The sequence below is a fragment of the Lysinibacillus zambalensis genome, assembly GCF_040183165.1.
Classification (GTDB): Bacteria; Bacillota; Bacilli; order Bacillales_A; family Planococcaceae; genus Lysinibacillus; species Lysinibacillus zambalensis.
Genome location: NZ_JBEGDG010000016.1, coordinates 1 through 115,343, shown reverse-complemented (window position 1 = coordinate 115,343; position 115,343 = coordinate 1). Strand labels below are relative to the sequence as shown.

At 38.0% G+C, this 115,343-nt stretch carries 109 protein-coding genes, 1 rRNA gene and 2 riboswitches (1 of these 112 running past the window's edge); of the genes, 24 read left to right on the top strand and 86 right to left on the bottom strand.

What is annotated here, in order from left to right:
- Positions 1-350 carry the 5' portion of a nucleotidyltransferase-like protein gene (locus tag ABNX05_RS18810; protein ID WP_079564329.1) on the bottom strand. 544 nt of this gene lie to the left of the window's left edge, so the window shows 350 of its 894 coding nt (coding positions 1-350); it begins with the start codon at positions 348-350; its stop codon lies beyond the left edge, outside the window.
- Between the two features lie 209 nt (positions 351-559).
- Between ABNX05_RS18810 and ABNX05_RS18805 the strand changes: the two genes are divergently transcribed.
- Entirely contained in the window at positions 560-910 is a 351-nt protein-coding gene (locus tag ABNX05_RS18805; protein ID WP_349661107.1) for a YgzB family protein, read from the top strand.
- Positions 911-935: 25 nt separating this feature from the next.
- Here the strand turns inward: ABNX05_RS18805 and perR are convergent, their stop codons facing one another.
- From perR to bcp, 3 genes are all read right to left on the bottom strand, one after another.
- The gene (gene perR / locus ABNX05_RS18800; RefSeq protein ID WP_139377005.1) at positions 936-1,379 is read right to left on the bottom strand and encodes a peroxide-responsive transcriptional repressor PerR; all 444 of its coding nucleotides are present in this window, start codon (positions 1,377-1,379) and stop codon (positions 936-938) included.
- A gap of 250 nt (positions 1,380-1,629) precedes the next feature.
- Positions 1,630-2,574: a D-2-hydroxyacid dehydrogenase gene (locus ABNX05_RS18795; RefSeq protein WP_349661106.1), complete on the bottom strand. Its 945-nt coding sequence runs from the start codon at positions 2,572-2,574 to the stop codon at positions 1,630-1,632.
- On the bottom strand, positions 2,571-3,047 hold the full coding sequence (gene bcp / locus ABNX05_RS18790) for a thioredoxin-dependent thiol peroxidase (protein ID WP_349661105.1): 477 nt from the start codon (positions 3,045-3,047) through the stop codon (positions 2,571-2,573). The genes ABNX05_RS18795 and bcp overlap by 4 nt, the downstream gene beginning before the upstream one ends.
- A 131-nt stretch (positions 3,048-3,178) precedes the next feature.
- Between bcp and ABNX05_RS18785 the strand changes: the two genes are divergently transcribed.
- Positions 3,179-4,465 carry a glutamate-1-semialdehyde 2,1-aminomutase gene (locus ABNX05_RS18785; protein ID WP_349661104.1) on the top strand — a complete coding sequence of 429 codons (1,287 nt, stop codon included), beginning with the start codon at positions 3,179-3,181 and terminating at the stop codon, positions 4,463-4,465.
- Between the two features lie 341 nt (positions 4,466-4,806).
- Positions 4,807-5,895, top strand: a complete 1,089-nt coding sequence (locus ABNX05_RS18780; RefSeq protein ID WP_197143532.1) for an FUSC family protein — start codon at positions 4,807-4,809, stop codon at positions 5,893-5,895.
- Positions 5,896-6,251: 356 nt separating this feature from the next.
- Here the strand turns inward: ABNX05_RS18780 and nikC are convergent, their stop codons facing one another.
- The 9 genes from nikC to mutY form a co-directional block, all read right to left on the bottom strand.
- Positions 6,252-7,145, bottom strand: coding sequence for a nickel transporter permease (nikC, locus tag ABNX05_RS18775; protein WP_349661103.1), 894 nt, complete (start codon positions 7,143-7,145; stop codon positions 6,252-6,254).
- Between the two features lie 13 nt (positions 7,146-7,158).
- Complete coding sequence (locus ABNX05_RS18770; protein WP_349661102.1) at positions 7,159-8,163, bottom strand: ABC transporter permease; 1,005 nt, start codon at positions 8,161-8,163, stop codon at positions 7,159-7,161.
- 198 nt (positions 8,164-8,361) lie between these two features.
- Complete coding sequence (locus tag ABNX05_RS18765; protein WP_349661101.1) at positions 8,362-9,981, bottom strand: ABC transporter substrate-binding protein; 1,620 nt, start codon at positions 9,979-9,981, stop codon at positions 8,362-8,364.
- 21 nt (positions 9,982-10,002) lie between these two features.
- Positions 10,003-10,992: an ABC transporter ATP-binding protein gene (locus ABNX05_RS18760; RefSeq protein ID WP_349661100.1), complete on the bottom strand. Its 990-nt coding sequence runs from the start codon at positions 10,990-10,992 to the stop codon at positions 10,003-10,005.
- Positions 10,967-11,980 (bottom strand): ABC transporter ATP-binding protein, encoded by a 1,014-nt coding sequence (locus ABNX05_RS18755; protein WP_349661099.1) that lies wholly within the window; start codon positions 11,978-11,980, stop codon positions 10,967-10,969. Before ABNX05_RS18755 ends, ABNX05_RS18760 begins: the two co-directional genes overlap by 26 nt.
- 378 nt (positions 11,981-12,358) lie before the next feature.
- Positions 12,359-14,083 carry an ABC transporter ATP-binding protein gene (locus ABNX05_RS18750; RefSeq protein ID WP_349661098.1) on the bottom strand — a complete coding sequence of 575 codons (1,725 nt, stop codon included), beginning with the start codon at positions 14,081-14,083 and terminating at the stop codon, positions 12,359-12,361.
- A gap of 252 nt (positions 14,084-14,335) precedes the next feature.
- Entirely contained in the window at positions 14,336-14,884 is a 549-nt protein-coding gene (ntdP, locus tag ABNX05_RS18745) for a nucleoside tri-diphosphate phosphatase (RefSeq protein ID WP_349661097.1), read from the bottom strand.
- A 354-nt stretch (positions 14,885-15,238) separates the two neighbouring features.
- Complete coding sequence (locus tag ABNX05_RS18740) at positions 15,239-15,415, bottom strand: gamma-type small acid-soluble spore protein (RefSeq protein ID WP_349661096.1); 177 nt, start codon at positions 15,413-15,415, stop codon at positions 15,239-15,241.
- A gap of 82 nt (positions 15,416-15,497) precedes the next feature.
- On the bottom strand, positions 15,498-16,532 hold the full coding sequence (mutY, locus tag ABNX05_RS18735; protein WP_349661095.1) for an A/G-specific adenine glycosylase: 1,035 nt from the start codon (positions 16,530-16,532) through the stop codon (positions 15,498-15,500).
- 217 nt (positions 16,533-16,749) lie between these two features.
- Between mutY and ABNX05_RS18730 the strand changes: the two genes are divergently transcribed.
- Positions 16,750-17,736, top strand: coding sequence for a metal-dependent hydrolase (locus ABNX05_RS18730; protein WP_349661094.1), 987 nt, complete (start codon positions 16,750-16,752; stop codon positions 17,734-17,736).
- Between the two features lie 39 nt (positions 17,737-17,775).
- On the opposite strand, the gene ABNX05_RS18725 is transcribed toward ABNX05_RS18730, so the two are convergent.
- The 4 genes from ABNX05_RS18725 to ABNX05_RS18710 are packed head-to-tail and all read right to left on the bottom strand — an operon-like array spanning position 17,776 to position 19,765.
- Positions 17,776-18,045: a YfhJ family protein gene (locus tag ABNX05_RS18725; protein WP_349661093.1), complete on the bottom strand. Its 270-nt coding sequence runs from the start codon at positions 18,043-18,045 to the stop codon at positions 17,776-17,778.
- Entirely contained in the window at positions 18,046-18,375 is a 330-nt protein-coding gene (locus ABNX05_RS18720; protein ID WP_079562722.1) for a YfhH family protein, read from the bottom strand. It lies immediately after the preceding gene.
- Complete coding sequence (gene recX / locus ABNX05_RS18715) at positions 18,372-19,175, bottom strand: recombination regulator RecX (RefSeq protein WP_349661092.1); 804 nt, start codon at positions 19,173-19,175, stop codon at positions 18,372-18,374. Before recX ends, ABNX05_RS18720 begins: the two co-directional genes overlap by 4 nt.
- Positions 19,112-19,765: a hypothetical protein gene (locus tag ABNX05_RS18710; RefSeq protein WP_349661091.1), complete on the bottom strand. Its 654-nt coding sequence runs from the start codon at positions 19,763-19,765 to the stop codon at positions 19,112-19,114. Before ABNX05_RS18710 ends, recX begins: the two co-directional genes overlap by 64 nt.
- Positions 19,766-19,939: 174 nt before the next feature.
- On the opposite strand from ABNX05_RS18710, the gene ABNX05_RS18705 reads away from it, so the two are divergent.
- Together ABNX05_RS18705 and rlmD (ABNX05_RS18700) are read left to right on the top strand one after the other, a co-directional pair.
- Positions 19,940-20,758, top strand: coding sequence for a polysaccharide deacetylase family protein (locus tag ABNX05_RS18705; RefSeq protein WP_349661090.1), 819 nt, complete (start codon positions 19,940-19,942; stop codon positions 20,756-20,758).
- 44 nt (positions 20,759-20,802) lie between these two features.
- Positions 20,803-22,182 carry a 23S rRNA (uracil(1939)-C(5))-methyltransferase RlmD gene (gene rlmD, locus ABNX05_RS18700; protein ID WP_349661089.1) on the top strand — a complete coding sequence of 460 codons (1,380 nt, stop codon included), beginning with the start codon at positions 20,803-20,805 and terminating at the stop codon, positions 22,180-22,182.
- A 441-nt stretch (positions 22,183-22,623) separates the two neighbouring features.
- Here the strand turns inward: rlmD (ABNX05_RS18700) and ABNX05_RS18695 are convergent, their stop codons facing one another.
- Together ABNX05_RS18695 and ABNX05_RS18690 are read right to left on the bottom strand one after the other, a co-directional pair.
- Positions 22,624-23,259 carry a hypothetical protein gene (locus ABNX05_RS18695; RefSeq protein ID WP_349661088.1) on the bottom strand — a complete coding sequence of 212 codons (636 nt, stop codon included), beginning with the start codon at positions 23,257-23,259 and terminating at the stop codon, positions 22,624-22,626.
- Positions 23,260-23,643: 384 nt separating this feature from the next.
- Entirely contained in the window at positions 23,644-24,822 is a 1,179-nt protein-coding gene (locus tag ABNX05_RS18690; protein ID WP_349661087.1) for an MFS transporter, read from the bottom strand.
- Between the two features lie 369 nt (positions 24,823-25,191).
- Between ABNX05_RS18690 and ABNX05_RS18685 the strand changes: the two genes are divergently transcribed.
- Positions 25,192-25,377, top strand: coding sequence for an SE1561 family protein (locus ABNX05_RS18685; protein WP_049668848.1), 186 nt, complete (start codon positions 25,192-25,194; stop codon positions 25,375-25,377).
- Positions 25,378-25,624: 247 nt separating this feature from the next.
- On the opposite strand, the gene ABNX05_RS18680 is transcribed toward ABNX05_RS18685, so the two are convergent.
- Complete coding sequence (locus ABNX05_RS18680) at positions 25,625-26,416, bottom strand: YwqG family protein (protein WP_349661086.1); 792 nt, start codon at positions 26,414-26,416, stop codon at positions 25,625-25,627.
- Between the two features lie 393 nt (positions 26,417-26,809).
- Between ABNX05_RS18680 and ABNX05_RS18675 the strand changes: the two genes are divergently transcribed.
- Positions 26,810-28,345 (top strand): fumarate hydratase, encoded by a 1,536-nt coding sequence (locus ABNX05_RS18675; RefSeq protein WP_349661085.1) that lies wholly within the window; start codon positions 26,810-26,812, stop codon positions 28,343-28,345.
- A 427-nt stretch (positions 28,346-28,772) separates the two neighbouring features.
- Positions 28,773-30,677, top strand: a complete 1,905-nt coding sequence (locus tag ABNX05_RS18670; RefSeq protein ID WP_349661084.1) for a heavy metal translocating P-type ATPase — start codon at positions 28,773-28,775, stop codon at positions 30,675-30,677.
- A 55-nt stretch (positions 30,678-30,732) separates the two neighbouring features.
- On the opposite strand, the gene ABNX05_RS18665 is transcribed toward ABNX05_RS18670, so the two are convergent.
- Entirely contained in the window at positions 30,733-31,671 is a 939-nt protein-coding gene (locus ABNX05_RS18665; protein ID WP_349661083.1) for a YihY/virulence factor BrkB family protein, read from the bottom strand.
- A 24-nt stretch (positions 31,672-31,695) separates the two neighbouring features.
- Positions 31,696-32,022, bottom strand: coding sequence for a YtxH domain-containing protein (locus tag ABNX05_RS18660; RefSeq protein WP_197143553.1), 327 nt, complete (start codon positions 32,020-32,022; stop codon positions 31,696-31,698).
- A gap of 322 nt (positions 32,023-32,344) precedes the next feature.
- Between ABNX05_RS18660 and ABNX05_RS18655 the strand changes: the two genes are divergently transcribed.
- Complete coding sequence (locus tag ABNX05_RS18655) at positions 32,345-32,566, top strand: DUF1128 domain-containing protein (RefSeq protein WP_079562713.1); 222 nt, start codon at positions 32,345-32,347, stop codon at positions 32,564-32,566.
- 66 nt (positions 32,567-32,632) lie between these two features.
- On the opposite strand, the gene motB is transcribed toward ABNX05_RS18655, so the two are convergent.
- Positions 32,633-33,403, bottom strand: a complete 771-nt coding sequence (gene motB / locus ABNX05_RS18650; protein WP_349661082.1) for a flagellar motor protein MotB — start codon at positions 33,401-33,403, stop codon at positions 32,633-32,635.
- Positions 33,387-34,190: a flagellar motor stator protein MotA gene (gene motA, locus ABNX05_RS18645; protein WP_079562711.1), complete on the bottom strand. Its 804-nt coding sequence runs from the start codon at positions 34,188-34,190 to the stop codon at positions 33,387-33,389. Before motA ends, motB begins: the two co-directional genes overlap by 17 nt.
- 908 nt (positions 34,191-35,098) lie before the next feature.
- Between motA and ABNX05_RS18640 the strand changes: the two genes are divergently transcribed.
- Both ABNX05_RS18640 and ABNX05_RS18635 read left to right on the top strand, forming a co-directional pair.
- On the top strand, positions 35,099-35,233 hold the full coding sequence (locus ABNX05_RS18640) for a hypothetical protein (protein WP_276569504.1): 135 nt from the start codon (positions 35,099-35,101) through the stop codon (positions 35,231-35,233).
- Positions 35,234-35,414: 181 nt separating this feature from the next.
- On the top strand, positions 35,415-35,978 hold the full coding sequence (locus ABNX05_RS18635; RefSeq protein WP_349661081.1) for a beta-class carbonic anhydrase: 564 nt from the start codon (positions 35,415-35,417) through the stop codon (positions 35,976-35,978).
- A 50-nt stretch (positions 35,979-36,028) separates the two neighbouring features.
- Here ABNX05_RS18635 and ABNX05_RS18630 read toward each other — a convergent pair whose 3' ends face one another.
- A complete protein-coding gene (locus ABNX05_RS18630) occupies positions 36,029-36,616 on the bottom strand; it encodes a GNAT family N-acetyltransferase (protein ID WP_349661080.1) in 588 nt (195 codons plus the stop codon).
- A 398-nt stretch (positions 36,617-37,014) separates the two neighbouring features.
- Positions 37,015-37,839 (bottom strand): polyphosphate kinase 2 family protein, encoded by an 825-nt coding sequence (locus ABNX05_RS18625; RefSeq protein ID WP_349661079.1) that lies wholly within the window; start codon positions 37,837-37,839, stop codon positions 37,015-37,017.
- A gap of 203 nt (positions 37,840-38,042) precedes the next feature.
- On the opposite strand from ABNX05_RS18625, the gene ABNX05_RS18620 reads away from it, so the two are divergent.
- Positions 38,043-38,756 carry a TspO-related membrane protein gene (locus tag ABNX05_RS18620; protein ID WP_349661078.1) on the top strand — a complete coding sequence of 238 codons (714 nt, stop codon included), beginning with the start codon at positions 38,043-38,045 and terminating at the stop codon, positions 38,754-38,756.
- A 24-nt stretch (positions 38,757-38,780) separates the two neighbouring features.
- Here the strand turns inward: ABNX05_RS18620 and map are convergent, their stop codons facing one another.
- The 3 genes from map to thiT all read right to left on the bottom strand — a co-directional run bounded on the left by map (position 38,781) and on the right by thiT (position 41,298).
- Positions 38,781-39,536 carry a type I methionyl aminopeptidase gene (gene map / locus ABNX05_RS18615; RefSeq protein WP_079562706.1) on the bottom strand — a complete coding sequence of 252 codons (756 nt, stop codon included), beginning with the start codon at positions 39,534-39,536 and terminating at the stop codon, positions 38,781-38,783.
- Between the two features lie 412 nt (positions 39,537-39,948).
- On the bottom strand, positions 39,949-40,494 hold the full coding sequence (locus ABNX05_RS18610; protein WP_349661077.1) for a DUF7010 family protein: 546 nt from the start codon (positions 40,492-40,494) through the stop codon (positions 39,949-39,951).
- Between the two features lie 243 nt (positions 40,495-40,737).
- On the bottom strand, positions 40,738-41,298 hold the full coding sequence (thiT, locus tag ABNX05_RS18605) for an energy-coupled thiamine transporter ThiT (protein ID WP_349661076.1): 561 nt from the start codon (positions 41,296-41,298) through the stop codon (positions 40,738-40,740).
- A 131-nt stretch (positions 41,299-41,429) separates the two neighbouring features.
- A riboswitch (TPP riboswitch) is annotated at positions 41,430-41,537 on the bottom strand.
- A gap of 126 nt (positions 41,538-41,663) precedes the next feature.
- On the opposite strand from thiT, the gene ABNX05_RS18600 reads away from it, so the two are divergent.
- Both ABNX05_RS18600 and ABNX05_RS26565 read left to right on the top strand, forming a co-directional pair.
- The gene (locus ABNX05_RS18600) at positions 41,664-41,996 is read left to right on the top strand and encodes a magnetosome magnetite crystal formation protein family (protein ID WP_349661075.1); all 333 of its coding nucleotides are present in this window, start codon (positions 41,664-41,666) and stop codon (positions 41,994-41,996) included.
- A 48-nt stretch (positions 41,997-42,044) separates the two neighbouring features.
- Positions 42,045-42,161 (top strand): hypothetical protein, encoded by a 117-nt coding sequence (locus ABNX05_RS26565; protein ID WP_490390922.1) that lies wholly within the window; start codon positions 42,045-42,047, stop codon positions 42,159-42,161.
- Positions 42,162-42,202: 41 nt separating this feature from the next.
- Here the strand turns inward: ABNX05_RS26565 and ABNX05_RS18595 are convergent, their stop codons facing one another.
- Entirely contained in the window at positions 42,203-45,283 is a 3,081-nt protein-coding gene (locus ABNX05_RS18595) for an AAA family ATPase (RefSeq protein ID WP_349661074.1), read from the bottom strand.
- Complete coding sequence (locus ABNX05_RS18590) at positions 45,280-46,437, bottom strand: exonuclease SbcCD subunit D (RefSeq protein ID WP_349661073.1); 1,158 nt, start codon at positions 46,435-46,437, stop codon at positions 45,280-45,282. The genes ABNX05_RS18595 and ABNX05_RS18590 overlap by 4 nt, the downstream gene beginning before the upstream one ends.
- 99 nt (positions 46,438-46,536) lie before the next feature.
- Between ABNX05_RS18590 and ABNX05_RS18585 the strand changes: the two genes are divergently transcribed.
- A complete protein-coding gene (locus ABNX05_RS18585; protein ID WP_349661072.1) occupies positions 46,537-46,794 on the top strand; it encodes a hypothetical protein in 258 nt (85 codons plus the stop codon).
- Here ABNX05_RS18585 and ABNX05_RS18580 read toward each other — a convergent pair.
- The 7 genes from ABNX05_RS18580 to ABNX05_RS18550 form a co-directional block, all read right to left on the bottom strand.
- Entirely contained in the window at positions 46,778-47,698 is a 921-nt protein-coding gene (locus ABNX05_RS18580) for an SGNH/GDSL hydrolase family protein (RefSeq protein ID WP_349661071.1), read from the bottom strand. The two genes, ABNX05_RS18585 and ABNX05_RS18580, sit on opposite strands and share 17 nt — an antisense overlap.
- A 30-nt stretch (positions 47,699-47,728) precedes the next feature.
- Positions 47,729-48,958 carry an aminopeptidase gene (locus tag ABNX05_RS18575; protein WP_349661070.1) on the bottom strand — a complete coding sequence of 410 codons (1,230 nt, stop codon included), beginning with the start codon at positions 48,956-48,958 and terminating at the stop codon, positions 47,729-47,731.
- Position 48,959: 1 nt separating this feature from the next.
- The gene (locus ABNX05_RS18570; protein ID WP_349661069.1) at positions 48,960-50,108 is read right to left on the bottom strand and encodes a DEAD/DEAH box helicase; all 1,149 of its coding nucleotides are present in this window, start codon (positions 50,106-50,108) and stop codon (positions 48,960-48,962) included.
- A 261-nt stretch (positions 50,109-50,369) separates the two neighbouring features.
- Positions 50,370-51,071, bottom strand: a complete 702-nt coding sequence (gene cuyB / locus ABNX05_RS18565; RefSeq protein ID WP_349661068.1) for a cysteate racemase — start codon at positions 51,069-51,071, stop codon at positions 50,370-50,372.
- Positions 51,071-52,300, bottom strand: coding sequence for a carboxylate--amine ligase (locus ABNX05_RS18560; RefSeq protein ID WP_349661067.1), 1,230 nt, complete (start codon positions 52,298-52,300; stop codon positions 51,071-51,073). The genes cuyB and ABNX05_RS18560 overlap by 1 nt, the downstream gene beginning before the upstream one ends.
- A 193-nt stretch (positions 52,301-52,493) precedes the next feature.
- The gene (locus ABNX05_RS18555; protein WP_349661066.1) at positions 52,494-53,432 is read right to left on the bottom strand and encodes a C39 family peptidase; all 939 of its coding nucleotides are present in this window, start codon (positions 53,430-53,432) and stop codon (positions 52,494-52,496) included.
- Between the two features lie 363 nt (positions 53,433-53,795).
- On the bottom strand, positions 53,796-55,298 hold the full coding sequence (locus tag ABNX05_RS18550) for a class I adenylate-forming enzyme family protein (protein ID WP_349661111.1): 1,503 nt from the start codon (positions 55,296-55,298) through the stop codon (positions 53,796-53,798).
- A gap of 468 nt (positions 55,299-55,766) precedes the next feature.
- Here ABNX05_RS18550 and ABNX05_RS18545 point away from each other — a divergent pair, with 468 nt between their 5' ends.
- Positions 55,767-56,363, top strand: coding sequence for a metallophosphoesterase family protein (locus tag ABNX05_RS18545; RefSeq protein ID WP_349661065.1), 597 nt, complete (start codon positions 55,767-55,769; stop codon positions 56,361-56,363).
- A gap of 111 nt (positions 56,364-56,474) precedes the next feature.
- Here the strand turns inward: ABNX05_RS18545 and ABNX05_RS18540 are convergent, their stop codons facing one another.
- The 5 genes from ABNX05_RS18540 to ABNX05_RS18520 all read right to left on the bottom strand — a co-directional run bounded on the left by ABNX05_RS18540 (position 56,475) and on the right by ABNX05_RS18520 (position 58,185).
- A complete protein-coding gene (locus ABNX05_RS18540) occupies positions 56,475-57,056 on the bottom strand; it encodes a DUF305 domain-containing protein (protein ID WP_349661064.1) in 582 nt (193 codons plus the stop codon).
- Positions 57,057-57,160: 104 nt separating this feature from the next.
- Positions 57,161-57,346, bottom strand: coding sequence for a cysteine-rich CWC family protein (locus tag ABNX05_RS18535; RefSeq protein ID WP_349661063.1), 186 nt, complete (start codon positions 57,344-57,346; stop codon positions 57,161-57,163).
- Between the two features lie 135 nt (positions 57,347-57,481).
- Positions 57,482-57,679, bottom strand: coding sequence for a gamma-type small acid-soluble spore protein (locus tag ABNX05_RS18530; RefSeq protein WP_349661062.1), 198 nt, complete (start codon positions 57,677-57,679; stop codon positions 57,482-57,484).
- A 15-nt stretch (positions 57,680-57,694) separates the two neighbouring features.
- Positions 57,695-57,907: a YczO family protein gene (locus ABNX05_RS18525; protein ID WP_197143618.1), complete on the bottom strand. Its 213-nt coding sequence runs from the start codon at positions 57,905-57,907 to the stop codon at positions 57,695-57,697.
- A gap of 44 nt (positions 57,908-57,951) precedes the next feature.
- Positions 57,952-58,185, bottom strand: a complete 234-nt coding sequence (locus ABNX05_RS18520) for a hypothetical protein (protein WP_349661061.1) — start codon at positions 58,183-58,185, stop codon at positions 57,952-57,954.
- A gap of 149 nt (positions 58,186-58,334) precedes the next feature.
- Between ABNX05_RS18520 and ABNX05_RS18515 the strand changes: the two genes are divergently transcribed.
- Positions 58,335-58,829: a L,D-transpeptidase family protein gene (locus tag ABNX05_RS18515; protein WP_349661060.1), complete on the top strand. Its 495-nt coding sequence runs from the start codon at positions 58,335-58,337 to the stop codon at positions 58,827-58,829.
- A 192-nt stretch (positions 58,830-59,021) separates the two neighbouring features.
- On the opposite strand, the gene ABNX05_RS18510 is transcribed toward ABNX05_RS18515, so the two are convergent.
- A complete protein-coding gene (locus ABNX05_RS18510) occupies positions 59,022-59,786 on the bottom strand; it encodes a DUF2935 domain-containing protein (RefSeq protein WP_349661059.1) in 765 nt (254 codons plus the stop codon).
- Positions 59,787-59,957: 171 nt separating this feature from the next.
- On the opposite strand from ABNX05_RS18510, the gene ABNX05_RS18505 reads away from it, so the two are divergent.
- On the top strand, positions 59,958-61,631 hold the full coding sequence (locus tag ABNX05_RS18505; protein WP_349661058.1) for a ribonuclease J: 1,674 nt from the start codon (positions 59,958-59,960) through the stop codon (positions 61,629-61,631).
- Between the two features lie 70 nt (positions 61,632-61,701).
- Here the strand turns inward: ABNX05_RS18505 and ABNX05_RS18500 are convergent, their stop codons facing one another.
- Complete coding sequence (locus ABNX05_RS18500; RefSeq protein ID WP_349661057.1) at positions 61,702-62,337, bottom strand: restriction endonuclease subunit S; 636 nt, start codon at positions 62,335-62,337, stop codon at positions 61,702-61,704.
- A 212-nt stretch (positions 62,338-62,549) separates the two neighbouring features.
- Here ABNX05_RS18500 and ABNX05_RS18495 point away from each other — a divergent pair, with 212 nt between their 5' ends.
- Positions 62,550-62,939 carry a helix-turn-helix domain-containing protein gene (locus ABNX05_RS18495; protein WP_349661056.1) on the top strand — a complete coding sequence of 130 codons (390 nt, stop codon included), beginning with the start codon at positions 62,550-62,552 and terminating at the stop codon, positions 62,937-62,939.
- 127 nt (positions 62,940-63,066) lie between these two features.
- Here ABNX05_RS18495 and ABNX05_RS18490 read toward each other — a convergent pair whose 3' ends face one another.
- From ABNX05_RS18490 to ABNX05_RS18470, 5 genes are all read right to left on the bottom strand, one after another.
- Entirely contained in the window at positions 63,067-63,942 is an 876-nt protein-coding gene (locus ABNX05_RS18490; RefSeq protein WP_349661110.1) for a radical SAM/SPASM domain-containing protein, read from the bottom strand.
- 503 nt (positions 63,943-64,445) lie between these two features.
- Positions 64,446-65,843, bottom strand: coding sequence for a SpoVR family protein (locus tag ABNX05_RS18485; RefSeq protein ID WP_349661109.1), 1,398 nt, complete (start codon positions 65,841-65,843; stop codon positions 64,446-64,448).
- Between the two features lie 33 nt (positions 65,844-65,876).
- Positions 65,877-67,034, bottom strand: coding sequence for a sporulation protein YhbH (yhbH, locus tag ABNX05_RS18480; protein ID WP_349661055.1), 1,158 nt, complete (start codon positions 67,032-67,034; stop codon positions 65,877-65,879).
- A 420-nt stretch (positions 67,035-67,454) separates the two neighbouring features.
- A complete protein-coding gene (locus tag ABNX05_RS18475) occupies positions 67,455-69,350 on the bottom strand; it encodes a PrkA family serine protein kinase (protein ID WP_349661108.1) in 1,896 nt (631 codons plus the stop codon).
- Between the two features lie 231 nt (positions 69,351-69,581).
- The gene (locus ABNX05_RS18470; RefSeq protein WP_349661054.1) at positions 69,582-70,847 is read right to left on the bottom strand and encodes a Rossmann-fold NAD(P)-binding domain-containing protein; all 1,266 of its coding nucleotides are present in this window, start codon (positions 70,845-70,847) and stop codon (positions 69,582-69,584) included.
- Between the two features lie 173 nt (positions 70,848-71,020).
- Here ABNX05_RS18470 and ABNX05_RS18465 point away from each other — a divergent pair, with 173 nt between their 5' ends.
- Positions 71,021-72,022, top strand: a complete 1,002-nt coding sequence (locus ABNX05_RS18465) for a M23 family metallopeptidase (protein WP_349661053.1) — start codon at positions 71,021-71,023, stop codon at positions 72,020-72,022.
- Between the two features lie 113 nt (positions 72,023-72,135).
- Here ABNX05_RS18465 and ABNX05_RS18460 read toward each other — a convergent pair whose 3' ends face one another.
- Positions 72,136-73,002, bottom strand: a complete 867-nt coding sequence (locus ABNX05_RS18460; protein ID WP_349661052.1) for a copper amine oxidase N-terminal domain-containing protein — start codon at positions 73,000-73,002, stop codon at positions 72,136-72,138.
- 343 nt (positions 73,003-73,345) lie between these two features.
- Here ABNX05_RS18460 and ABNX05_RS18455 point away from each other — a divergent pair, with 343 nt between their 5' ends.
- On the top strand, positions 73,346-75,040 hold the full coding sequence (locus tag ABNX05_RS18455; RefSeq protein WP_349661051.1) for a methyl-accepting chemotaxis protein: 1,695 nt from the start codon (positions 73,346-73,348) through the stop codon (positions 75,038-75,040).
- A gap of 91 nt (positions 75,041-75,131) precedes the next feature.
- Here ABNX05_RS18455 and ABNX05_RS18450 read toward each other — a convergent pair whose 3' ends face one another.
- The 3 genes from ABNX05_RS18450 to ABNX05_RS18440 form a co-directional block, all read right to left on the bottom strand.
- Positions 75,132-75,812 carry a hypothetical protein gene (locus tag ABNX05_RS18450; RefSeq protein WP_349661050.1) on the bottom strand — a complete coding sequence of 227 codons (681 nt, stop codon included), beginning with the start codon at positions 75,810-75,812 and terminating at the stop codon, positions 75,132-75,134.
- A gap of 350 nt (positions 75,813-76,162) precedes the next feature.
- The gene (locus ABNX05_RS18445; RefSeq protein ID WP_079562675.1) at positions 76,163-76,360 is read right to left on the bottom strand and encodes a hypothetical protein; all 198 of its coding nucleotides are present in this window, start codon (positions 76,358-76,360) and stop codon (positions 76,163-76,165) included.
- A gap of 315 nt (positions 76,361-76,675) precedes the next feature.
- On the bottom strand, positions 76,676-77,170 hold the full coding sequence (locus ABNX05_RS18440; protein ID WP_349661049.1) for a YehS family protein: 495 nt from the start codon (positions 77,168-77,170) through the stop codon (positions 76,676-76,678).
- A gap of 206 nt (positions 77,171-77,376) precedes the next feature.
- On the opposite strand from ABNX05_RS18440, the gene ABNX05_RS18435 reads away from it, so the two are divergent.
- Positions 77,377-77,574, top strand: coding sequence for an alpha/beta-type small acid-soluble spore protein (locus tag ABNX05_RS18435; protein ID WP_079562673.1), 198 nt, complete (start codon positions 77,377-77,379; stop codon positions 77,572-77,574).
- Between the two features lie 88 nt (positions 77,575-77,662).
- Here ABNX05_RS18435 and ABNX05_RS18430 read toward each other — a convergent pair whose 3' ends face one another.
- The 18 genes from ABNX05_RS18430 to ABNX05_RS18345 form a co-directional block, all read right to left on the bottom strand.
- Entirely contained in the window at positions 77,663-78,631 is a 969-nt protein-coding gene (locus ABNX05_RS18430; RefSeq protein ID WP_349661048.1) for a tRNA dihydrouridine synthase, read from the bottom strand.
- Positions 78,632-79,131: 500 nt separating this feature from the next.
- Positions 79,132-79,320: a hypothetical protein gene (locus tag ABNX05_RS18425; protein WP_132363450.1), complete on the bottom strand. Its 189-nt coding sequence runs from the start codon at positions 79,318-79,320 to the stop codon at positions 79,132-79,134.
- Positions 79,320-80,693, bottom strand: a complete 1,374-nt coding sequence (gene rlmD, locus ABNX05_RS18420; protein WP_349661047.1) for a 23S rRNA (uracil(1939)-C(5))-methyltransferase RlmD — start codon at positions 80,691-80,693, stop codon at positions 79,320-79,322. Before rlmD (ABNX05_RS18420) ends, ABNX05_RS18425 begins: the two co-directional genes overlap by 1 nt.
- Positions 80,694-80,860: 167 nt before the next feature.
- Entirely contained in the window at positions 80,861-80,983 is a 123-nt protein-coding gene (cydS, locus tag ABNX05_RS18415; protein ID WP_256469478.1) for a cytochrome bd oxidase small subunit CydS family protein, read from the bottom strand.
- 13 nt (positions 80,984-80,996) lie between these two features.
- Entirely contained in the window at positions 80,997-82,022 is a 1,026-nt protein-coding gene (locus ABNX05_RS18410; protein WP_349661046.1) for a cytochrome d ubiquinol oxidase subunit II, read from the bottom strand.
- Positions 82,019-83,365, bottom strand: a complete 1,347-nt coding sequence (locus ABNX05_RS18405) for a cytochrome ubiquinol oxidase subunit I (RefSeq protein WP_349661045.1) — start codon at positions 83,363-83,365, stop codon at positions 82,019-82,021. The genes ABNX05_RS18410 and ABNX05_RS18405 overlap by 4 nt, the downstream gene beginning before the upstream one ends.
- 554 nt (positions 83,366-83,919) lie before the next feature.
- Complete coding sequence (locus ABNX05_RS18400; RefSeq protein ID WP_349661044.1) at positions 83,920-84,837, bottom strand: diacylglycerol kinase; 918 nt, start codon at positions 84,835-84,837, stop codon at positions 83,920-83,922.
- A gap of 124 nt (positions 84,838-84,961) precedes the next feature.
- The gene (locus ABNX05_RS18395) at positions 84,962-85,522 is read right to left on the bottom strand and encodes a thioredoxin family protein (protein WP_349661043.1); all 561 of its coding nucleotides are present in this window, start codon (positions 85,520-85,522) and stop codon (positions 84,962-84,964) included.
- Positions 85,523-85,877: 355 nt separating this feature from the next.
- Positions 85,878-87,305 carry an Asp-tRNA(Asn)/Glu-tRNA(Gln) amidotransferase subunit GatB gene (gene gatB / locus ABNX05_RS18390; protein WP_349661042.1) on the bottom strand — a complete coding sequence of 476 codons (1,428 nt, stop codon included), beginning with the start codon at positions 87,303-87,305 and terminating at the stop codon, positions 85,878-85,880.
- A 1-nt stretch (position 87,306) separates the two neighbouring features.
- The gene (gene gatA / locus ABNX05_RS18385; protein ID WP_197143595.1) at positions 87,307-88,770 is read right to left on the bottom strand and encodes an Asp-tRNA(Asn)/Glu-tRNA(Gln) amidotransferase subunit GatA; all 1,464 of its coding nucleotides are present in this window, start codon (positions 88,768-88,770) and stop codon (positions 87,307-87,309) included.
- A gap of 24 nt (positions 88,771-88,794) precedes the next feature.
- Complete coding sequence (gene gatC / locus ABNX05_RS18380; protein WP_010857153.1) at positions 88,795-89,082, bottom strand: Asp-tRNA(Asn)/Glu-tRNA(Gln) amidotransferase subunit GatC; 288 nt, start codon at positions 89,080-89,082, stop codon at positions 88,795-88,797.
- Positions 89,083-89,473: 391 nt separating this feature from the next.
- Entirely contained in the window at positions 89,474-90,607 is a 1,134-nt protein-coding gene (locus tag ABNX05_RS18375) for a CamS family sex pheromone protein (protein ID WP_349661041.1), read from the bottom strand.
- Positions 90,608-90,754: 147 nt separating this feature from the next.
- Entirely contained in the window at positions 90,755-92,761 is a 2,007-nt protein-coding gene (ligA, locus tag ABNX05_RS18370; RefSeq protein ID WP_349661040.1) for an NAD-dependent DNA ligase LigA, read from the bottom strand.
- 14 nt (positions 92,762-92,775) lie between these two features.
- Positions 92,776-95,028 carry a DNA helicase PcrA gene (gene pcrA / locus ABNX05_RS18365; protein WP_349661039.1) on the bottom strand — a complete coding sequence of 751 codons (2,253 nt, stop codon included), beginning with the start codon at positions 95,026-95,028 and terminating at the stop codon, positions 92,776-92,778.
- A 32-nt stretch (positions 95,029-95,060) separates the two neighbouring features.
- Positions 95,061-95,750 carry a heptaprenylglyceryl phosphate synthase gene (pcrB, locus tag ABNX05_RS18360; RefSeq protein WP_349661038.1) on the bottom strand — a complete coding sequence of 230 codons (690 nt, stop codon included), beginning with the start codon at positions 95,748-95,750 and terminating at the stop codon, positions 95,061-95,063.
- Between the two features lie 110 nt (positions 95,751-95,860).
- Entirely contained in the window at positions 95,861-96,181 is a 321-nt protein-coding gene (locus ABNX05_RS18355) for a YerC/YecD family TrpR-related protein (protein ID WP_004225717.1), read from the bottom strand.
- A gap of 15 nt (positions 96,182-96,196) precedes the next feature.
- Positions 96,197-97,252 carry a DUF3048 domain-containing protein gene (locus ABNX05_RS18350; protein WP_349661037.1) on the bottom strand — a complete coding sequence of 352 codons (1,056 nt, stop codon included), beginning with the start codon at positions 97,250-97,252 and terminating at the stop codon, positions 96,197-96,199.
- 70 nt (positions 97,253-97,322) lie between these two features.
- The gene (locus tag ABNX05_RS18345; protein ID WP_349661036.1) at positions 97,323-99,044 is read right to left on the bottom strand and encodes an adenine deaminase C-terminal domain-containing protein; all 1,722 of its coding nucleotides are present in this window, start codon (positions 99,042-99,044) and stop codon (positions 97,323-97,325) included.
- A gap of 197 nt (positions 99,045-99,241) precedes the next feature.
- Here ABNX05_RS18345 and ABNX05_RS18340 point away from each other — a divergent pair, with 197 nt between their 5' ends.
- Entirely contained in the window at positions 99,242-99,688 is a 447-nt protein-coding gene (locus ABNX05_RS18340) for a YgaP-like transmembrane domain (RefSeq protein ID WP_349661035.1), read from the top strand.
- A 510-nt stretch (positions 99,689-100,198) separates the two neighbouring features.
- On the opposite strand, the gene purD is transcribed toward ABNX05_RS18340, so the two are convergent.
- The 14 genes from purD to rrf form a co-directional block, all read right to left on the bottom strand.
- Positions 100,199-101,455 (bottom strand): phosphoribosylamine--glycine ligase, encoded by a 1,257-nt coding sequence (gene purD, locus ABNX05_RS18335; RefSeq protein ID WP_349661034.1) that lies wholly within the window; start codon positions 101,453-101,455, stop codon positions 100,199-100,201.
- A 74-nt stretch (positions 101,456-101,529) separates the two neighbouring features.
- Complete coding sequence (gene purH / locus ABNX05_RS18330; RefSeq protein ID WP_323651736.1) at positions 101,530-103,056, bottom strand: bifunctional phosphoribosylaminoimidazolecarboxamide formyltransferase/IMP cyclohydrolase; 1,527 nt, start codon at positions 103,054-103,056, stop codon at positions 101,530-101,532.
- A gap of 386 nt (positions 103,057-103,442) precedes the next feature.
- Positions 103,443-104,012 carry a phosphoribosylglycinamide formyltransferase gene (gene purN / locus ABNX05_RS18325; RefSeq protein WP_349661033.1) on the bottom strand — a complete coding sequence of 190 codons (570 nt, stop codon included), beginning with the start codon at positions 104,010-104,012 and terminating at the stop codon, positions 103,443-103,445.
- Positions 104,012-105,067 (bottom strand): phosphoribosylformylglycinamidine cyclo-ligase, encoded by a 1,056-nt coding sequence (gene purM / locus ABNX05_RS18320; RefSeq protein WP_349661032.1) that lies wholly within the window; start codon positions 105,065-105,067, stop codon positions 104,012-104,014. Before purM ends, purN begins: the two co-directional genes overlap by 1 nt.
- Positions 105,068-105,134: 67 nt before the next feature.
- Positions 105,135-106,559 carry an amidophosphoribosyltransferase gene (purF, locus tag ABNX05_RS18315; protein ID WP_349661031.1) on the bottom strand — a complete coding sequence of 475 codons (1,425 nt, stop codon included), beginning with the start codon at positions 106,557-106,559 and terminating at the stop codon, positions 105,135-105,137.
- Positions 106,535-108,769 (bottom strand): phosphoribosylformylglycinamidine synthase subunit PurL, encoded by a 2,235-nt coding sequence (gene purL / locus ABNX05_RS18310; protein ID WP_349661030.1) that lies wholly within the window; start codon positions 108,767-108,769, stop codon positions 106,535-106,537. The genes purF and purL overlap by 25 nt, the downstream gene beginning before the upstream one ends.
- A complete protein-coding gene (gene purQ, locus ABNX05_RS18305; protein WP_079562649.1) occupies positions 108,756-109,439 on the bottom strand; it encodes a phosphoribosylformylglycinamidine synthase subunit PurQ in 684 nt (227 codons plus the stop codon). Before purQ ends, purL begins: the two co-directional genes overlap by 14 nt.
- Positions 109,440-109,441: 2 nt before the next feature.
- Entirely contained in the window at positions 109,442-109,690 is a 249-nt protein-coding gene (gene purS, locus ABNX05_RS18300) for a phosphoribosylformylglycinamidine synthase subunit PurS (protein WP_079562648.1), read from the bottom strand.
- A 2-nt stretch (positions 109,691-109,692) separates the two neighbouring features.
- Positions 109,693-110,403 carry a phosphoribosylaminoimidazolesuccinocarboxamide synthase gene (gene purC / locus ABNX05_RS18295; protein ID WP_349661029.1) on the bottom strand — a complete coding sequence of 237 codons (711 nt, stop codon included), beginning with the start codon at positions 110,401-110,403 and terminating at the stop codon, positions 109,693-109,695.
- A 338-nt stretch (positions 110,404-110,741) separates the two neighbouring features.
- On the bottom strand, positions 110,742-112,037 hold the full coding sequence (gene purB, locus ABNX05_RS18290) for an adenylosuccinate lyase (RefSeq protein ID WP_349661028.1): 1,296 nt from the start codon (positions 112,035-112,037) through the stop codon (positions 110,742-110,744).
- Between the two features lie 13 nt (positions 112,038-112,050).
- Positions 112,051-113,175, bottom strand: a complete 1,125-nt coding sequence (purK, locus tag ABNX05_RS18285) for a 5-(carboxyamino)imidazole ribonucleotide synthase (protein ID WP_349661027.1) — start codon at positions 113,173-113,175, stop codon at positions 112,051-112,053.
- Positions 113,172-113,660 (bottom strand): 5-(carboxyamino)imidazole ribonucleotide mutase, encoded by a 489-nt coding sequence (gene purE, locus ABNX05_RS18280; RefSeq protein WP_349661026.1) that lies wholly within the window; start codon positions 113,658-113,660, stop codon positions 113,172-113,174. The genes purK and purE overlap by 4 nt, the downstream gene beginning before the upstream one ends.
- A 198-nt stretch (positions 113,661-113,858) precedes the next feature.
- Positions 113,859-113,957, bottom strand: a riboswitch (purine riboswitch).
- 93 nt (positions 113,958-114,050) lie between these two features.
- Positions 114,051-114,245 carry an NETI motif-containing protein gene (locus ABNX05_RS18275; RefSeq protein ID WP_349661025.1) on the bottom strand — a complete coding sequence of 65 codons (195 nt, stop codon included), beginning with the start codon at positions 114,243-114,245 and terminating at the stop codon, positions 114,051-114,053.
- A gap of 1,025 nt (positions 114,246-115,270) precedes the next feature.
- Positions 115,271-115,343: ribosomal RNA gene (gene rrf / locus ABNX05_RS26420) — 5S ribosomal RNA — on the bottom strand; the annotation flags it as partial.

The window sequence follows — 115,343 nt, the reverse complement described above, 5'->3', positions numbered from 1 at the left end:
CCACTAAACGGAAACTCCTGTAATTCAATTTTTAATTTATGAAGAAATTCATTACGATCAAATAATACTCTTCCAAAGAAAATCCAATCGACCACTTTTTTATTCGAGCCAATAAGCAACCATTTTCGTATTATTTTCTCAGTAACCGTATGTAAAGCTACTTTATTTCCTTCATATAGGTAGTGTTTCGTAAAGACTGGCTGTTCTGCTTCTTTTACGATAATAAGTAAGATTGTATCAAATGTATCTGTAACATTACTTTGTTCCTCTCGTTTTTCCACTAAAATAACGCCTAGTGTATTCGACTGACTTGCACGTTCCTGATATATTGGACGTAAAACTTGTTCCATGTTCAGTCCCCCTCTATTTGCTTGTAACCTTTTATCTTCGTTCAGTGGATGTGACGGATTTTCACCGGACTCAATTACGCCAAGGCGAGATTGATTTCGTTAAAATTTCGACATACTCTAAAAGTATTCCTTCTTTCCACGTTATCAAAGTTAAAATACTTTGTTCTTATATGTTATAGTAGATTTTAGATTGGGAGGCAAGATGATAAATGAAACCTTACAAAAATAAAATTAATAAAATCCGTTCATTCGCATTAGCACTTATTTTTATCGGCTTTGTAGTTATGTATGGGGGAATCTTCTTTAAAAACAATCCTATTCTAGTCTTAATTTTCATGACCCTTGGTGTACTTTGTATTATTGGTAGTACAGTCGTATATGCTTGGATTGGATTGCTCTCAACACGAGCCGTTCAAGTCGTATGCCCTAATTGCCATAAGTACACAAAAGTATTAGGCCGTGTAGATATGTGTATGTACTGCAATGAACCATTAACACTGGATCCAACTCTAGAAGGAAAAGAGTTCGACCAATCTTATAATAAGGCAAAAAAATCCTAGCCCTTCGATAAGAGCTAGGGTTTTTTTATTGTACTTTTGCAGATACATCTTTACACGATGGACAAGTGCCGTAAATTTCTAAACGATGCGCATGCACATCAAAGCCTGTTACTTGTGATGCAAAATGTTCAATTTCGTCGAGACCAGGATAATGAAAATCGACTATTTTTCCACAGCATTCACAAATCATATGATAATGATCGTTTGTAACGAAATCAAAGCGGCTTGAAGCATCACCGAAAGTTAGCTCTTTTACTAGACCAACTTCACGAAATACGCGAAGGTTATTATAGACAGTCGCTACACTCATATTCGGGAATTTCCCTTCAAGTGCTTTATAAATTTCATCGGCAGTTGGATGTGCCATTGTTTGAATTAAATATTCCAAAATAGCATGACGCTGAGGAGTAATACGAACACCAGTTGTTTTCAACGTGTCAAGTGCATCCTGTAAATGCATTTCAGACATCGTCATGCACCTCTTCCATAAAGATTATTAATTGATAATAGTTATAATTAGTGTATCCAATTTAACTTACTTCTGTCAACATTCATACACATTTCACTTTAACTTCTTTCAGCGGGTATTCAAACACCTGAAAGAAGTTAAAGCCTTCGGCGGATGTCACGGAAATCGGAAAGGAGTTCGCAAAGGATGTTAGTACAAAGCCGATTCCGGACCAATTATGCCGAGGCATAATTGATTTAGGATTGTTGCTTCAATAACCTCTTGATAAATCCAGCCTATTTTCTACATCTGTTTCACCACGTAACCACTTCTCTAAATTCGGCTTAAAAATCGCTAAGCTACGTTCAACATAGCGAGATGAGTGACTTGAAATATGCGGAGACACAATGACATTCGACAAAGTCCATATTGGATGATCCGCAGCTAAAGGCTCTTGTTCAAATACATCTAAAACAGCGTAACCAATTTCACCTGTTCGAATGGCATGCATCAAAACAGTCTCTTCTACTAAGTTCCCACGACCAAAATTCATAAAAATGGCGTCATTTTTCATCGCTTTAAAATGGTCTGCTTTCAATAAATGTGTCGTCTCTTCTGTTTTAGGTAAAACTGAAATAACAATATCAGCATTAGGTAAAGCTTCGGCTAATTGATCAAAACTCACCATCTCATTCATATATGCCGCTTCGTTCCCTGAACGGTTACAGCCAATTGTCGCAACACCAAAAGCTTGCAATAAGCGACCTACTTCCGAGCCAATAGCTCCAGGCCCCAAAATAAGTGCTGTGCTATCTCGCAACTCGGTTTGTTTCGCTTTTTTTGACCACTCATTTTTCTTCTGCTGTTCATACACCCATGGTAGTGCGCGCTTAATCGCTAAAATATGAGCAAGCATTGATTCTGCCATTGGCGTTTTATGAATGCCACGCACATTCGAAACTACTATTCCTCGGTCAATAATGGCTTGAGCTGGCATTTTTTCGATTCCCGCTGAAGCTACAAAAATCCATTTAACCTTTGTCGCATACTGAATATTTTCATCATTTAAATCTTCACCATATGTCACAAGCACATCCGCTTCTTGTAGCTCATTATTTGATAAACCATTTTCAAAAACAAAATCCACTTGTGGAAATTCTTCTACTAGTGGCTCACGTAAATCTGGTCTTGGTTCAAACGTAAAATAAATTCTCATTGCTTCGCCTCCCATTCTGCTAAATATGTATATACTTCTTCAATATGATTTTTTACACGTACTTTACGCCAAGCCTTTATCAAATTTCCTTCTGTATCAATTAAAAATGTTGATCGTTCAATCCCCATATATTCACGTCCATACATCTTCTTCAGCACCCAAACTCCATATGCCTCTGCCACGGCATGATCCTCATCCACTAATAGTGAAAACGGTAATCCATGTTTATCTATAAATTTGATATGCCTTTTAGCTTCGTCAGGACTAATACCAAGCACAACTGCATTTAATTTACTAAAATCCTCATGCTTATCACGGAAGTCACAAGCCTCTGTAGTACAACCTGGTGTCATATCTTTAGGATAAAAATATAAAATAACATTTTGTCCTTTAAAATCCGCTAACTTTACTACTTCTTCTTTTTCATTCATAAGGGAAAAATCCGGTGCTTTTTTACCTTCTATTAAAGCCATATCAATCTCCTCCTCTGTACGCTTTATTTTACTCTAAATAGCAAAACAAATCATATCCCTTAATTTCTTTGGATTTCTTGCACTGATAGGTCTACAATAGATGAAGTATAAAGATTTAGGAGGCAATATATATGAATCACACAAAATCTGAAGCAGTACACGCAGAAGCGCTACAGCATATCGTTGGTGGTGTAAATAGCCCTTCTCGTTCTTATAAAGCAGTCGGCGGAGGTTCACCTGTTGCTATGGCTCGTGGGAAAGGTGCTTATTTTTGGGATGTTGATGGCAACCGTTATATCGACTATCTAGCAGCTTATGGTCCTATTGTTACTGGTCACGGTCACCCACATATCGCAAAGGCTATTACACACGCAGCTGAAAATGGCACTTTATTTGGGACTCCAACTGAATACGAGGTTACTTTTGCTAAAATGCTTAAAGAAGCAATGCCATCTATGGATAAAGTGCGCTTTAATAACTCTGGTACAGAAGCTGTCATGACAACAATTCGTGTAGCACGTGCTTATACTGGCCGTACGAAAGTTATGAAATTTGCTGGATGCTACCATGGTCACTTTGACTTAGTATTAGTAGCTGCTGGTTCTGGTCCTGCGACATTAGGTACGCCAGACTCAGCAGGTGTTACAGCTTCAACAGCCGAAGAAGTAATTACAGTACCATTTAACAACCCTGAAGCATTTACAGAAGCAATGGAAAAATGGGGCGATCAAATCGCAGCCATTTTAATAGAGCCTATCGTTGGGAACTTCGGTATTGTAGAACCTAACCCTGGCTTCTTAGAATTAGTGCATGCTACAGCGAAGGAAAAAGGTGCCTTAACTATTTACGATGAAGTTATTACTGCTTTCCGCTTCCACTACGGCGGTGCCCAAAACTTGTTAGGCTTAACACCTGACTTAACAGCGCTAGGCAAAGTAATCGGTGGTGGTTTACCAATCGGTGCATACGGCGGCCGCAAAGAAATTATGGATACAGTTGCTCCACTAGGTCCTGCCTATCAAGCGGGGACAATGGCAGGAAACCCTGCCTCCATGCAAGCTGGTATTGCCTGCCTAGAAGTATTACAAACTCCAGGTATTTATGATGAAATGGATCGTCTTGGAGCTATTTTAGAGGAAGGTATCCTGACTGCAGCCAAAAAACACGACGTAACAATTACTGTTAATCGCCTTAAAGGTGCTCTTACTATTTACTTTACAGATGTGAAAGTAGAAAACTATGAGCAGGCTGAAAACTCAAACGGTGAAATCTTTGGACGCTTCTTTAAATTAATGCTTGAACAAGGCATTAATTTAGCACCATCAAAATATGAAGCATGGTTCTTAACAACAGAGCATACAGAAGCTGATATTGTTGAAACAATCAAAGCTGTAGATATTGCATTTTCACAATTGTAATTGTAAAGGCTAAACGCCTAGTGCGTAACGCAATTTATAATAGCATCTAGATTATCTAACTTTTAAAGACGACTCCCATGCGAGTCGTCTTTTTCTTTAAATGGACATACAAATCTATGTATTTTATGAGCACTTCCTTCTATAATGTAAAGAAGCATTAATTATGCAGCCTAAGTCCCTCTATTTCAGCGGATGTCTTTTGTACCGAAAGCATAGCGACAGGTACAGATGATGTTTGAACACCTGCTGAAAAGCAACTAAGTCTTTATTTATCTATCCACCTATTGAGGTGGGAGACTTCAAGTAGTTAAAATTTTAGACAGAAAGGACATCCATTTTCTATGAAATTAGGTGCCCGTGTATTTAAAACTGGTGTTGCCATCGTGTTTGCACTATTTATCGCTGAGTTACTAGAGCTTCCTTCACCTGTTTTTGCAGGAATTGCAGCAATCTTTGCGATTCAGCCATCTATTTATCGCTCCTATCAAACAATTGTGGAGCAAGTACAAGCCAATATTATAGGAGCTACCATCGCGGTCATTTTTGGCCTACTTTTTAGTCACCATGTAGTAGCAATCGGCATTGCAGTCATTGTTGCTATCGGTATTATGTTGAAATTTAAACTTGAAAAGTCGTTATCTCTAGCACTTGTTACTGTTGTAGCTATTATGGAGATTCAAGGAGATGACTTTCTTACATTTGGTCTTATTCGCTTTCTTACCATATTAGTTGGGGTATTAGCAGCATTTGTTGTCAACTTGTTCTTCCTACCGCCCAAATATGAAGTAAAGCTATTCCGTAAGATTTACTTTTTACAAGATGATATCATTCGATGGACGCGACTTGCTGTTCGTCAAGCATCTGAGCATACTTCTACTAAAGAAGCATTAAGCAAATTTAAGTCTCGTATGCAACGTGTTGATACACTGTATGATTTTTATAAGGAAGAGCGTAATTACTTTAAAAATAAAAAATTTGTAAAAGGACGTAAATTAGTTGTGTATCGTCAAATGATCACAACGTCGAAGAAAAGTTTAGAGCTTCTTCATCGTCTTCATAATCATGAAAACGAATTAGCACAGCTCCCGACACAATTCCATTTAATGATTCAAGAGCGGCTTGATTTTCTCCTAACTTACCATGAGCAGCTACTGTTAAAATACACAGGGAAATTAAAGCCCGAACATTCGGAGTGGAGTAAAAACATCGATTATGTTCAACGTAACGAGTTAATGGAAATATTCATCAAGCAGATCAGTTATGCGCATGACGAAGGCGATACAGAATTTTCGAGCTATCACTTGCTTTATATTTTATCGCGTATTTTAGATTACGAAGAAAACCTAGAGCATTTGGATACGCTCATTGTGTCGTATCAAACTCATCATGGTCATGAAATCAATGTGGAATTTGAAGAGGAATTTGTTTAACTTCTTTCAGCAGATGTCTTTTGACCGAAAGCGAAGCGATAGGTACAAGTGTTTTTGTAGGGAAAGGAAGCGTCAGCTACAGAAGTTAAAGCCTCCGGCGGATGTCACGGAATCGTAAATGATTTCTTAGGGGATGTTAGCCGCCTAAAACCATCGCATCCATGCGATAACGGCTAACTGACCTGCATCGGTAAAAACGCCACGTCCTGTGGCATTACCAAAATGACCGACATCGTGTCGGCCCTCGTGCAGGCCTAAGTACAAAGCCAATTCCGGACGCAATTATGCCAAGGAATAATTGATTAGCTAAAAAGGGCGAAGAGTTGGCACGATGTCCATCTCTTCGCCCTTTTTTATTAGCTTTTCATTTTCGGATCAAGCGCATCACGTAGGCCATCACCCATGAGATTAAAACCGAGAACCGTTAACATAATAGCTAAGCCTGGGAAAATCATCGTCCACGGTGCCTTTAATAAATATACGCGGGCATCCGCCAGCATTTTCCCCCATTCTGGTGCAGGTGCTTGAGCTCCTAATCCAAGGAAGCCTAGTGCTGCCGCTTCAATAATTGCTGTCGCTATCGCTAGTGTTCCTTGTACGATGATTGGCGTCATCGAGTTTGGCAAAATATGCGAGAACAAAATTCGCGAGTCACGCATTCCAATCGCCTTTGCTGCTACGATATACTCCTCTTCTTTAACACTCAATACTTTCGATCGAATTAAGCGCCCAAAATTCGGTACGTTAATAATAGCAATGGCAATCAGTGCATTTTGTAATGATGGTCCAAGTACTGCTACTACCGCAATCGCTAGTAAAATACTAGGGAATGCTAACAAAATATCGAAAATACGCGAGATTATCGTATCAACCCATCTTCCATAATACCCCGCAATAATGCCAAGGAAACTACCTACAATAACAGAAAGAATAACCGATAAAAAGCCTACTTTCAAAGAAATTTGGGCTCCATGAATAACTCTAGAGAAAATATCCCGACCAAAGTCATCCGTTCCAAACCAATGCTCACTTGATGGTGCCAATAAACGCATCGAAAGGTTTTGTTCATTCATTCCTTCAGGAGCAATCTGTGGACCAAATATAGCAAGAAAAATAAAAAATAGTACAATACCTGCACCTACCAGGGAGATTTTGCTCTTTTTAAAGCTACGCCAGCCTTCTCTCCAAGGACCTGCCGCTCGTTCACGCCTTGGTGCTGCTTCTGTTTTTACATCCATGGCTCCAGTCATTATTGCTTCCCCCCTATTTGTACTTAATCCGCGGATCAATCACTGTATACAGTAAATCCACAATTAAGTTAATCATGATAAAAATAAAAGCAATTACTAAAATACCTGATTGAATAACAGGATAGTCACGGAAGCCAATGGCATCATATATATAACGACCAATTCCAGGCCAGCTGAAAATTGTCTCTGTTAAAATAGCACCACCTAGTAGCAATCCAGTTTGCAACCCTATGACAGTTAACACTGGGATAACTGCATTTTTCAATGCATGCTTATAAACAACAATAAACATTTTTTGCCCTTTTGCTCTAGCGGTGCGTACATAGTCAGAGCGCATTACTTCAAGCATAGACGACCTAGTCATTCTTGCAATAATCGCCATTGGAATTGTCGCAAGAGCCATGCCTGGTAATACTAATCGTTTTACTACTTCAGTAAATTGATCAAAGCGGCCTTGTATGAGCGTATCTAGTAAATAAAAATGAGTAATGGCGGTTATTGGATCTCGCACATCTTCTCGCCCAGATGTCGGGAACCAGCCAAGCTGATTACTGAAAGCCCATTGTTCCATTAAACCGAGCCAGAAAACTGGTACAGACACCCCGACTAAAGCAACTACCATTGCCACATAATCGAACCAAGAATTTTGGAACCATGCAGAAATAATGCCTGCATTCACGCCAACAATCACTGCAATAATCATGGCAAACAGCGCTAGCTCAGCTGTTGCCGCTAAATACGGGAAAATTTCCTCTGATACGGGTAATTTAGTACGTAATGATACTCCTAAATCCCCCTGAAAAATGCCACCTAAATAACTAAAATATTGTGTATACCACGGCTTATTTAATCCTAAACTTGCGTTTAACGCTTCGACCGCTTCTTTCGTTGCCTGCTGCCCTAAAATTACTTGTGCTGGATTACCAGGAATTGCACGAATTAACATGAAGACGATGAAAGTCATTCCAAGCAAAACTGGGATTAGTTGAGATAATCGTTTCCCCATATAGTGAAGCATTTTTTTCACCCCTCTGTTATTTTCATAATATACTTTTGCACGAAAAGCATTGAGGTCTTTACACATACTGTAGAAAGGGTCAGCTTTCACCAACAAAAGAATCCGCTAGATTTCTACGGCTTACCCGCAGAAAGCAAGCAGATTCTTTAAAATTTCTTCTCTTCTTAAATTAAAACCTGTTGGGATAGCCGTTTAAACCTACTTCACATCTACTGTATCTAAGCGGTCAGAACCTGTCGGATGTGCAACATAGTTTGTAACTTTAGTATTAGCAGCTAAAATTGGCGTAGAGTGAGCAAGCGGAACCCATGGTGCATCTTTAGAGATAATCACTTGCGCTTGCTTGTAAAGGTCATTACGCTTGTCCTCATCCATTTCAGTTTGTGCTGCAACAAATAATTCGTGAACTTCTTTGTTGTCATAGAATGTATAGTTGTTAGAATGAATATTATCTCCGTCTAATAAAGTGTAAAGGAAGTTATCTGCATCCCCGTTATCACCTGTCCAACCAAGTAAGAACGCATCTGCCTCTCCATTTTCCGCCTTTTCTAAATAGGTAGCCCATTCAAACGTTACAATCTTAGATTTCATACCAACATCTGCTAAATTCTTCTGAATAGCTTCTGCAATTTTTTGACCGTCAGGCATGTACGGACGTGGTACAGGCATTGCCCATAGCTCGATTTCTTTACCATCATAGCCAGCTTCAGCTAATAATGCTTTTGCTTTTTCCGGATCATAGTCATAGCCTTCAACCTCATCGTTGTAGCCTGCAATTATTGAAGGCATCGGATTTTTTGCTGTCTCGCCTAAGCCTTCATAAAATGCATCTACTAATGCTTGCTTATCGATTGCATGATTTACGGCTTGACGAACCTTTACATTATCGAACGGTGGACGAGTTACTGTTAATCCAAGATAACCAACATTCATAGACGGACGTTCGATTAATTGTAAATCTGCATTTGATTCGATTGAAGCTTTATCAGATGGACTTAAGCCATCAACTACATCAACCTCAGCGTTAGTTAATGCATTGAATCGTGCGGAATTATCTGGAATAGAACGGAAAATAACTTTATCTAATTTCGGCAAATCTGCAATACGGTAATCAGGGTTTTTCTCAATAGTGATAGAATCATTTCGTTTCCACTCTACAAATTTAAATGGACCAGTACCTACTGGATGATCTTTAAGTGCCTCATCATCCTTTTCAAATGCTGTTGGTGAAGCAATAGCAAATGGTGACATCGCTAAGTTTTTCAAGAATGGTGCTTGTGGCTGAGCTAGTTTAAATATAACTTTATAATCCCCATCAGCAGTGATTGACTCAATTACTGGCTTTTCGTTTACCGTAAATTGAGAAGCGTAATATGGGAATTTATCAGCACCACCAGCTTTCCAGCGCTCAAAATTTTTCACGACTGCTTCAGCATTAAAGTCAGTACCGTCATGGAACTTAACCCCTTCTTCAAGTTGCATAGTATACGTTAACCCATCTTCTGAAGATTCCCAAGATTTTGCTAACCCTGGGTGCAGCGTTACATCGTTCTCTCCAAAGTTAATTAGAGTCTCATAGATATTAACGGTAACTTTAAACGATTCACCTTCTGTTACTGTCGCTGGATCAAGTGCAGTAGAATCGCCACCACGACCATATACTAATGTTTTTGGTTCACTACTGCTAGTTGAGTCACCACCACTTGATGTATCTTTACTACCCGTATCCTTAGAATCTGAACCGCCACAAGCAGCTAAGATTGTCGAGAGAACAAGGATAAGCATTACACCCAAAGTCCAAAGCTTTTTTTTCTTCATTCGATTTCCCCCTAAGTTTTTTTATATCATTGAATGTTGGTTTGCATCGTAAAGATGACAAGCAACATAATGACCAGGTTTCACCTCTTGCATTTTCGGAACTACTTGAGAACATTCTTCTTTTTTAAATGGACATCTTGTATGGAAAGTGCAACCACTTGGTGGATTCGAAGCACTCGGAATATCTCCAGAAATAACAACCTGTTCACGTTCAAACGTAGGATCTGGAACAGGTACCGAGGATAGCAACGCCTGTGTATACGGGTGAAGTGGCTCAGCATATAAATCTTCGCTTGCTGTCATCTCCACTAATTTCCCTAAATACATCACACCTACACGATTACTAATATGGCGTACAACCCCTAAATCATGGGAGATAAAAATATAAGTTAGCTTTAAATCCTTTTGTAGGTTTTGCAATAAATTCAATACTTGAGCCTGTATAGATACATCAAGAGCAGAGACAGGCTCGTCCGCAATAATCAAGCGCGGATTCGTCATCAGTGCACGGGCAATGCCGATACGCTGCCTTTGACCACCACTAAATTGGTGTGGATACCGTTTCACATGATATTCATTTAACCCAACAATTTCGAGAAGCTCTAACACTTTCTTCTTCCGTTCTTTTGCATTGCCCATTCCATGAACAATAAGAGGCTCCTCCAATATCTTCCCAATATTATGTCTAGGATTAAGAGAGGCATAAGGATCTTGGAAAATCATTTGAATATCTCTACGGGCCTTGCGCATTTCATTATTGGATAATTCAGAAATCACCTTTCCTGCGAATTCAATTTTGCCCTCAGTTGGCTCAAGCAATCGCATTAAAAGTCGACCAGTCGTTGATTTACCACACCCGGACTCACCTACAATACCTAATGTTTCTCCTTCAAAAACTTCAAAGGAAACATCATCTACTGCCTTTACGTCCCCAACTTGTTTATTAAGGACCCCCTTCCGAATGGGGAAGTATTTTTTTAAACCATCAACTTTCAATAAAGTTTTCGACATGTTGCTCCACCTCCTGTTTCTCTAGTAAAAAGCATCTTGATTTATGCTGCTCTCCTGCTTCATATAAAGGTGGCGTTTCTTGTACACAGCGTTCCATCGCAAATTCGCAACGTGCTGCAAAACGGCAGCCTACCTGAATACTTCCGGGTTTTGGTACACTGCCTGGTATAGAGTAAAGGTTGTCCTTCTTATAACGCATATCTGGTACAGACTTAATAAGTCCTTGTGTATAAGGGTGCTTCGGATTAACGAATATCTCCTGAATAGGCGCCTCCTCAACTATCTGACCTGCATACATCACAATCACTCGCTCGCATGTTTCTGCCACAACACCTAAATCATGCGTAATTAATAAAACAGCTGTATTTAAACGTTTATTTAAATCTTTCATCAGCTGCAAGATTTGAGCTTGAATCGTAACGTCTAGTGCAGTAGTCGGCTCATCAGCAATCAGCACCTTCGGATCACAGACAAGCGCCATCGCAATCATGACCCGTTGTCGCATTCCCCCAGATAGCTGATGTGGATAATCTTTTAATAATTCCTTAGCACGAGGTAAACCTACAAGCTTCATAATTTCAACTGCCCTTGCAAAGGCTTCTTTTTTCGACCATTTTGGATTATGGATTAAAATCGCTTCTTTTAGCTGATCCCCAATTGTAAACAAAGGATTCAAGGATGTCATAGGTTCTTGGAAAATCATCGCCACATCTTTCCCACGAACTTTCTGCATTTGTTTATCAGATAATGTTATGAGGTCTTTGCCATCTAACCGTATTTCTCCCCCGGTTATTTTTCCAGGCGGTGACGGTATTAACCCCATAATGGACAGGGATGTAACACTTTTTCCACTCCCCGATTCCCCTACTATCCCTAATATTTCTCCCTCATGAACAGAAAAATCAATATTATCTACGGCAGGAATTTGTCCATCATCTGTAAAAAAGGTTGTCTGTAGGCCTTTTATTTCTAGCAGCTTTTTTCTCATGATCAATCTCCCATCGTCCTATATTTTTACTTAATCACTATAACTATCACTTAATTCCCTATTTTCAGATAATTCTAACCAAAAAACATCGCTCTTTCAATCATAATTGTTCTGCAATAAACATAGATTTTCTACATCGTTCGAGTTTTATATTAATAATGTCTTATTAATTAATACTAATTTATAAATAAGACAAAAAAATAGCCTTCCTTTTATACTTAAACGGAAGGCTATTTTTAGATTATTGACTCATTCCTAAAATATAGAGATGACACTTTTGTTAAAACGTATGTCCCGAGAATAAATTGAGCGGAGGCTGGGTAACTCCAGGAAAGCGCTCAGCCGGAACGGAAATCAACCACACATTATGATGATGTATCAATCTAAATGCTGTACCTGGAATAAACTAAAGTAGGTGCCCTCTTTTTGCATTAATTGCTCGTGCGTACCACTTTCAATTAATTGTCCATGATCTATAACAAAGATTTTATCTGCATGTGTAATCGTAGAAAGTCGGTGAGCAATTATTATTGTCGTACGTTCATGTGCAAGTACATCCAATGATTCTTGAATAAGTGCCTCACTTTCTAAATCCAATGCAGAGGTTGCTTCATCTAGTATTAAAATAGGAGGATTTTTTAAAAACACACGAGCGATCGCTACCCGCTGCTTTTGTCCACCTGATAACTTCACTCCGCGTTCCCCAACCTTTGTGTCATAACCATCTGGTAAGCTCATAATAAAATCATGTGCATTCGCTGCTTTTGCCGCAGCAATAACCTCTTCATCAGAAGCATCTGGCTTGCCCATTAAAATATTTTCTTTTACGGAATCACTAAACAAAATATTATCTTGTAGGACTATTCCAATTTGTGAGCGTAATGAATGTAGAGATACATCACGCACATCATAATCATCAATACATACGGTGCCACTCGTTGTGTCATAAAAACGAGGAATTAAACTAATGATAGTTGATTTTCCTCCACCACTCATTCCTACAAACGCAACTGTCTCTCCAGGATTAATTGTAAAATTAATATTGTTTAAAATTTGTGAGCCCTCTTCTTCATATTGAAAGTTCACATTGTCAAAACGAACTTCACCTTTTATCCGAGGTAGCTCTAACGCATTGGCCTTGTTTTTTATCTCATAAGGTTCATCTATTAATTCAAACATTCGATCCATTGATGCAATGGACTGTGTTAACATTGTTGATGAACTTACAAGGCGACGAAGTGGACCATAAAGTCGTTCGATATAGGCAATAAAGGCAACCATCGTCCCAATTGAAAGAGGTCCATTAATAACCTGATAACCTGCATAAGCAATGACTAGGAGTGGTGCTACATCCGTGATTGTATTCACCACTGCAAACGATTTAGCATTCCATCTCGTGTGATCCAGCGCTTTCTCTAAAAATTCTCCATTTGCTTCATCGAATAACTTTTGCTCATGTTTTTCTAGCGTGAAGCTTTTAATAATACTCATTCCAGCTACACGTTCATGTAAGTAACTTTGCACCCCAGCTAGTGCTTGTGACCGTTTACGTGTTAAAGACCGAAGCTTGCCAAAGAAGAACTTTACGCTAAACGCATAGAATGGGAAAGCAATCAATGCTACTAGCGTTAGCTTAACATCCATAGCAAACATAATACCGATTGCAATAACAATTGTCGCAAGGTCCAGCCAAACGTTCATCAGGCCTGTCATAATAAAGTTTTTTGTTTGTTCTACATCATTAATCACTCTTGAAATCACATCGCCAGCTCTTGTATTGGCATAATATCTTAAACTTAGTCGCTGCAAATGTGCATATATTTGTTTTCGAATATCGAAAAGCACTTTGTTACTGACATTTTGAGCAAAATATTGACGGTAATACTCAATCGGTGGTCGAATAATAAAGAATACAATGATCGTGCCACCTAACCAATAAAACAATTCTTTTGTCTTTTCTGCATCCGTTAAATGATCTCCAGCAATAATATCATCTAACACAATTTTTATGAGTAATGGAATAAATAACGGAATCGCAAACTTCACTATACCAATTAAAATCGTTAAAATTATTTCCCATGTATATGGTTTTACAAATCTCATATAACGTTTTATACTACCCAATTTATTATCACATCCTTATCAAAAACCATGTTTAGCAAATGCAAGGAGAACTCCTTGTATCACTTCGTACATAAAAAGAAACAGACATCCACAAAATGAATGCCCAAACGTATTATAGCAATATTTTGTTTTAAATACAGTTAATTTAGCTTTGTCACGAACTATTTTGCAATCAACTTTAATACTTATTTCCCAATAAAAAAAACCTATTAGTAAAACTAATAGGTGCAACTAATAATCATCTGCTTGCATATCGAGCTGAAACTTATATCGACTTGTCCAGGCATCGATAAAATCAGGTGCAAAGGGGCCTCTTTTTTGTTGAATCCAGCTAATTAATTTATCGACATTGCGCTTTAAAATTTTATCTATGACATCTGGATAAGACATTTCCTTACGATGTAGCTCATATTCATCCTCATCTAAGAGTGAATAAGACATATCGGGGAAAACTTTAATATCTAAATCATAGTCAATATATTTAATGGCATTATTATCGAAAACAAATGGTGAGCTTAGATTACAATAATAATACACACCATCTTCACGTAGCATGCAAATGATATTAAACCAGTACTCCGCATGGAAATAACAAATAGAAGGCTCTCTCGTTAGCCACGTTCGACCATCGGATTCTGTCACAAGTGTCCGCTCATTCGCACCGATAATGATATTTTTTGTTCCTTTTAAAACCGTTGTTTCTTGCCAAACACGGTGGATACGGCCATTGTGTTTATAACTATGTATTTGTATCGTTTCTCCTTCTACCGGTATTGCCATCTTTGAAGCCCACCTTTTCGTCTATGCTACCTTAATCTAGCAGTCTCTAGTATATTATAGCAATGTGTAGGCGAAAGGTGTAGTTAGAAAACCACAAATTTCCCTGCGCTCTTTTAAATTTGTACAAAATTTCGTTAACTAAAAGCAAATTTTATCATAACACTAACCCAATTGGAATTTTTTGTTTAAATTCATGTATTGGAGCATGGTTTAATCAGCTACCTGAGCAGTTCCCTATCACCTAAACCATTTTCTTATCTTGCTATATAAAAATTCAAAAGGAGCTGCCCTTTTTAATCTTTTCGATTGTAGACAGCTCCTCAGAGGTAAATGCAATTATGCAATTACAAAGTGTTATTCACCAAGATCTTGGTTAGTTTTATTGAAGTTACCTGAAGCTTGAGATTTTTTCTGCTCAGCTTTAGCATTTTGCTTTTGCACTTCATTAACGTCTGTTTCATAACCAAATTCTTGACTTTGACGTTGCATGTTTTTATTCGGTTGGAAATTCTGGTTGTTTTGCTTTTTCATTTTCATTCACCTCCACGCTCATTATTGTGTACCGAGGTGAATGCTTTTATGCCTAAAAATTTTATATAAATAATTTTCTAGATTAATCCTTTATTTCCTGCCAAATTTTCAGCATTGGAACGGACATTGGTAACAATTCTATTTGTTCGGGAGTCAGCCATTCGCCCTTTTCTGCTGAATTACATTTCATAAAATAGCTATTTATATGCCATGTTAAATGTGAAAAAACATGTTTAAATGTTAGCAAATCCTGTTGCGATTGAACATTCATAGCATAATCATTAATAAAAGAATCTATTGAATCTTTACCGTGCTCAAGCATTGGGAACTGCCATAGATTAGCTAGTAAACCCTCTGCTGGACGCTGCTCTAATAAAATTCGCCCTTTGTCATCTTGGCATACAAGCACATCGTATGTGAGATGCTTCATCTTCACTTTTTTAGATTTGATAGGTAATTTTTCAGGCTCGCCTTCATTAAAAGCGGTACAGTATTCCCGAACCGGACATAATAAACACTTTGGTGAAGTTGGCGTACAAATAAGTGCACCTAGCTCCATTAAGCCTTGATTGAAGGACGATGCATTTTCAGGATCAATTAGCTCTTCAACAGCCTCTTCAAAAATCTTTTTAGTCTTTGGAATAGCGATATCATCATGAATAGTAAGCACTCGACTTAAAACACGCATAACATTGCCGTCCACTGCATGTTCGGGCTTATTATAGGCAATACTTAATATAGCTCCAGCAGTATACGGACCTACGCCTTTTAATTTTGAAATCTCATGGCGATTATCGGGTACTACCCCACCGTAGTTTTCTAATACCTCGCGAACACCCGCTTGTAAGTTGCGTGCACGGGAATAATAGCCGAGGCCTTCCCAATGCTTTAATAAGTATTCTTGTGGAGCTTCCGCGAGTAATTCTAATGTTGGAAAACTTTCCATAAAACGATTGTAATAAGGAATAACTGTGTCGACACGTGTTTGCTGTAGCATCACTTCCGATACCCAAATTTTATAAGGGTCCGTCGTATGCCTCCAAGGTAAATCACGTTTCTCAACATTAAACCATTCGACTAAAGATTGTCGAAATTCTGTTACATATGGATAATTCACAGTGACCTCCAGTGTTTTTACGATTTTATTTATGATAAAAAGAGTATACAATTAAGAAAAGATCATCTGTCTAAAACGACAAAAAGCGCCATTATTTTCTAGCTTCAAGATTTTAGCACAACAGTCTTAATAGAGAAATATCAAGTATTACGGATTATTGAAATATACATGTATGCAAATTGTACTCTATTTAGATGCATACAAGGAGTGGATATTTTTGGATTCAGGTACACATTTCGTTATGGGTATAGCCCTCGGTGGTCTTGCATTAGCTGATCCCGTTGTAGCAAGTCATTCAATGACCTTTACCGCAGTAATGGCAGGTACAATTATTGGCTCACAGGCACCTGATGTCGATACAGTTTTAAAGCTGCGCAACAACGCAATTTATATTCGACATCATCGTGGAATTACACATTCACTTCCAGCAGTAGCTATTTGGCCGATCTTAATTACAGCGGTTTTAGCACTTATTATTCAAGACGCAAATGTGTTTCATTTATGGCTTTGGACATTTTTAGCTGTAGCACTTCACGTCTTTGTTGATATTTTCAACGCTTATGGTACACAAGCACTTCGACCGTTTTCTAGAAGATGGGTTGCACTTGGTGTCATTAATACATTTGATCCTATTATTTTCACACTACATTGCATCGGCATTTTGCTTTGGGCATTTGGTGTTAATCCTGTTTGGACATTTAGTATCATGTATCTCATAATTATCGTTTACTACATTTTACGATTTGCGGTCCAAAAGGCTGTAAAGAAAGCTGTACATAATACGATTCAGGATGAAGAGTATGTTATTGTAGCCCCTACAATGCGATTCTTCCACTGGCGTATTGCAGCAAAATCCAAAACGCATTATTATGTTGGCCGTGCTTATGGGCGAGCTGTTAATATTTACGATAAATTCGAAATAAAACCTTTGCCGAAAACGCCTCTTATTGAAATAGCATTGAAAGATCCCAATCTCGCTGCATTCGTGTCATTCTCACCATTGTATCGTTGGGAAATTTCTGAACTCGAAAATGGCTTAACAGAAGTAAGATTAATTGATCTGCGTTACCGTAGTGATAATCGCTATCCTTTCGTGGCTGTCGCTCATTTAAACGAGGACAATGAGATTATCACTTCATACACAGGCTGGATTTTTACAGAAGATAAACTCCAGAAAAAATTACAAGTTGGCGCAAGTAATTAAACATCAGTAAACCCTGGCCATAATTTGGCCAGGGTTTTGTTATTGTACCATATCATCACTAGCATCAAGTAAATGTGCGTATTTGGGGTTACGTCCCGCAAATGCATGCAGTTTATCAGCATAGCTGGCAATTAATTGACGCACCAAATTTTCAGTGTATTCCGTACCACGATAAGCGTAACCAGCTTTCGCAGAAGTCGATTCGAAATCACTCCATAAAAGCTCAATCCATACTCGTGCACGACCTACTGACATTTCCGGATTTTTTGCAAGTAACTCAGCTGTTAGCTTTTCAATTTTTTCATCCATTTATTTGCCCACCTTTACAGGAGATAGCATTGAAACAGGTAAAGCCTCTTGGTATTTTTCGCCCCCTAAGCGATGGCCCCATGCGAAACGTCCTTTTAAATAATCCACTTGGAAAAATTCATTTTCAGAACCGTCAATACGATACATTTCTCCAGGAATTATTGTATCTAAATCCACTAAATAAGCTGCAGCCATTAAAGCCTTGCGCTCGTATACAGCGAATTCATTAATAATGCCTAGCTGTTCCGCCTTACGTGCTTTTTCCTTTATTCTAGCTATTTCTTCACGTAGTTCATGCTCTGACATCGCAGCATAATTTTTTTCGTTCATTCCTCATTCTCCTTCTCTTCTATAAAACGATCTATAACTTCTATAGGAAACCCCTTTTGATAGAGCGCCTGCTTTATTTTCATTTTCAATTCAAAACCAGTATACTTTGATGAATACTTTTTCCAAACTTTTTCGCCTTGTACATCAAGTAGCTGTTGCCATTCATCTTCCTCTTGCTCAATCTCTATTTGACTAAGCACCTCATCAACAACACTAAAAGAATAACCTTTTCTCATTAAAAAATCTTGAATTTTAGCTTTTATTTGAGTTGGCGTTTTCTTTTTTTCCGATCGAATGACCTTTTCAGCCAATTGCGTCGCAAGCTTTACCTGCTCCCCATGACTATATGTAGCCAATACCTCATCCTGTAAGCTTTTATCAATCCCTTTTTTCATAAGGTCCTGCCTAATTGCTTTGGGTCCCTTTTTCATCGTAGCCTTTTTCGTATCAAGCAACGCCTTGGAGTAAGTTTCATCATTTAAAAAGCCATACGATTTAAGCTTTTGTATAGCCTCTAAAATAACCGCTTCCCCAAATTCTAACGAGAGCAGCTTTTTCTTAACCTCATGCTCACTGCGCATTTGATAAGATAAAAAATTTAACCCTTTATTAAAAGCTTTTCGAATCTCATCCTCATAGGCAATTTCCTGAATATCAAATTCCTCAAGCACTTTGCCCTTTGTTAACCCAAATTGAATGAGAATTGCCTCATCTACAGGAAAAGCATATTCTTCGTTCAAATATATATTATAACGTTCTGGATTGTTTTTTTGACGTGCAATCTTCGTAATAACACGCATTCGTAACACCTCACTATAACCATTATAACATTTTTCGTAAGTATTGCTTTTGAGGTATTTTCTCGGTTTGCGGTTTTCGTTCGATTCGCGGGATTTACTTCTTTTCTTCGGGTATTCTCTCCTCTTCCGCGGGTATTCGCTTCTCTTCCGCGAGTATTCGCCTCGCTTCCGCGGGTATTCCCTTCTCTTCCGCGGGTATTCCCTTCTCTTCCGCGGGTATTCACCTCGCTTCCGCGGGTATTCCCTTCTCTTCCGCGGGTATTCTCTCCTTTCGCGGGTATTGGCTTCTCTTCCGCGGGGATCCTCTCCTCTTCCGCGGGTATTCTCTTCTCTTCCGCGGGTATCCTCTCCTCTTCCGCGGGTATTCTCTCCTCTTCCGCGGGTATTCTCTCCTTTCGCGGGTATTCCCTTCTCTTCCGCGGGTATTCTCTCCTTTTCCGCGGGTATTCTCTCCTCTTCCGCGGGTATTCTCTCCTCTTCCGCGGGTATTCTCTCCTCTTCCGCGGGTATTCGCCTCGTTTCTCGCGGGTATTCATTTCTCTTACGAATGTTTGGACACCCGCGGAAAAGCAGCTTAAATCTGCATTCATCTTACTGCCTATAAAAGTGGGAGACTTCTGTACCTGTCGCTACGCTTTCGGTACAAAAAACATTTGCTGAAAAAAGTTAAATTTCTCCATTTAAAAGGGACTTTTTTAATGAAATCAAGTAGGATAATTTTTTTACAAATAACACATTCTAAAAAAAAGAAAGGATGCGTTTTTATGTGGAAACAGCATATAGTGGGATCGGTAATTGCTACTTTTATTATTGCCGCGGCAATTAGCTTTAATCCATTTTCGGCCTCTGGATCTGATGAATACAATTGGGGCTTTAAGCGAGCGAAGAACGGTGAACAAGCAGAGGCTGGAGCACAGCTTGATCAGATAGTTGAGAAATATGACGCCATTTATAAAGGGAAGCCTGATAATAAAGTTGCTTATTTAACTTTTGATAACGGATATGAAAATGGGTTTACGGAAAGCATTTTGGATACGTTAAAGAAAGAAAACGCACCAGCTACCTTCTTTTTAACTGGTCATTATTTAGAAAGTGCCCCTGATTTAGTAAAACGCATGGTTAAAGATGGTCATATGATCGGCAACCATTCATATGGGCACCCAAATATGGCGAGACTAACGCCCGATGGTATGCGCAAAGAATGGAAAAAGCTTGACGATAAACTACGTGAATTGACAGGTATTGAACGTACAACATATGCTCGCCCGCCTGAAGGTACATTTAATGCGAAATTATTAGAAGTAGGAAATGCTGAAGGTTATCGTCATATTTTCTGGTCTGTTGCCTTTAAAGATTGGGAACGGGATGTACGACGTGGCGCAGATTATGCGTATAATGCATTAATGGAACAGCTTCATCCTGGTGCCGTAATATTAATGCATACTGTTGCTCAGGATAACGCTGAAGCTCTTCCTAGGTTTATTGCCGATGCGAAAAAACAAGGCTATACATTTTTATCCCTTAACGATTTAGTTTTAGAACATGAAGATTTCCCTGTCGCTTTGCAATCGTCTACTCCTTAGTTATAATGGGGAGATGATATTAAAAGAACAGGGACGTGGAACGCTTGACGCAACAAACAACAATGGAAGTAGGACAAAAATTTCCTCTAATAATAAAAAGACTAGGTATTAATGGTGAAGGCGTAGGCTTTTATAAGCGTAATGTCGTATTTGTAAAGGGTGCCATTCCTGGTGAAGAAATTACAGCACAAGTGACTAAAACACAGCGAAATTTTGCAGAAGCAGAAGTAGTAACGATTCGCAAAGCTTCAAAACATCGCCAAGAAGCACCATGCCCAGTTTACAACGAATGTGGCGGCTGTCAGCTTCAACATATGACATATGAAAAACAGCTAATTGAAAAACGTGATATCGTCGTTCAAGCATTAGAACGTTATGCTAAACCATTAGCAACTTCAGTTGAAGTTCGTAAAACTCTAGGGATGGATAATCCATGGAATTATCGAAACAAAAGTCAATATCAAGTACGTAAAGAGGGTAAACGTGTCTATGCAGGGCTATTTGCAGAAGGTAGCAACAAGTTACTGAACATCAATGATTGCCTAGTGCAACATCCGATTACATCAAAAATCACGGTGGCAACACGGAAAATTTTACAAAAACTGAATATTACTATTTACGATGGTCGTACGCTTGATGGCTTAGTGCGTACAATTGTTGTACGTACAGGGATTCGTACGGGTGAAACGCAAGTCGTGCTTGTCACAACACGTAAGGAAATTCCACATCAAGCCGAGCTCATTGCACGTATAAAAAAAATCGACCCAAGCATCGTATCGATCGCTCAAAATATTAATCGTGAGAAAACATCATTAATTTTTGGCGACGAAACGATTGTCCTCGATGGTAAGGAAACGATTCACGAGGAGCTTGGTGAATTAGCCTTTGATTTATCAGCTCGTGCCTTTTTCCAATTGAATCCAACACAAACTGTTCATCTCTATGATGAAATCAAAAAAGCAGCAGCATTAACAGGCAAAGAAACAGTTGTAGATGCTTACTGCGGTGTTGGAACAATCGGTTTATGGCTAGCTGACAAAGCGAAAGAAGTTCGTGGGATGGATGTTATTCCAGAAAGCATTCAGGATGCACGTAAAAATGCCCGAAACCATGGCTTCAAGCATAAAAAATACGCAGTCGGCACAGCAGAAAGTGTTTTAGCAAAATGGCGCAAAGAAGGATTTACACCAGATGTTATTACAGTTGATCCACCACGTACAGGTCTAGCACCAGAGTTTATCCGCACGGTGTTGAAGCTAAAACCGAAGCGCTTTGTCTATACGTCTTGTAATCCTTCAACATTAGCGAAGGATTTAAATGAATTATCGAAGTTTTATGATGTAGAGTACATTCAGCCAGTGGATATGTTTGCACAGACGGCACAGGTAGAATGTGTTGCAAAGCTCGTGTTGAAGAATAAATAATAATGAAGAAGGACGTCTTGAGAATACTCTAGGCGTCTTTTTTTAATCGTTTTAATTTCCCCATTCATTTCATATGTAAACCCCTGAGTCCCTCTAGAAACAAAACAGGCGTCCCCTAAAAATAAGAGACGCCCACATTGTTTATTTTTCTATGTATTGCACAGCTCCAGCTGCCTGGTGGATGATGGATGGTCCAGAAAAATCGACACCTTAACCAGTTGCCCAGGATTTAAAAGATTTTTATACTTTAATTTTTTAGCTTTAATACGAAAGAACTTTGACACGTAAACTTTGGACTTTTACCTTTAACCTTTGAGCTTTCAACTCAGATTAATTAAAGTATCCTTTGAGTAAGACATGTTTCAGGTTTTAACTCGCACACATGTCTTGAAGCGCGAGCGACTTTTCGTTTTCCATTTTCGCTAGGCCATGCAAATTTAGTTAGGCTTGCACTTCAATAAATGTCGTTGCGTTTGATTCCGATAATACAGCGTCGACCTCTGATTCGAATTCTTCAATTCGACTATTTAATGCTTCCATTTTCTTTTTAATATTCATCGGATCTATTAATTCGAACTCGTTTCTTTTCATAAATGTGTCCGTATGTAATTTAACTTCCTCAGGAGATTGTTTATCTTTATTCCCTAATATATTAACTAAATACGTTTCTAGCTTTGCTGGCAACGCATCATTTTCTTTAGCAACCATATTTATCGCTGAACGATATTGCTGTTGCATGACTTCTAACAGTTCCTTTTCATATTGAATGGACTGTTTCCGTTCAATTGCTTCCGCTACAGTCATTCCTTCTTTTCCTACTATTACTTTTGTTATAGCATTGGACTCTACAACTAATGCCTTAATTCGGTTGCGATAGTAAATTAAGCTAACTACTTTATCGTATGAGGCTTGCATTTGCTTTTCATATTCTTGAATCTCTACACCATTAATTTTGCTATTGCTTTTACGATTAGCTAACACTGAACTAACCTCATTCGTTGCTGCTTCGATGCGATGATTTAGCATCTTTAATTCTGTTAATGCACGGTGAATTGATATTTTTTTATATCCAGTCATGATTTAATCTCCTCATATAATTAGTCATCTTAGCTAGTGTTCTTCTATTATATAGAGATAAAAATACAAAGTCCAAATATTACTTGTCTGCAAATTTTATTTGATTTTATGTTTGCTTGTCTGTATAATATCATTCTAGGTGCCAAACCTATGTGACTTGGACGGAACATCCTTGTCACGCCAAAGAACGCCATAACAGCACGGATTTGCTGGGCGTTTTTTGTTTTATGAGCGGGAAGATGAGCCCCGCTCTTTTATTTTGCCCCAAATTATACATAGCGCAAAAGCTTACAAGCTAGCAATTTACTCGAGCTTTTACTTCCTCTACCCGAACTTTTTAACCGACTCTCTTCTTTCCGCTTCAAGGATGATTTCCAAAAGATATTACATCGAGACCATTCGCTTATTTTTATTTCGTCCAAATACTAACAAAACAATAGCTATCATTAGCAAAAGCATCGCTACCAATAAAAGGAAACTGTAATTTACATATTCTAAATAAATGCCCCCTAAAAATGGCCCTGTTAAGCTACCGATACTAAGGGCAATGCCACAAAGCAGATTTCCTGTTGGCAGTAGCTCTTTTGGTGTTAAATCTGCCATATAGGTAATACCTAATGAAAACATCGAACCTACTAATGTACCTGTAAAGAAAAATGCTACGGCTACTGCCATTTGAGAATACTCTAAAAAACTGGCAACCCCAAAAATAATAGCCCCTCCAAATGAGCCAATCATCAGGACATAACGTCGTCCTATTTTATCCGCTACTGCACCAAGCGGCACCTGCGTTAATATTCCGCCAAATGTAAAGACTGATAACATAATAGGAATCATATTCACGTCAAAATCTTTACGTAAAGCATAAACCGGGAACAAAGCATTTAAAGCAGATTCTAAAAATCCATAAGCGAATGGCCCTAAAAATGCAATCCATCCAAATGCAATGGCTATTTTATAACGATGCCAGCCTCTTGCATGTAAGTCTCCCGTTAAACGCTCTGGTTTTTCATTTTGTAAAAGGAATACAAAAGCCCATGCAAATAAACACAAAGCAGAGGACACAATAAACGGTAATGCTTCTGCAACTTGTATAAGTTTCACCATTAAAGGTCCAACTGCAAAGCCTGTACTAAAGGACAGGCCGTAAATGGCCATACCCTTTCCTAAGCTTTTATGATCTGTGGTGCTTGTAATCCACGTTTGTGTCGCAAAGTGTAATGCCTGGTCTCCTACTCCAATGAGTAAGCGCAGTACAAACCAAAAAGTCACACTTTTCCATAAAGGAAATATTAGCAGTGAAACAAACACAAATGCACCGCCAATTAATATAATCGGTTTATAGCCCCATTTTCGTAATGGCTGCTCGATAAATGGTGAGATTAATAAAGTTCCTATGTATAGACCTGTTGCATTCAATCCGTTCAACGCGGAGGATACCCCATCACGTTCGAAAATAATTGAAATTAGCGGTAAAAGCATCCCTTGTGAAAAGCCTGAAATAGATACAATCAACACTAGAATGGCAAATCTTTTTTTGCTGTAATCTGAGAAGTACGTCATCTTTTCCTCCAACATCCAATCATTCTTCCAAAGAACAGCATACCAAAAAGCCTTAGCGCTCACCACATGTGATTTTACGCTAAGGCCTAACTAACACTTATCTCCATTTAATTGTATAAACACGAATTTCGGCTTTTATATTGGCCGAGTACTTGTTTAAACTCCCTCCTTTTCGAGTTAGAGTCTTTTTAGATTTTTTAAATCAGCTCCTTTGCTTTTTCTTAATATTAATTTAACACACGCCTTCAATATTGTAAATATTCTGTCTATTATTTTTTTAAAATAATCGCTAAGTCCTAGGTGTTTACCTAAACATTGAATTTTAGTCCCAAATCAGCTAAGATGGAGGGGACGAAATGAGGTGTATGTATGTCAAATCCAATCACTGATAAAAAACAACAAATGAATTACTTAAAAGAGCGTCTTGAAATGTTTTTAGAAGTTTTAGATGCTATTGATCCTGAAACAACTGAATTAGAGGATATTGATCGTTTAATTCAAATGATGGATGATTTAGAGGACAAAATGGAGCAATTTAATGCTCGTGAACAATAAATACTAATCAATTTCTCCTTGGCTGAATTGTAGCTGCCGCTTTGCTTTCGCTACAGATAAACATTACGTCCGGAGACTTTAGGCCATATTGGTCACTCAATCGTTGCCACAGGACGTGGCGTTCTTATTCTGAGTTCTTCTATTTCAGTAGGTTATAAAAAGGATCCTATCAACATCCATCTCACTACCTAGAATAAAATGAAGATAAAAAGCAAGTGGAAACGCATCCACTTGCTTTTTATTTAAATTAATAACAATCCCAATTATATAGAACTTTACTAAAATCTTTACGTTTTAGCTCATCCTCTGTGATGAAAAAGTTGCCGACTCCGACATCCCCCCACAGAATATGATCACCTACACTGTCAATTTGAAGCAACAAAATTGTTGAATCTGTATAGTCACCATAAGCTCTTGGATCTTCTTGGGTAAAGAATGGGTATCCTCCGATTTTATGACCTGTACTATTTAATGTTTCATAAAATGAGTCTACTAATTGATCATCGTCTTCTATAGTAGCAAGGATTTTCGCATATGTTTTTTCACTTCTAAAGTCATTTGCTGATAATGGTTCATAGCCTGTTCCAAAGGACAATGCCATTTCCTTTTCCACAGGAAAGTATAATTCTTCTTCGTTCGCTTCAACAAACGAGAAGTCTTGTACTAACTGTGACTCATCATTAACAATATGTTCGTGGAAAACAACGCGGAAGCCCTCATGATTTTGACCATTGTCAAAATCCATCCCTAGTACATCATCGTAGCCATCAATATAAAACTGCAAGATTCCCTCTTTAGGGAAGTTTGGTAAATGCTTCGGAACATCTGCAAAATTAATTTGAGCTAGTAATTTTAATGGTTGCCCTTCTGGACTTTTCGGATACTCCATTGACAGTGGAAAATACGGATCACCAGCAAACTTACTTTCAAATAAAGAAGTTTTTCGTACTTCCGTTTCAATCAATACAGTCGGCTGTATCGTATCCTCTATTACAGTCCTATTTTGTTCAAACGCTTCAGGTAAATTATGTAACTTCATTCTATTACCTCCTAAAGTAAATTTAAATTAATTATAGAACAAATGTTCTGTTTTAACAATCTTAATTATGATGAAACTACAGCTTATGAATTAGGCAAAAAACTTCTGTTCACCGGTAGGTATAATCAAATAAGTGCATAAATCAAGTGCTTCTCGAGAAAACGTCTTCGATTCCTACTATATTCGTTTAAAGGTATTATTTATTACCCGGCTGCAATTATCTTATTACAACCTTAACAATAAATTGATTAACATAATTTCACAAATAAATTTCCTCTTTTTGAGAATAGGCCTTTAATTCCTACCACAATGAGTTGAACTCTTTTTTTCATTAGTTGAAAAGAGTATAATATTACGTGGAAATAATCAAATTTTTATGGGGGGCAATACTAAATGAATATCCAAACTTTGGAGAAAAGTCTTTATGATTTAATTACTGAAACGTCTACAAATCTACCAAAAGACGTACGTCGTGCTATTAAGAAAGCTAAAGAAGCTGAGAATTCAGGTACTCGCGCGGCAATGAGCTTAGACACAATCTCAAATAATATTATTATGGCAGAAGATAATGTATCACCAATCTGTCAAGATACTGGTCTACCAACATTCAAAATTTATACTCCTGTTGGTGTAAACCAATTAGAAATTAAAGCAGCTATTAAAAAAGCTATTGTCGATACTTCTGCAGATGCAAAATTACGTCCAAATGCGGTTGATTCATTAACAGGTGCTAACAGCGGTAATAACCTAGGTGACGGTCTACCTGTTATGAAATTCGAACAATGGGAAAAAGACTATATTACAATTAAATTAATCCTTAAAGGTGGCGGCTGTGAAAATAAAAACATTCAGTATAGTCTACCTTGTGAGATTGAAGGTCTTGGCCGCGCTGGTCGTGATTTAGATGGTATCCGTAAATGTATCCTTCACTCAGTATACCAAGCTCAAGGTCAAGGCTGTTCAGCTGGTTTCATCGGTGTAGGTATCGGTGGCGATCGCTCTTCTGGTTACGACTTAGCGAAAGAACAATTATTCCGTCATGTGGAAGATACAAATCCAAATGCTGATCTTGCAAAATTAGAAGACTATGTAGTGAAAACTGCAAATACATTTGGAATCGGTACAATGGGCTTCGGTGGTGAAGCAACATTACTTGGTTGTAAAATTGGTGTTATGCACCGTATCCCTGCTTCATTCTACGTATCAGTAGCTTATAACTGCTGGGCATACCGTCGTATGGCTGTGGACATCAATCCTCAAACTGGCGAAATTATTAACTGGCATTATCAAGAAGGCGAAAAAATTACATTTAAAGAAGATGAAGTTGCAGCAACAACAGAAGATACTACAAACGTAGTGGAACTTACTGCTCCTATTTCTGAAGAACAAATTCGCTCTCTAAAAGTTGGTGATGTTGTATCAATTACTGGTCGTATGTATACTGGCCGTGACGCAATTCACCATCATTTAATGAGCCACGATGCTCCAGTTGATCTTAATGGACAAGTTATTTATCACTGTGGCCCTGTTATGGCAAAAGACGGAGAAGGTAACTGGACAGTAAAAGCAGCTGGTCCAACTACTTCTATTCGTGAGGAGCCATACCAAGGTGACATCATGAAAAAATTCGGTATCCGCGCTGTAATCGGTAAAGGCGGTATGGGACCAAAAACACTTGCTGCATTAGAAGAACACGGTGGCGTTTACTTAAATGCAATCGGTGGTGCTGCACAATACTACGCAGACTGCATTAAAGGTGTTGATGGTGTTGACCTAATGGAATTCGGTATTCCTGAAGCGATGTGGCACTTAAACGTTGAGAAGTTCACAGCTGTTGTAACAATGGACTCTCACGGTAACTCACTACACGCAGATGTAGATAAATCATCTCTAGAAAAACTTGCTCTTCACGCAGAACGAGTATTCTAATAAAGAAGCAATTTCTTTCTGGAATTAAGCCATTTTTACTACACAAATTTGAAAAGCACAGAATATTCCTATGAATATCTGTGCTTTTCACTTGTTCAAAAACATTTCAAAAAGCCTCACAATCACCCCAAACTCCATCTAATGCCACTTTTATTCCACTTTCTATTAATTATGCATAAGCATAATTGTAACTGCCGCTTTGCTTTCGCTACCGATAAACAATGCGTTCAAAATCAGCTTCGTGCTTAGGACTGCTGAAAGAGTTAAAATCCCTTCTAATTTCTCACTTTCTTTTTTTAAATTCTTTTGTTATAATAATTCTAAATTAGAAAGATGTTAACTGAAATCTATTTTCAATTAGAAAAAGTTTATAATCATTGATTTACATATACTTTGATATTGATTTTCATTATCAGGAGGGATAAAAGTGAAACACACTAATCGAGAAAATATTAGTTTAATTGAGAAAACAAAAGAACACGCTGAATTAATCGCCGCCCTTATAGCAGGTTTGTTTATTTTGCTTGCATGGCGATTAGATACTAGTGGGCAAACAACAGCTTCTATTCTTTTATATATTATTGCATTTTGCGTCGGTGGATTTGCTAAAGCAAAAGAAGGTATTGAAGAAACCATTGAGAATAAGGCGCTTAACGTTGAACTATTGATGGTATTAGCCGCGATTGGTTCAGCAGCTATCGGTTATTGGACGGAGGGTGCTATTCTTATTTTCATCTTCGCTGTGAGTGGCGCTCTCGAAACATACGCAATGAACAAAAGTCACCGTGAAATTTCTGCACTCATGAATTTACAACCTGAAGAGGCTTGGCTTGTTCGTGGTGGTTTTGAACCAATGAAAGTTGCTGTATCAACTCTACAAATTGGTGATCATCTACTTATTAAGCCCGGTGAACGTGTACCAGCAGACGGTGTAATCTTTAAAGGGCAGTCTTCTATCGATGAATCTGCTATTAGCGGCGAACCACTTCCAGTAGCAAAACAGGAAGGCGACGAGTTATTTGCAGGAACAGTGAACTTAAATGGTGCCATTACGATGGAAATGACAAAACCAAATTCTGAAACACTATTCCAAAAAATTATCCAACTTGTACAAAATGCTCAGAGTGAAAAATCTCCATCACAACAGTTTATAGAAAAATTCGAAGGTACGTATGTGAAATTCGTGTTACTTGCCGTTGCCCTCATGATGTTTCTACCTCACTTTGTACTAGGTTGGGACTGGACGACAACATTCTACCGAGCAATGGTACTCCTAGTAGTTGCTTCTCCGTGCGCACTTGTTGCATCTATTATGCCAGCGACACTTGCTGCCATTTCAAATGGTGCAAAACATGGTGTGTTATTCAAAGGAGGCTTACACTTAGAGCATCTAGGTGCATTGCGTGCACTTGCAGTAGATAAAACAGGTACTTTAACACAAGGTAAACCAACCGTTACTGATTTCATTGTTCGCGAAGGATTAGACCGCAAAAACGCAATGGCCATCCTTGCGGGAATTGAAGCTCAATCGAACCACCCACTTGCTCAAGCAATTACTTTATTCGCAAGAAAAGAAGGGATCACACAATTTCCTCAGACCACTATTAAAGATATCCCAGGTTGGGGTATTAAAGGTTACGTTAATGAGGTCGAGTACCTTGTTGGTAAACCTGATTTTGTTGGTACAGATGAGGCAAATGAATTTGCAAATGGCGTAGCAGAAAAACTCGCTTCAGAAGGAAAAACGGTTATTTTCATTCGTGACAAGGATGGCATCGTTGCATTGGCAGCCTTAAAGGATACCGTGCGAAACGAAGCAAAAAAAGCAGTTTCATTACTAAAAGAACTAGGTATTAATGTTGTCATGCTGACGGGCGACAATGAAAAGACAGCAAAGGTAATTGCCAAGGAAGCAGGTGTGACTGAATACGTCGCAGAATGCCTCCCCGAAACAAAAGTGACTGAGATGAAACGACTTCTTTCTGAACATAAATTTGTGGGAATGGTCGGTGACGGCATTAATGATGCACCCGCATTAGCAACTGCCACTACTGGAATTGCTATGGGAGAAGGAACAGATGTTGCTTTAGAAACAGCCGATGTCGTTTTAATGAAAAATGACTTATCAAAAATTGCCTATGCCGTACGCTTATCACGTAAAATGCAACGCATCGTTAAACAAAACATCTTCTTCTCAATCGGCGTTATCGTTTTATTAATTGCCTCAAACTTTTTACAAGTCGTCGATTTACCACTAGGTGTAATCGGTCATGAAGGAAGCACCATTTTAGTTATTTTAAACGGCTTACGTATGCTGAATAAAAACGTATAAAACAAACAGCCTCGTATCACAAAACGTGATCTCGAGGCTGTCCTTTTTAATATTCCTAACTATTTGTTAAAGTCTCCTGCATCACAAGTTCTTTTTGTAATGCTTTTTTCTGCATCGTCGCATTTAAAACGCCACCAGAAATTACAATAATCCCCGTGAAATATAGCCAAAGCATTAAAATAATAACGCCACCAATACTGCCATATGTAGCGGAATAATTCGCAAAATTATTAATATAAAAGGAGAAAACAAACGTAACTGCCAGCCAGCCCAACGTCGAAAACAACGCACCCGGCCAAACACTCATTAATTTCAAACGTGGATTTGTATTCGGAATAAATCTATAGACCCCTATTAATACGATGAAAATAAGTAGAGGGGGTATCCACCAGCGCATTCTATGCCAGATAATTTCAAATTGCTCCTCAATGCCAACAATCGAAAATAAGAAATGCCCCACTTGTTGCCCAAAAACCGGTAAAAGTAGTGCAACAGCAAAAACAACGACAAACGCTATGGTGAAAACAAGGGATAACCCTCGTTCCAATATACTTCCCCTGTTTTCTGTATCGTAGGCCTTATTCAAGGCTCTAATCAACGCATTAATCCCTTTAGAAGCAGACCAAATTGTTCCTAGTACCCCGATGGATAATAGACTACTATTACGGCTTGTTAAAATTTCATTTAATGTATTTTCAATAAGCCTATATACCTCGTCCGGCATAACATTCACTAGAAAGGAATACACTTGCGTCGTCTCTAAATTCAAATACGGTAGTAATGTAACTAAAAAAATTAATAGTGGGAAAAAAGATAGTAAAAAGAAATAAGCCAATTCTGCGGCAAGAGCTGATATTTCCACTCGCTGAAAGCGGAGAATTAAATCTTGCATAAAGCCTCTTGATGTCATCACATTTACAGTGTCTTCGTCTGGTGAGACAAATGACTTCACCACTCCAACAGCTGTACGTATCGATGCTTTTTTCTTTTTCATACAAATTTCCTCCTGTACGAACAACTATTCTTTATCAGGTAAAGCAAAGGCTGCTTTTGTATCATTAATCATGCTTTCGATTGTGGAAGGTAATTCTTTAAATTCATCCACTTTTTCAGCAATCGCATTTACATTTTCTGACACACCTTCACATAGCACTTTAGCGGCCAATACTTTTTCCTCAACTAGCACTTGTAATTCCTCTCGATTGGCTGCATAATACGTAATTGCTTCTTTCATCTGTTTTGTTGTAGCTATTGTCTTTTCACGCGTTGTACGGTCCAACATGCTTAATGCAGCACCAACTGCAGCACCAACTACGATAGATGCTAATAATTTACTTCGTCCCATATTAAATACCCCCTGCTTGGTAAATGTATATTCCTTAGAACAATTAAGACTCATCATCAAAAGTTAGGGATGATTTTGTATACAAGTTGATTGGAGTGGTGACTGGACGTCCCCATGAAACTTTGCTCTGCACGAAAGCGAAGCGTCCCCAGTCGGAACAGAAAGCAACCCTATGTTATGGTAATGAACCATAATTAAACTATCACTGCCCTTATTCTACCCAATAACAGTCTATTTTTAAAGCAATGCCCAAATCAGTGTTGACATTTTTTTTATTCAATGAAATGATATTTCCGAGGATTATGAAAGGTAGGTTTAAATAATGGATTTATCAGTACCGTCAAAAGAGAACGTTATTTATATGGTTGATCAAATGAAAGAAAAGCTTCGTATGGTGAATGTCGATGCAATGAAATCGGAAAATTTCAATGAAGCTGATTACGAAGATCTTGTTTATTTATACGAAATGGTCATGAAGCGTGATACATTTAGTCCGAGCGAAATGCAGGCTATCGTTGCTGAATTAGGCGCTTTACGCAAATAAATAGGATTTTGTAAATAAAAAGCTATTAGCAATACGGCATCAAAGCCTGTTACTAATAGCTTTTTTCTATTTTGCTTGTTTTGCAGCAGTACCATCCTCAGTTACAAGAGGTTGTATTAACACTTCTACACGACGGTTTTTCGCACGACCCTCAGGCGTGTCATTCGGAGCAATAGCTCGGTTTTCACCATAACCTTTAGCACTGAAGTTCTCAGATTTCAATTTAGAATTACTATTCAATAGAACCATATAGAAATTCGAAGCACGCATTAATGATAACTCTAAGTTGGACGAAAAATTAGGTCCTACTGGGACATTATCTGTATGTCCTGTAATGACAATGTTTCGGGCTGGATCGGATACTAATACACCAGCAAGCTCTTTAGCTATAGGAATATATTCTGGTTTAATCGCTGCTTTCCCAGGATCAAACATAATAGTATCACGAATTGTAACAAGTAACCCCTCATCAGTCATCGCTGTTGCAAATTGACCTTCCATCTCATTAACTGCGATAAAATTATCAACACTATCTTTAATTTCAGCTAACTCCTTCTGATCCTTTAAATACGCGGAGTTTTGCGCTTGTTGTGGTGTTTTGTCACTTTCTGCATTTGGACTTTCTATCGGTGCAGGCTGCTCTAAAAAGCCTGTACCACCATCAAATACTTGATTAAACACAGCTGACATTCTCTCTAGCTTTTCTTGGTCTACTGAACTTGATGCAAATAATATGATAAATACGGCTAATAGCAGCGTTAAAATATCTGCATACGGAACTAACCAAGACTCATCGATATGCTCATCATGCTTTTTTTTCTTAGCTTTCTTTGCCAAGGCCGCCCGCCCCGCTTTCATCAGAAATTTGACGACGTTCTTCCATTGTTAAGTAAGAAGATAATTTTTGTTCGATAACACGTGGCGCCTCCCCTTCTAAGACAGAAAGGATTCCTTCAATCATCATTCTTTTTTGTTTAACTTCGATAGCAGATTTACGTTTTAATTTATTCGCAAATGGATGCCATAAAACATAACCTGTAAAAATACCTAGTAATGTAGCCATAAAAGCAGCTGAAATAGCATGTCCTAGCTTTTCTATGTCATTCATATCTGCTAACGCGGCGATTAAACCTACTACCGCACCAAGTACCCCTAAAGTCGGGGCATATGTACCAGCTTGTGTAAAGATTGCAGAACCACTAGCATGACGTTCTTCCATTGCTTCGACTTCTTCTGTTAGGACGTCTCGAATATAGTCGGCATTTTGACCATCAATTGCTAATGTAAGTCCATTTTTCAAAAATGGGTCTTCTATTTCTGAAGCTTTACTCTCAAGCGCTAATAGACCTTCACGGCGAGCTAAATCAGCCCATTGTGAAAACATCTTAATAATCTCAATATCATCTGCTAATTTTGTTTCTTTAAAAAGAATTTTAAATAGCTTTGGTACACGCTTTAACTCCTTCATTGGGAAGGCAATTGTTACTGCGGAAATTGTACCGAAGATGATAATTAGAATGGCAGCTGGGTTATAAAACGCACTTAAACTTACACCCTTTAGCACCATTCCCGTTAATAGCGCTACTAGCGCAAGTATTAACCCTACAATCGACGATATATCCATTCTAGAACCTCCAAATCTCCTATTAAGCTTTATTTCGTCCTTTTTTCCATAATTTTAATATAGTATAAATGTATTTCACATTTTTTTCGATGTAATAAATACTTTTTATTCACTTTTCGACCATATTTGATTATATTGAATTAAGAATAATACATTAAATTGTCTTTATTTGAAATTACTTAAGAATTTGTTATTATCCTTCAACATAAAATTATTAAAACATACTGAATGAGTCGCAAAAGAAGGAGTAAATACCTAAAAATATCAATATCACTATATAAGCTATTCGACTGATAATCAAAACCTTCTTCAGATAATTACTAAAATTTTATAGAAAAATAGTGTAAAACAGCTGTTTATCGATGTGTCATACGATACTTTTTTTCACTCTCACAATTAAAGTACTCCTAAAGAATCATTTATTTTTTTCCTCTATTTAATCAAATATACCTCGGTATACTTGCGTACGGATTCGGCTTTGTACTTGGGCAAAAAACTTCTTTCACCATCTATAGACACGGAAATACCTATTTCGCATTCTTGTTTATTATTTTTGATGAAAATGCCTCTAATCAATTCGTTATTGAGAATGCTGCCTATTATTTTCGTATGAAAGGTAGGAAGAGAATGTGAGAGCTATTGAAGAATTAGTTTAATCAAAGCTTGTCACATGACTTTACGAGTAGTTTTGAGATAAATGAGTATAAATAACATTACTGCGGGAAGGAAAAAAGAATCTGTTCTTTGTAATAAAAACTAGGTATTTCAAGTATTTTATACCTACTAATCTTAGTCCAGACTAGGTATCTTATGGATGTCATAAATTCTCCTTAGATTTTCCTAGTAACCTATTGTATAATTACTTTAGATATTATTGTAGATTATTTCAGTAGAGAGGAGCTTTCATTATGTTCATTACGACTGTACTAGGTTTTTCGGTTGTTTTACTAATTGCTACGGCATTCTTCATCCACTACTTACAAGTTGGTTTAGATACTAAGTCTTCAGTAACTGTAGATCCAAAACCAAGTGAAAAATTCTAAACTATCTATAAAAAACAGCTACATAACGTAGCTGTTTTTTATTTTTTTAATTATTTCTTTTCGCTAAAAGATTACTAAACTTCTTTTTTTTCGTAAAAAAATTGCGTGAATATTGTCATTATTATTTGCATATTGATCATTTTGCTCTAAAATATTTCTGTAGGGAAGGGAGCAATCTTTCATGACAATGTTACAAGATATTCTTAAGTTTAATGAAGATTTCGTTCAAGAAAAAAAATATGAGCCTTTTATTACAACAAAGTATCCTGATAAACGCATCGTTGTGTTATCTTGTATGGATACTCGCCTTGTAGAGCTGTTACCTAAAGCTATGAATTTACGTAATGGTGATGTAAAAATCGTTAAAAGTGCTGGGGCATTAGTTAGTCACCCTTTTGGTGCAATTATGCGTAGTTTACTTGTAGCTGTTTATGAACTACAAGCAGATGAAGTGTATGTTATTGGGCATTACGACTGCGGTATGAGCGCAGTTGACCCAGAAGCTATGCTAAGTAAAATGGTTGCTAGAGGAATTAACCCTGAAACTATCAAAACGGTAGAAAATTCAGGTCTTGATTTAAAAAAGTTTTTACGTGGCTTTGGCGACGTATCAACAAGTGTTAAGAAAAGCGTAGATACAATTCGCAATCACCCGTTAATGGTGAAAGATGTGCCTGTTCACGGATTAGTAATTGATCCAAATACAGGTCGCCTTGACTTAATCATAGACGGTAGTAAACAATAGTAAAAAAAGAAGCGTCTATCCTTCATTACTTGAAAGTTAGACGCTTCTTTTTATTCGTTCTCTAAACGTGCATACATGTAATGATCCACCCATTGGCCATTAATGTACAGCAGCTTTCTCAAGAGGCCTTCTTGCTGAAACCCAGACTTTTCTAAAACACGAATAGAAGGATTATTTTGTGTTGAAACATAAGCCTCTACACGATGTAAGCCTACTTGCTCGAACGCAAATTGCACGACCATATTAACCGCTTCTGTTACGATCCCTTTCCCCACATAAATTTCATCCATCGCATAGCCAACAAATGCACTGGAATACGGTAAACGCTTTACTGCATAAAGAGCAATATGTCCTATTAGATTATTTGTACCCGGCTCAAAAATACCGAAAGTAAACTCCCTCTTTGAGTCCATTAAGTATAAGCTTTCTTGAATTTTTTTATATTGAGCATTAATTGTATAATATTCAGGTCGTTGTAACGGTTCGTATGTGGACCAAAAATATTTATTGCGGCTTACGAGATCAGTTAAACTTTGTGCATCTTTTTCGTAAAATGTGCGAATGTAGCATTTATCCCCCTGAATTGATACCACATTTTCACCCTTTTTCCTCAATAGTCTCCAAATTTTAAGCACCATTTCTCCACACTAACCTTCCGATAATTGTCAATACGTTTTTAATGCCTGAATTCATTTTATCAATGGTAAAAAAACAATTTGTAAATCTTCCTTCACCATAACGTGTGGTTGATTTCCGTTCCGACTGGGTGCTTTGACGTTGGTCACGAAGGCGTTATCACAGGATGTGATGGTTTTAACCTTCGTTCCTCTATCGCTGATCCCCACGAAGTCGCCCAGTCATAACGAAGATCAACTTATATATGGTATAAATTGCAACAAATATCGTCCTCGACTTTTAGTAATAAGCCCAATTTGTGGGTAAACACCCACGGAATTGAAGTTTTACTTTATTGTATGTAAAAAAAGATGCTGCTACAACTAAAACATCTCGTCTTGTTGTTACAGCATCAATAACATTATTTCACTTTTTGTTTTTTAGGCTTCTCTTCTAGCAATTCAAGGCTAGACGATTCAGCATCTTCTAAATGCGCTTTGTCTAAGACATTCGTTAAATGAAGGCCACGTTTTTTTGCTTCACGTTCGATATGTGCTAGTGTTTCTTGCAGTACCTGTACACGAGCATACTTTTTATCGTCTCCTGGTATTAGAACCCATGGAGCATTTTTCTTATCAGTCTTCTCAAACATTTCATTTGCAGCTTCTACATACAGTGGCGTTTTTTCACGATTTCGCCAGTCTTCATCTGTTAGCTTCCAAGACTTATACGGATCCTGCTCACGTTCTTTAAAACGTTTAAGTTGCTCCTCATCTGATACTTGAAGCCAAAACTTAATGACAATATAATCTCCTGCCGTTAAAATCTTTTCAAAATTATTCATTTCTTCATATGCACGAGACCACTCTTCATTTGTTGCAAATCCTTCAATACGCTCAACTAATACACGACCATACCAAGAGCGATCAAAAATTGCGATTTGTCCATGCTGTGGCAACTTTCTCCAAAAGCGTTGTAAATAATTGTAGCGAAGTTCATGGGGCTGAGGCGCTGAAATCGGGTGTACGACATAACCACGTGGATCAACACGTTCAATTAGACGCTTAATAGCGCCCCCCTTACCAGCAGCATCCATACCCTCAAATACTAAAATTAATCCTATTTTATTGTTTAATAAAAACTGTTGAGCATTTAACATTTCATACTGGAGTACTTTTAATTTCTTTTTATACATTTTCTTATCTAGATTAACTGATAGATCTAGATCATTTAAATTTTGAGTCATTAAAACTTCACTCCTTACATTTGTATACTTCCATTGTACTAAAGAAATATATGGATGCCCATTCAAATGGTAAATTGTAGATAATTTTAGCGAAACAACACGATACATTGTTGGAAATTTCCGTTATAATGAAAATATAATGTTACAGTCCTATACTTATTTGTCTTTTCCCTATACAATTTAACACGAAGGGAGAGGAAAACATGCCTCGATTTTTTTTGATGACAATCACTTACGTTGTCTCACTTATCCTAACCTTTTCATCCTATTTCATGAAAATAAACGGTCAATCTTCCTTAGAGATCTCAAATCGTTTTCCAGTAATATTTGCACCTTTTAACGTTAGTTATGTGATTTGGATTGTGGTTTACATGTTACTTGGTTATTGGTTAGTCATGAATCTAAAAAAGACATCTATTAAACAGACTGTTCTCTTTAGTAGCATATGTATCATGCAGGCGCTAGCAATTGTTGTTTGGCACCACGAATTATTTATCGTGTCAATCGTCAGTACGTTTATTTTAGTACTGTATTTATCTAAGTTGTACAAAACGTACCCTCTCAGCAATAACTCACTTACAGGTCGTTTACCCTTCTCGATTTACTTCGCATGGGTTACATTCAGCCTGATGACAAATGTAAGCTTCACGCTAACATCTTATCAATGGAATGGTTTTGGACTTAGTGATCCACTGTGGGCAGTTATTTTACTGACACTTGGGGTAGCAATAGCACTACATATTCGATTCCATTATTTTGATATTATCTATCCAAGTGTATTTATCTGGTCCTATATAGGGGTTGTATTACATAATGGTTTTGATGAGCTACTTGTGTCAACGGCAGCCTTGTTTTTATGTGGAGTGCTACTTGTCGGTATATTATTTATTAAAAAAAATCCTGCCTACCAAAAATAAATTGGTAGCAGGATTTTAGCTTTTTTATTGTTCATCAAGTGAAGTTAAAATAATTGGTTTGTCTTTTGTAACGATAATTGAATGCTCGATTTGAGCAACTAATGATTTGTCTGGCGTAACGAATGTCCAGCCATCACCAGACTCCACAATATGCTCTGCTTTCGCTGAGATAAACGGCTCAACTGCAAGAACCATGCCTTCTTTCATAATTGTAGAATCCCATGCATCATAATAGTTCAAAATATGGTTTGGCTCATCATGTAAAGAACGACCTAAACCATGTCCCGTTAGGTTCATAATCACTGTTAAATCATTAGCATATGCTTCACGCTCAACAGCTTTTCCGATTTGGTTTAATTTTGATCCAGCTTTTACTTTTGTCATCGCACGATCAAAAGCACTTTTGGCTACGCGACACAACTTTTCTTTATCCTCATAGCCTTCACCAACTACAAATGAAATGCCTGTATCAGCAAAATAGCCGTTTAATGAACCAGATACATCTATATTGACGATATCTCCCTCTTTAATCACACGTTCACCTGGAATACCATGTGCGACTTCCTCATTAACACTAATACATGTGTATCCTGGGAAATCATATTCCCCTTTAGGTCCAGAAACTGCTCCGGCCTCAGCAAACATACGACCTGCAATTTCATCTAGTTCTAGTGTTGTTACACCTGGCTTTGTAGCAGCCTTCATTGCTTCACGAATTTCAGCACAAATACGGCCGATTTTTTTAAAGGCTTCAATCTCTTCTTGCGTTTTTACAATCATTTTTAACGTCCCTTTCATCTAATATCTACTATTTAATATAACATAACTTTCTATGCTTAAAACGCTAAACGCTTTAAATATTATATGCCATCATAAATTATAAAGTGCCGAAAACAGGCTTATCTCCATAACGTGAGATTGATTTCCGTTCCGGCTGGGCCCTTTATTGTTGCTGTCGCTACGCTTTCGCACAGATAAAACATTTGCTGACGTTTCGCTTAACTCTTCTTTTTTATTTTCCGCTAACCGAATCTTTAACTAAAGCCACTTCTAACTACGCTCACCCTTTTTTCCTAAAGGCTGAATCTAACTATTTCACAGTTCAAGCATTAGAAAAGACAAAAAGCACCTTTATTCAGATGCTTTTTAAAAAGATTCAGTGGTTTACTGTTATTCAACTGACAATAGGTGCTTAAACATGACTGACTTTGAGTTCTCTTAGAATTAAAAGAACACCAATTCCATAAACAATAGACATCGCTAAAGGTACTAGAGTGAAAGCTTGACCAACAAAGAAGCCACCTAAAATTAGAGCAGAAAGACAGATTCCTAAAGTAACAAATAAATAAGCTTTGCTTTTATAAATCCATATGTAAGGCAGAAAATGAGAGCCTGCTAGTAAGCCAATTGTGAAGGGCAGGTATTCAGGTATTTTCATATACACAATTATAAATACAGGTATATAAAAAGCTTGAGGAGCTGCTACTATCCCACTTAAAGTACCTAAAGGGTTGTCAATAGAGAGTAAATTAACCCCCAGAATTTTACTAATGACCATCCCAATAGGAAAAATGACACCTAAGCCAAATATCCAAATCAAACGTACAGCTTCTATTGGGAAAACTAAGGGCATTAGGGTGAAAATTAAAAAGACAACGGCGCCAGAAAGCAAAATGGGGTAACCTTTTTTTGCTTCAAATATAATTTCTTTTTGTAAATTTTCAAGTGTTTTATTCATTAACGCACTCCCTTTCGTAAAATCGGCAAAAGATTTATATAATATACCATCCTTCAACTATTTTTACCATTGATTATTCAACATAGTAATTTTCGGAATAATTGAAAGCTATGTAGAAATTGCTTAGGAAGGGCAATTTAATTACTGCACAGTTTCTTGATTTAATCTGTCTTTATGTTTTAATAGCAACAATCTTTAACAGTCTAAAAATAAAACCCTTCACTCATGTGAAGGGCATAATAATTATGATTTTCGTTGCATTAATTGAGGTGCTGCTGTAAATAACAGAACACCGACAATCGCTGTTAAAATCGTTGCTGGTAGCATATATGTTCCATTATAGATGATTGAATAAACCCATGCATTTTGATCGCCAGCATACTCTGCGAAAAATACAGCGCCCCCAATGGTATGTGCTGCATAACGTAAAAAGCCCGCTAATACCGTTCCTAAAATAATATAAAGAGCCATTTTCTTTTTGTTTAAATCTTTTGCAGCCTCAAGCACTGGTCCACGTACAACGGCCGCTAAGCCAACTACCGTAAAGGCAACACCATAATCAAGTGTTCCTTGAAGCCAATGTATAATATAGGCGCCAAACATTGTTTGCATAATACCAATAAGTAAACCCGTTACCATGCCTGGAATAAGACCCCAGCGAAATGCTATTAACATTATTGGCACCATTACGAGACTAACAGAGCCTCCTTGTGCCCATACTTTAAAGGAAACCTGATCGAGCACAAGGCCAATCGCTGCGAATATCGCAATTTCCACAAGCATTAATAGTTTTTTATTGTCCATAATTATTCTCTCCTTTGTTCCGATGTAGGATACAAGAGCAGGAATAGAAATCAGTTGGCAAATATGTCCCTATCTAGCATCAATAAAGATAAAAAAAACGATGCCAGGACAGAGCCTCACATCGTAAAAGTGTCGGTTTCTATCCACATCCCTACGCAAGCGTTAACTTACAGGTTCAAAGAGTTAAGGCATTACGTGCCCAGTCTCAGCTGACATCATCAGCTCCCCTTGTGGTCGTTACATCTTAATTTAGTTTAACAACCTCATTGTACGCAAACACTGTAACGATTACAACCTCTTCCACATTAATTTTTTTGAAACTTTACTGTTTTTCATGCGTAAATATTTAAAAAGGAGGTACAACTATGGAGAACAAAAAAATTTTATCTGCCTTTAGTTATCTAAGTATCTTTTTTGCACCCTTTATTGTGCCATTAGTCGTTTACTTTGTTTCAAAAGATAACGATGTAAAGAGTCATTCTCTTCGAGCACTAATATCACATTTAATCCCAGTTGCATTTGGAATAATATTTTTTGCAGTCTTTATTTTCTCAACTTTATCATTCAACACTTTTGAACCAGATTCAGGTAGTAGTTCTTTTCTTATCATTTGGTTAGTTTCATTTGTGATTTACATTCTTGTTTCAATCGGAATTGTCATTTGGAATATTATTCAAGCAGTTCGCGTTATCCGATAAGTTTCATTTCAACCTTGAACAGAGAGTACTAAAAGGAGCTGTTATTTTTTGAAAGTATCTAAAGTTGTCAAAACCGCCGTAAAATTAGCACCAATCGTTATTCCAATTGTTAAAAAAGTAATCGCTGCAAAAAAAGGAACAAATCCTACCGTAACTAAAAAGTAATAAAAAGGCGTATTTCCACACATCGGAAATACGCCTCTTTTTTATTTCACTTCAAAATATGTTTGACTATGTCCGTTCATTGTTTTTTCAACATGCAACACTGCAGGCATTGTAGCTTTTAACTCTGCAACGTGTGAAATGACGCCAATCATGCGTCCAGAATCTTGTAAATCAATAAGAGTATCAATCGCCTTATTTAATGCCTCTTCATCAAGAGAACCAAAGCCCTCATCAATAAACATTGTTTCAATACGGATATTACCTTGAAAGCTTTGAATGACATCTGCCATCCCAAGAGCAAGACTTAAAGAAGCATTAAACTTTTCTCCCCCTGATAATGTTTTTACATCACGTAATTGGTCTGTATAGGCATCATACACATCTAGCCCAAGTCCACTTTGCTTAGCATGCTTTTCTAAACGATCTGAACGTCGTAGCTCAAATTGACCGTTGGATAAATGATAAAGCCGGACATTTGCTGCCTCTGTAATTTTATCTAAATAATTGATTTGAATATAACGCTCAAAGGACAGCTTTTTCGCATTTTGCCCATTTAACATTGCATAAAGTTCTTTTACTCGTCCCGCTTCTTTTTCAAGTAAGCGTATTTCCAGCTCCGCTTCCTCTACTTTTTCGATAAAGTCTGCGCAAGCTTTCGCAAATCCTTCCATCTGCTGCAATACTTTAAAGGCTTCCTCATAGGTTACACGAAGCACCTCTAATTTTTCTTCCATTGCCGTTAAATCTTGTTTCTCTTGTCCTTTAAGGTGCTTCGCTCCCTCAGTAATTTGTACCTGTAACGTGTGGATTTGCATAGCATAATCACTGCAAGCCTTCCGTAAAGCTTCTATTTGCGACACGCTACGCTTTCCAGTAGCAAATTCTTCATAGCTTTCAAAGCCGGCTTCCTTCATACTTACTGAAAATTGCTCGCGCTTTTCATCCATTTTCAGCTTTAACTCCTCAAAAGCCTGTTTCGATATTTCGACGGTCATTCTAGCATTATTTGCTGCTTCCTTTGCAGTTTGCAAACTTTGTTGGCTGATAGTCCACGCAGTGTGTAAGGCAACCTTTTGAGAACCTATATGAGCAATTGCCTGCTTCAATGCATGTAGCGTCGTAAGATTTTCTGGAATATGTTTTTGCTGCTCTTCTACAACTGCTTGTTGTTTAGTCAATTCCTTCGTCTTTTCAGCTAAATATTGCTCTAGCTTTAATTGCTTTTCTTGTAGCTGCTCCATTCGTGCACGATGATCCTTTTGTTGCATACGTACATCAGACAATTGATTGCTCACTACTTTTAAGATTGTAATTTGTTGCTCTATATTTTGTAAGGAAGCTACAATTTGTGCTTGGTTCGATTGATCAATCTCATTCGTTTCTAAATGTTCTAATGCCTCTTGCAGAAGATGCTTTGTAGAATTCAATAGAGCTTCTTTCTCTAAAAACTTGCGCTCATCATTAGTAGTCTTTACTCGCAAAGCTTCCACCTGTGCTAATTCGATCATCTCTAATTGCTCACGATGTGTTTCGAGATGTGTTGTACTACCGCACACTGGGCAAGCCTCTCCATCCTTAAGCTGCTGTGCTAAAATACTTGCCTGACTCGCAATCCATTGTTGCTCCAACTTTTGAAGAGCTTTCTTACTTTCTTGATAGTGGACATTAGTCGTGGCTACATCCTGCTCTGCCACTTCAACTGCTCTAGTGTATTTTTCAACTTGCGCTAAGTATGATACTTGTTCTTTTAGCTTCGGTAACTGTTCTAAAAAACCTTCATATGGCTCAAGTTGTTTTTCATATTGTTCAATTGTTGTTGCTAAATGCTGAACTTGCATTTGTCCTGTTTCTACGATTTTACTATTATCGTCTACAGCTCGCTTGGCTGTTGTAACATATTGTTCAGCTATTTGCAGTTGCTGAAGATTATTCTCATACGCCTCGAAAGTTGGTAATAATGCTTGTAGCCGCAACTCCTGTTGTAGAACGTGTTGGCGTTCAGGTTCCTTCGCCTCTTCAACATTAAATTTTTCCTGTGCTAGTTTTAACTGAGCTTCTGCGTTTTGTTGCTCTGTCACTGCTTGCTGACAGGATTGTTCTTTACGATTTTGCTCAGCACGTAAATCGACACATTGTTGCTCGAGTATAACAAGACGTTCTGCTTTCTCTGCTAATGCAATTTCACGTTCTTTTGCGCTATATACATCTTGCTCTTGTAGCAATGCTTCCAGACGGTTCTGACGATTCGTTTGCTCATCAAATTGCTCATTCAATGTTTTCGCCATACTATAAAACTCTTGCTCTTTTTGATGATACGCATAAGCTTCTTTATAACGCTGCTGTTCCAATTGTATACATTCAGTATAGTAGGTCTGCTCTTCTTCCAGAGCCTTCTTTAGCTGATGCATATTCTCGGTATTATTAGTAATACAAGTAAATAAAGATGACGAACGCTGTGGCAAAGCCCCAGCAATTTGGCCAAGGAGATGCTCCTTTAATTGCTTCGCGCGCAGTAAATCACTTTCTGCGTCTTTGCGTTTCGCATCAAGTCTTTTTGTCATAGCACCAAAACGGTCTGTTTTAAAAATCTTGCGCAAAATAACTTCTTTATTCGTAGAATCTGAAGTTAATAACTTGCGAAATTCACCTTGTGGCAGCATAACAATTTGACTAAACTGATCCTTTGTGAGGCCTATTATTTCTTGTAGCTTTTTATCTACCTCAAGTGTTTGCTGCTTTTCTACAATACTATAATCAAGTGTGTCTCCTTTGATTTCAGCCAGTTCTATTTTCTTACCAGTAACACTTTTGTTTTTTTCTTTAATATGACCTGGCTGACGTAATATTTGATACACTCTATCATGCATTTCAAAAACAAGTTCCACAGCAGTATACACATCATCATCAGCAAACCCGCTTCGCAACATTGCCGTATCTTGACGATCTTCACCGCTACCCGATCCGTAAAGTGCATAGCATATAGCATCAAAAATCGTCGTTTTCCCTGCACCTGTTTTTCCAGAAATCGCAAATAGACGATGTTCACCTAGCTGTTGAAAATCAATAACCTCTGTATTTTTATATGGACCGAATGCAGTAATCGTTAACTTTAAAGGCTTCATTTTACTGTCTCTCGCTCCTCATCTAATAATTCTTGCAGCATCTCTGTAAATAGACGCTCTGTATCTTGATCTGGCTGTATACCTATTATATCTGTAAAAAATGAACGGAATAAATCAATGTCTTCTATCTTCTCTGTCTCAACCACTTGAATTTCTTGTGCTACTTCTTGGCGTATTGTTTTACGCTCAACATGCATCGCATGAGGAAACACTGTACGAATACGTTCCATCGGCGAAGTTACTGGCGTAGTATCTGTTAAACGTACAAATACATAATCATCACTTGGTGGTAATTGCAATAAATCATCCAGTATCCCCTCTACCACTCGTAAATCTCGTCTCGGTATAAGCTTTCGCTTTGTGACAGTTGTTTCTCCCTGTGCATCTAGCTCAACTATTAAAAAGCCCTTCTCATGTAGGTGCTCTGATAATGAATACTTCAATGGAGAACCCGCATATCGAATCGTTTCATTCAACACAAAATGCGCTTTATGCAAATGTCCAAGTGCAGTGTAATGAAAAGGCTTAAACAATGCCGCATTTATGCAATCCGAGCCTCCTATTGATAAAGGTCGCTCTGATTCACTCGTATTTGCTTCTACTTCTCCATACTTCGTCACAAAAGCATGTCCAACAAAAACATTACGTTTTGAAGAATCTATACTTTGCCCAATATATTCAATAATTTTTTCCATCGCCTCTTGATGAGACCGAATGGAATCATCCTCTAAAATCGTCCGTACTGACGCTGGCTCTGCATAAGGTACGAGATGAAAATGTACTTCACCATATTCATCATGTAAAACGATTGGTGCATGATCTTTCGTAAACTGGCCTTTAATATGTAATCCACTATCACTCATTAAACTACTGCCAAAGTTTAATCGACCTGCACTATCGTGGTTCCCGGCAACTGCTAACACAGGAATTTTCTTATCAAGCACAATTTCCGCCAAAATATCATTTAGTAAATTCACTGCCTCAATCGGGGGCATCGAACGGTCATATAAATCACCGGCTATAACGATAACATCCGGTTTCTCTTCATCTATAGCTAGCTTAAATTGCTGTAAAATATAATGTTGATCCTCGGTCATGTAGACGCCTTGTACAAGCTTCCCTAAATGCCAATCTGCTGTATGAAATATTTTCATTTTGTGCGCCTCCTGTCTATTTCATTTTATCATGGCTGTTGGATTGTTTGTTTTTCCTTTTATTAGTTTGAAAATTATAATAGGGCTCCCCATCATAATTTGGGAGTCGACGTGTCGGCGGTTCTTTCCGTCGCTTCGACGATTCTTTCCGTCGCTCTGATGATTCCTTCCGTCGCTCTGGCGATTCCTTCCGTCGCTCTGGCGATTCCTTCCGTCGCTTCAGCGATTCTTTCCGTCACTCCGACGATTCTTTCCGTCGCTCTGGCGATTCCTTCCGTCGCCTATATTTTGATAGATCTTCAACATAAAAAAGAGCATCCTTGTCGAATGCCCTGTTACATTAAAAAATTTCTTTAGCTCTTACCTTCTCCATAAAAGCAGCATATCCTTTAAAACTTGGGAGGGCACGCGCCGTAGGAGTTGTTTTTTCTTTTTCTCTGTCCTCTTGTTTCTGCTCTGCCTTCACTAGTTGTTCTAAAATCTGGTCAAATGAAATAGGGTTGGGCTTCGGCAATTCGTTTGAAGAAATGGCTAGAGCTTTACTTCCACTATATTCATGTAAAAATGCATTTGCCATTTGGCGATAGCCTTCAAAATTAGGATGTACATCAAAGAGATTGGGTAAAAAGTTTCTAGCGTTTAACCCAAAAGCATTATATACGTCTACATAAGCTGCTCCAGCATACTCTGCCTGTTGCTGTAAAATCGTATTTAGCTTAACGAGCTGTGCATTTGTTCCTTCCTTTTGCGAAGGGTGAACATTTGGATAAGCAAAATAATAGCCCATTACATAAATCTTTGCATTAGGTGCTCGCTTTTTTAACGCTTCTAAAATCTTCTCCATATTTTTTCTGGCAATGTTTAATGCATAATCGGTTTGTAGCTGTGAAAAGGCTAATGTACCGGCAGTTGGATTTGCTTGCACTAGCCGCAGTAAATCGTTGGCGCCTGCCGAAACAGTAATAAGTGTTGCATTAGCTAATAAGTCACTTGCTCCCTCTGATTTTACTCGTTTCAAAACGTCGGCTGTTGTATAGCCTGGGAAAGCAAGCTCCTTCGTATAGAAGCTCAATTGCCCAGTCATTCCTAATTTCATGGCGATTAAATCACTGTAGCCTGCATCAATCTGTTGATAAGGTGTTTGACCAGCCGCCAAGGAATCTCCAATCGACAGGTAGTTTTCAGTCTGAGCTAAAGCAGATGAAACACTAAATACCATCGTAAGTATAACTGTACCCATAAAGCATAGGTATCGTCTCATCTGCCCAACTCCTTTCTTTCCATCAAGTACTTAAAATGCCCAGCTACCTTTGCGGAAAATTGGCTCTACAGTTCCGTCTGGTAAAATACCGTCGATGTCCATCTCACCGCTGCCAATCATAAAGTCCTCATGTGTTACTGAAATATTTGCACCTAATGCTTCAAGCTGACCTTTTTCTAAATCTCTTCCACCTTCTAAGCAAGTTGGATAAGCTTCGCCAATCGCTAAATGGTTTGATGCATTTTCATCAAATAATGTATTAAAATATAAAATTCCCGATGCTGAAATTGGTGATTCATGCGGTACAAGTGCTACCTCACCTAAATAGCAAGAGCCTTCATCCACATTAATAAGCTCCTGTAATAGATCATTGCCTACCTGTGCTTCAGCCTGAACAATTTTTCCTTCTTCGAATGTCAGTTTGAAGCCATCGATAATATTCCCTTGATAAGCTAATGGTTTTGTATTGCTGACATAGCCATTAACACCTTGTTTCATCGGTAATGTATAAACCTCTTCTGTCGGCATATTAGCAATAAAGATCGTATCCTCTGGCGTTCTACTACCTCCAGTAAGCCATTTATGCTGTGGCGCTAATGCAATTGTTAAATCAGTACCTGGCGCTTTATAGTGAAGCTTCGCATATTTTTTATTGTTCAGAAGGTCTGCACGAGATTCTAAATTTGTTACATGCTCACGCCAGTTTTCAACAGCATTGCCTTCACCGATACGAACAGTCTTAAATATAGCCTCCCATAATGCTGGCACTTGTTCCTCATTTCCTAAGTCCGGGAACACTTTCGATGCCCACTTTGGTGAAGGAACGGCTACAATCGACCAAGCGATTAAATCCTTCATGATAGCGTTACGATAGTTTCTTAGAGCAGCTCCCGATACCTTTTGGTGGGTAGCTAAACGGTCTGCTGAAATACCTGTTAATTTATCAGGGTCTGCAGCATCAATCAATAAGAATGCCCCTTTACGTTCGATTACCTCATCACGCATTTTAACGACCCATTCTGGGAAATGATTAAATTCTTCATCTGATGCATGTTCAAAGTAAGCACGATCCATCTCATCATCTGTTAAGTTAACATGAACACGTCCTGCCCCAGCTTTATAGGCCTCTTTCACAACTAAACGGGCGAAATCCAATGCATCGACTGATGTATTGATTAATAAATATTGCCCTTGTTGAATATTAACACCGACTTTTACCGCAAGTTCTGCATATGCTTGTAATTTTTCTTCAAAAGTCATATTATTTACCTCGCTTTTGTCCAATTGTTTTTGAATTGCCCTCCACTATCTTGCCTTCATGCCATACTTTCTGTACAGGTTTCCCAGGAATTTCTCTAGTCCATTTTTTATATGTTTTTTCATCACGATATGATAATAACGTTAATACTTCGCCATCTGCTCCAGCACGACCTGTACGGCCAGAACGATGTAAATACTGCTCAATTGTTCTTGGAACATCAACATGAATAACATGTGTTAAACCTGCAATATCTAAACCACGTGCAGCAATATCTGTAGCAATTAAAATACGCGCATCTCCTTTACGGAATGCATCTAATGTCTTTTTACGTTCTTCTTTTTTCATGTCAGAGTGTAATGTCACAATCGGTGCGGCACGGTATTGTAATTTCGTTTCCTTCATCAGCAATTGATCTATATTGTTAACGAAAGCTAGTGCACGTAATCCTTCAGTATGTGATAGTCGACGTAGGAAATCAGTTTTATCTCGCTCCTCTACTTTCACGAATGAGTGTACAACTTTACCAACCTTTAGCATATCTTCAGGTTTAATTTTGAAGCGTACTGGCTCGAACATCATGCGACTAGCTACTAATTCAATTTCCTCGGTAATTGTTGCTGAAACAACAACTACTTGTCGCCCAAATGCTGAACCTTCGATAAAGGATTTTACGACAACGCGATATTCACGACTAAGTAATTGATCACATTCATCTAAAATAACTGTTTCAATTTCTTTTAGCTTTAATTTTCCAGCACGTGCTAATTCATTTAATCGGCCTGGTGTTCCTACAACGATCGTCGGTTTTTTCTTTAACTTTTCGATTTGACGTGCAGAGTTTGCACCACCAATTAGTTGCTGAACCGAAATATCAGAACCTGCTGTCCATTCACGGATAACCTCTACAATTTGCATTGCTAGCTCCTGTGACGGGGCTACGATAAGTCCTTGTGTTTGTTTTTTTGAACCGTTTACTTTATTTAGTAAAGGAAGTACATATGCTAACGTCTTCCCCGATCCTGTCGGCGATTCAGCTACAATATCCTTGCCCTCAAGCATTGCTGGAATCATTTCTTCTTGAATTTTCATCGGTTCTTCAAATTTCCATTTTGCTTGTAAATCTTCATTTAATAAATTTATTACTGACATGTAATTTCCCACCTTCTATCTACTTGACACTAGTTTAACACACTAATCATTTTCCTACTTCATATGTACATAAACCATTTTATAATCTCACCTAACGAATTTTGAGATGGGCGTCTTCTTGCACAATAATGCGAAAAAAATCTGCCCGATTCATGCACGGGAATTGTAAGCCTTCAAGCCCTCATAGACACCGGAGCTTCTTTGAAGGTTTACAGCTTACCCGCGAAGAGTGAGCAGATTTTTATTTGTTTTATTTAATTGTTAATCTACTATTTCATAGCCACATGCTTCTATAGCACGCTCTGCTAAAACAATTAATGAGTCGATATAGGTATCACTTAATTTTAAATCTCGATTGACGATAGATAATTCTGTACATCCTAATACGATACGATCACAATTAAGCGCAAGCATTGCCTCTTCTATCGGTTGCCAATCCTCTTGAGTGACATCTTTCCCAGCCTTTACATAATCATAAATAATAGACATGACTTTTTCTTTCATCCCATCGTCTGGGACAACTGGTGTTATACCAAATTCCTCTAACGCATCCTGATACATACGTGAAGTCAATGTACCTGTTGTCGCTAAAATACCTACTCGCTCAGCCCCTAAATCAGAGGCACGCTTTGCTGTTTCCCTTATCATATGTAAAACAGGGACTGGAGAACCTTCAACAATCTCATCGTAAAAGGTATGTGCTGTATTACATGGAATAGCAATCATATTTGCCCCAACAGAAGCAAGCTTTTTAGCATCTGCGACTATTACTGGTACAGGATTTTCTTTTGTATTATCTAAAATAAAGGCAGTACGATCAGGGATATTCGTATCATTATCAATGATTGTATGTAAATGCTCCTGATCCTTCGATGCCTTCGTACGTCTTACAATCATTTCACCGATAAACATCGTTGCTAGTGGACCTACGCCACCTATTATACCTAAAGTTTGTTTTTTCATTAGTTTGACAGACCTTTGTTGTTAAAATATTTCTTATATTGGCGATAAAAGCTTAAATTATCTAACGTTATATTCAACCAACGCTTCGCATTCATATCCTTATAATTAAAGATGGAATCCGTAGCCATTCCTTGGCGAATAAGGCTCTTCGCTTCAATTACTAGCTGTTCATTTTGTACATATTTAAAGAGTACACCATTTGGCACAATCGTCCAAAGATGCTTATTCTGAACATAAGTTAGCTGTTGCTTACTTCCTCGAATAAAATCATCCGCAACATATTGCATTAAATTATAGCCACTTGCTGTCACATAATAATTGGAAAGTTCATTATGTAACTCAATACTTAATAACTTATATTGACCGTCGCGTTCATCATACTTCATATCAAACGTGGCAAACCCTTGGAATCGAATCTCCTCTAGAAATAATTTGACACGATCCATTAAGTCTTGATCATATGCTGTCATTATGGCTACATAGCGACCAATCCCCTCTGGAGAATGCTCTTCTAGAATCGGGTTACCTACAGAAAGCAGCTTTACTTTATTATCTTGCCCAACATAAGCATTGACGACGCACATATGAGCATCTTCGCCTGGAATATATTGCTGTACCATTATGTCATCTCGGTATGCAGATTCCTTATAAATGGCGTGGAAAATAGCATCCTTTTCGTCGTTATCTTGTGCAATATATACTTTTTTCTTCCCTGTAAAAATACATGCAGCATACTTTGTCATATTCAGCGGTTTAATGACTACTGGATATTCAAAAGGGATGTCAAGTTCCTCATAGTCATTGACGGTGCAAACATGCATTGCCGGATAGTGAAAGCCGAACTTTGCACAAAGTTCATACATGCTCTCGCGTGTTAATAACTCTTGAGCAAGGTTTGCATCTACATAAGGAACTTCAAAATACTCTGCTAGTTCCTCTTTATGTTGCACAATTTTTTTTACGTAAAATTCATCGCATGCTAATAAAAGTAACTTTTTGCCAGCGAATTCCTCTGCAATTGCCTTTAACGCCACGACAAAACGATCTTCAACATGGAGTCTTGGAACTTCACGAAATGTTAATAAATCACTGTGCTGTATTTTCTCCATATTCGTATGATTTAATGCAAGTGGTTTAACGCCATAGGACTCGTAAAATGCTCTTGCCATGCCATAAGCATTCATTTCATCTCCTAATAAAACCGGTAAAAAAGCGTGCTCAATGACCATTCTGCTCAACTCACTTTAGCTTTTTTTAGGCTTATCACCATAACGTGGGGTTGATTTCCGTTCCGGCTACCAGCCTCCACTCCAATCAACTTATATAAATGGACTTTTTATCGAATGTCATCCTTACTTGGTGATGAGTCTTTTTTATAAGTGTAACATACTTTCCTTGTACTCCTTATACCTCTTCTTTGAATCATTTATGAACGGCTACAGCTTGTTTACCTAACTCTTTATAGCTTTTAAAAAACTGATCCACATTATAAGTGACAAAGCCTTTTAATGGGTCCATGACCACTACTTTATCGCCTAAATGTCCAGTTAAAACAACAGCATGCAAGTTCATATACGCTTTATGCGGCACTGTTTCACCTTCATATACCCAGCCCTTATCTAGATCTCTTTTTGGCTCTGATAAATCCAATGTAACCCATGTCACAACAGGGACTCCCTCTCGAACAAGCTGTAAAATTTCGTCCTGCGTGGAACCACTCTTATTTGACACTCGTAAGTCTGCATGTTTATCTGCTATTACTGCCTCTGCTGCTTTGACAATTGGAGCTGCAAAGACATACATACCGTGTGTTTTATCACGAGGATTACCTGCAAAAGCCTGATTTGGGTTTGGACCAAATCGTTGTCCGTTGACATTGCTTATTGTTTGCTTTGGTAAATAGCGATCAGCCATTTCCAGCTTCGTAACATCCAACCCATAATAATTTAATACAGCTGTTAATGATGTTATTTCACATCCATGTGGTAGTTCCGGATTTTGCATAACAACTGGTACATCCAGCTCCTGCTCGTCTCTTGAAAAATGCGTTTGCAATCGATAATACGGCTTTGTCGCATCATATGTAAAATGTTCGATTGTCGTATAACCATCGTTTTTCGTACTATTTTCAAGTGTAGTTGCAGCGATCGCATATTCCTGTCCCTCTTTAAGTTTCGAAAATTTCGCTTCTCCCTCTTCAGAGCCTATCGCATCCTCTATTACCTCACCTGTCTCTACATCTGTAGCAGTTATATAAAGGTTAGGTATTGGTGCACCACTATTAAATTCTACCGTTAATACAGTTAATCCTTTGTTTTGCGTTTCCTGCTGAGAAAACGAATTGCAACTCGAAAGTAGCATGATGATCATAATACCTATTAGTAAAAGGCGTTTATACCTCGTCCACAAGACAAATTCCGCTCCTATCTTGTTTGAAAACAATAACTTCAACTCTATTATTTCAAATTGTCGTAGACTCTATTATACGCTAATTTCATAGACGTTCCTATTTTAACCTCTTTCAGCAAATGTTTTTGTAGCGAAAGCGAAGCGTCAGCTATAAGTGTTTGTTATAGCGAAAGACTGCCACTGGCCTAAAACCTTTATCGAAAGTTACGGAATTAGGCCGAGGCATCATTGATCTTCATTCACACTTTACCGATGAGGTTATTGCCCAATGAAGGTATTATTGGCTTTGCTACTTTTGAGTTTCACTTTACACGCTTAGTTTATGGTGCTGCTTACGCTTGGTCGTAATGTATGCTTCAAAACCTTACCAGAGGCATTGCGCGGCAGTTCAGTTAAAAATTCAATTTCATGTGGCACTTTATATTTTGCAAGCTGCGTCCGACAATACGTCAATATCGCCTCTTCATCAGAAGGCTCCCCTTCCTTCAATACGACAAACGCTTTCGGAACTTCGCCATATATTTCATGTGGTAAACCTACAACAGCTGCCTCTAAAATTTCCGGCAGTTGATATAACACCTCTTCTATCTCGATAGGATAAATATTTTCGCCACCTCGAATGATCATATCCTTTTTACGATCTACAATATAGAGATAACCTTCCTCATCAAAACGCCCTAAGTCTCCTGAATAGAGCCAGCCATCTTTAATTGTTCTAGCTGTTTCTTCAGGATTACGTAAATAACCTTTCATTACCTGTGGTCCTTTAACACATATTTCTCCTACTTCACCCGTTGGTACAGTTTCACCAAAGCTATCAACAACACGGACGTCTGTTTGTGCTAAAGGTTTTCCTACTGATCCAATTTTCGTCAATGCATCGGCATCTAAAAGGGAAGAGGTCGCAGGCGAATTTTCAGTTTGTCCATACAGGTTTTGTACTTTCACATTAGGGAAAGTCTCTTTCACTTGCTTAACAAGCTCATAAGGCATCGGTGCCGCCCCGTAACATAATAAACGTAAATTTTTAAATGTATGTTCCTTAAAATTAGGTGTGTTTAAAATTATTGTATACATCGATGGAACACCAAAGAAAATTGTCGCAGCTGTAGCGGCAAGCTGTTCTAATGTATTTGACGAAGAAAAAACCTCTTCTATAACAATCGTACCGCCTTTATAAAACATCGGCATCGCAAATACATGAAGACCTGCACAATGAAATAAAGGCGTACAAATAAACATACGATCCTCATTAGTCATGTCCATTGAGGACGACCATATATCCGCAGTTGAAACAATATTTTGATGAGTTAGCATAACGCCTTTTGGTTTTCCCGTCGTGCCAGAAGTATACATAACAACAGCAGTATCATGAGGCTCCAATTTGATAACTTTTCTTTGACCTGGATTGTTTTTAATAATGTCTTTCATTTCATTGAGCCCTACAATATGTTGAAACGGATTTGCAATCGTTTTAAGTACATCCTCTAACCTTTCATCATAAATAAGTCCTTTAGCTTCTGAATGATTAAAAATATATTCGACTTCTGGAGCAGCTAATTTTGTATTAATGGGCATGACAACGTAACCCGCTAACTGAACACCGATATAAGCAATTAAAAATAAATCTGAATTGAGCGTATATAATGCAATTACATCATCTTTTTCAAAGCCTTGCTCTTGTAAGTACGCTGCGAATTTTTCTGCACTTTTATAAAATTCACTATAGGATAGCTCTGTCCCCTCGTATAGCGTTGCAATCCTTTTTGGTTGTTGCATAGCATAGATTTGTAATATGTCTGTCATTAACATCGTCATCATAAGCCCCCCAAATCTTTAATTCATTACCCTCATATCGTACAAAATAGCCATAAACTAAAAAACATCATGAAAATTCAGAAAATTACAATTATATTTTATCAATCTATGAAAAGGTTGGCAATTTTTCTCCCCATAAAAAAGTTGAGATACTGAGCGAAAGCCTTGAAGGCCCCCATTAGGAACTGAATTTAACTCCACGTTTTAGTGATAAACAAAAATATGACATATGTGTAACTAAATATACATAAACATTTTACTTTTCTATCAATTTCTGTTAGGTGTATGATATTTGTATATTGATTAACTTCTTTCAGCAATGGTTTATGTACCGAAAGCGTAGCGACAGGTGCAATGGTTTATGTACCGAAAGCGTCAGCTACAAATGTTTTATGTACCGATAGCAAAGCGACAGGTACAGGTGTTTGAACACCCGCTGAAAAAAGTATTAAGAAAGGCCTGATTAAAATGCTGTACGCACTTTTAGGAGATTTACATTCTAACATAGAAGATACGAAGGCAGTTCTATCCCATATTCAGCACACTGCGAAAGATGCAAAAGTATTGGGATTAGGTGATTTATACGAATGTACTGTAAGTAAGAAAAAAGCACAAACAATGTCGGGTTTACCGCTTCAAAAAGCTGCAATTGTGGAAAATGATTTTGAAAGTTTGCTAACATTCCCCTCAATTCGTGGCAATCAAGAAGAGCGAATTACGCGTGTAACTGGCATCGAACGTTTTAAAGAACTACCTGAAACAATGGAGATTGATGGTGGTACGCTTATGCATGGCCATCAATTTCAATGGAGTGTGACGTGGCAACCAACATTTCCGCCATTCAAAAAATCGCTCCTTTTCTTCGGACATAGTCATGAATCAGGTCTTTATCATCGCAATAAAAAGTTACGTATTCGTATTCGTTTTGGCGAACCCATCTCATTACAAGAAAAGCAGTATGGCATCAATGTTGGATCAGTTGTCGATCACCGTGAATGGTGTCTCTACGATAGTTCTAAACGAACAGTAACATTTATGTGCGCTCCATCTGTTGAGAAGGATTGATTATTTTTATCCAAAGTAAGCCTCACTCTGCAGTTTCGCTAATATACATAGCACTCACAAAAAACGCTAAAGTCGACTTCGACCCTAGCGTTTTTTAGCTCCGTGTTCAAACTAGCAATTTTCGCAATCCTTTAAAGCATCCAGTAATTTTTCCATTTCACAAATACGATCACACATAGTTTTAATCATATTGTGAAGAATCGGTATTAATTCCTGGCAAATACAGAACCTTAAAACATTTTGTGCTAGTCGAACGCCTCCCTGATGATGAACAATCATTTCTCGAAGGAAGTTTATATTAATATTATTAGATACTGGTGGTAAACTCATTGCTTGGAACATAGCCCCGGTAATTTCTTTGTATGCACACATATATTCATACAATTCACATTCCGAATTTTGTACGATACAGCATCTATTTTGTATCGCTTCCAGGCATTCAACAATTTCCGTACTTGTCACTATTATTTCTAATGCGAGATTTTGCACAAATATATTAGTGGTATATCGTAAAACATTTTCCGACATTTTGATAGCAGCTACTTGATGCGGTAATATTTGCTTAATAAAATTTTCTGAAATACTGCAGGTAATTGTCACATAGGTCATGCCCTGCATCATTTTATTGAGGATCCTTTCGTATTCCTCTAAATATGCCTTTGTTACATTACTAAGTACAATTGGTTTAGTCATTAGACACACTCCTTTCAGAGTAATATATGTCCGATAGGTTGTTGTGCGGTAGACAATTGTACCAAATGAGCTTTATTGTTTCGTAACAGCAGTTGAAGTTATTTTTATGTTTTAAATGATTCATCTTTTTTATATGTATCCAAGCATTTTTGACAAATACATTGCTCTTTAGGTACCGCTTCAAAAATTTCTTTAGGAAAACTTTCTGTCATACACCAGCAATCCTTTTGTCCCTTTACTATTCCACAATGATTTTCTTGCGCACATAACGGACAACGGTTTTCATTCATTCGTCCACCTCCTTACATGTGCTTATATTTTATAATAAAGTGAGACGTTAATCAGGGATTTTCTTCATATCAATCGAGAGCTTTACGGCACAAAAAAGAGAGGAGTACTTCATTTCATACTCCCCCCACAATATTTTATTGGTTTTTCCCATGAATCTCTCGCTTTACTTCTTCAACATCTGTATCACTATAATTTCCCGTACCAACCCCACCGCTTTGGGCTAGCAGTTTTTTCACTTCATTGTAAGATAAACCACTTTCCGCATTTTGTCTTTTTACTTCATTAATATCCGTTCCAGCAGAAGTAAACTGAGCTTCGTTATGATCAGTCAAGAAAATCCCTACCTTCTATAATTCATCTGGCTGCAATTCAATCAATTCATCGCCTTCTCGTTCTACTCTTTTATTGAGCTCTCTAACCGGTATAGCATCAACCGTTTGCATATCTTCGTGTAAATCAAAAATACTTATATTATCAGATTCCACCATGTCTGGTTTATCCTTACTTGCTAAGTTCATAAACATCTTTTTTTCATGTGGTATGTTTTTTTCTATGTCCATCATTGCTCACTCCTTTACTTATAGAATGTGCAGTGTTGAACAAATCATGTACCTTTCGTTTTCGAGCTTTTATCGATGCGATGATATTCTGATATTTGAATGACCCGAACATGTCTTGCATGCAGCTCATGATACATCCCTCTACTATCGGTAAAAGATATATATTGATCTCGTTCACTTCGAACTAATGCCTCTGCTTTTTCTTGTGATTCTATATGGATAAATCTCCGTACATAATGCATTTCATCAAAAAAATAAGTAATTTTAAATTCTTTCATAATAACTCCTCGATTACTGGATATGGTTGTTTACTGCTTATCCTATCCAACTAACTACAATTGCTATTCTCATGAAAAAATATAAAGGTATTTTCTATATCTACGGCATAACCTGTAGTAAAGCAACCACTTTATAGGAGGTGATGATTTTGATCCATACAGTTAAAGTAGGAGAAACTTTGTCCCAAATAGCTAGAAATTATCGTACACCGTTATCGTCCATAATTGCTGCTAATCCAGGGATAGATCCGAATGTACTTTATATAGGACAACAAATTGTTATTCCTGGATTTCCTAACCCTAATACGATCCCTTATAGAATAGATATTTCTACTAAAAATCGATGGCTACGGTTATATAAGGATAATGTTCTTCAAAAGCAATACCCAATTGCGGTTGGAAGGATGTTACATGATACACCTACTGGCGATTTTATAATCATTAATAAGGCTCCGAATCCCGGTGGACCTTTTGGAACAATGTGGATGAGTTTATCTAAAGAGCACTACGGTATTCATGGAACTAATGATCCTAGCTCTATTGGTCATGCTGTTTCACGTGGCTGTATTCGTATGCATAATAAGGATGTCGAAGAGCTTGCAAGTATTGTCCCAATTGGCACTGGCGTTTTTATTCATCCATAAAAAGCCTCCAGACTAAAAACATTCCTAAAATTTTTTCGGAATGTTTTTTAGTTTTATCGGAACATTATGTAGATTTATCGGAATGTTTTCCAAGTTTATCGGTACAATATGCTGATTTATCGGAATTCGGAATAAAAAAGCAACCTGAAATCAAACCTAACCTCAGATTGCCATCACTTTTTTTAGTGCAAATTAACCTTCACCTCTAGATTGCGCAAGCTTCGATAAATAGTATTGCTCCTCTCTTAGCATATGATCCGCCATTAGAGCTGTAAACGTTCCTAATACTTCTGCACTTAACTCCATTTCCTCTAACTCGCGTAAAAACGTTTTGAATAATTTCATTTCGAGATCTACATCCTGATTAAAGCGACTTAATGCAGGGAAAGAGTCTATATTTGAACGTAAATATCCTGTAAGCTCAACTGCTTTTAAATAAAACTGTTCAAAATGTTGGGCAAAGGTAGTACTTTTTTGTCTCAATCTTCTTTCTATGCTATCCAAATCGTCATGAATAATACCTGCATGCCCTGAAGCATCTAAAAGCCAGAGTAAGTGATGATGTAGCTCATGAAATATTGGTGGGACTTCTCCCTTCTTCAGATAGCTAAGTACATTTTGATATTCCTCTAGTTCATTCACCATGTGATTAATAAAGGTAGGTGATAAATGGATATTAATATTTCCCGATAATTGCTTTCGAAGGATATAAAATTTAAATTGCTTTAATTGCGTTACAGCTTCATCAACAGTAAGAGAAAATGAAACCGCATTATTGGCATCGATTGAATTTACATAGGCAAGAAGCTGAGAAAATTTTTGAATAAATGAATTTGCTCTTTTTATATCCTCTGTTTCCGATGGATACAATGAATCATGAATAAATTGAGAATGGTCTTTTAATATCCTTAGCCAAAACCTATGTTCAAACATCGAATGCTGTAAGTAATTCGACAACCTGCCACATCCCCTTTATTCTCTGCGTTGCTCTATTCTATTCTTCTTGAAAAGCTAATATTATTGCCAAATGTTCTTTTCGTATAGGATGAAACACTTAAAGCTATACTACATAATGCGAAAAAAAATTCATTGACATCCAAGACACTTGAAAATTAGGAGGGGATATACTTGTCCACAAAAGACAATACACTATCGATTTTCGCCTTAGGTGGCATTAATGAAATTGGTAAAAATATGTATGTAGTACAGTATGGGAATGATATTTTAATTATCGACTGTGGTGCTAAATTTCCAGACGAAAGCTTATTAGGCATTGATTTAATCATTCCTGATATTACGTACTTACAGGAAAATAAAGAGAAAATAAAAGCGTTAATTGTGACACATGGTCACGAAGATCATATTGGCGGTATCCCTTATCTGCTAAAAAAAATAAATGTCCCTATTTATGCAACACGCTTTACGCTTGGATTAATCCAGCTAAAGTTGAAAGAGCATAAGCTTTTAAGGGAGACAGAATTAATTGAAATTAATTCCGATTCATCTTTAAATTTTGGACAGGTTGATGTTAGTTTCTTTAGAACAAACCATAGTATACCTGATTGCTTAGGAATCGTTATGAATACACCTGAAGGAAATGTTGTACACACTGGCGATTTTAAATTTGATTTAACGCCTGTCAATGATCAGTTTGCAGATATTCATAAGATGTCCGAGATTGGATCAGAAGGTGTACTATTACTTATTTCTGAAAGTACAAATGCAGAACGACCTGGTCTAACGCCTTCCGAGAAGCTTGTCGGTAATCATATTGAAGATGCTTTTTTACATGCCGACCGTAAAATCGTTATTTCTACTTTCGCTTCTAATGTTAATCGCATACAGCAAATTGTAAATGCAACGATTGCTACAAATAGAAAACTTGCATTGCTCGGCCGTAGTATGGTGAATGTTGTAGATGTCGCACTTGAACGAGGCTATTTAGACGTTCCAGAGGATTTGTTACTTGATGCACGCGAGGTGAAATATCTGCCCCCTGAAGAAGTTGTTGTGCTATGTACGGGAAGTCAGGGAGAGCCATTAGCTGCACTCTCTCGCTTAGCAAGTGGCAATCATCGCGAAGTGAAAATTTTACCTGATGACACAGTTATTTTAGCTTCATCCCCTATTCCAGGGAATGAGAAAGGTGTTTCACGGATCGTTGATAATTTATTCCAGCTAGGTGCGAAAGTTATTTATGGTTCTTCTAGTCATACAGGTATGCACGTTTCAGGTCATGGTCATCAGGAAGATTTAAAACTAATGCTGACATTAATGAAACCTAAATTTTTCATACCAATTCATGGTGAATTCCGTATGTTACATCAGCATCGTTTACTAGCTGAATCCGTCGGTGTCAAAAGAGGGCATACGTTTATTATGAAAAACGGGGATGTTGTTGATATTGAAAACTCCACGGCTAGACAAACACGTAAAATCCCTTCAGGGGATACGTATGTCGACGGTATCGGTATCGGTGAAGTCGAAGGTATAGTTTTACGCGATCGTAAACAGCTTTCTGAAGACGGCATGCTTGTTATCGTAATCACACTTAATAAAATAGATGGAGCCTTTATTTCAGAACCAGATACAATTTCACGAGGCTTTGTTTATGCCAAAGACTTTGAGGAGCTTTTAACGAAAGTAAATATTCTCGTTGAAGAAACGGTAAATGAGCTTCAAGAAGAAAATAAGCAGCAAATACATGTTTTAAAAAGAGAAATCAAAAGAGCTGTCGGCCAGTATCTATTTTCACAAACAAAAAGGAAACCAATGATTTTACCTATAATCATTGAAATTTAAAAAAGTCGGTGTAAAGGCACAAGCCCAAACACCGACTTTTCTTATCCCGTAAATTAAGGCTGTAATGGATTTATTTATGCTCACTATTAAAAATTTTATATAACATATGATTGTAAAGATACTGAGCCTGTTGAAACCCATGATGTAAACTTTTTGAGTGATGTTCAATTTGCACAGAAACATTGTCAAAATGCCGCGGTAGCCCCTCTACTACTGTCAGCAATGGCTCTTTACTTTTTAATAAAAGCTGAATCGTTTTTAAAGTTTGCACCATTTTATGTTGAATATCTATCATCGGAATATCTATCGGTATATGGTACAAATGCTGCCATTCTCTATTCATTTTATACACTCTAAGAAAATGTAATAAATAATCACTTAAAATAATTGTTTCATTTGGAATAATTGCAACGACATCGCTTGCAATATATAGTTCAGTTTCACTCTGATATATATATTTATTAGAGTCCTTCAAATTAGCCTTAGTAAGAATGATGGTTTTAGCTGGTACTGGTGCACATTTACAATGTTTTTCAAAGGTAATATTAACTTTTGGTAATTGCTCAATATCACCGTCGAGCATTAACTTTTTTAAATTATCTGCTGTAATGAGAGGGACACCGATGTTTGTAAAATACTTTTTGCTCGGAATTATTTTTCCCTCTTCTATTTTAGCAACCTCATCTAATCGATAACGCTTTACCATGCCTGAATCCTCCAATCCTTCACTTAATTAGGTATACTCTAAAACAAGCTACTGAAGAATCATCCACACTGTTTTACACAAGTCTTTTCTCATAATAAAAATCCCTACTAACCATTGTACCATTTTACTATAACATTTTGTCTATTATACCACTATAATGGTATAGGCATTTTTAATGTTTTTCACTAGCTTTTTACATAGAGGTGAATCATATGTCAGACTTTTTAAAGCTAGTAGGTGAACAACTCCGTATTATTAGAGTTTCCAAGGGGCTTAGTCAGGAAGAAGTAGCAGAAAAAACGGGGAAACTAGGTTTTAGTAAAGGACGAATCTCAAACATTGAACACGGACAATCTAATATCACATTAAGCACTTTAGAAACGCTAATGAAAGCATTAGATATTGCACCTGAGGAGCTTTTTAATTTTCAAAAATTATCTGGTGTCACTGATATTGAAGAAAAGAACATTGTGCTTGACATACATCGATCAGTTTTAAGGGAGCGCAATTTAGACGAAGTGAAATATGTAGTACGTATTACGAATGATTTTTTAAATACTATTGATTCACAATCAAAGAAAAATAGCTCCAATAATCAATAACGTTGGAGCTATTTTAGCGAACTATAATTTAATTGCTGTGGAATCACTCGTTTTCTATTTGCTTGAATAGAGTAAAATCCACTATACAAAAAAATCCATTTAGTCTGAAACCAAATGGATCTATTTATTACATTCCAAATTTTTGGCGATAGCCGCATTTTCTACATAGCTCTTCAACTGCTTCTCTACGTGAAAATCCTTCGACAATATTATTTGCACGTTCTCCTTGAACAATGTCTGTGAAGGATTTCTCGTTCACATTCCCCAAATTAATGACACCCTCACCGTCAAGACAGCAAGGCACTACTGTACCATCCACTAAAATAGCAGCTTGACTTCTAAGCGCATGGCAAAAGCCTTTTCCTTCATCCTCAGACTCCAATAAGCTTGGCCACTTAAATTCATGATCCTGATTTAAATAAATATTATTAGCAATCTTTACACCTTTACCAGGCTGTACTTTTTCTTCGATGCGATAATCCAGATTATATTCATTTTCTAGAATTTCGAGTGTTTCTCGATTTCTTCGTGCCGCAATATCTGTCACATTATCCTTTTGTAAATTCCATAAACGATATGAAATAATCGTATTATAGTCTTTTGAATCACGCACAAAGTCTAATATATCCCCTAAGTATTTCTCACGATTTTCCGATCCCTCATGACCGTCGAAACTATGCAATGAAAAATTGATTTGGCGTAATGCTGGTTTCCCCAATATCTTTTCACGATTCTTTTTAATCAGTGTACCGTTCGTTGTAATATTAACTTTAAAACCTTTCTCATGCGCTGCGTCAAGCAACTGATCAATACGCGGGTGTAAAAGCGGCTCTCCTTTTACGTGCAAATAAATATATTTCGTATGAGGTCGTATTTCATCTAATATTTTATTAAATTGTTCTACTTTAATAAGTCCCTTTGCACGAGCAGTTGGAGGACAAAAGCTACATGCTAAATTACAGACACTCGTTATTTCTATATAAACCTTTTTAAATGTTCTCAACGTTGATTCACCGTTCCAGTTCTTCATATATTCAAATCCTATTCATTTTAACAAATTTTACGATAAGGAACAGTTTTTCAGTCTCCATCCCCTCACATTAAGTAAACTTGAGAAAAATTAATAACTAATAGTAATGATGAAATAATGGAGATGAAGGCTATGTCTAACTATAAAGGTGATAATAAACGTTTAAAAGATCCTTCAAAAAATCAAATTACTATTAACATTGGCAATACAGATATCCATGTTGAGCAAAGGGCTGAAGAATCATAGTGAAAGTGGTGAAGATGAAAATGAATCCCCTCCATTGTTAGATGAAGATAAAAACGAATAAAGTTTATTAGGGCAAAGCACCATAATTGTTATAAGTTGATCTTCGTTACGGCTGGGCGACTCCTTGGGGATCAGCGCCAAAACTTCTGTCGCCCCCTGGGAAGCGCTCTGTCAAAAATTAAAACTTCTATCTGCTGGAATATTTTATACCAACAGATAGAAGTTTTTTGTTACACATTACGCTTATAATTTTTTGTTCCATCATATGAGTAAAGCATTGGCTTTCCATCCACATATGTTTCTAAATGAACAGGACGACCCCATAGCTGATAAATATATGGCAAAACGTTCTCTAAATAGTGCGGATCAAGCTCTATTCCCTCAAAACCATGCGATAAATAGAGTTCTCCATTGCGAAGGTAATCGCCATTTTTAACGACGATATACGGGAATCCCCCGTTTACACGCATCGATACGAGCTGATCACGTACCATTTCATGATCCTTATCAGTAATACGGTATTCATTCCCCTTTTTCTGGAACAAATAAAGATCCTCTCGTTTTGCTAAATCCTTCGTTAAATAGTTGCGTATAAAGGATATGTCCGACTCTATCTCTCTTACCTCAAACATTTTCTCTCGACCTGAGTTAGGTTGAACGCCTAGTTTTCTCATCTCTTCTGTTGGATTATTATAGCGGTTTTCAATATCCTCGAAAATTTTCACACCAAGGTAATAAGGATTAATCGTTGTTTTTGAAGGCTGTACAACACCTGCATTTAATTTCGCATACTCAATTGTTTCAGCTGTTGTTAGCTTGAGCTCACGCATTATACGTTGATGCCAAAAGGAAGCCCAACCCTCATTCATAATTTTTGTCTCTAATTGTGGCCAAAAATAAAGCATTTCCTCACGCATCATCGTTAATATATCTCGCTGCCAGTCCTCGAGCTCTCGACTATGCTCCTCTAAAAATAGCAATAAATCTTTTTCTGGTTTTGGGGGGAAGTGCTTTATTTTTCGCCTGATTGATTTATACTCTTTTTCCTTGTCATCTAAATTCCATAAATCATCATACGGCGATTTTGATTGAGAAATCTCCTCTTCAAATTCATCATCCGTATTCCAAGCCAATTTTGGTCGTAAAAGGGATGGGTCGATATGCTCCTGAATCGCTAAAATCGCATCTAAAAACTGCTCGACTTCCTCCTTTCCATATTCTCTTTCATAACCAGCTATCCTTTCAGCTGTTGCCGTCATGCTCTCCACCATATCTCTTCTAGTATTGGAGAAGCGTACATTATTTTTAAAGAAATCGCAGTGCGCCAATACATGCGCAATAATTAATTTATTTTGTGTTAACGTATTTGTATCAAGTAAAAATGCATAACATGGGTTTGAGTTAATCACTAGCTCATAAATTTGACTTAGCCCTAAATCATATTGAAGCTTCATTTTATGGAATTGTTTACCGAAGCTCCAATGTGAAAATCGAGTAGGCATACCATATGCGCCAAACGTATAAATAATATCTGCCGGACAAATTTCATAACGCATCGGAAAGAAATCTAAGCCAAAGCTTGAGGCAATTTCTGTAATTTCATCAATCGCTCGTTCAAGCTCTTTCATCTCCACTTTTTAGTCCCCTCCTTTGAACATGGTTTATGATTCACTTTTTTTGAAAAAGCTCTTTAGGGCATCGTATACATCGCCTTTTTTTCTCAAAATATGATACCTAAACTTAGGATCATCTACTTTTTTATAGGTGTACATAAGTGTAGAGAAGCGATTATGCTGATTGACTTCCCCATATCCAAACATGCTCGATACTTCCATCAACTCTCCCACTAGCTTCAAGCACTTTTCATTATCCATTGATATATTTTCACCATCTGAAAAATGTACTGGATAAATATTGTAGCGAGAAGGATTATACTTTTCCCGAATTAACTCCAATGCCTTTATATAAGCAGATGAACAAATCGTTCCTCCACTTTCTCCCTTTGTGAAAAATTCTTCCTCTGTCACAACTTTTGCCTCTGTATGATGTGCAATAAACTCAATTTCCACGGTTTCATACTTGGAGCGCAAAAATTTTGTCATCCAAAAGAAGAAGCTCCTAGCACAATATTTTTCAAAGGAACCCATCGAGCCACTTGTATCCATCATGGCAAGAACTACTGCCTTCGATTCAGGTTTTTCCACTTCATCCCACGTTTTAAAACGCAAATCATCATTATGAATCGGCGTAATTTCTGGTTTTCCTTTCATCGCATTACGCTTTAGCGCATTAAGGATTGTGCGCTTTTTATCGACATTTCCCATTAAACCTTTTTTTCGAATATCGTTAAACTCGATTTTTTCCGTTTTAATATCCGCTTTTTCTTTTTGCTGTAGGTTCGGTAGCTCAAGCTCGTTAAATAACACATTTTGAACCTCTTCAATACTTACTTCAGCTTCATAATAATCATGGCCTGGCTTGTCACCAGCTTCTTTTCCTTTACCATTAGCCTGATTGCCTTTGCTAGCATCACGCGCAACCACATCACCTACATTACTGTCTCCTTGCCCTTGCCCAACATGCTTGGAGTTATCATAGTTATATCGAATTTTATATTCATCAAGTGAGCGTATAGGGATTTTTATAACTTCGCGACCATTGGACATGACAATACTTTCTTCACTAACTAAATCAGGTAAATTATTTTTAATAGCATCTTTTACTTTTTCCATATGCCGTTGCTGGTCCTGGTGCCCTTTACGATGGAGGGACCAATTTTCCTGAGAAATGGCAAAACGTTTATTTTCGTTTTCAGTCATTTTTATCCTCACCCATCTATCAAATTCGGTTTTTCTATACTATGCTAGTGATTCACTTTCTTGAACTTTTTTAGAAAAATCAATTACACTTCGTGGTTACTTCACCTATGGCAAAAACTAAGTGAATGAAGATCAATTTCGCCTTGACGTAATTGTTGTTGTCGCTGTCGCACAGATAAAACCTTGTTGTTGCTGTCGCTTCGCTTTCGCACAGATAAACTCGTTGTTGCTGTCGCTTCGCTTTCGCACAGATAAACTCGTTGCCGTCGCACAGAAATTTGCCACAGGACATGGCGAGTTCCTCTATTTCAGTAGTGTTTGGACACCCACTGAATGAAGATAAAAGGAGTGCCCTTAAATGGACACTCCTATTCACTCCTATCAATAGTCTTATAATTTCCTCTGAATAGGTCAAAATTATTAACGATTTAACAGACTTCCTACATACTGCAATAATTCATTAGCAGATGTTGGATTATAGCCATGTTCATCAACAAGTCTCGCTACAACTTCATTAATCTTCTTCAGCTGTGATTCATCTGGCATTTTTGAAGATGTTGTAATTTTCACGACATCCTTGAGATCCGCAAATAGTTTCTTCTGTATTGCCTCTCGTAATCTTTCATGAGAATTATAGTCAAAACGCTTACCTTTTCGAGCATAAGCAGAAATACGAATGAGTATCTCCTCACGGAATGCTTTTTTCGCATTTTCCGAAATGCCAATTTGCTCCTCGATAGAGCGCATTAATTTTTCATCTGGATTCATTTCCTCACCAGTCAATGGATCTAAAATTTTATTTTTATTACAAAACGCTTCTACATTATCAAGATAATTATTCATTAATGTTTTTGCAGACTCTTCATATGAATAAACGAAAGCTTTTTGCACTTCGTTCTTCGCAATTTCATCATACTCTCTTCGAGCAACGGCAATATAGTTCATATATTTTTCTCGATCTTCCTGAGAAATCGAAGCATGCTGGTCAAGCCCATCTTTTAGTGCACGCAGAACATCTAACGCATTAATGGATGGTACCTCTTTTCGGATAATAGCAGAAGAAATACGATTAATAATATACCGTGGATCAATACCGTTCATGCCTTCGTTAGGAAACTCTTTTTTAAGTTCCTCTAAGTCAACGGAATTAAATCCCTCCACATTTTCTCCGTCGTACAGTCGCATTTTTTTAATAAGATCCACACCTTGTTTTTTCGGTACTTCCAGTCTTGTTAGAACCGAAAAGATTGCTGCGGCCTTTAATGCATGTGGTGCAATATGAACATGGGACATATCGCTTTCTTTAATCATTTTTTCGTAAATCAATTCTTCCTGACTAACTTTTAAGTTATACGGAATCGGCATCACAATAATACGTGAATGTAATGCTTCATTCTTTTTATTTGAAATAAATGAGCGATACTCCGTTTCGTTTGTATGCGCAACAATTAACTCATCTGCACTAATTAACGCAAATCGACCTGCTTTAAAATTACCCTCCTGCGTTAAAGATAATAAATTCCACAAGAATTTTTCATCAAGCTTTAACATTTCTTGGAATTCCATCATACCTCTATTTGCCTTATTCAGCTCACCATCAAAACGATAAGCACGAGGGTCAGATTCTGAACCAAATTCGCCAATTGTTGAAAAATCGATACTACCTGTTAAATCAGCAATATCTTGCGATTTAGGATCTGATGGTGTAAATGTCCCTATGCCTACACGTTTGTCTTCTGAAAAAGTAATACGTTCAATCATCACATTTTCAATCCGTCCATCATATTCCTTTTCAAGACGCATCGTATTTAAAGGCGATAAACTTCCTTCAATTCGTATACCATACTCCTCGTAAAATTCATTACGTAAATGATGTGGAATTAAATGTAGAGGATCTTCATGCATTGGACATCCTTTAATTGCGAAAACCGCGCCTTCATCTGTTCGCGAAAATTGCTCAAGTCCGCGTTTCAACAAGGTCACTATTGTTGATTTACCACCACTTACTGGTCCCATTAATAACAAAATACGTTTTCTAACATCCAATCTTCGTGCTGCTGGATGGAAATATTCCTCCACCAGTCTTTCAATTGCTGTTTCAAGCCCAAAAATTTCTTGCCCAAAAAATTCGTACATTTTTTGCCCATCGCGTTCCTCTACACCACTATTCTTTATCATATTGTAGACGCGTGAATGGGCTGTTTGAGCGACTTCAGGTCTTTCCTTGATGATGTTTAAGTAATCTGCAAATGTACCTTCCCACTTTAGCCGATTTTCTTCTTCGCGATAGCTTTTCACTTTATCTAAAATGTTAATAGCCTTCCCTCCATTCAGGGCTTGATTTATAACATAGTATGAAGGAAATGACATTATGATACCCAATACTTTTTTGCATTCTTTAAAGATTTCTATGTAAAATGCCTAATTACACCATTTACTAAGGGGTTTTAAAAGGGCTTTACTTTGAAAAATCAACTTATTGCCCAGAATGAAGATAAAAAAATCCACCTACATTATATCCAGTAGATGGATTAAAATTATTTAGTTTTAACGCTTTCTCCTAATTCGTTCTAATAATAATCCATCCGACTGATTATTTTCGCCTATGACAAAATCCTTCATATAATAAGTTAAATAATTACCAAACTGATTTGTTGTGTTTTTCAATAGTTCATCAACATAATAAGCACCTTTTTCAATTTCATCCATTAGTACGACAGCTAAAGATGCATAGACACCACATGCAACTTGAAAATACGTAGCATTCGTTTGATACTGAGAAAAGATCTCTTCGTTTTTCATAACATTGTACATAAATTTCTCACGATCTTTATAGACAAGCAGAACACCGCATAAATCCTCTCCTTCTAATGGAGCATTATGTGGATCAAGCACCTCCATTTTAAAATCCCATAAATTATCTAAATCATCGATATTAGATACTATTAACTCTGTCGTATGGTCATTGACTTTATATAGGAACCCACTTTCCACATTCAACATTTTCCCTAAGCTATACACCTCTTCATGAGGCATTAAACAGCCAAAAAATTGTTTATCCCCTAGATTCACCTTAAATTCTAAATCATATACTTTTTCATAAAGAAAAAGTGGAGTTCTTTGACTCATGAACATAGGATAGCTCATTATGGCTTCATCTAAGAAACATTCTGGTGACCAAGTTGTATAAATAACATTTTTCTTGGCTTTGCTTTTATCCTTAAAGAAAGAAGTATCATGCTCAACAATATAGCAGGCCAATAATGAATCATCGTTTACTTCCTTTTGTAATTCAAATGTCATCCATTGTACAACACCAGGATTCATGCCAGAGCAAACTATTGCAACAGCATTTGAAATTTCATCTTTGTATTTTTCTAAATGCCTAATCCTTTCAATTAAACCAAAGCCCTCATACAATTCCTCATTTTCATCTATAAATGGATTTTCTAAAGCTGTATTTATATAATTAATACCCAAATTATCACAACATTGCATCATTTCCACTGTATCCGCCCAAGAAACGTCAATGACAACAGTAGTATTTGTTTTTTTCAGATGTTCCATTAATATCGGTTGATCAATTAAATCAAATTGATGAACGACAAGCTGATTTCTTAAATTTGGATATAGATGCGCAAGAGACTTCTGATCAATTTCCCTCTTGTCTACTAAATGAATTAAGCTTTTTTCGATGATTGGATTAATAGAATCAGACTTGTCTTGAACTGTTTTATTTAATATCGCAAGTACTGCTTTTGCAACACCTCCACAACTACCTAGAATCGTAATAGAGTTGTTATATACTACCATTCTATAACCTCGCTTTCGTATAAATAGCATATGTATTAGAAAGCATTTGCCTTAGGTAGTAATCTATTAAATAAGCATTAATAGATTGACATTTTATGATTATTTACAGTGTATAAACTGACTTATGAAAAAATTTTTTTCGGTTATTCTAACTGTAGAAAGGAGGTCCACTATTGAATCGCCATTTTATATTCCTTTTATCATGGATGTTATTATGGAGTTTTACTCTCCCCACTGTTGCGTTCGCAAAAGAAGAGCCCACACAAGAAGAAATTGTGCAGCAACGTATGGCCCATTACGTACAATTTGACGAATTACTTATCCCGTGGCATTTCTTAGCAGCAATTGACCAATATGAACGCAATTTGCAATCAGTTCGTAAAGATATTCCGAAACGGGATGGTATTATTTCCATTCAATTTTCTGATGAATATTGGTCAGGTGCTTTAAATCCCGTCAGAGATGATACTCGTCCAGAAACCATTAGTTACTTTGGTGGGATGGGGCTAGATGGCAACGGTGATGGAGTTGCCAGTCCAAAGGATGATATCGATACAATATTCTCCATGGCTACTTTTTTAAGCAAATTTGGATCAACTGATGAAGACTTTAAATTAGCTTTATGGGAGTATTACGGAAGCGAACAGGCCGTAAATCAAATCTTTACCATTTCCAAAATGTATAGTCATTTCAAAACAACAGAGCTTGACGATCACACTTTCCCACTCCCTACTAATTACGATTACAGCTATCGAAGTACATGGGGTGACAATAGGGGCTGGGGTGGACGCCGTATTCATGAAGGCACAGATGTTTTCGCTAGCTATGGTACTCCAGTGCTATCTACCTCTTATGGAGTAGTGGAAATAAAGGGCTGGAACCAATTCGGTGGTTGGCGTATAGGAATTCGAGATAATCATAACTCCTATCATTATTATGCCCATCTCGGTAGTTATAATAAGAAAATTAAAGTAGGAGACCTTGTCGAACCTGGAACTGTTCTCGGTACTGTTGGTAGCTCTGGTTACGGTAAAGAAGGAACGTCTGGAAAATTCCCGCCTCATCTTCACTACGGCATCTATAAATTCAACGGACGTACAGAATGGGCATTTGATCCATATCCATCATTACTACAATGGGAACGACAAGCAAAAAAAGCAAAGCAAAAACAGTAATTAAAAAAAGAAGGATAGATAAAATTGACTTTATCCATCCTTCTTTTAGTTACATATATCCGATAATTTCTAAAGCTTCTGTGAGCTTCAGTCGCTAATTTACCACAATCTTTCTACCTCTGATCCGTTCGTTTCTCCCCTTCAATTTGTAGAACTAGGTTGTTGCTATTATCCGGATGGATTTTTCCCAGCTCCGTATCTTTGCCCTGAGCGTCTACAATTCCATAAGTGAATAAGCCAGCCATATACTCGTTCAAGAAATAAACATAGCTTTTAAAGGTTGGTTTCGCCCCCCACTCTCGTTCAGCCACATCATCCTTCTGCCATTTAATGACTGCCAGACCTTCATTATTCACTTCATAATAAGCATCGCTATAGCCGGCGAGATTCAGCGTGAAACGCAATGCTTCTCCTTCTGGAAACGTGTAATAGGAGTAATTATACCCTTCTCCAGCATGTAAAGGCGGCGCTTCATCTGTTAGTTTTTCTAGTCCGAGCACAATATGACGCGCCTTCGTGAGATCCCCGCGCATCAGTGTCTCGTATTCTTCCTGACCCGCAGGTGTACGGACAATGACCCGTTTATCTTTATTATTGTAATAAACATAACCGCCAAGTGTCTCGCTAATGAAACGAATTGGCACATAAGTGCTACCGTTTTTATTTACTACTGCAGCATCTAATTTTATTGTTTTCCCATTAACTGTAGCTGTCTTTTTTCCTGCCACAAGCTGTACTTTCTTACTCTTATCTTTATTTTGAATCGTGACGACACCGTTCTTAGGATTATAAGCGAGCACAGGACATGATGGGTCGCTCAGAGACCTTAGTTTAACCATTGTTCTTCCTTCAAGCGTAATAAAGTCATACTCAGCTTTACCGTTGACAAAAAGAGAAGTAGAGGAAGTCGCATATGCTGAAGTATTGCCAATACAGCTCACAAATATCACGAAGCCTATTATTTTGAACCATTTGTTCATACCATATCCCTCCTATAATCGCATTGTTTTTCGGAACAATTATACCATTCAAACTAAAATATGGATAATAATAACAGCGATTTAAAAGAAGCTCCTCAGTTAGGTATAAATACATAAAAGCATTAAAAAAACATCAGAATTTCTATTTAGACGTATATATTTAACTATCTATCATTCATAACTAGGATTTGTTATTGTACTAAAAAACCATTTTTAAATTTTTCCATTAAAAGGGCTTATGTATATATCTAATTAGTTATAAAATATATTTGTACTATAACAATTATTATTTCAATTTTTTACAGTTCTACATTGAAAATGAACAATAAAGGGATGGGAAAAGATGAAGGGAATTTATCAGTTTAAAACACTTAAAGCACGAATTTTAAGTGCATTTCTTCTTTTGATCGTATTAGTTGTTTGTTTTACAGCCTATACGTATATTTCTAATAATAAGATGGAAAAACAAGCAGAAGGTTTAGTAAAAGAAGATTTACAAGTCTTAACGGCAAGTAAAGATTTAGCAATGTCTATGAGTGTTCGTCTCTCTGCAGCTTTAAGTTATGTTGTAACTGGTGATGAAAAATACATAGAAATGTTTAATGAATATCGTAAAATCGCAGAGGAAAATAACGGGATTGTAGAGAAATACGAAAATACACCTGAGCGTGAGGCTCTAGTAGAAATGGCACGTACATGGAGCAATCGCGTAAATACCGAAGTATTCGACGTTTATAAAAAAGGGGATAGAGAATTAGCATTAAAAAATTTAACAGCTATCAATAATCTTGTAATCGATGTTCGTGTTGGTTATGAAGAATTGGCCGATAAACGCTCAGATGCCATTACTAAGGTAGGAGATGACGTAGTTTCAACAAGTTTAAGCAATAAAACAGTTGGACTAATTGTGAGCATTGTATTGACAATCGCAGGTATCCTAATCGCTATTGTTACTGCTAGCAATATTTCTAAACCTATTACAACTGTCTCAAAACGCATGAGCGAATTAGCAGATGGCAATCTACAACATGAACCACTTCCAATAACTCATCGAGATGAGATTGGTCAATTAATGCTTTCCGCAAATAATATGAATGAAAAGTTAAAGCAAACGATAAGCTCCATCCATACTGTTTCCGAAACTGTAGCAGCTAGTAGCGAAGAGCTGGCCCAATCGGCTAATGAAGTACAATCAGGTACAGAGCAAATTACCGTAACAATGCAGGAGCTAGCCTCTGGCACTGAAACACAAGCATCTACTGCCGGTGATTTAGCCGAAACAATGACTTCTTTCCAACGTAGTATTCATGAAACAACACAAGAAGGCATTGAATTAAAAACGCATTCAAATCATGTACAAGAACTAACAACTACAGGTAAAGGCTTAATGGTACAATCAACACAACAAATGACAACCATTAATGAAATTGTTTTAGATTCAGTGAAAAAAGTTGAAGGCTTAAATGTGCAGTCTGCGGAAATTTCCAAGCTTGTTTCTGTCATTGATGATATTTCAAATCAAACAAATTTACTGGCCTTAAACGCTGCCATCGAAGCAGCTCGCGCAGGTGAGCACGGAAAAGGTTTTGCAGTTGTAGCCGATGAAGTTCGGAAGCTTGCAGAAGAAGTACAGTTCTCTGTCACAGATATTTCAACAATCGTCAACCGAATACAAGGTGAAACTGGCAATGTAACAACCGCTCTACAATCCGGCTACGAGGAAGTAAAAAGAGGAACTGTACAACTAAATCAAACAAATGAAACATTTGAACAAATTTCGGAAGCTGTTGAGGAAATGATTCTTAACATAAATACTATTTCAAGCAATTTAAATAAAGTCGCTCAAAATTCCGAATCCATCAATGTCTCCATCGATGAAATGGCTTCTATTTCACAAGAGTCTGCAGCTGGTGTAGAACAAACAACAGCTACTGTAGAGGAAACAGCTGCTACTATGGAGGAAATTTCAAGGGGTGCAAATCATCTCGCTAATATGGCTGAAGAACTAAATAGCCAATTACAGCAATTTAAAATTTAAGGTTCAAGGTGATACCTGATCACTTCAGGGCGATTCCACTTAAAAAAGCTATCTCGACATTACGGTCGAGATAGCTTTTTTCACATTAATACTAATGCCTAATTGGTACCCTCTCCAGCTCATAGCGATTAATTATCACGCTAATCTTCTGAAACCATTCCTCACAAAGCTCCAGCACTTCTTGATACTCATCCTCTTCTCTTGATAGAGGCTCACTGTTATCCATAAAAACAAATTCTAAAATGGGGTCAGATAAATTATCAGCTACAATTTTCAACGTCAGCGAAGACATAGTGTCAGACTCAGAGTCCTCTTCGCCTAATTCCTCTTCTTCTATATCCATATCTTCACCAAGTAATAAACCACTTATGAAGTTATTGCTCGTCCTAGCAATGTACATGTCGTCCTCTACTATAGCTACTTCATATATTTTTCCGAATGGAATTTCTTTTTTTATCAAATCTTTTTCTAAATCTTCTCTACTTGCTAGGATAAGTGTATTTGTAGGTTCATTTAATAATAAAGCACTTAAACAATCATTTGAGATGATGCACTGTGTATGAGGGATAGCCATAAGCTCCTCCTCACTCGCCTCTTTCATTTCATTTAATGTATTGATATAAATAAATCGTTCTTTCACATACCGAAAAATTCCCGCTATTACTAATCCTAAGCCAATTAAAAAATATACCTTACTAAATATAGCCGTTTCGACTGAATTTGCTAATAATATATAGATCATCCCAAGAAATAAAATAAAAAAGGTTTTCATCCATCTCCCACCCTCAAAAAGATAATCGATAGGATTATTTCATCCATATTAATAGAAATTTTATTCTAACGATTATCTTTTCATTCTTAATTTCTATAGGAATTATTTGCGCTACTATCATGAAACGGATTTTTCATCCATGCTTTCGTGTCAGCTTGTCGACATAAAAATAAAGATAAAATAATGTAAATCAATAAGCAAAGGTTGATTTCTACTCCGAGGCGACGCATTGTTTTCGCTACAAAAGATATTTCCTTAAAAAGTTAAAACAGCTACAACATAATATTGTAGCTGTTACTATAATTTAAAATAATCAATTACCCCTAAATGATTATTCATATTAAAAATACTTATCCGTTTAGTGTCATGACTAAAACTGCCGGTATAAATGACACCGCAAACATACTCGCATACCACATCGATGTACGGCGTAATGAAAAACGAACTTGTTTCTTTTCTGCATAAAAAATGTCTATCATAATTGCAGCAACAACAAGTGGGATAGTAACACATGCGATAGCAACTAATAAAATTTTTAAACTGAACATAAAAGCACCCCTCTGTTCGTGAACATTTATTTTCCATCTTTGTGACAACTTTATGTCAATTTCAGTGTACACAATTCCGCCACAAATTGTCAACTACATTCAACTAAGAAAAACGTGCTTTTTACAGAAATTTTTCGCCTTATTATAGATATTTACGTAAAAACCTCATAAATAAAGCAGCTACAAAATTGCAGCTGCATTGTTCATGAATAATTCATTGGCTATTCACTTAAATTTCCACTTGACTAAAATCAATAGAGCGTTGCGAACTTCACGCTTCTTTTTAATCAATAATATATTTTAGTTCGAGCCATTTCAGTCTCTATATTTATATGTTAACCCTCTTAAAAAATTCCTTACAAAGCGATCGCCACATTCTTTATAGTTACGATGGCTTGGATTTCTTAAAATGGCGCCTAATTCGCCTTTCGAGACGTTAACGCCACCATCATATAAAATATTGAGCATCTCCTCACTCGTTAAGGCTAACGCTATCTTCACTTTCTTTAATAGCATATTATTAGGGCTTTCTTTTCCTGAAACAGGCGGTGGTCCTTCTGGCTGACCAGATTTAGGCTTTTGCGGACCTCGTTTAAATGTAATAAATCCATTTAAAAAAGCCTCTACCATTTTATTATTACATTTGATGTATTCTTCTGGTGCTTCTTCCTCATCATTAACTTTAATAAGCATGTTCAATACTTCTTCCTTCGTAAAGTCCATACCACCTAGCTTAAAAATTTCAACCATATCTTTATTTTTGATATCTAATGCATATCTTAAACGAATTAAAATATCATTGTTCGTCATTTAAAAAACCTCCATTTTAACTGTAAAGCGCTTCTAACAATCGTATATTCAAGATTGAAGCATTACTTTATTATAGCAGAGACATTCACAATTTTAGTTAGCTTTCCAAAAGTTACTTTATTATAGTATTTAGAATGCGCATTTTACTTTTTTAAATGTATGATTAGCCAACTCTCGACCATTCTAATCACAAGGAGGTGAGAAAAATGGCTAATCGTAGTTCAAATAAACTTCTAGTTCCTGGTGTACATGAAGCTGTTACTCAATTGAAGTATGAAATCGCACAAGAATTTAATGTACAATTAGGGCCAGAAGCCTCTTCTCGTGCAAACGGTTCAGTCGGAGGAGAAATTACAAAACGCCTTGTAGAAATGGCTGAAAAACGTTCAAAAGGTTTATTATAATAATAATTTCAAAAAGAACGAATCCCTTTTATTTAATTGGAATTCGTTCTTTCATGTTTTTGCTATTACATCATTCTACCCTTACATCTCAATCAACATTTTTTGATTCAAAATTATCAAGCAATGCACGCACTTCATCTGTTGATTTCGTGTTCATCAATTGATTTCTTAATTCACCAGCTCCACGGAATCCTTTGACGTAAATTTTGAAAAAGCGATGAAGCCCAGAGATTGAACGTGGTAGTACTTCCGTATATTGATCTTGAAGATCCAGCTGCAGTCTTAAAAGATCAAGGTACTCTTTACTACTATGCTCTTTCGGCTCTTTTTCAAAAGCAAAAGGATTTTTAAAAATACCTCGCCCGATCATAACGCCATCAATGCCATATTGTTCAGCAAGCTGCAGCCCAGTTTGACGGTCAGGAATGTCTCCATTGATTGTTAGCAACGTATTTGGTGCGATACGGTCACGTAATTTTTTGATTTCCGGAATTAGCTCCCAATGTGCATCTACTTGGCTCATTTCCTTTCTTGTACGTAAATGAATAGAAAGGTTCGCAATATCTTGTTTTAAAATATGCGTCAGCCACTCCTCCCACTCATTTACCTCTTTAAAGCCAAGTCGTGTTTTCACGCTGACAGGTAGTCCTCCTGCTTTTGCCGCTTGAATAAGCTCTGCCGCAACGTCTGGACGCAAAATAAGGCCGCTACCTTTCCCTCTCGATGCTACATTCGGGACAGGACAACCCATATTTATATCGATGCCTTTAAAACCTAGCTCCGCCATACCAATACTCATTTGACGGAAATATTCGGGATTGTCTCCCCAAATATGTGCCACCATTGGCTGTTCATCTTCTGTAAAAGTCAAACGGCCTCTCACACTTTTCATGCCCTCTGGATGACAATAGCTATCCGAGTTTGTAAACTCTGTGAAAAATACGTCCGGTTTACCGGCTTCACTTACTACATGACGAAAAACAACATCCGTCACATCTTCCATTGGTGCAAGTACAAAAAATGGTCGTGGTAAATCACGCCAAAAATTATCTATCATTTCAAACTCAATTCCTCTCAATATGGATACAACTTTAAACTCTCGGTCATAAAATATAAAGCCGAATGTTCCTCTTCTTTTACACTTATATCATGCTCAATAACTGATTATCAAACACAAATACATATGACATTTATAATTTGTAAAAATCAGCTATGTTTATTTTAACGAAAGTCGGTCCTTATAAACAAAAAGTAGATGGCATAGTTTTTTGAACTGAACCCCGAATAGTGGACACTTTATTCCAAAAACATAAAAAAGCAATTCAAGATAACGGTTAATTTATCATAAAGCAATCGAATTATAACCCTTTGATATCAAACCCACGTTCTTGAACTGCCTATTATAATGTTCTGATACCAATTATGAGGTGTATAATTTTCATCACATATATCAAAAGTAACCTCTTCTATTTAAGCATAAGATTCCACCAAAACCCTTCCATGCTTACACAAAAAGGATGGAATATTCACTCCATCCTTTCAGAGTTCTATCATTTACTAATCAATCACCCGAGCAACATCCCTACCACAAGTCTTGCACTTCCCCTTCAATACAGGGGCATATTCTCCCTCTTGTATCGTGTACTTCACAATTGTCGTTACACCACAATTGCCACAAAATACGTTTTTCACGAGCATTTCTCTGATATCTTTCGGGATAGAGAGCCATTTTTTTGCTGCGTCCATTATGATCGCTCCTTTAGAGTTAGTTTCGTAACAACCTCCACATGCGTCGAATGCGGGAACATATCCACAGGTTGAATCTCCTGTGTTTGATAGCCCCCATCCTCCAAAATTCGAAGGTCACGTGCAAGTGTAGCTGGATTACAGGACACATAAACAACACGCTTAGGACGTTGCTCTAAAATCGTCTGAAGAAGCGCCTCATCGCAGCCTTTGCGTGGTGGATCAACTACTAAAACATCCGCTTCTTTGCCTTCCTTATACCAACGTGGAATGACTTCTTCTGCTGGCCCAGCCTCGAAATACGTATTTGTAAACCCATTTAGTGCTGCATTTCGTTTTGCATCTTCAATCGCTTGTGGGACAATTTCTACACCCATAACAGCCTTTGCTTGTTGTGCAAGGAATAATGAAATTGTGCCGATACCACAGTAAGCATCAATTACTCGTTCATCGCCTTGTAAGTTTGCGTAGTCTAATGCTTGTTTGTATAGAACTTCCGTTTGCTCAGGGTTTACTTGATAAAATGAACGGGCTGAAATTTCAAAGCGAACATCGCCAATTGTATCAATAATAACGTCCTTGCCCCACAAATTTACGGTTTCATCACCGAAAATAACGTTCGTTTTGTCGCTATTAACGTTTTGCATAATCGATGTGACATTCGGGACAAGCTTCTGGATTGTCCCAACAGCAGCATCTTTTTGCGGGAATTTTTTCTTTTTAGTTACGAGAACAACCATCACTTCACCAGTTGCTCGTGCCTTACGAACAACTACGTGGCGCAGCATTCCCCCATGCGATAATTCGTTGTATGGTCGAACACCGATTGCCGCCAGTTCCTTTTTCAAACCTGCAAGAATAGCGTCCGCTTCTCCAGTCTGAATTAAGCATCGCTCCATATCCACAATGCTATGAGACTTCGTTTTGTAGAAACCAGCAATTGCTTGTCCTGCTTCATTTGAGGAGAAAGGTATTTGCGCTTTATTACGGTAATGCCAAGGCTCTTCCATGCCCTTCACTGGTAGAACAGGCGCATCAATTTTTCCAATGCGCTGCATAACATTACGCACCATGTTTTCTTTCCATTTTAACTGTCCTTCATAAGACAGGTGCTGTAATTGGCAGCCGCCACATTGTTTAAAATATTCACAAGGCGCATCTACACGATCTGATGATGGTTCGAGAATTTCTACGACCTTTGCAAAGCCATAGTTTTTTAACGTTTTTACAACATGTACTTCCGCCGTTTCACTAGGAAGTGCACCTTGGATAAATAATGGATAGCCATCGACCTTTGCGACGCCATTGCCATCATGTGTTAAATCTTCTATATAAACTGTTAGTCGGTCATTCTTTTTCACGGGTGCTGACATTCGTACATCCTCCATTTCAATCTCTTTATTGTAGCATGTTGAGGCGGATGAAAAAAGAACTTGGCTTCATATTAGGCTCAAATGTGGTCGGCTCTCCTTCTAGACTGATCAGGTAAGACAAGCTCTCTTCAAACTGATCACCTTTACATGAGTAGAAAAAAGAGCCGCTATTCGCGACTCTTCCCCTCTTTCCTTACTGTATGGTAATCTCTAGGTGCCCACCAGAAAGCAGCAACTACACCTAGAATGACGACTATAAATGGTGCATAAAAAATCAAAAAACTTGTCATAGTTGTATCCCTCCTATGCGTGATTGTCTTCTTTTCCTGTCACATAATTTTTGTTGAAAAGGAATAATTTCAACAACAAGAACAGTGATGGAATAAGCAGACAAAGTCCCAAAACAAACGCAATGACGAGTGCAATCGCCATTTGTGTACTTGTAAAGCTATCGTAAATAGTTAAATACGGATACAGTAAATATGGATATTGGGCGATTCCATATGCGAAGAATGCCACTGCAAATTGGGCAATCAATAAACTAACCGCAAGACCGTAATTTTTTCGCATCCATATAAACACTACAGTAATAATAAACAGCACCGCAGATATGGCAAACATCCACCATAAATTAACCATGTTATTGTAAATTTCAGGGTTAATAAATTTCATTTCGTACATAATGCCGAGCGCACTCACCATTAATGGCATCGCCCAAGCAAGTGCGTATTTCCGCATTAAATTTGTAGCTTCTCGATCCTTAGCTTTATGCGCATACCAAGTTAAAAACACGGCTGAAATATAAAGTACAGCTGCAATGCTCAACACGACAATACTCCAAGCAAACGGGCTCTTATACAACGTCCAATAATTCAAGACTGGTTGCCCGTCAACAAGATCAACATAGCCACCAGCAGCAATCGCGAATACAACAGAGAGTGAGGCAGGAATGAGTAATCCTGCTATACCATACGTCAACGTGTAACCGATATGTCCACGCGCGCCATATGATTCAAATGCATAGTAGGAGCCTCGTATCGCAAGAAGCACTAGCGAAATACTAACTGGAACAAGTAAAATCGTTCCATAATAGAAAGCTGTTTGTGGGAAAAATCCAACAATCCCCACAAAGAAGAATACTAAAAAGACATTGGTTACTTCCCAAACAGGTGATAAATAACGTTTAATAATATTCGTTAATATATGATTTTTTCCGATGAGTAGGCTGTAGGCATTAAAAAAGCCTGCACCAAAATCGATTGAAGCTACAATGACATAACCAAATAGGAAAATCCATAAAACTGAAATACCTAAAATCTCTAATGTCATAAGATGTCACCACCTTTTTCATCATGGCGATCTTCTATTTCACGCTCAATTGGATTCTTTTTGAACATACGGACTAAAACTACAATACTTCCTATTCCCAATACAATATACACACCTGCAAACAATACCAGCATTAAATCCACATGGTTACTCGTTGTGGCTCCTTCTGGTGTTCGCATTAATCCACGTAATATCCAAGGTTGTCGTCCCACTTCTGCAAGCCACCATCCTGCTTCAATTGCAATAATGGAAAGTGGTCCACCTGCAACAACAATTCTTCTAAACCAACGGCTATGAATAAACTGCCAATCACGTGCTTTCCCGGTCACATAAAGCAGTGAAACGAGTGCCATGAACATGCCAATAAACACCATGAGATCAAAGAGGTAATGAATATACAGCGGTGGTCGATCTTCTTTTGCAAATTGATCTAAACCAATTACCTCTGCATTTGGATTATTATGTGCTAAAACACTCAAAGCATAAGGTACTTTAATAGCATATTTTACTTCTTCACCATCTAATACACCCAATAGTATAAGAGAGGCTTTATCTCCCGTTTCAAAGTGCCACTCAGCTGCAGCTAGTTTTTCTGGTTGATATTCAGCTAAATATTTCCCTGAAAAGTCTCCAATAATCGCTGCTGCAATAGAGAAAATCAGACCAATCTTCATAAGTAGGTATAAAGATTTTTTATGGTATACATGCTTAGAACCTCTAAGTAAACGGTACCCTGCAATGGATGCTAACACAAATGCGGCCGTCATGTAGGCTGTAACGAGTACATGTGCCACCTTTGTCGGCATCGCTGGATTAAACATCGCTAAAAAAGGTTGAATATTTACAAGCTGTCCGTCCACAATGTCAAATCCTTGTGGTGCATTCATAAACGCATTGACAATTGTAATAAACACAGCTGACATTGATGCACCGACAGCAACCGGAATTAATAGTAGCATATGCTTTTTCTGACTATCGAAGCGATCCCAAGTATATAAGTAGATGCCTAGGAAGATGGCTTCAAAGAAAAATGCGAACGTTTCCATGAAAAGTGGTAATGCAATCGTTTGGCCAGCAAGCTGCATAAAATTCGGCCATAGTAAAGACAACTGTAAGCCAATTGCTGTCCCTGTTACAACTCCGACGGCAACTGTAATAACAAAGCCGCGCGCCCAACGTCTTGCCATTAAAATATAGTGCTCATCATTCTTTTTATACCCAGTCCATTGTGCGATCATAATCATTAATGGGACACCAACACCAATCGTTGCATAAATAATATGGAACGATAAAGTTAGCTCCGTTAATGCTCTACTCCAAAAGACTGCTGATTCATTCACCATTTCGTTGCCCCCCTAACCTCCAAATATTCTTCCAAGTATGGAAAGTAGCATGATAATTGCAACACCAAAGCTTAGCCAAATGAGCTTTCTTTCCTGTGACTTATACAACGGCAACACTTCCTTTCCCTTATCTATACCCCATTTTCCACTATTGCAACGAAAAAAACCTTTATAATAGACCGGAATTTCGGCCTATTATAAAGGTTTCAAAATTTGTTCAAGTATTATACTCACATTTGCCAAACATTTTTCTTAATTCATTCACAATACCATTTAAAGGATAATAATGTTCATATATATGGATTTTAACCTATTAATATGAATCATCACCAAAACGTGTGGTTGATTTCCGTTCCGACTTGGCGCTTTATAGCTGCCGCTTCGCTTTCGCGCAGAGCTTCCTGAGGGCGTCCAGCCGTAACGAAGATCAACTTATTTACATAGTAAACGTTTTATCAAAAGTTACTCACAACTTTAAGTGATGAACCATTAATCTCCACAAAAATTCGATTAAACAGGACTCTACCTAAAATTAAGCAGAGTCCTGTTTATGTTTATTGGATACGGTCTTCCTCACGCATATCTGCTAGTGGAACAAAAATTTCAATATGACGCTTTAAGTTTTCAAATGTTGCAGGCGCGTCCCCACCATACTCACCATCTAGGTTTAAATGAATTTCATCTTCAGTAGATACTTTGACGACACTTGCCTTTTTATAAATTACACGATCATCATTTAAATGCTCGCCTCTTAATGCCATCGCAGCAAGCTGAATAAATTCAGGCAGGTTTACTTTTTTCAATACGATTAAAGTAAAGTAGCCATCATTAATACTTGCGTCTGGTGCAAGTTTTTCAAAGCCTCCCACCGAATTTGTTAAACCACATAAAAACATCATGGCATCCCCATCAAACACTTCGCCATCGTATTCAATACGCATGTGAGAAGCTTTAATCGATGGGATCATTTCCACTGCTTTTAAGTAATAAGCTAACTGTCCTAGCATTGTTTTCATTTTACTTGGCACTTCATAAGTTAATTCTGTAATACGTCCGCCAGCAGCAATATTGATGAAATAGCGTTCCCCATTTAATAAACCAACATCTACTGGTAACGATTCCCCTTTAATAATAATGTCAACGGCAGCTTCGATATTTCGAGGAATGTGCACAGCACGGGCAAAGTCATTCGTTGTGCCCATCGGAATTAAACCTACTTTCGGCCGGTTCTCAAATGGACTTACACCTGCAACAACTTCATTTAATGTGCCATCTCCACCAACTGCAATAATTATATCAAAGCCACGTTCTACTGCATTTTTTGCAGCAATGGTCGCATCGCCTTCACAGGTTGTTGCGTGACAAGATGTCTCATAGCCTGCTACCTCTAATTTTGCCAATACTTCTGGTAGATGCTTTTTAAACACTTCACGCCCAGATGTAGGATTATAAATGATTCTTGCTCGTTTCATAACATACCTTCCTGCTTCATAAGATTCTATTTCTTCCAACGAATTATTCTTTTAAATGTTGCATTAAGTCAACAATAGTAAGGCATGTCCTCATTTTTCTGACATGCAGCCTTGTGATTTACAATTATTGCAATGCAGCTTTTACTTGCTTTTTAAAATCCTCGTAAACATATGTCCAATATGATTTATTCGTCATATTCTCTTCACGAATTTCTGCATATAGCGCTTTTTGTGCATCTTCAAATGTAGGATCTTCTTTATCAGGCAAAGTAGCTCGTTTACTAACTACTAGTTCCTGTAATTCTGGTGCTCGTGGTCCCCATTTTCCAACGACCTGACCAGCATCATCTAATAAAATATAAACTGGAATTGCACGGCCACCGTTTGTTAAATAACGATCAATCAAATCTGTATCCGCATCACGTAATACTGCGCGCATGTCTAGTTCTGCTGCCTCTGCAATTCGGCGAATGATTGGATTGTTTAACATTGCGTCCCCGCACCAGTCCTCAGTAATTGTTAATATTTTTGGTTGCTTATTCTTCAATAGTTCGATAAAGCCATCGTTTAATGGCACTTCGAAACCATCATAAATAAGGAAGCTTTCCTCTTTTAACGTCGTCATATGATCCATATATTGTTGAATTGAAATCGCATCATTGAAATATTGTTGTTCAGTTTTCATTGATAGACCTCCTTAAGTTTTATCATGTTCTATTCTATATTTTGCTATGAATACTCCATTTAGACAACTATAAAGTGCTAATTTGGTATTTTTTAGTTCTTTTCTCTATAAAATCGAGTTTATTTCCGTTCCTACTGAGCTTTTCCTGGAATCGCCCAGCCTCTACTCAAAAAATATCTAGAATTTTTGTAGACTTGCGCTTTTTTATAAATTAGCATCAAGCCTGTTATACTTTACTCGTAAAGGTCATTTATTGTTATAGATGCCCCTAAAGATTCTTTAGTATGTATTAATTTTTAAATATAAAAGGCCAAGAAAGCAAATTTACTTTCTTGACCTTCCGTTGCAATTGCAATTAACGTTTTGCAATTTCTTGTTGTAATAATTTATTGACCATAGGTGGGTTCGCTTGACCTTTAGTTGCTTTCATAATTTGACCAACTAAGAAGCCGATAGCGCGATCCTTACCGTTTTTGAAGTCTTCGATTGATTGTGCATTGTTGTCTAGAACTTCTGTAACGATAGCAAGTAATGCACCTTCATCAGAAATTTGAACTAAACCTTTTGCTTTAACGATTTCTCCTGCAGAACCGCCATTTTCTACTAATTCAGCAAATACCTTTTTACCGATTTTAGAAGAAATTGTACCGTCAGTGATTAGTTTCACCATTTCCGCAAGGTTTTCTGGCGTTAATGCAGTATCTTTAAGGTCTTTTTGTTCTGCATTTAAGTATGCAGAAACATCACCCATAAGCCAGTTTGCTGAAAGTTTTGCATCCGCATCTTTAGCTACCATCGCCTCGAAGAAGTCTGAGATTTCTTTTGAAATAACAAGAACTCCTGCGTCGTATGGCGTTAAGCCTAATTCTTCAACATAGCGTTTTTTACGAGCATCTGGAAGCTCTGGAATTTCTGCTTTTACTCGTTCTAACCATTCATCATCGATTGATAGACGAACTAAATCTGGCTCTGGGAAGTAACGATAATCGTCTGTTCCTTCTTTAACACGCATAAGAATTGTTTTACCTGTTTTTTCATCGAAGCGGCGAGTCTCTTGCTCAATTACCCCACCTGAAAGAAGGACATCTGCTTGGCGTAATTCCTCGTGCTCTAAACCACGGCGAACATAGTTGAAAGAGTTAAGGTTTTTAAGCTCTGTCTTTGTACCAAATTCTTCTTGACCATATGGACGAATTGAAATGTTGGCGTCACAACGAAGTGAACCTTCTTCCATTTTACAGTCCGATACATCTGAATATTGGATGATTGATTTTATTTTTTCAAGATACGCATACGCTTCATTTGGCGTGCGAATATCTGGCTCAGAAACGATTTCTACAAGTGGTGTACCTTGACGGTTAAAGTCAACTAAAGAGTGGTCGCCACTGTGAGACAGTTTACCAGCATCTTCTTCCATATGAAGACGTGTAATACCAATACGTTTTGTATAACCATCTACTTCGATATCAACCCAGCCGTTTTTACCGATTGGTTTATCGAATTGAGAAATTTGATAAGCTTTCGGATTATCTGGATAGAAGTAGTTTTTACGGTCAAATTTTGTTTCTTGTTCGATTTCCATGTTTAGTGCAAGTGCTGCACGCATTGCGAAATCTACAACATTTTTATTAAGTACAGGTAGGACACCAGGATAGCCTAGGTCGATAACTGTAGTATTTGTATTTGGTTCAGCACCGAAGTGAGCTGGTGCTGGTGAGAAGATTTTTGAGTTCGTCTTTAACTCAACGTGTACTTCTAAACCAATGACTGTTTCAAAGTTCATGTTATTTTCCCTCCCAAATTTGAGGAACTTGTTTATGGAACTCCGTTGCTTGTTCAAAAGCATGAGCTACACGGTAAATTGTTGCTTCATCGAAATATTTACCGATAATTTGTAAGCCTAGTGGTAGACCATTTTCAATACCACATGGGATTGAGATGGCTGGTACACCAGCTAAGTTCATAGGAATCGTTAAAATATCATTTGCATACATCGTCATTGGATCATCAACGTTTTCACCAATTTTAAATGCTGGTGTAGGAGAAGTTGGTCCAATGATTACGTCAAAGTCTTCGAATACTTTGTCGTAGTCTGCTTTGATAAGTGTACGTGCTTGTTGAGCTTTTTTGTAGTAAGCATCATACGTACCTGCACTTAGCGAGTAAGTACCAAGCATGATACGACGTTTTACTTCATCGCCAAAGCCTTGTGCACGTGTTTCTTTATAAAGGTCCATCAAATTATTAACGTTTTCTGCACGGAAACCATAACGGATACCGTCAAAACGAGAAAGGTTAGAAGACGCTTCAGAAGAAGAAAGAATATAGTAAGCTGCAAGTGCATATTTCGAGTGAGGAAGCGATACTTCTTCTACTGTAGCACCTAAGCCTTTTAATACTTCTAATGCATCAAGCACTGATTGACGTGCTGCTTCGCCAACACCTTCACCAAGGAATTCTTTTGGCACAGCGATACGTAATCCTTTTACGTCACCAGTAAGTGCTGCTGCGTAGTTTGGTACTTCTACGTCTGCAGAAGTTGAATCGTTAGCATCTAATCCTGCGATTGCTTCAAGTAAAAGGGCATTGTCTTCAACATTACGTGTAATTGGTCCGATTTGGTCTAAAGAAGATGCAAATGCAACTAGACCAAAACGAGATACACGGCCATATGTAGGCTTCATCCCTACAACACCGCAATAAGCAGCTGGTTGACGGATTGAACCACCTGTATCAGAACCAAGTGAGAATGGTACTTCACCTGCTGCTACTGCTGCTGCAGACGCACCTGAAGATCCACCTGGTACGTGGTTTAAGTTCCATGGATTTTTTGTTGTTTTATAGTATGAGTTTTCATTTGAAGAACCCATTGCAAACTCGTCCATGTTTAATTTACCGATAGTGACCATACCTGCGTCACGTAGCTTTTTAACTACTGTTGCATCGTAAATTGGCATAAAGCCTTCTAAAATTTTAGAAGCACAAGTTGTTTCTAAGCCTTCTGTCACGATGTTGTCTTTAACACCGATAGGAAGACCGAAAAGTGGTCCACGCTCTTCAAATGGTACTTTATCCATTTCAGCTGCTTGTGCAGTTGCTTTTTCTTCATTTGAAGCAAGGAAAGCTTGTACATCGCCGTCAAGCTTCGCCACACGTTCGAATGCTTCTTTTGTTAAATCAGCGATTGTTAAGTTACCCGCTTTAATATCAGCTTGTAGCTCCTTCGCTGAACGTTCAAATAACGTCATGAGGAATCCTCCTATGTTTTAGTATTACATGATAGCTGGTACTTTTACTTGACCATCTTCTTGTTCTTTTACGTTTAACATCATTACTTCACGGTCTAAACCTTTTGTTGCCACATCTTCACGCATTACGTTTACTAGTGGTAAAACGTGAGTCGTTGGTTCAACATTCGTTGTATCTAACTCGTTTAGTTGCTCTGCGAAGTCAGTAATTTTACCAAGCTGTTCAGCAAATTTCTCTGCTTCCTCTTCCGTAATTGCAAGACGTGCTAAGTTTGCCACGTGCTTAACTTCTTCTTTTGTTAATTTTGCCATTTTTCACACCTCCGAATACTCATTCAATTCATTGCTTTTGTCGATAACAATAGGGTTGAATAAAGTTAACCATGCAAATAATCATAACATTTTTCATATTAAAAATCACAACTTTCACCAAAAATAAAGAAACTTTCACTACTATGACGAAGTGTCGTCTTTATGGACTGTTTTTAGAGTCTTCCATTAAGACTTTGCTCTTTGTGAGCAGAGCAACGATCGCGTTGTTGTGCTTTCTTATGTATCCGTCACTTTGAGGAGTCTATCCATTTTTGCTTTTCTATCCATCATTTCGGGGAGGCTTTCCGTCGTTTCGATTGTTCTTTCCGTCGCTTTTAACCCATATTCATCCCATCAAAAAAATATAGTCAGCACAAGGCTGACTATATTTTTAATAGATATGGACGTATGGTTCTTTTTCGTTGGCATTCTTCACGATTAATGCCTCTGGACCATTCATTGAAGTGACGCTTACTTCAACATGAATGTTATTAAATTGATTGATTAGAACACCTGTTAAATATTGAGTGAATCCAATAATTTCAAGTTTACTGAAGAATTGGATGGGTATTTCAATCGATAACTTTTGAATTTTTTTGTTTTGGTAGAAGCCTGTTCCTACTACACTAGTATAGTTTGAAAAATACTTATCTACATCTTGTTTAAAATTCTCAAAGTTTTTACTATCATCACGGTATACATCCTGTGATTCACTCGTAGGGAACAGTACATATTCTTCGTCCATAGCTTTCCAATCCGTTACCTCGTTTTGTCCAGCTTTAGCTACGCCATAGTTAAAATACGTTCCTGGAATAATATCATTACGCGCTTTTTGTTTAAATAAACCTACTACAATCGGTACATCTTTCAATTCATCTTGGGTTCTTAGACGAGACACAATTTCTGAGGCCATCTTCTTCCCTTGCTCAATCAGTTCTGCCTCCGAAATTGGTTTCTCATAGTATTCCCCATACGTTTCTTTTTGATAGTAATAAATAGAGTTTAAGGCAAGTCCTATCGAAATACCGCTTAATTTTACTTTGTTATCACTAGTTTTTGTTAAATAATTTTGCTCAACAATATGTGATAAATAGATTGGGGCCTTTGTTGCACGTTCCTCTGCCGGCATTGAGTCCGTCGTTGGAGGATTTAAGCCGTCCTTCTCTTTTGAACTACGGGCAAGCCAATTTTTCACTGTGTTTTCCGCTAAATATTGTCCTTCTTGGAAGAAATAGTTTTCCGTGTCGAACTCATTTTGAGAAAGACGCATTAAACCTGTTTCAACTTCCTTCATATCATATTTTGTAAAAATATTTGAAACTACTAATCCCCTGCTAGCACTTTCTTTATAGGGTGTTAGCGTTCTATAATATGATTTATCAATCTGTAAGCTTGGAATAATTGTTGTTTCCGCTTTTTCCTGTTGCGTCTCCTGTGTTAGCTCTGTCTCCTTCTTATCCGAAGGCACACAGCCGACTAGCATTGCAGCAGCGATAATTGCTGGAATGAGTCGAAATGACTTCATTATTTTAGTACTCCTTTACTGATGTTCAGATTTTGCTTGACGAATTGTTCATACCTGCCTGTGGACAGAAGGAGACATTTATAAAATGCCTCTACTTTCCATCAAGTAAATAAGTTAATTCATCTTTTTCAATTTTAATAGTATCCATTATTGGACAAGGTTAAATTGTTCGATCAGGCGATCTTCATTCCAAACTTCAATACCTAACTGCTCGGCTTTTGTTAGTTTAGAACCCGCATCTGCTCCTGCAATAACAAGATCAGTTTTTTTGCTGACACTGCCTGTAACAATACCACCTAACTCTTCTATTTTCGCCTTTGCTTCGTTACGTGTCAATTGCTCAAGTTTACCAGTTAATACGATTGTTTTTCCTGCAAGAGGATTATCCCCTACAGCTACCTCTACCTTTTTACCTTTATACGTCATATTGACACCTACTTCAGCAAGGCGCCCGATGACTGCACGTGCATCCTCATTTGAAAAATACTCGACAAGTGATGAAGCCATTTTATCGCCGATTTCATGAATTGCCACTAATTGCTCCTCTGTTGCTGCCATCACCGCTTCCATCGTTTCAAACTCCTCTGAAACAATTTTCGCTGCTTTTTCACCAACATGTCGTATCCCTAATCCAATTAGTAAACGCTCCATCGAATTTTCTTTGGAAGCCTGAATAGCACTGACTAAATTCGTAGCCGATTTTTCTCCCATACGCTCAAGCTCGACAAGCTGTTCTACAGTTAAGTGATACAAATCAGAAATATCATGAATTAAATCTGCACGTAATAATTGCTCAACGACCTTATCACCAAGTCCGTCGATATTCATCGCATTACGCGATACAAAATATTTAATGCTCTCCGCGATTTGTGCAAAACATGCAGGATTTACACAACGTAAGGCCACTTCCCCTTCAATTCGAATAAGTTCACTATCACAAACAGGACAATTTTCAGGCATTACATACGGAACTGAGTCCTCTGGTCGCTGCTCCAGTATTACACCGACAACTTGAGGAATAATATCTCCGGCTTTTCGGATAATGACTGTATCCCCTAGACGAATATCTTTATCACGAATTAAATCCTCATTGTGTAATGATGCACGTTGAACCGTCGTACCTGCCACTTGAACAGGCGATAATATAGCAGTTGGTGTAACAACCCCTGTTCGCCCAACCGTTAAATCAATATCAAGTAATGTTGTGACTACTTCCTCAGCAGGGAATTTATAAGCAATTGCCCAACGTGGACTCTTTGCTGTATAACCTAGCTCATCCTGCTGGGCATAACGATCCACCTTAATGACAATACCGTCAATTTCATAGGCTAAATTCGGACGGTTTTCAGTCCATTTTCCGATAAATGCTAGTACCTCTTCAATCGTTGAGCAGCGTTGACGCTCTTTGTTTGATGGGAAACCTAGTCCCTCTAAATAATCAAGCATCTCTGCATGACCGTCAATACCATATGCCTCACCATCTCCCCCAATTGCATAAATAAAGGTAGATAGTTGACGACTCGCTGCTATTTTAGGATCTAACTGGCGTAAAGAGCCTGCAGCCGCATTTCTCGGATTTGCAAATAATTCTTCTCCATTTTCAGCACGGAGAGAATTCAATTTTTCAAATGATTTTTTAGGCATATACGCCTCACCACGTACTTCAATTGTAAGTGGCTCCTTCAATCGAAGTGGTATTGCTCGAATCGTTTTTAAATTTGCTGTAATATCTTCCCCTACAACACCGTCTCCTCGTGTTGCTCCTTGTACAAAAACGCCGTTTTCGTATTTTAAAGAAATAGCAAGACCATCGATTTTCAGCTCGCAAACATAGGAGAATTTATCACCGATTGCTTGACGCACTTTACGGTCAAATTCACGTAAGTCTTCTTCATTAAAAGCGTTTGATAGACTTAGCATAGGGTAATCGTGCGTCACTTTTTTAAAGCCTTCTACCACCGCTCCGCCAACACGCTGTGTCGGTGAATCTGGATAAATAAGTGACGGATTCGCTTCCTCTAACGCAATAAGTTCATGTAATAATTGATCATAAACACTATCTGCTACGACAGGTTTGTCCAACACATAATAGGCATGACCATATTCATGTAACAATTTATTTAATTCAACAACGCGCTGTTCAATTTCGTTCATTTAAGTTCCCCCGGTTACCCTTTATCAATAGGCGCAAATTGTGCTAGTAATCGTTTAATACCAATAGGTTGTGGAAAGGCAATATCTAGCTCTGTACTATCACCCTCACCTTTTACACTAACAACCATACCTGTTCCCCATTTTTTATGGATTGCTTTGTCTCCAGCCTTCCAGCCAAATTGGTCTCCACCAGTTGTTTGTAAACGAGCTGTTGCAGGCTGTGTTTTCTGAATTGCTCCAAGTGTACGCTTTTGATAGCCGCCCGCTGAACGATTGCTAGAGGCAAACGGAACTTCAGGCTTCGCACCACCTTTGGAAATCGATTGTGTAATATCCTCCGAAATTTCACCTAAGAAACGCGAGACATTGTTATAGCTAGAACGACCAAAAATCGTACGACTTTGTGCACTCGTTAAATATAAACGTTCTTCTGCACGTGTTATACCTACGTACGCTAAACGACGTTCCTCCTCCATTTCATCCATATCATCAAGTGAACGAGAATGCGGGAAGATATTTTCCTCCATTCCAATGATAAAGACGATTGGGAATTCTAAGCCCTTTGCAGCATGCATTGTCATTAAAATAATATTGCCCTTCGATGCATCATCTTTATCAAGTGCATCAATATCTGCAATTAGCGCTAAATCTGTTAAAAAGGCAACTAAGCTCTTATCATCACTACGCTCCTCGAAAGCCTTTGTTACAGATAAAAATTCTTCAATGTTTTCTAAGCGGCTTTCTGCTTCAATCGTCTTTTCGTTTTGTAGCATTGCACGATAACCAGATTTGTCAATGACCTGCTCTACAATTTCTGTCACCGATAAATATTCTTGCATCTCTGTAAAACCTTTAATCATCGCATAAAATTGCTCAGCTGAATTAGCAGCCTTCCCTGTAAGCCCCATGAATACAAGATCATTCATGGCATCAAAAATTGAGCGCTCTTGATCAATCGCATAGCGCGCCATTTTTTCAAAGGAAGTTGCACCTATACTACGCTTTGGTTCATTAATAATACGAGCAAGTGATAAATCATCATCATTATTGGCAATAAGACGCAAGTAGGCAAGTAAATCCTTAATCTCTTTACGATCATAGAACTTAGTACCACCAACTATTTGATAAGACATATTAGACTTAACAAGCACTTCCTCCATCACACGAGACTGCGCATTTGTACGATAGAGTATTGCAAAGTCATCAAATGAACGATTTTCTTTTTGAATATGCTGTTGGATTGTTTGTACAACGAATTGTGCTTCCTCTTGCTCGTTATACGCTTTGTACAATACGATTTTTTCACCCTCAGCATTTTCTGTACGCAGTTCTTTTGGATAACGTGTTGTATTATTTTGAATGACGTCATTTGCTGCTTGTAGGATGCGTTTTGTTGAGCGATAATTTTGCTCAAGCATAATGACCTTAGCACTTGGATAATCCTTTTCGAATGAAAGAATATTGCCAATGTCCGCACCACGCCAACGATAAATCGATTGGTCAGAATCACCTACAACACAAATATTTTTAAATTTCTTGGCAAGCATCTGAACAAGTAAATATTGAGATTTATTCGTATCTTGATATTCATCTACATGGATATATTGGAATTTATTTTGATAGTATTCAAGCACTTCTGGTACACGCTTGAATAATGTAATAGTCGTCATAATTAAATCATCAAAATCGAGTGATTGATTGCGGCGTAGTCTTTTTTCATACCCTTTATAAACTCGGGCTATCGTTTTTTCGTAAGGATTATTTTCATTGATTTGACCCGCATAATCGTCTGCAGCTATACATTCGTTTTTTGCCGAACTAATCGCATTTAAAATCGCACGCGGTTCAAAACGTTTCGTGTCAATATTTTCATCCTTCATAACATTTTTAACAACTGATAGCTGATCAGTTGAATCTAAAATTGAAAAGTTACGTGATATCCCTAGCTGATCAATATTGCGTCGTAAAATTCGCACACACATGGAGTGGAAGGTCGATACCCACATACTATCGCCAGTTCCATTACCGAGAATGCCATCTATACGCTCTCGCATTTCACGTGCAGCTTTATTTGTAAATGTGATTGCTAAAATCTTTGATGGATATACCTCTTTTTCGATGACTAGGTATGCAATACGATGTGTCAATACACGTGTTTTCCCTGATCCAGCACCCGCCATAATTAGAAGCGGTCCTTCAGTTGTTTTAACCGCATTTTCCTGCTCAGTGTTCATACCTGCTAATAAGTTTTTCGTTAACTGCTCCATTTCGCACCGCCTTACAAACATTTGTTCTTAGATTATATCGTATTTTTTACAGCCTTAACAGTCGCAAGTGCAGCTTTTAAATCTTCGTAAATAATATTACCAACTACTACTGTATCTGCATATTTTGCCATTTCTGCTGCTTGCTTAGCAGATGTAATGCCGCCACCGTAAAACAGTCGGGTATTTTTCAGTTCATTTTTAACAGCACTTACAACCTCAATATCACCATAAGTACCGCTATACTCTACATAAAATACAGGTAATCTAAAGAAATTTTCAGCCATACATGCGTAGGCAACAACATCATCAATGGAAATATCGGTTTTCGCCTTCGTTACTTCCGCTACTTTACAAGTCGGGTTTAAAATACAATAACCTTCAGCTACTAGTTCATCCCATACCATAATATCTCCATATTCTTTAATTGCTTCATGGTGTAGATTTTTAATCCACTTTGGATCATCACTATTTAACACGGTTGGAATGAAATAATAGTCATAACCTGGTGTTACCGAATCAATATTAGAAATTTCAAGCGCTATCGGTACTTCAAAGCGTCTTACACGAACAAGCAAATCTAATACGCCATCTAAAGTTACATTGTCTGTTCCGCCAACTATAATAACATCTGTCCCTGATTCACAAATTCTTTCTAGTTCCTCATCTGAGATTTCCTTAGCTGGGTCAAGCTTGAACACATGTCTCCATTCTAAATAATCCATCTATTTTACCACCTATCATTTTCTATCTATTCGTTTACAAGTATAGCTTATGACTGTCTACAAAAAAATGAAAAAGACTGAGCAGAACCTCTACCCAGCCTCTTTACCTACTATTCTTTTGGTGCTTGAAATGGCTTTTCATCTGGATACAAACGACCTAACATTTCATCATATGTATCGTTCCCATAATCAAAGCAACGACGTACACGCGAAATAGTTGCTGTACTTGCACCTGTTTCCTTTTTAATGGATTCGTAGGTTTTCTTTAATCGTAGTAAATGCGCAACCTCAAAGCGTTGTGCTAACGATTGAATTTCACTAATCGTACATAAATCATCAAAAAACTTATAGCATTCTTCGATGTCTTTCAGCTCTAACACTGCTTTAAATAATTGATCTGTTTGATGCCCACGAATTTTTTCGATTTGCATGCAATCTTCCTCCCTTTAAGGCTGCGTTTTCACCATTGCTTTTAACCCTGGTGAGGTTGGTATGAAGTGGACCCAAGACTTCCCTGGTACTAGCTTCACAAGTTCCCCAGACTCTTCTACAGCCATTGGTATTCCATCAATATTAGCCCATTTGACTTCTCTCATATAGCCATTTTGAAATACATACGCATTTCCACCAGAAGTTAAATCAATTTCTTGGCGCCCCTCATTATCAATCGTTCGATGTTTCATTTCAAAAAATAGAACATTTGCAATTGATAATGTGTCGCCTGTTAACATATCCTTTGTGTCTACGCCAGCCGATTGTCGTCCATAACGATTACTTTGATGATCATACAAATACGAATTATGGAAATACTCACTATTTCCGTAGGTAACGTCAACTCGACTTGTTTCAATGCCTATTTTACCACGTTCATCGGGTTCATAAAAAGCCTGACTTACTTTTTCACGGTAACTCATTGAAGCGTTCACTTTTTCCGCTCCATTTACTATATTTTCAGACGTAATATATGAGTTGTGTGGAGCAACACGATCTTTTGAACGTTTAAAAAGTGTCCCATCATAATCCATGCCATTTATATTGTCGACTACATTATTAGTAAGCATCGATTTTGCCTCAGGGCTATAGCCGTGTGCTACATAAAATGCATCAAAGCCTTTTGCAAGATCAATAAAATAAGAACGAGCACTACGAACTGGCCCTACAGTTTCTGGCAGTTCACTTTGATACACTGCTAATAAACGCGTAACATCGCCTTCAGCTAGCATTTCATAAATAATATCCGCCGCTTCAATTCCTGATTGCGGACGTGCTTTCGGATGATTATTAATTGTAACCATAATTGGGCGTTGCGTAATTTCTTCCTTCACAGCTTCACCTGTTAACGGAGCAACCCTATCCCCTTTTTGAGCAGGCTCTTCAATAGCAGTTTCTTCATCAACCTTGTTCGTATCGTCTTCCTTTACTTCCGACGAATCTTTAGAACATCCTCCTATCAACAAAGTACTAAAAGCCATTGCGATAAATAGTTTCTTCGATTTGAACACAAGCATTACTCTCCTTTAATCAATTACAACTAACTGTAATTGTTGTGGCTATACCATAAGGAAGCTTCAACTAGCGCATCACTGCTGGTAATAATAACTTATTCTTCATAACATCAAAAATCCCTTTTGGTGTTATCCGAATATATGGTAAATGTGTAGATTGTAAGAATAATAACGAATAAATTGCGTCTCCTAAGTGATAACCACGTTCCGCTAATGCTTGTTTTAAGACCTTCTCTTTTTCCGATAGTTCCTTAACATCTCCATCATGTAAAAGACCACCAATCGTTAACGGAATAGTTGCAATTACTTCACCCTTTTCAGCAAGTACAATCCCACCACGCATTGCCTTCATTTCTTCAAAAGCTGTAATCATATCATCTTTATTTTTCCCGATTAGCAAAATATCGCCTGTATTCGAATAAGATGAAGCAAAGCCTTGTACACTAGTAGCAAAACCTTTAATCATCGTGTTAACATGCCAATTGCCATCTCTATTAATAAGCATTAAATAACATTCATCATGATCTGCAAGCTGCCCTTCTCTAGTAATTAAGGAGTTATATGGTTTGGTAATAACATCATTTACTAACTCAATTCCAAACGGCATCGAAAATTGAAAATCATGAGACGATAATGAAAAATCTAAGTCAAACGCAGGTAACGCTGAATAGTCAATTGCAGCAAGTCTTTGCACTTGCTCTCCATCGCGTTTTAACCAAACACCCTTCGATAGTACACTCTCAGGAACTGGGTGCCATTCATCTTGTAAAATATTTAGGGAAGCAAATCGACCAGTTGCGATAAAGCCATGTAAGCTCGTCATATTATAATAGCGTGCCACATTATAGGAAGCCATTTGATAAGCATCGATTGGTGCTACACCTGCATCTAAAGCTGCTTGAATACATTTATCCATCACGCCATCTTCATGGAAAGATGGTGTTGAGCCATCTGTTGTCATCATTAAATGATCAAAAATAGGCAGTTCTTTTTCAACAATTCCTTTTAATAGATGTGGTAAGTCAGGACGTATTGAAGAATAACGCACCGTTACAGCATATCCTTGCATAATACGTCGCTCCACTTCTTCCACTGTCATAGCTTCATGATCACCATCTGCACCAAGTAGCTTCATACGTGCTAAAGTTCGTTCTGATGCGCCAGGGAAGTGCCCTTCTATTTTTTTTCCGTAGCCCTTAGCCATTTGCATGCGATAAAGCATTTGGTCATCTCCATGTAACAACCTTGGCCAGCCTGTTAATTCTCCACCAAGTAAAACGTCATCTCGTTCTAACCATTCTAAAATGGACGTATTAGAAAAAATCTCTTCCTCCTGCTCCATTTCAGTTTGCGAATCAAAACGAGTCCACCAATAAAATGAAAACGGTAACTTTTTCAAATCATCCAAAATTGAAAACGCTTTCTTATTTTCTAAAGATAAAACGAAGCTTAAATTATCTGAAATAAAAGTTGTAGTGCCTAGCTGTCCACAAAAATCAGCAAAAGATTGTGGATGGTATAACTGGAACGGATGAACATGTGGCTCAATATATCCTGGCACAATTGTTTTATTCGTACAATCGACCACCTCTGTTCCCTCTGATAACGGAGGCATTCTATCACCAGCATAGACAATACGATCTCCTAAAATCCAAATGTTCCCTACTACCCATTGTTTGAGCATGCTATGTAAATAACGCGCATTTTTCAATACAATATCAGGTGCTTTTTTACCATCAATTACAGCTAATTGTTGGCGTAATTCTGTAATTTTCCATACTGGTTCCATTCTATTCGCCCCTTCCTAAATTACGTAAAATTTCATCGTGTAAATCCTATTTGAAATCACATACTACTACTGCATAAACGCTTTCTTTCATAAATTTAGTGCTTTATGCAATCATCTTGTTTCAATCGTAACACAGCACTTTCATAAAGCAAAGTGCCCCCCGCTTTATTTTTTCCACAATGACTAAAGGAGGAAATATGATGATGCAGGAAACGAATTTAAGCGAAAAAAATGCCTTCTGTCGCTTTGCAATGGGTACGAGCTTAACGGCATTTGGTATCGCTAAGGTCTCAAGAAATCCTAACTGTACGGCAGGTCGATTGATGATTGCTTTTGGTGCCATGAAAATGGCTGAGGGTATCTTTAAGTATTGCCCAACTAAATCTTTACTGAGCTCAAGCATGGAGAGTGCTATGAACAACAGCAACAATAATAGCAACTCTTTTATGCAAAGTATGCTCAGTGGCCAAAATTCTATGTCATCTGAACAAATCGAAAAACTCATGAAGGATTTCTCCTCTGTTATAACTGGAAATATGTCAGGATCAACCGCAACTGCGTCAAATCAATCTGACTCCAGCACTTCCAATCAAACTTCCTCAGAAAGTAAAAGTTCCACAAATAATGCACAAAATCCTTCTTAGTCAAAGGAGCCGTCTCAACTATACAGTTGAGACGGCTTTCACCCTTGTAAATCATACGTTTAAAAACAACAAGAAGTTTCACAGTATGATTAAATATTTAATTTAGATACGATATTAATTATTTTCATTAATTCAAAGGCTCTGATTTCCGCTACAGGCTACTCGCTTTCCTGTGGGAGTCGAGTAGCCCGTAGCTACAATTAGTTAAAATGGGCATATATTAGCAAAATATCAACAAAAAATCCTTTTATCACTAAATAAAATAACTATATTTCCCTAATCGACAAGCTTGATTTATTTCATTAATCATTTAGTAACCCGCAACGCAAACCCGCTTATTCCAATTAGATTTATACTAAAAATGTTGGACTACTTTTATTAGAACATATGCTATTTATATAAGTTGATTGGAGTGCAGACTGGGCGACTCCTTGGGGATCAGCGTCAGGAGAACGAAGGCTAAGAGCATCACATCATTTGATAACGCCTTCGTTATCAGTTACTCAACTGCTACTTAAACGTGCGCCAACCGATATCTTTGCGGTAGAAAAAATTGTCCCATGTTTTAGTTGCAATGCCTGCGTATACTTTTTCTTGTGCTTCCTTTAAAGTGGAGGCTTTTGCTCCAACTAATAAAACTCGGCCACCATTACCAACAAACTTCTCATCTACGAGCTTTGTACCTGCATGGAATACTGCATGTGAAGCTGATAGAGTTTCTAAGTTAGGTAATGTATTTCCTTTTTCAACGTCCCCTGGATAGCCTTCAGCGGCAATAACTACACCAAGCATTGCTTCTTCAGACCATTGCAAATCAAATGGCTTTTCATCCATTAATGCCATCATAAATTCGCCAAAGTCAGATGCCATACGTGGTAAAACTACTTGTGTTTCTGGATCGCCGAAGCGTGCATTAAACTCAATCACTTTTGGACCGTTTTTCGTTAAAATCAAACCTGCATATAAAATTCCTGTAAATGATACACCATCTGCCTCCATACCTTTCACGGTCGGTTCGACAATTGTCTTATAAGCTTCATCCACTACGTATTGTGAAATTTGAGGCACCGGCGAATAGGCGCCCATACCACCTGTGTTTGGTCCTTTATCGCCATCATAAGCACGTTTATGATCTTGAGCAATGACCATTGGATATATCTGACCTTTATGGACAAATGACATAAAGGAGAATTCTTCTCCGTCCAGGAATTCTTCAATGACAACACGTGAAGATGATTCTCCAAAACGTTGGTTCCCAATCATATCCTCCACAGCTTCAACTGCTTCATCTTCGGTCATTGCAACAACTACACCTTTACCAGCTGCCAATCCATCTGCTTTGATCACAATTGGTGCACCTTGCTCTTTAATATAAGCGATAGCCTTTGCAGCCTCAGTAAACGTTCCATGGACCGCAGTTGGGATATTAAACTTATTCATAATATCTTTCGCGTATGATTTACTGCTTTCGATTTGTGCCGCTGCCTTTGCTGGACCAAATACTCGTAAACCTCGAGCAGTAAAGAAATCTACTATACCTTCAGCAAGTGGTTGCTCAGGTCCTACAAATGTTAAATCTATCGCATTTTCTTTTGCAAATTGTGCAAGACCTGCAAAATCCATCGTATCTATTGCAACGATTTCCGCATCATTTTTCATGCCATCATTACCAGGAGCTACAAATACTTTATTCACAGATGGTGAAATACTAAATTGTTTGGCGATAGCATGTTCTCGACCGCCGCTTCCAATAACTAATACTTTCATTTCAGGGAATCCTCCTATTTGTAAGTAAGACCGAGATGAACTAACATCTCGGTCTAATTTTTAACGTGTTCTGATTAGTGTTTGAAATGACGTACGCCAGTGAATACCATTGCAATGCCGTATTCATTTGCTTTATCAATTGAATCTTGATCTTTGATAGAGCCGCCTGGTTGAATAATAGCTGTAATACCAGCCGCTGCAGCTGCTTCTACAGTATCGCTCATTGGGAAGAATGCATCTGATGCTAGCGCTGCACCTTTTGCTTTTTCGCCAGCTTGCTCAAATGCGATTTTAGCTGCGCCAACACGGTTCATTTGGCCAGCTCCAACACCCAGTGTCATTTGAGAATCTGTAACGACGATAGCATTAGATTTAACATGCTTCACAACTGCCCAGCCTAGTTGTAATGCTTCCCACTCTTGTGCTGTCGGTTCACGGTCTGTGACAACTTTAATATCTGCATTAGAAAAACCGTAGCGATCTGGTTCTTGTACAAGAAGGCCGCCTTCAACTGAAACAACATTGAATTTGTCTTGTTTTGCTTGCCCGAAAGGAATTGTTAATAAACGAATATTTTTCTTCTTCGTTAAAATATCAAGTGCTTCTTGAGAGAAAGCTGGTGCAATAATAATTTCTAAAAATATATGGCTTAATTTTTCAGCAGTTGCTGCATCAACTTCCATATTTAAAGCAATAATGCCACCAAAAATAGACGTTGAATCTGCTTCATATGCTTTATCAAACGCTTCTTCTAATGTTGCGCCTGTTCCAACACCACAAGGATTCATATGCTTTACAGCTACAGCAGCAGGCATTTCAAACTCTTTCACAATTTGCAATGCTGCATTCCCGTCTTGAATATTGTTGTATGATAACTCTTTACCATGCAATTGCGTTGCATAAGCTAATGAAAAATCAGAACCTAGACGTTTTTGATAGAACGCTGCTTTTTGATGAGGATTTTCACCATAGCGTAAGTTTTGTTTTAATTCATATGTCATTGTTAAGCTCTCTGGGAACTCTTCTTCTGTTAAGTGGTTTGATATATATGAATCATAAGCGGCTGTGTGACGGAAAACTTTTGCAGCTAATTTACGACGTGTTTCAATAGTCGTTGCACCGTTAGCTTTCAGTTCCTCTAATACGTTCGCATAGTCATTGCTATCCACAATTACTGTTACATATTGATGGTTTTTTGCTGCAGAACGTAACATTGTTGGACCACCGATATCGATATTTTCAATAGCATCATCCCATGTTACATTAGGCTTTGAAATTGTTTCAACAAACGGATAAAGATTGACACAAACAATCTCAATTGGCTCAATTCCATGCTCATTCATTTGTGCTTGATGAGAAGCATCGTCAAATTTTCCTAATAGTCCACCGTGAATCATTGGATTTAAAGTTTTTACACGGCCATCTAAAATTTCAGGGAATTTAGTTACTTCATCTACTGCTGTTACGGCAACATTATTGTCTTGTAACATTTTTTTCGTACCACCAGTTGATAAAATTTCATAACCTAATGCTACTAGTTCTTTTGCAAATTCTAAAATACCATCTTTATTGGAAACACTGATTAATGCACGTTTTGTCACAACGAAATCCTCCTAATTTTTAGGATCATCACCAAATCATGTGGTTGATTTCCGTTCCGGCTGTGCGCTTTCCTAGGGGCGTCCGATGAGCCGATCCACTCGCATTGCTCGCTTCAGGGTCTCGGGCCAACACGATGTTGGTCACGGAGGCGTTATCACAGGATGTGATGCTTTTAGCCTCCGTTCCTCTATTGCTAATCCCTAAGGAGTCGCCCAGCCTCCACTCCAATCAACTTATTTACATAGTAGACGTATTAACAAAAGTCATACACAACTTTTGGTGATGAACCAATTTTTATCGTGTTTGCCACGAATATGTCTTGCTATTATTGATAGAGTAGAGTTAGGCTGTAATGTTCCAGAGGACCTAACTCCTCACCACCGAATTACTTTAATAATTGCTGTAAAGCTTTTGTATATAGTCCATGCTCTTCTTTATGAATAGCCATTTCTGTTGCCTCACGGTCACCTTCAATGACTTGAACTGCCGCTTGTGCAATAATAGGCCCTGTATCCATACCTTCATCTACAAAATGGACTGTTACCCCAGTTATCTTGACTCCGTGTTCCATCGCTTGACCAATGGCATCTTTACCTGGGAAGGCCGGTAATAGTGAAGGATGAATATTCACAATGCGCTGTGGGTAGGCAGTTAGCAATACTTCACTAATTAAGCGCATATAACCTGCAAGCACAATCCATTCTACATGACGTTCGTGAAGAGCCTCGATAATAGCAGTTTCGTAATCTGCTTTGGATGAAAACTCTTTCGGACTTAAAGCTAACACTGGAATACTATAGTTTTCAGCACGTGTCACTACAAATGCGCTAGGCTTGTCTGTCACAACAAGTTCAATCTTTGCATGTAGTTCGCCACGTTCAATGGCCTCTTGAATAGCTTGAAAGTTACTGCCGCTACCTGATGCAAAAACGGCAATTTTAGTCGGTGCGGTCATTACGCTAAACTCCCATCATGTGAGCCATTGAATACAACACCTTCGCCTTTCACAACGCGACCAATTTTGTATGCTTTTTCACCATTTCCCTCTACTGTAGCAAGGACTTTATCTACTTCAGCTGAAGGTACAGCTAACACGAAGCCAATGCCCATGTTAAAGACATTATATAAATCCTTGTCCTCTAACTGTCCTTTTTCTTTTAAAAACTCAAAAATACGTAAGACTGGCCAAGAACCTAAGTCAATTTCAGTTGCTAAACCTTCTGGCATCATACGTGGTAGGTTTTCATAAAAGCCACCGCCCGTTACATGGGCACAGCCATGAACGTCTGCTGCTTTTAAAGCAGCAAGTACAGGTTTCGCATATAATTTTGTCGGCACTAACAAGGCTTCCCCGATAGGACCGAGATCCTCGTAGCCTTCCACAATCGAATCAACAGCGTACTGATTATCTGCAAAGACAATTTTTCGCACTAATGAATAACCGTTTGAATGCACCCCACTTGAAGCAATACCAACAAGCACGTCACCCTCTACGATGTTCTCACCTGTTACGATGGCTGATTTTTCACAAGCTCCTACTGCAAAACCAGCTAAATCATACTCATCTTCTTCGTAAAGACCTGGCATCTCTGCAGTTTCTCCACCGATTAATGCTGCGCCAGATTGCACACAGCCATCTGCAACGCCTTTTACAATTTGCTCAATTTTCGCTGGCTCTGCCTTGCCAAGGGCTACATAATCTAAAAAGTACAATGGCTCTGCACCTTGCGCTACGATATCATTGACACACATCGCTACACAGTCCACACCAATTGTGTCGTGCTTGTCCACCATAAACGCTAGCTTTAGCTTTGTCCCAACACCATCTGTACCTGAAATAAGAACAGGTTCCTTAAGATTTAGTTCTGACAAGTCAAACATACCACCAAAACCACCGAACGTGCCCATCACACCTAGACGGTTTGTACGTTCAACGTGAGACTTCATTCGTTTTACGGCTTCGTAGCCTGCTTCAATATTTACACCTGCTTGTTCATATGCTTTTGACACGCAGAGTTCCTCCTTATCATCCAAATCTAGATCTGTCATCATGGCTAGATGTATTTAGATGTTTTTCTTAACGTAATAGTTCTTTTTCATGCGGTAAGATTGTATCTGGGAAAATTTCTGTTGGATATTTACCTGTAAAGCATGCTAGGCATAATCCTCGGTTTTCATCTTCATAAGGTCTTGCAATCGTCTCCACCATGCCCTCAACGGAAAGGAATGTTAGTGAATCGGCTCCAATAGTTTCACGGATTGCATCTACATTGTGGCTAGAGGCAATCAATTCTTCATGTGTTGAAGTATCGATGCCATAATAGCAAGGATCCGTCATCGGTGGCGAAGAAATCACAACATGAACTTCTGCTGCCCCTGCATCTTTTAACATTTTTACAATACGTCGTGAAGTTGTACCTCGAACAATCGAATCGTCCACCATCACTACTCGTTTACCTTTTACAACTTGAACAACTGGAGAAAGCTTCATTTTCACACCACGTTCACGTAATTCCTGTGTCGGTTGGATAAATGTACGGCCTACATAACGATTTTTAATAAGACCTAGTTCATACGGAATTCCACTTTCCTCTGCAAAGCCGATTGCTGCTGAAATACTTGAATCAGGAACACCTGTAACAACATCAGCTTCAATATGTGCACATTCACGAGCAAGCTGTTTTCCCATACGTTTACGCGCCATGTGGACGTTAATACCATCAATATCAGAATCAGGACGCGCTAAATATACGTACTCCATCGCGCACATTGCACGTTTATCCATCTCTACAAAACGATCAGATTTTACACCTTCATCGTTAATAATTAATAACTCACCAGGTTCAACAGAGCGAACAAATTCTGCACCTATTAAATCAAATGCACAAGTTTCAGAGGCTACAACCCAACCATCTCCTAGCTTCCCAAGAGATAATGGACGTAAACCATGTGGATCACGTGCGACAAGCATTTCATCTTTAGTCATAATTAAGAACGAGTAAGCACCCTTTAATAATGAAAGGGCATTTTTCACCTTTGCACGGAATGGTGAAAGCGAGCTTTTCTTAATAAGATGCCCAAGCACTTCAGTATCGGAGCTAGAATGAAAAATACTCCCTTGGCGCTCTAAATACTGTTTTAAGTGCGTTGCATTGACTAAATTACCGTTATGAGCAATTGAAAGGCTACCAGTTGACGAGTGGAATAATAACGGCTGTACATTTTCAATACCGCCACCTCCAGCAGTCGTATAACGGACATGGGCAATTGCTGCTTTTCCGTCCACTGCCTTTAATTTGTCCTCGTTGAAAACATCATTAACTAGTCCTTCGCCTTTCACCGCGCGAAGATGCTGACCGTCAGAAACGACGATTCCAGCGCCTTCTTGGCCACGATGTTGAAGAGCATGAAGCCCGTAATAACTAAGGTGTGCTGGATTTGGGTTACCCCAAATACCAAACACCCCACATTCTTCGTTTAAGCCTCTGAGTTCAGCAAGCATGGGATTGCTCCTTTCCAATTAGAACGGAATTCCTCCACTGTACCTTCTACAAGCACACCGTTGTCACCGTTGATTTTAACAAGCGCATCGTTTGTTACGACACCGATTTTCTTTGCGTCTTTTACAATTTCTACAAATGCAGATGCATTTTCTTCTTTCACTGTTACAACGAAACGAGATTGTGTTTCACTGAATAATGCTGTTGTAGCAGAGCCTGTTAATGTCACATCCAGACCTAAGTCATTAGCGCCAAATGTTGTTTCAGCTAGCGCCACAGCAAGACCACCTTCTGCTACATCATGTGCAGATTGTACGATTCCTGCTTTAATTGCTTTAAGTAATGCTTGTTGACGTGCAGCTTCAATCTGTAGGTCAATCGCTGGTGCTTTCCCTGAAATAACCCCATTATTGAATAACTTTTGAAGCTCCGAACCACCGAATTCAGTTTTTGTATCGCCGATCACAAATACTACATCACCAGCAGCTTTTACTTCTTGAGTTGTTACATGTGCTAAATCTTCAATTAGTCCAACCATACCGATTGTTGGTGTTGGGTAAACCGCTTCACCAGAACGTTCGTTATAAAGAGACACGTTACCACCGATTACTGGTGAATTCAGTGCTGTACAAGCCGCTGAAATACCATCAGCTGATTTTTCAATTTGCCAGAAGATTTCTGGTTTCTCAGGATTGCCGAAGTTCAAGCAGTCAGTAATCGCTAATGGCGTACCACCAGTTGCTACGATATTACGAGCTGCCTCAGCTACTGCAATGGCACCGCCTACTTCTGGATCTAGGAAAATATAACGAGAGTTACAGTCTGTAGTCATCGCTAATCCTTTGTTCGTACCGCGCACACGGATAACGGCTGCATCAGAACCTGGAGCAACGACTGTTGATGTACGAACTTGATAATCATATTGATCATAAACCCACTCTTTTGAAGCAACTGTTGGTGCTTTTAAAAGTGCATTTAATGTTTCTTTGTAATCTGTTACCGCTGGTTCTGTGTTTTCCATCGCTTGGAACTCTGCATAGTAAGCAGGCTCTGCAGATGGCTTATGATAAACTGGTGCATCTTCTGCAAGTGCATCAGCAGGCACTTCCGCTACAACTTCACCATTATGTAAAAGGCGAAGCATTTTATCATCAGTCACGCGACCAATTGCCACAGCATCTAAATCATATTTATCGAAAATCGCTTTAATTTCATCTTCGCGGCCTTTTTTCACAACAAGCAGCATACGCTCCTGAGATTCAGATAGCATCATTTCATATGCTGTCATACCTGTTTCACGTTGAGGTACTAAGTCTAAGTTCATTTCTACACCAGAGCCAGCCTTAGAAGCCATTTCTGCTGATGAAGAAGTAAGACCAGCAGCACCCATGTCTTGAATACCTACTAGAGCGTCAGATTTTACAACTTCTAAACATGCTTCAAGTAAAAGTTTCTCCATAAATGGATCTCCTACTTGTACTGCAGGACGTTGGTTCTCAGATTCTTCAGTTAACTCCTCAGAGGCAAATGTCGCACCATGGATACCGTCACGACCTGTTTTCGCACCAACATACATGACTGTATTCCCTACACCAGCTGCGATTCCACGTTGAATATCTTTGTGGTCAATTAAACCTACACACATTGCATTAACTAATGGATTGCCTTCATAGCAAGGATCGAATTGAATCTCGCCACCTACTGTAGGAATTCCGATACAGTTACCGTAACCTGCGATACCAGCAACGACTTCTTCGAATAAATATTTACCACGCGCTGACTTTAATTCGCCAAAGCGTAATGAGTTCAGCATAGCAATTGGACGTGCACCCATTGAGAAAACGTCACGGATAATACCACCAACACCTGTGGCAGCACCTTGATAAGGCTCGATTGCTGAAGGATGGTTATGCGATTCCATTTTAAATACAACTGCTTGTTCATCACCAATGTCTACGATACCAGCACCTTCACCTGGACCTTGTAAAACTTGTGGACCCTTCGTAGGGAATTTACGTAACACTGGTTTTGAATTTTTGTATGAGCAGTGCTCAGACCACATTACTGAGAAAAGACCTGTCTCTGTCCAGTTTGGTAGACGTCCTAAAATACCTTCTACCATTGCAAATTCTTCGTCTGACATTCCCATACCAGCATATAGCTTTTGTTCTTTAATCTGCTGTGCTGTTGGCTCAAACTTAGTTGTTGACATGATTTTCCCTCCACTGCTTCACAATTGATTTAAATACTGCTAGACCGTCTGCTCCGCCCACCAGTGCATCAACAGCTCGCTCTGGGTGAGGCATCATACCTAGGACATTGCCGCGCTCGTTTATAATCCCAGCGATATCTTCTAAAGAACCGTTTGGATTTTCGCCTGAGTACGTAAACACGATTTGATTGTTATCTTTTAATGCTTGTAAAGTTTCCTCGTCACAGTAGTAGTTACCTTCACCATGTGCAATTGGAATATTAATTACTTGACCTTGCTCATATTGGTTTGTGAATAATGTATTATTGTTTTCAACTTTAAGCTGAATTGTGCGGCACATGAATTTCAAATTTTTGTTTCGAAGTAATGCACCTGGTAATAAACCTGCTTCAGTTAGGATTTGGAATCCATTACATACTCCTAATACCGGCTTACCAGCATCTGCTGCCTTTTTGACCTCTGCCATAATATTAGATTGATTGGCCATCGCCCCACAGCGAAGGTAATCTCCATAAGAGAAGCCTCCCGGTACTAAAATACCATCAAAGCCGCTTAAATCAGTTGCTGTATGCCATACATATTCTACTTCTTCACCTAGCTCGTCTTTAATCGCATGATACATATCAATATCACAGTTTGACCCAGGGAACACGAGTACTGCGAATTTCATGATTAGTTAGCCTCCTCGACTTCGTAACGGTAGTCTTCGATCACAACGTTAGTTAAAACCTTTTCACACATTTCTTTTACTAGAGTATCAATATCACGTTCTGTATCTTTAATTGCTAGTTCAAGATATTTACCAATACGTAAATCTTCTACTTCAGCGTAACCCATTTTCACTAAAGAACCTTGTACAGCTGAACCTTGTGGATCAAGAATGCTCTCACGTAATGTTACGTAAATTTTAACTTTTTTCATTGTTATTTGCCTCCGAGTCTAGAAAGTATAATAGTATAAACTTCAGTTAAATTACCAAGGTCTCTACGAAAGACATCTTTGTCTAACTTTTGCTTTGTAGTTGCATCCCATAGTCTGCATGTATCTGGTGATATTTCATCTGCCAGCAGTACATTTCCATCATTGTCACGTCCAAACTCTAATTTAAAGTCAATTAGTGTAACGTTGACATCTGCAAATATAGGTTGCATAACTTCGTTAACTGCAAGTGCTCCATCATAAATGGCTGTCACTTCCTCAGGTGTTGCAAGATCAAGTACGTCAATATGCTCCGTCGTAATGAGCGGATCGCCTAGTTCGTCGTCTTTATAATAAAACTCAACGATTGGGCGTTTTAATGGTGTGCCTTCCTCCAAACCGAGACGTTTCGCTAAGCTACCTGCTGCTATATTGCGAACTACGACCTCTATTGGAATAATATCTACCTTTTTTACAAGCTGCTGCGTATCAGATAATTGTTTTACGAAATGTGACGCAATTCCGTTAGCTTGCAATTTTTCGAAAATTAGAGAGGTAATGCGATTATTTAATACGCCTTTACCTTCAATTTCTTCTTTTTTCTCACCATTAAATGCTGTTGCACTATTCTTGTATTCAACGAGTAACACATCTGGCTCCTCTGTTGTATACAATTTTTTTGCTTTACCTTCATACAAAAGTTGACCTGTAGTCATTTCGTTACTCCCCCTGATATTATGAAATACACGCGTATTGTTCAGAATTGAATCGCATGTATACGATTCAATCCTGTAACATCCGCTAGTGGCTTACTCTATCAATTTCGCCTTGGCGTAATTGCGTCCGGATTTTGAATTGTGCTGGCACAATTCAAAATCCGTGACATCCGCCGGAGGCTTTAGACCAACAAATGTTTTCTGTGCGAAAGCGCAGTGCTAACGTAGCGTCAGCAACATGATGTTGGTCACTCAGTCGTTGCCACAGGACGTGGCGTTTTTAGACTGAGTTCTTCTATTTCAGTAAGTGTTTGGTTACCTACTGAAATAGAAGATCGTTAGTTAAGTCCAAGACGCTCAAAAATCATATCTACATGCTGTAAATGGTAGTTGTAGTCGAAGCACTCATCTAGCTCTTCTTTCGTTAAATACGATGTAATTTTTTCACTTGCATCGACTAACGTACGGAACTGAACTTGCTCATCCCACGCCTGCATCGCTAAAGGTTGTACTGTATCATACGCTTCCTCACGCACTAACCCTTTATCGATAAGTGCTAATAAGATGCGTTGAGAGTAAATTAGACCAAAAGTGCGACCCATATTACGTTTCATGTTTTCAGGGAATACTGTTAAGTTTTTCACAATGTTACCGAAGCGATTTAACATATAGTTAAGTGTAATTGTTGCATCCGGTAAAATAACACGCTCTGCAGATGAATGTGAAATATCACGCTCATGCCATAATGCTACGTTTTCATAAGCCGTTAGCATATAGCCACGCATTAAACGTGACATACCAACCATGTTTTCAGATCCGATTGGATTACGTTTATGAGGCATCGCTGACGAGCCTTTTTGTCCTTTTGCAAATCCTTCCTCAACTTCACGTGTTTCAGATTTTTGCAAGCCGCGAATCTCTGTTGCAAATTTCTCTATTGATGTTGCGATTAATGCCAACGCCCCAAAATACTGTGCATGGCGATCACGTTGTAAAGTTTGTGTTGAAATAGGTGATGCTGCAAGTCCTAATTTATCGCATACATATTGCTCAACTCGAGGATCGATATTGGCATATGTTCCAACTGCACCAGACATTTTTCCTGTTTCAATTACTTTTGCTGCTGCTTCAAAGCGTTCTAAGTTACGCTTCATTTCTTCATACCATAAAGCTAATTTTAAACCGAAAGTTGTTGGCTCAGCATGAACACCGTGTGTACGTCCCATCATGACCGTATGCTTATACTCTTTCGCTTTCGCTGCGATAATATCAATGAAATTCATGATGTCTTTACGTAAAATATCATTCGCTTGCTTAATTAAAAAAGAAAGGGCTGTATCAACTACGTCCGTTGAAGTTAAACCATAGTGCACCCATTTTCGCTCTTCACCAAGTGTTTCAGATACGGCACGAGTGAATGCTACAACATCATGACGTGTTTCTTTTTCTATCTCTAAAATACGATCCACATCAAATGAAGCATTTTCACGGATTTTAGCTACATCTTCTTTTGGAATGTCGCCTAATTCTGCCCAAGCCTCACATGCTAAAATTTCAACCTCTAGCCAAGCTTGATATTTATTTTGTTCTGTCCAAATTGCGCCCATTTCGGGTCTTGTGTAACGTTCGATCATTGCGTTTCTCCTTCTATTCTGGCCAAATACCAGAACTCTCGATTTGTTGTAGTGTTTCTTCTAAATTTTTCGTCATAATCGTTACGTGGCCCATCTTACGGTTAACCTTAGCTTCAGCTTTCCCATAAAGATGTATAGACCATTCAGGATATTTAGCAATTGAGTTACTAAGTGGCATGACATGCTGCCCTAAAACATTTATCATAATTGATGGTGCCCATAGTTGTGGTTTACGTAATGGCCAACCACAAATAGCGCGTATATGCTGATGGAACTGTGAAACATTACATGCTTCTATTGAATAGTGACCTGAATTATGAGGTCTTGGTGCTAATTCATTAATAACAATTCCACCATCTTCTAATACAAACATTTCTACTGCTAATGTGCCCACTAAATTTAAGTAATCAGCAATTTTCAAAGCTTCGCGCTCTGCAGCCTGTGCTGTTTCCTCTTTTATACGAGCTGGCACAATCGTTTCATGTAAAATATGATGAACATGAATATTTTCTCCAACTGGCTGACAATATGATTCACCATTACCGTTTCTTTGAACAATGACAGACACCTCTTTAACGAAAGGTACAAATCCCTCAACAATACATTGTGAATGAGTGAAAAGCCCCTTTGCTAACGTTAGGTCTTCTGCAGATCTTAAAAGCTGCTGCCCCTTGCCATCGTAACCACCTCTTGCTGTTTTGACTATACAAGGATAACTAATCCTATCGATATTGGCTAGTAATTCTTCATATGTATTTACAACCAAATAAGGGGCTACCGGACAACCTGCGTTCATAATCGCTTCTTTCTCAGTCACACGGTTTTGTGTAATGCGTACTAGCTCTGCTCCTTGTGGTACGTAAGCCATTTGTGTTAAAAGTTTTAAGCCATCATAATCGATGTTTTCAAACTCATACGTTATAACGTCACTTACCTCAGCAAGTTCTTCTAAAGCTGCCTCATCATCATATGGTGCTACAATACGAACATCCGCAACCTGTCCACATGGTGAATCCATTAATGGTTCAAGAACAGCAACTTTAAAGCCGGCCTCTTTTGCAGCAAGTGCCATCATACGTCCAAGTTGCCCTCCTCCGATAATGCCTATCGTCTGCCCTGGATAAATTATCTTTGTCACACTAAGTCACCTGTGCTTTCCAGTACTTGTTGCTTCGTGGCTTCACGTCTAGTATCTAGTTTATTAGCAAGCTGTGCATCTGTTGTCGATAAAATTTGTGCTGCAAGCAAGCCTGCATTCGTCGCTCCTGCTTTGCCAATCGCTACTGTTGCTACAGGTACACCTCCAGGCATTTGAACGATTGATAATAGTGAATCAAGACCGTTAAGAGCACGAGATTGCACAGGTACTCCGATTACCGGTAACGTTGTTTTAGCTGCTACCATTCCTGGTAAATGTGCAGCTCCACCTGCACCAGCGATAATTACTTGAATTCCTCGCTCACGTGCTGATTCTGCATACTCAAACATTAAGTCAGGAGTACGATGTGCAGACACTACCTTTTTCTCGTACGGTACTTGTAATTCATCTAAAATATCACATGCATGTTTCATTGTTTCCCAGTCACTTGAACTCCCCATAATGACACCGATTTTCGGATTCATGATTGTCGCTCCTTTTTAACGTTAGAAAAATGATCAAATATATAAAAGCTACTACAATTCTTTACTTTTTCTTTTTATAACAAAGAAAATCCTCAAATAAACTACTCCCTACCATACACGTGAAAGCAGCTTACTTGAGGACTTATTATAAAAGAATATGCAAATGTACATTTCTGTACACACACCCTTCCGTAACATGCCAAAAGTGCTTTCCCGCATAGTCCGGCATTTACGGTGCCGGGTAGAGACACTAGAGCCAATCCTCTAGCATATATGTGGGATTTATTTGTTTTTCCTTCTCACATTTTAACAAGTCATTCCACTATCGTCAATGCAAAAATGCGAACAATTTATTTTAGTCATTTATAAACGTTCGGATTTTAGTCAAAATCACTCGAATTCTTGGCAATTCATCGCTTTGAATTGTATTTTTTGACGTAAATATGTTGGTTCTCCATTGACTAAGTGAAAAATAGGTTCTTCTTTTCTTCCCACTGCCATATAGCCATCTTGACGCATTCTTTCCAAACAATCTTCAATTGACTCATTTTCTTCTACTTCATACCAAATTTGTTTTTTTCCCAAATCTTTCTTCCTTTCGATCTTGTATCCAATAATTTTTTCCTCTTATGAGTTTCATTATACCTTTAGTCTGCCCCATTAGTATGTTTGATTTGTTAATAAAATGCTCTCCACCCTAACGTTAGGTTGATTTCCATTCTGTTGGGCACTTTCCTGTGGGTTTCCGTTGAAGCGCTAGTGCCAGTAGTTTCGCGCGAAAGCGAAGCGTCAGCAACGACCCGATGTTGGTCACGAAGGGCGTTCTCACAGGTTGTGATAGGTTTAACTTTCATTCCCTTTCTAGCTCTCTACAGGGACTCGTCTGTAACGCTATTTCGCAAGGAGTCGAACACTTCCACTAATCGATAATGGTATACGTTAAACAAATGTCATTCTTAACTTTTGGTGATCTGTGCTTTACAGTTACTATTTTAAGAAAAATTAAAAGAACTGCAGAGACAGAATCCGCAGTTCTTTATTAAGGTTTTGAAATCCCATTACGTATACACATAAGAAAAGGAACATTAAAAAAATTAAGCACAATAAGAACTCTATAAATATCAGCTTTAAAGCTAAAAATTGCACTAATTATTCCCAGTCCTCCTAAATATGTGTGTAGATCTAAAAAATAAAATTACATAATTCGCCAGTAAAACTCGCCCTATTTCATTGCTTTGAGCAATAAGTGATGGATATATTTTATATATTGAGGCGATGCACACTGTGAAGCTTCCGCCGAAACGTTCTGGCGACCGCCTATGCGTATCTTCAAGCATCTCAGCAAGTTGTACAGCATTCTTTCCGCCTATTCGTTAGATTCCTATCGGTTGCCTTTGTTTCTATAGACAGACACAATGAGTAGCTTCCTCCGGAAACACTACACAGACAGTCTGCTATGACAGTTTTCTCAGCAGGAGTGTCACTCCATCATAGTCATTTCTCAACGTATAGTATACAACCTAATTCAATATGTGAAATTTTAACTTTAAATAATTTTATCTTCTTATAAAACAAAAAAGCCGAGGAATAAATCCTCGACTTTTTAAGGTGCCTAGCGACGTCCTACTCTCACAGGGGGAAGCCCCCAACTACCATCGGCGCTAAAGAGCTTAACTTCCGTGT

Excerpts from the sequence above, each read along its gene's own strand:
- ABNX05_RS18395 (WP_349661043.1), bottom strand. The coding sequence starts at position 85,522 with ATGAAAACTGAACAACAATATTTCAATGATGCGATTTCAATTCAACAA.
- ABNX05_RS18750 (WP_349661098.1), bottom strand. The coding sequence starts at position 14,083 with ATGAGATTTGTAAAACCATATACATGGGAAATAATTTTAACGATTTTA.
- ABNX05_RS18595 (WP_349661074.1), bottom strand. The coding sequence starts at position 45,283 with ATGAAGCCTTTAAAGTTAACGATTACTGCATTCGGTCCATATAAAAAT.
- ABNX05_RS18675 (WP_349661085.1), top strand. The coding sequence starts at position 26,810 with ATGAATATCCAAACTTTGGAGAAAAGTCTTTATGATTTAATTACTGAA.
- ABNX05_RS18410 (WP_349661046.1), bottom strand. The coding sequence starts at position 82,022 with ATGACATTAGAGATTTTAGGTATTTCAGTTTTATGGATTTTCCTATTT.
- motA (WP_079562711.1), bottom strand. The coding sequence starts at position 34,190 with ATGGATATATCGTCGATTGTAGGGTTAATACTTGCGCTAGTAGCGCTA.
- ABNX05_RS18725 (WP_349661093.1), bottom strand. The coding sequence starts at position 18,045 with ATGGATGAAAAAATTGAAAAGCTAACAGCTGAGTTACTTGCAAAAAAT.
- ABNX05_RS18405 (WP_349661045.1), bottom strand. The coding sequence starts at position 83,365 with ATGGTGAATGAATCAGCAGTCTTTTGGAGTAGAGCATTAACGGAGCTA.
- ABNX05_RS18720 (WP_079562722.1), bottom strand. The coding sequence starts at position 18,375 with ATGAACGAAAAAAATTATGCTGCGATGTCAGAGCATGAACTACGTGAA.
- purS (WP_079562648.1), bottom strand. The coding sequence starts at position 109,690 with ATGAAAAAAGTTAAAATTTACGTAACATTACGTGAGAGCATTCTTGAT.
- ABNX05_RS18340 (WP_349661035.1), top strand. The coding sequence starts at position 99,242 with ATGATGATGCAGGAAACGAATTTAAGCGAAAAAAATGCCTTCTGTCGC.
- rlmD (WP_349661047.1), bottom strand. The coding sequence starts at position 80,693 with ATGTCAGCACCCGTGAAAAAGAATGACCGACTAACAGTTTATATAGAA.
- ABNX05_RS18760 (WP_349661100.1), bottom strand. The coding sequence starts at position 10,992 with ATGTCGAAAACTTTATTGAAAGTTGATGGTTTAAAAAAATACTTCCCC.
- perR (WP_139377005.1), bottom strand. The coding sequence starts at position 1,379 with ATGTCTGAAATGCATTTACAGGATGCACTTGACACGTTGAAAACAACT.
- ABNX05_RS18550 (WP_349661111.1), bottom strand. The coding sequence starts at position 55,298 with ATGACGATGTTAATGACAGACATATTACAAATCTATGCTATGCAACAA.
- ABNX05_RS18450 (WP_349661050.1), bottom strand. The coding sequence starts at position 75,812 with ATGAAAACCTTTTTTATTTTATTTCTTGGGATGATCTATATATTATTA.
- pcrA (WP_349661039.1), bottom strand. The coding sequence starts at position 95,028 with ATGGAGCAGTTAACGAAAAACTTATTAGCAGGTATGAACACTGAGCAG.
- gatC (WP_010857153.1), bottom strand. The coding sequence starts at position 89,082 with ATGGCAAAATTAACAAAAGAAGAAGTTAAGCACGTGGCAAACTTAGCA.
- purN (WP_349661033.1), bottom strand. The coding sequence starts at position 104,012 with ATGACCGCACCGACTAAAATTGCCGTTTTTGCATCAGGTAGCGGCAGT.
- cydS (WP_256469478.1), bottom strand. The coding sequence starts at position 80,983 with ATGACAAGTTTTTTGATTTTTTATGCACCATTTATAGTCGTCATTCTA.
- ABNX05_RS18560 (WP_349661067.1), bottom strand. The coding sequence starts at position 52,300 with ATGGTCATTGAGCACGCTTTTTTACCGGTTTTATTAGGAGATGAAATG.
- ABNX05_RS18445 (WP_079562675.1), bottom strand. The coding sequence starts at position 76,360 with ATGTTCAGTTTAAAAATTTTATTAGTTGCTATCGCATGTGTTACTATC.
- purQ (WP_079562649.1), bottom strand. The coding sequence starts at position 109,439 with ATGAAATTCGCAGTACTCGTGTTCCCTGGGTCAAACTGTGATATTGAT.
- ABNX05_RS18705 (WP_349661090.1), top strand. The coding sequence starts at position 19,940 with ATGTGGAAACAGCATATAGTGGGATCGGTAATTGCTACTTTTATTATT.
- ABNX05_RS18545 (WP_349661065.1), top strand. The coding sequence starts at position 55,767 with ATGCTGTACGCACTTTTAGGAGATTTACATTCTAACATAGAAGATACG.
- ABNX05_RS18460 (WP_349661052.1), bottom strand. The coding sequence starts at position 73,002 with ATGAACAAATGGTTCAAAATAATAGGCTTCGTGATATTTGTGAGCTGT.
- ABNX05_RS18785 (WP_349661104.1), top strand. The coding sequence starts at position 3,179 with ATGAATCACACAAAATCTGAAGCAGTACACGCAGAAGCGCTACAGCAT.
- ABNX05_RS18740 (WP_349661096.1), bottom strand. The coding sequence starts at position 15,415 with ATGAAAAAGCAAAACAACCAGAATTTCCAACCGAATAAAAACATGCAA.
- ABNX05_RS18535 (WP_349661063.1), bottom strand. The coding sequence starts at position 57,346 with ATGAATGAAAACCGTTGTCCGTTATGTGCGCAAGAAAATCATTGTGGA.
- ABNX05_RS18690 (WP_349661087.1), bottom strand. The coding sequence starts at position 24,822 with ATGACGTACTTCTCAGATTACAGCAAAAAAAGATTTGCCATTCTAGTG.
- ABNX05_RS18455 (WP_349661051.1), top strand. The coding sequence starts at position 73,346 with ATGAAGGGAATTTATCAGTTTAAAACACTTAAAGCACGAATTTTAAGT.
- ligA (WP_349661040.1), bottom strand. The coding sequence starts at position 92,761 with ATGAACGAAATTGAACAGCGCGTTGTTGAATTAAATAAATTGTTACAT.
- ABNX05_RS18625 (WP_349661079.1), bottom strand. The coding sequence starts at position 37,839 with ATGACTCAAAATTTAAATGATCTAGATCTATCAGTTAATCTAGATAAG.
- ABNX05_RS18470 (WP_349661054.1), bottom strand. The coding sequence starts at position 70,847 with ATGGTAGTATATAACAACTCTATTACGATTCTAGGTAGTTGTGGAGGT.
- ABNX05_RS18640 (WP_276569504.1), top strand. The coding sequence starts at position 35,099 with ATGTTCATTACGACTGTACTAGGTTTTTCGGTTGTTTTACTAATTGCT.
- ABNX05_RS18430 (WP_349661048.1), bottom strand. The coding sequence starts at position 78,631 with ATGATAGATAATTTTTGGCGTGATTTACCACGACCATTTTTTGTACTT.
- ABNX05_RS18805 (WP_349661107.1), top strand. The coding sequence starts at position 560 with ATGAAACCTTACAAAAATAAAATTAATAAAATCCGTTCATTCGCATTA.
- purL (WP_349661030.1), bottom strand. The coding sequence starts at position 108,769 with ATGTCAACAACTAAGTTTGAGCCAACAGCACAGCAGATTAAAGAACAA.
- ABNX05_RS18580 (WP_349661071.1), bottom strand. The coding sequence starts at position 47,698 with ATGAGACGATACCTATGCTTTATGGGTACAGTTATACTTACGATGGTA.
- ABNX05_RS18665 (WP_349661083.1), bottom strand. The coding sequence starts at position 31,671 with ATGAAAAAGAAAAAAGCATCGATACGTACAGCTGTTGGAGTGGTGAAG.
- nikC (WP_349661103.1), bottom strand. The coding sequence starts at position 7,145 with ATGACTGGAGCCATGGATGTAAAAACAGAAGCAGCACCAAGGCGTGAA.
- purE (WP_349661026.1), bottom strand. The coding sequence starts at position 113,660 with ATGAATCCGAAAATCGGTGTCATTATGGGGAGTTCAAGTGACTGGGAA.
- ABNX05_RS18655 (WP_079562713.1), top strand. The coding sequence starts at position 32,345 with ATGGATTTATCAGTACCGTCAAAAGAGAACGTTATTTATATGGTTGAT.
- ABNX05_RS18540 (WP_349661064.1), bottom strand. The coding sequence starts at position 57,056 with ATGACTAAACCAATTGTACTTAGTAATGTAACAAAGGCATATTTAGAG.
- ABNX05_RS18570 (WP_349661069.1), bottom strand. The coding sequence starts at position 50,108 with ATGTCAGTAATAAATTTATTAAATGAAGATTTACAAGCAAAATGGAAA.
- purC (WP_349661029.1), bottom strand. The coding sequence starts at position 110,403 with ATGACTACAGGTCAACTTTTGTATGAAGGTAAAGCAAAAAAATTGTAT.
- ABNX05_RS18710 (WP_349661091.1), bottom strand. The coding sequence starts at position 19,765 with ATGAATGCAGATTTAAGCTGCTTTTCCGCGGGTGTCCAAACATTCGTA.
- ABNX05_RS18435 (WP_079562673.1), top strand. The coding sequence starts at position 77,377 with ATGGCTAATCGTAGTTCAAATAAACTTCTAGTTCCTGGTGTACATGAA.
- ABNX05_RS18590 (WP_349661073.1), bottom strand. The coding sequence starts at position 46,437 with ATGAAAATATTTCATACAGCAGATTGGCATTTAGGGAAGCTTGTACAA.
- map (WP_079562706.1), bottom strand. The coding sequence starts at position 39,536 with ATGATTGTAAAAACGCAAGAAGAGATTGAAGCCTTTAAAAAAATCGGC.
- yhbH (WP_349661055.1), bottom strand. The coding sequence starts at position 67,034 with ATGACTGAAAACGAAAATAAACGTTTTGCCATTTCTCAGGAAAATTGG.
- ABNX05_RS18620 (WP_349661078.1), top strand. The coding sequence starts at position 38,043 with ATGCCTCGATTTTTTTTGATGACAATCACTTACGTTGTCTCACTTATC.
- ABNX05_RS18755 (WP_349661099.1), bottom strand. The coding sequence starts at position 11,980 with ATGAGAAAAAAGCTGCTAGAAATAAAAGGCCTACAGACAACCTTTTTT.
- ABNX05_RS18765 (WP_349661101.1), bottom strand. The coding sequence starts at position 9,981 with ATGAAGAAAAAAAAGCTTTGGACTTTGGGTGTAATGCTTATCCTTGTT.
- ABNX05_RS18795 (WP_349661106.1), bottom strand. The coding sequence starts at position 2,574 with ATGAGAATTTATTTTACGTTTGAACCAAGACCAGATTTACGTGAGCCA.
- ABNX05_RS18495 (WP_349661056.1), top strand. The coding sequence starts at position 62,550 with ATGTCAGACTTTTTAAAGCTAGTAGGTGAACAACTCCGTATTATTAGA.
- ABNX05_RS18345 (WP_349661036.1), bottom strand. The coding sequence starts at position 99,044 with ATGGAACCAGTATGGAAAATTACAGAATTACGCCAACAATTAGCTGTA.
- ABNX05_RS18695 (WP_349661088.1), bottom strand. The coding sequence starts at position 23,259 with ATGACTGGATATAAAAAAATATCAATTCACCGTGCATTAACAGAATTA.
- purB (WP_349661028.1), bottom strand. The coding sequence starts at position 112,037 with ATGATCGAACGTTACACAAGACCCGAAATGGGCGCAATTTGGACAGAA.
- gatA (WP_197143595.1), bottom strand. The coding sequence starts at position 88,770 with ATGACGTTATTTGAACGTTCAGCGAAGGAGCTACAAGCTGATATTAAA.
- gatB (WP_349661042.1), bottom strand. The coding sequence starts at position 87,305 with ATGAACTTTGAAACAGTCATTGGTTTAGAAGTACACGTTGAGTTAAAG.
- cuyB (WP_349661068.1), bottom strand. The coding sequence starts at position 51,071 with ATGAAAAAACAAACTTTAGGTATAATAGGTGGCGTAGGTCCACTAGCA.
- ABNX05_RS18355 (WP_004225717.1), bottom strand. The coding sequence starts at position 96,181 with ATGCAAATCGAAAAAATTCGTGGGCATCAAACAGATCAATTATTTAAA.
- ABNX05_RS18635 (WP_349661081.1), top strand. The coding sequence starts at position 35,415 with ATGACAATGTTACAAGATATTCTTAAGTTTAATGAAGATTTCGTTCAA.
- ABNX05_RS18520 (WP_349661061.1), bottom strand. The coding sequence starts at position 58,185 with ATGAAAGAATTTAAAATTACTTATTTTTTTGATGAAATGCATTATGTA.
- ABNX05_RS18630 (WP_349661080.1), bottom strand. The coding sequence starts at position 36,616 with ATGGTGCTTAAAATTTGGAGACTATTGAGGAAAAAGGGTGAAAATGTG.
- ABNX05_RS18525 (WP_197143618.1), bottom strand. The coding sequence starts at position 57,907 with ATGGACATAGAAAAAAACATACCACATGAAAAAAAGATGTTTATGAAC.
- pcrB (WP_349661038.1), bottom strand. The coding sequence starts at position 95,750 with ATGGATTATTTAGAATGGAGACATGTGTTCAAGCTTGACCCAGCTAAG.
- ABNX05_RS18685 (WP_049668848.1), top strand. The coding sequence starts at position 25,192 with ATGTCAAATCCAATCACTGATAAAAAACAACAAATGAATTACTTAAAA.
- ABNX05_RS18770 (WP_349661102.1), bottom strand. The coding sequence starts at position 8,163 with ATGCTTCACTATATGGGGAAACGATTATCTCAACTAATCCCAGTTTTG.
- ABNX05_RS18575 (WP_349661070.1), bottom strand. The coding sequence starts at position 48,958 with ATGACTTTTGAAGAAAAATTACAAGCATATGCAGAACTTGCGGTAAAA.
- ABNX05_RS18485 (WP_349661109.1), bottom strand. The coding sequence starts at position 65,843 with ATGAAAGAGCTTGAACGAGCGATTGATGAAATTACAGAAATTGCCTCA.
- recX (WP_349661092.1), bottom strand. The coding sequence starts at position 19,175 with ATGCGTGTTATTACGAAGATTGCACGTCAAAAAAACAATCCAGAACGT.
- ABNX05_RS18400 (WP_349661044.1), bottom strand. The coding sequence starts at position 84,837 with ATGAAACGAGCAAGAATCATTTATAATCCTACATCTGGGCGTGAAGTG.
- ABNX05_RS18660 (WP_197143553.1), bottom strand. The coding sequence starts at position 32,022 with ATGGGACGAAGTAAATTATTAGCATCTATCGTAGTTGGTGCTGCAGTT.
- thiT (WP_349661076.1), bottom strand. The coding sequence starts at position 41,298 with ATGGACAATAAAAAACTATTAATGCTTGTGGAAATTGCGATATTCGCA.
- purF (WP_349661031.1), bottom strand. The coding sequence starts at position 106,559 with ATGCTTGCTGAACTCAGAGGCTTAAACGAAGAATGTGGGGTGTTTGGT.
- purD (WP_349661034.1), bottom strand. The coding sequence starts at position 101,455 with ATGAAAGTATTAGTTATTGGAAGCGGCGGTCGAGAACATGCTATCGCC.
- ntdP (WP_349661097.1), bottom strand. The coding sequence starts at position 14,884 with ATGGCAATACCGGTAGAAGGAGAAACGATACAAATACATAGTTATAAA.
- ABNX05_RS18500 (WP_349661057.1), bottom strand. The coding sequence starts at position 62,337 with ATGGTAAAGCGTTATCGATTAGATGAGGTTGCTAAAATAGAAGAGGGA.
- ABNX05_RS18375 (WP_349661041.1), bottom strand. The coding sequence starts at position 90,607 with ATGAAGTCATTTCGACTCATTCCAGCAATTATCGCTGCTGCAATGCTA.
- bcp (WP_349661105.1), bottom strand. The coding sequence starts at position 3,047 with ATGGCTTTAATAGAAGGTAAAAAAGCACCGGATTTTTCCCTTATGAAT.
- ABNX05_RS18440 (WP_349661049.1), bottom strand. The coding sequence starts at position 77,170 with ATGACGAACAATGATATTTTAATTCGTTTAAGATATGCATTAGATATC.
- ABNX05_RS18780 (WP_197143532.1), top strand. The coding sequence starts at position 4,807 with ATGAAATTAGGTGCCCGTGTATTTAAAACTGGTGTTGCCATCGTGTTT.
- ABNX05_RS18555 (WP_349661066.1), bottom strand. The coding sequence starts at position 53,432 with ATGCTACTTTCGAGTTGCAATTCGTTTTCTCAGCAGGAAACGCAAAAC.
- ABNX05_RS18610 (WP_349661077.1), bottom strand. The coding sequence starts at position 40,494 with ATGAATAAAACACTTGAAAATTTACAAAAAGAAATTATATTTGAAGCA.
- ABNX05_RS18425 (WP_132363450.1), bottom strand. The coding sequence starts at position 79,320 with ATGGACGCAGCAAAAAAATGGCTCTCTATCCCGAAAGATATCAGAGAA.
- ABNX05_RS18600 (WP_349661075.1), top strand. The coding sequence starts at position 41,664 with ATGGAGAACAAAAAAATTTTATCTGCCTTTAGTTATCTAAGTATCTTT.
- ABNX05_RS18680 (WP_349661086.1), bottom strand. The coding sequence starts at position 26,416 with ATGAAGTTACATAATTTACCTGAAGCGTTTGAACAAAATAGGACTGTA.